Source organism: Streptomyces sp. NPDC002602, from assembly GCF_042889445.1.
GTDB lineage: Bacteria > Actinomycetota > Actinomycetes > Streptomycetales > Streptomycetaceae > Streptomyces.
This window is the reverse complement of record NZ_JBIAQX010000012.1, coordinates 1-112,717: the sequence shown is the minus strand read 5'-3', so window position 1 is coordinate 112,717 and position 112,717 is coordinate 1. Positions and strand designations below refer to the sequence as shown.

Sequence of the window (112,717 nt, the reverse complement as noted above, 5' to 3'; positions counted from 1 at the left end):
CCTGGGTCGCCTTCTCGCTGGCCCTGGAGTACGAAGAGCGCCTGCACGGTGTCGCTCTGCTGGACGCCGGCATCCCCGGAATCACCCTCCCGGACTCCATCCCAACGGACCCCGACCGGGCCTGGAAGACCTGGCACTTCGCCTTCCACCTGGTGCCCGAACTGCCCGAGACTCTGCTCACCGGCCGCGAGCGTGACTACGTCGGCTGGTTCTTGAAGGTCAAGGCTCTCTCCCCGAACACCTTCGACGGCGCCGAGATCGACCATTACGCCGCCGCCATCGCGGCCGAGGGAGGGCTTTCGGCGTCTCTCGCCTACTACCGCGACGCCGCGGAATCAGCGCGCAGGAATCATGACGCTCTCGAACGGGGGCACTTGACCCTCCCGGTCCTGGGAATCTCCAGCTCCCATGGCTCGATCCCCGACATGGCCGCCTCCATCCGTCCGTGGGCGGAGAACGCGACCGGCGTCGTCATCCCACAAGCCGGACACTTCATTCCCGACGAGCAGCCCGACGCGACCGTGGACGTGTTGACCGCGTTCATCGATCACGAGCGTCTCGAGTAGTTCGCGACGCGCTGGTCGGTCCGGTGACGTCGGCGAGACCAGCCGGCAGCCGTGCCCCGGCGTGACCCACCGCTCCTGCACCACCGGCGGAGACATGAGGCCAGGGACACGAACCGAGCCCCATGTCGCCGTCAACTCGCCCTGATCTTGCGGAGAATGTCCGAGCGGCAGAAGGAATCGGACGATGAGTTCGGCTCACCGGCCACCCGGATGACGCTCTCCGACCAACTGTCGGGCCTGCGTATGCGCGCCTTCGACCAGGCGGTCACGTAGATCACGTAGATCATGTACACCGGCGCCGAACGGGATGTGTGAGACTCCCCCCGAATGATCCTTCGGGGGGAGTCTCACGTTGAACACGTTGGTGAAGAGGGTGTGCATCGCACTGGCCGCGACCCTACTGGCATCGGTTTCGGTCGCCGGCTGCGCGGTCTCTGACGAGGCGCCCCAGCCCGGGTCCTCGGCGTTGACCGTGGCCGTATCCCGGGACACCGTGGCGGAAGACATCCGAGCCGCGGTCCGTAAGGCCGGCTTGGAGCCGGAGACGGGGAAGACGACCTCCGAACCGAACGGCGTCAAGAACGCGAGTTACGTGGACTGGATGGCGGTCCTCGAAACACAGCAGGCGGAACAGGCACTGCCGAAGATGGGTGCGGAACTGGAGCGCCTGGGCTGGCGGCGTGACACCGAGACGGACGCCCCCTTGAGCTACGAGAAGGCCGACTGGATACTGCTGGGCCGAAGCGTGACCCAGGCGGACGCCGTCAGACTCGCCCCGGGTGAAAGCCTGCTCACCGTGACAGTCACCGATTTCGGTGCGAAGTAGCCCGGCCTGAGCGGCGCCGTCCAGTACCGAGAGCAACACCGACGCCGGTCGGGACGCGGACACCCGTGGTCGGTCTCCAACCGCGCCTGACGCCGTGGCCGGAGGCACCGGTGACCGATCGGTCACCGATCTTGGTCAGCGGCCGGTCCGCCTGGTGACTGGTCAGGCTTGGGAACCGCCGTCCCGACGGGCTCTCAGGGCATCGTCCGAGGGGTGAGCTCGTCCAAGCACGGCCCTGCCCGGCGCACTCCACGTCGGCCCGGGCGCGGCGAGCCGACCGAGTCTCCACGTCGGCCCCGGCGCGGCGAGCCGACCGAGTCGGTGACGGTGGCGTGTCATCCCAATGGGGCGATGTGCGGCACGGTGGATCAGGCAAGACTCTCGCGAAGCCCAACTTCGCCCCGGAGGTTCCATGTCGAAAGACGGCGCGTCTCGCATCGACGTTCCGCGTGAGGCCCCGGCCCGGGCGCCTCTCGTCCTGGCGTCCCTGATCATCGTTGCCGCGGTGGCCAACTTGAACCTGTCCGTGGCCAACGTGGCGCTGCCCGCGATCGGGAAGGCCTTCGACTCCTCCCAGACCGCCCTGAACATGGTCGCCGTGGGGTACTCCCTCGGCCTGGCCGCATCGGTGCTCTATCTGGGTGCGGTCGGCGACCGTCACGGGCGGAAGCTGCTGCTGGTCCTCGGCATCGCTCTGTCCATTCCCGCCTGCCTGCTCGCGGCGTACGCGCCGAACGACACCGTCCTCGTACTGGCCCGGATCCTCGGCGGAGTCTCGGCAGGCATGGCCTACCCGACGACCCTGGCGCTGATCACCGCCCTGTGGGCGGGGCCGGGGCGGACGAAGTCGATCGCGCTGTGGTCGGCCCTGGGCGGCGGCATCTCCATGCTCGGGCCGGTGATCGCGGGCGCGCTGCTCCAACACTTCTACTGGGGGTCGGTCTTCCTGGTCACCCTGCCCCTCGCCGTGGTCGCGCTGGTCATGGCCCTGCTGTTCATCCCCGCGCACGCCAACGAGTCGGCCGAACCGGTGGACAACCTCGGCGGCGTCCTGTCCGTCCTCCTGATCGCGGGGCTGGTGCTGGGGATCAACTTCGCCGTCGTCCCCAACCAGGGGGCACTGGCCGTCGGCCTCGTCGTGGTCGCCCTCGCCGCCGGGGTGGCGTTCATCTGGCGCCAGCGGCGGGCTCCCAACCCGCTGTACGACCTCCACATCGCCGGCCGGCGCACGTTCTGGGTTGCCGCGTGCGCGGGAATCATCGTGTTCGGCTCCATGATGGGGTCGGCGTTCATCAGCATGCAGTACCTGCAAAATGTGCTCGAGTACGACGCCGTCGAAGCCGGCGCCGCCATCCTGCCGCTCGTCGTGATGATGGTGCTCGTGGCGCCACGGTCCGCGAAGCTGGTCGAGACACACGGCGCTCGTACGACCCTGCTGACCGGCTACGTGTTCCTCTTCCTCGCCTTCGCCTGGATGTTGCTGTTCTGGGACGAGGACAGCGGCTACTGGCAGATCGGCCTCGCCTACGTCTTCATCGGCATCGGCGCCGGCTTCGCCGGGACGCCCGCATCGCACTCGCTGACCGGATCTGTGCCCGTGCGACGGGCCGGCATGGCCTCGGGCACCGCGGACCTGCAACGGGACCTCGGTGGGGCCGTCATGCAGTCCGTCATGGGCGTGCTCCTCATCGCCGGCTACGCCTCGGCCTTCAGCGCGGCGATCGCCGCTTCCCCCGAGAGCAAGGAGGTGTCGGACGAGGTCCGGAGCGAGCTGACGAAGTCGTTCGCCTCCGCCGGGCAGGTCGCCCAGCAGCACCCCGAGTACGCTCACCAGATCGTCGCGGCAGCACGCCAGTCGTTCCTCCACGGCGACGACTGGGCGTACACCGTCGGCCTGGGCGCCGTCGCCCTGGGTGCGCTGTTGATCTTCTTCAAGTACCCGCACCGGGACGCCGAGCGGGAACTCCTACGGCTCTACTACACCGAGGACTCAGTCACCGCCGCCACCGAGAGACCGAGCGGACCGGGAGCCTGAGGGGTCGGCCGGTCGGCCGGTCGGCCGGTCGCCGACCGTGTCGTGCGCGACGTGACGCCCCTCCACACCCCGTGGCAGTCGAAGCGGCAGCGGACGCTGGTCGCGAACGGGGACGGGCACGGCGAAGCTCATCGATGCCTGTCCGGACCACCTCGTGCCGCCCGCACCCGAACCCGCAACCGCCGGCGCCCCCGCCATCCTGTGGGCCGTCAACTCCTCCACCCCGGGCCAGGCCTGGAAGGTCACCCAGAACGGCAGCGGCACCCTGACGATCACCAACCCGGCGACCGGCCACACCCTCGACAGCGCCCCCGCCGACTCGAAGCGCGGGTGGGTGGGGATGGTGCGCCGACTGCGTACGCGGGGCCGGCTCGGCTGGATCCCTGGGCCCGCCCGGAGCGCAGCGGTGTGACGAGGCGGGCGCCCGCCGATGGCGCGGAGGAAGCCCCGGGTGGTGGCGAGCATCGCGGCTCGGGGGCCCTGGCGCGATGAGCGTCAGGGCGGCCACCGGTCCGAGGCGTGCGTGCGCCGTGGCGGGCCCGGCCGACGGCCCGCAGGCCATGGGGCCCGCCCCTATCGGCCGCCCTTGCGCTCCTGCGTCGACGCGCGGATCTCCTCCGTCGCCTCGCGGAACGCGGGGGCCGCGCGGGAGAAGTAGTCGAAGAGCAGGTCCAGTTGGTCCGGCGAGTAGCCGGCGAGCACCTCGCCGATCCGCTTGCGGGCCGGGCCCACCGCCGCCTCGACTCCGGCCAGCGCGTCCGGCACCGCCTCGACCACGACCTTGCGCCGGTCGGCCGGGTCCGCGGTGCGACGTACGTACCCCGCGCGCTCCAGCCGGTCGATCAGCCGTGTCGTCGCCCCGGTGGTGAGTCCCGTCCCGACCGCGAGTTCACCGGAGGTGAGCCCGCCCGCCAGGGTGATGCGGCTCAGGGCGTACCACTCGGACGCCTGGAGGCCCGCGGCCTCCGCACCCGCCATCCCGTGCAGCCCCACGGCATCGACGTACTCCCGGAAGACCGCCCGCCGGTCGCCCTGCTCCCGCTCCGTCATCGCGTCACCATTCCCCTTGCCATTTATCTGCACGCGTGCAGATAATGCATGTGTGCAGTTGTTGCGTCAGTGTAGTCAACGCGGCGGCTGCCGTCATCCGACCGTTCCGTCGACCGAGAGGCATTCCCGTGAACAAGAAGACCGCCAAGCGCGCCGCCCTCGCCACCGCCGTCGTCCTCGCGTTCGGCGCCGCCGCCGCGTACCTCTACCTCGACACCACCTCCGGCATACGGCGCACCGGCAAGGAGAACTGTGCCGACGTCATCCCGGCGGGTGCGAACACCGCCGACGGCGAGGCCATCTGTGCCACCCTCGACGCCCTCGTCGACGCCTGGGCCCGTGGCGACGCCGAGGCGTACGGCCGCCTGTTCACCGAGGACGGCACCTACACCACGTACGTCGGCAGCCACTACGAGGGCCGCGCCGACATCACCGAAGGGCACCGCGCCCTCTTCGAGGACTTCGTCAAGGGCACCAAGCTCGCCGCGAGTTACCTCGACCTGCGCTTCCTCGGGAAGGACGCGGCCGTCCTGACCGGCCGCGGCGACGACTACACCGGCGACAAACCCGGCCTCGCCGACCTGTCCAAGGTCCAGACGTACACCCTGGTCCGCGACACCGACGGCGCCTGGCGCATCGCCGCCTTCCACAACACGCAGCGCAGGAACGTGATGGAGCGCTTCTCCTTCCTCTACTCGCCCGCCACGGCCCCCAAGGCGGAGAAGTGACCGTCCTGATCACCGGCGCCACCGAAGGCATCGGCCGCGCCTTCGCCCTCGCACTGGCCGCCGAGGGTCACACCGTGACCGCGGTCGCCCGCACCGAGCGGCACCTGCGGGCCCTCATGACCGAACTCGGACCCGGTGGATCCGACGGCGAACACGACTACCTCCTGGCCGACCTCGCCACCCCCAACGGGGTCCGCACCGTGGCGGACGCGTTGACGGCCACCCCCTACGACCTGCTGATCAACAACGCCGGCCTCGCCCACCCGGGCCCCTTCGCGGACACGCCCCTCGACCAGGCCCTTCCCGCGCTGCGCTTGAACTGCGAGGCGGTCGTTGCCCTCGCGCACGCCTTCCTCGCCACCGCCCGCCACGGCGCGGCCCTGGTCAACGTCGCCTCCACCCTGGCCTTCGCCCCGCAGCCCGGCCAAGCCGTCTACAGTGCGACCAAGGCCTTCGTCGCGTCGTTCTCCGAGGCGCTCTGGTACGAGCAAAGGCCGCGCGGGGTGTACGTGATGGCCCTCTGCCCCGGACCGACCGCGACCCGCCCCGGCCTGCACACCGACATCCCGGCCGCCCTGGTCCGGAGCCCCGGGGCGGTCGTCGCCGCCGCCCTCACCGCCCTGCGCCGTCGCCGTCGCCCCACCGTCGTCCCCGGCCGGGCCAACGCCCTCCTCGCCGCGGTGACCCGGTACCTCCCGCGCACCACCACCCTCTCCCTCCTCGCGGACGGGCCAGGGGCCACTGTTCCGCAAGGACCTCGCGGCTGACGTTCCGCGCAGGCCGGGCGCCGAGGCCGGGGTCGCGGCCGGGGTCGCGGACGGCACGCGGCCGTTCAGGGGGGCGCCGCGCTGTCGGTCGCTCCCGGTTCGTGCCATCCGGTGTGGGCCGTACTGCCGTCCTCTGGCGCCTTGGCGTACGTCCACGCCGTGGTGAAGGACCTGCTGTCGTCGGAACGTCGTGGTTGCCCGGATTCCCGTCGACCGGTCTGAGGGCGAGGGGCACGAGCAGGGGTCCGGGGTCGGCCGTAGCTGCGGCCGGGCGTGCCTGCGAGGCGACGACCACCCGTGGATGCGCGTGATGTCGCGATGGTCGTCGGCGAGGCCTGCGGCCCGATCCGGCCCAGCAGGCGCGCCGTCAGGGATTGTTGACGGACCGACAGCGGGTCACTCGTCGTTCGCGTTTCGACGCGCGCTTTCTCGCGCGGCGGCGTTCGCCTCCCACTCGCGGCCGATGGAGCGGAGCAGCGCCGGGTACACCCCGAGGTACCGGAAGGGCTTGATGGCGGCCATGTAGAGGGAGCCGAGCAGTCCGTTCGGCTTCACCAGGACGGCCATCTGACCGCGGTGGCCGTCGGCCCCGTCCGGTACCCAGCCGATGTGCATCACCGCCCGCACGGTCTTGTTGGCCATCTCGGCGGCCCATTCGTCTTCGCGCTGGTAGAGCGAGGTGAACGGGGACGAGCCGAGGTCGGGACCCCGGGGCCCGTCGCGGAGGTCCGCCGGCAGCCGGTCGACCAGTCCGGACCGCCGGCCGGCGGTGTCGGAATCCGGCTCGTCCCATCCGAACAGCGCGCCGAGCTTCCAGCGGACGGTGAAGAGGGCACGGGAGACGAAGCCGTCCCCCTTCACCCCGCTCTTCATGCTCTCGGCGAACTGGCGCACCAACCAGGCGAGGTCGTCCGGTCCGCCGGGGGTGGGCAGCGCCCACACGTCCTCGACCGTGAAGTCGCCGGCGATCTCGTGGATCCGCCAAGGGCGCTCGGTGTGGTCGGTTCGGGGAAGTCGCATGGTCGAACCCCTGTCTATACGGTGGCGTATATTTCGAGTGTAGGCCGATCTATACGCCCCCGTATACTCGGCGGGACGTGAGGAGACGCACAAGGAGGAGGCACACAGGATGGGCGCGACCCGCACACCCCGCGGAAGGTGGATCGAGGAAGGCCTGCGGGCACTCGTTGCCGGCGGTCCCGAAGCCGTGCGGATCGAGGCGCTGGCCCAGTCACTCGGCGTCAGCAAGGGTGGCTTCTACGGCTACTTCCGCAACCGGGACGCGCTGCTCACCGAGATGCTCGACACCTGGGAGTACGAGGTCGCCGAGGGCGTCATCGAGCAGGTGGAGAGCGGCGGGGGAGCGGCCAGGGTCAGGCTGAAGCGGCTGTTCGACATCGTCGCCGAGAGCACCGACGGGCCGGTGCGGGGCACCACCGCCGACATCGCGATCCGCGACTGGGCCCGCCGCGACGCGGCCGTCGCCGAGCGCCTGCGCCGCGTCGACAACCGCCGCATGGACTACCTGCGTTCGCTCTTCTCCTCGTTCTGCCCCGACGAGGACGAGGTCGAGATCCGCTGCCTGCTCGCCGTCTCGGTCCGCGTCGGCAACCACTTCAACGCCGCCGACAACGGGAGGCGCAGCCGCGCCGAGGTGATGGAGCTGATCGGTCGCCGGCTGCTGGAGTAGCCGGGCGACATCAGCGCGGAGGCCGGGGAAGCGCGAACGGGATCCCGCGGACATGATCACCCGCTCGCACCGGCGCCAAGGGCATCCGAAGCGTGTCGGTGGGGCAGGAGAGGCCCATGACCGCATCCACTTCCTCTGCCACACCCGACGACGACCCGAAGCGCTACGTGGGTCTCGGTACCGACGAGGCCGAACGCCAGGCACACCGGCGCGGCTGGTCGACCGTGCGTACGGTCCCCCCGGGCGCGATCCTGACCATGGAATACCGCGCCGGACGGCTGAACCTCGAGGTCGAGGACGACACGGTGCGGCGCGCCTGGAGCGGGTGACCACCCGCGCGCGACCTCACGGTCACGGGAAGCGCCGTGCCGGACGGCGGACGCCCCTGTCCATCGGCGATGCCACGATCTCCGAAGTCGGCGGTCCCCGACAGGCAGGTCGTCGTCGCACGGGCCCGTCCGGCAACACACGGGCAACCAGTCGGCCGCCGGCTCCCGTACGCGTCCGCCAGAGCGTCGTTCGGACCTCTGAACCTGCGGGGGCCGGCCGTGGCACTCAATCCCCAGCGCGGTCTCGGCCGTGTTGTCGTCCTCCGACACCAGGCTCACCACCGTGACCGCCGCACTGCTCGGCGCTGCCCGGGGCGCGATCTCCTCCAACGCCGCCCACAGAGTGGGAATGCCTTTCTCCATCTGGTATTACGAGATCGTCCCGGTGGTGGCCACCTGGCGCACCGGCCACAGGCACACACGAATGCCCGCCTGCGCGGATAAGAAACGCATAAGTTTGGGCGCATGCGCGGGGTGGTCTCGGGCAGGCGGTGCTGCGGAGGTTGATAATCATGGTTCCCCTGCTTCTTGTTCTTCTGCTCGCTCTGATCCTGTTCGGTGCCGGTTTCGCGGTGAAGATCCTTTGGTGGGTCGCGATCGCGGTGCTGGTGTTGTGGCTGGTCGGTTTCGTCGCCCGTCCCAAGGGCGGCAGCGGTCGCTGGTACCGCTGGTAGCCGCACGCTGACAACGCGGTCCAGATGGCCGCATGCCGGTGGCTCGCCACCCCATCGTGGGGTGGCGAGCCACCGGCATGCTGTCACCGCCTCTACGCCCTGCCTCGCCTCTGATGGACGGACCGGGTGTCGCACGTGCGTCAGGAGGGCGCGAGCCCGGGTCGGGTCGCTTGACCGGGGCGCACGATACTCGGGTGAGGTGATCACTTATCCGGATCGTATGGGTCATCCGATGGGGAACTGGCAATCGGGTGACAGCTCGCCAGGTGAGTTCCCTGGCCATCGCAGAAACGTTATTCGGTCGTGGAATCACGTGATCTTTGGGAACGCAATACCGTGCTGGCTGAGGCGTTCTGTGCCAGTGACGACCGGATGCGGCAGGCGCAGAGCCTTCTGGACCGGGCTCAGGCCGACCGTACTCGCACCCTCGCGGCCTTCGCCGTGTCCATCGGCAGCGACGGCGGCGTCGCCAACCTGATGGGCCTCCACGAACGCGAGGTGCGTCGGGCCCGCCGCGTCGTCGGGAAGGCAGACGCGCGCAGCGTCGCCGAGGAACTCCTGCGCAGGCATGCGGCCTCCGCCCCGCCGCAGAGGCGCGAGGCCGAACCGGAGTGCGAGGCCTCGCCGGCCGTTCTCGAGCCTCTTCCGGCCGAGATCGTGCTGCCGCACCCCCGTGTCGAGACGGCCCCGTCCTCGGGCGGGGCCTCACCGGGTGCGGTCGCGTGGACCTCGTCGATGGACTCCGTCCTGTTGTGGAGCTGGCAGTCCGGCCTCGACCTGAGCAAGGTGGCCGCCGAACTAGGCGTCAACTACAGTGCACTTCTCCTGCGCGCCCAGCAGCTCGCCGCGGAAGGACGCCTCGCTGTCAAACCGGTGCACACCGACACCGGCCAGGCCGGACGGCACCGCCGCCACGAAGCCTTTCACCTCCCCGTCCCCGACAGCCCCACATCCCTCTACAACCCCTACGCCTACCCCTACATCTGAGCCGCCCGGCCGCCCAGCACCGATGAGCCCTGTGCCGATTCAGTGGTGACCTGCGGTCCCGGACGCACGCCGCTTCCGCCCCAGCACTTCCGTACGGGGTCGTGGCTTGTTCCTGTTCGCGGCCGGCGACGTGAAGCTCGGCTTGGGTGGTGACAAAGCATCCAGGCCGACCGGGCGTTACAGCCGGCTGACGTTCTCCTCGGTCGGGTCGTGGTCGAGACCGACGCGCACGCCGTCGGGATCGTCCAGTTCGGCGTCCGTGGACCAGCCGGTGTCGGCCTGCGGATGGGTCCGACGACTGCACCCGCCCGCTGCCGTACGGTGCGACCAGCGCGGCTGGCGCGGCCGGCGCGACCAGCGCGGCGTTGCCGTGAGCGGCGACGAGGGACGTCGGCGCCGTCTGCCAGGACGAAAGTCGGTCCGTCATGGAAGCACATGTGACGCCGTTTAAATCTCCAGCTCACGGCCACGTTCGTATCCCGTATCCCGTATCCCGTATCCCGTGAGCGGAGGTGCCGGGGGTGGTGAAATGCCGCACGTCGGTGACGGGCGTGAGCCTCACCGTCGTGGTCACGGCGGGTTCAACGTCGTTTGAGCCGTCCGGGTTACCCATGGGGGGCCGGAGGCCCAGAGCGGCGAGGGCCTGATCGGCGTCGATGAGCACAGCGAACTCCGCGAACGCCACGGCCATGGCCGCCTCGGGGGCGGCGTGTTGCCCTTGGGGAGTGCGTTGAGCGCGGCCGGCACCTGCCGCCAGTGCCACCGCCCGCTCCCGCCCCAAGGCACGGACACCGCGGCGGCCGGTTCCTCGATGTCCACGGCGAGGTGGTCGTCGATCATGCACTCAATTGCTTCTCACCTACGAGGCCACCGCGCCCGACAGTCCGAGGAGGCAACGCGGTGGCGGTTCAGACGTAGGGACTCTTCGAGCTGTACAGGGTCTCCGGGCTGTCGGGGACGGGGTTGTACCGCATGAACTCGTGTCGGCGGTGACGGCCGGCCTGGCTTGCCTCGTACACCGGGGGAGCGTTTTGCATCAGTCGTCCTTCCGCTGCAAGCCTCTGTGCGCGTAGGAGCAGGTCCCTGGAGCTCAGGCCGAGTTCTTCTGCGACGGATTGAAGGTCAAGGCCGGACTGCCAGCCCCACTGCAATACGGAGTCCATACCGGCCGTCCAGACCACCGGGGCACCCGGCGTTCCGCTCTCCATCGCAGGCGTTTGGGCAGACCATGCTGCTTCCGGGCGCGGATCGGGCATCTGCGTGTGCATTGCTTCCGTGGGCGGCTCCCATCCGGGACTCGGGACGGGTGAAGGAGTCTGGGGAGGCGTTTCAGCCGGAGTATCGCCAGGCGAGGATGCCTGGCGAAGCGTTTCAGCCGGAGGGCCGGCAGGTGAAGGTGATCGAGGAGGCGCTTCAACCGAAGAGCCGGCAGGCGAGGATGGCTGGAGAGGCGCTTTGGCCGGAGGGTCGGCAGGTGAAGGCGATTGGGGGGACATTCCGGCAGGAGGGTTGAGCAACTGCTCGGCGACGGTACGGGCGTCGTCCTTCCCGACCGTGCGCCGTGCGACTCGTACCTCGCGTTCGTTCAACCCCATCAGGTCGGCTACGGCGGCGTCGCTGCCGACTGTCAAGGCGAACGCAGCCAGAGTCCTGGTCCGGCTGGCCAGCGCCTCGTCCATCACAGCCTGTGCCTCACGCACCCGGTCATCTGTTCTGCAGAACGCCTCCGCCAGCAGCGAGTTGCGTTCCCATAGTTCACGTGGCTCCACGCAGGCACCAACGTTTCTGCGCCTCACACGACACACGCATCACGGCCGGATCACCCGGACGGCTCAGCAACCGCCCTTGATGGCAGTTGATCACAACAGCCGATCGTCGGCTGGCCGTGAAGTCGTACGACGCCGACTCGGAGCCTGGGGACAGCAGTGGGGTGATGGCAGATCAGGAGTGTCGGTGTGACAAGTGAAGGCGATTGACGAAGCCGTCGACGAAAGGCTGCCGGGGGAACTGCGGTACCGCCCATCGCGGCCCGTCGTGCGGGGCCGGATGGCGACCGCCGATCTGCGCGCCCTGTATCCGCGCGACACCGACGACCGGGCCGTGCTGCGCCCGCTGACCCGAAAGCGGACCGCTCCGCTCGACGAGCGAGCCCGCCTGGCGGCCGGTGTGCTGACCGCCCGGGTCCACGCGGCGCGTCGCTCGGGCCGCCTGGGCTCCCGTGCCCGTCCGCACACCGTCGCCGTGCCCGACGCGTCGAGGTCTCGCCCGCGTCCGTCACGCACGGGCCGGAAGGCCGGCCGCGGCCAGGGGCCGAGGCAGGGACCGCTGTCGCCGCGCTGGAGCAGACCAGCGCCACGATCGAGGCCGCCGCCGAGATGGCCGCCAAGCTCCAGGACGGTGTCCGGGAGCGCGCCGCCGACCTCGGTAGCGCGTCGTAGCCCGCCCCTTCGGCGTCCCCGCCGTCACACACCCGGCAGCCCGGCGTGCAGCAGACGCCGGGCCGGACACCAGCTAGTCGACGCCGGAGGAGAAGAAGGAGCTGCGTAAGCAGCGGCGGCGGCTCCAGGATGCCGGGAAGCGTCGCCTTGCCGCCGGTCAGTCGCGCCGGTCCCGCTCCCGGCAGAGCCGGATCGGCAACGCGGCCGCGCGCCGCGATGCCCGCGCCCTGTCCCGGGTGCGGCACTCGAGTGCCTGGCTGTGGTGCCGATGCCGGGCATCGTCCACCGGGTGGAGCCCACGATGTTCAGTATCCAGTGGGACCATGCCCGGCATCGGATGCAGAGCATCGAGTGGCCCGCCACCGAGCGGAGCCCATCGAGTGAGCTTCCGCCAACCTGAAGTCGCAGGTCAAAGGGCTGGTGTGACCGGCTCTCGTGGTGCTCACGCTTGTCACGGGCGTCTGTCTGAGCCGTAGATCGTCCGTCAGCGGCTGATTTCGAGGTTCGTCAAGACGAGCAGAGTGCGCGGGAGACGGGTGGCGCGGACGGGGTGGGTGCGGAGTTTGGTGAGGATCCGCCAGTTCTTGAGGTGGGCGAAGCCGTGCTCGACCGGTGCCCGTCCGACGGCGAGGACGCGGTTGGCCTCCTTCTGCCCTCGAGTGAGTTTGTGGGTGCGGGTGGCGATGTAGCCGGTGACGATCACGGGGTCGAGGATGTCGTTGTCCAGACCGCGGAAGCCGAGGTCGGCCAGGGCCCCGAGGCCGGCGGCGCGTGAGTGGGCCAGGATGTGGTCGTGGCGGGCGGCGGTGTTGTCGTGGGTGCGGCCGGGCCGGGCGGCGGATGTCCAGATCAGGCGGCTCTTCTCGTCGGTCAGGGCGAGAAAGTGCGGGCCGTGACTGCGGTGCTTCCCAGAGTAGTTCCGCCGGTCGGCTCTTCCGGTGCGGTGTCTGGTGCGGATGAGGGTGTCGTCGATCAGGACCACCTCCCCGCCCTGCTTGGCGACCTCCTTCAGGGCGTGGTCGAGGCGCGGTGCCTGGGCGGCGAGTAGCCCGATCAGCTCGTCGCGCCGGCGGCGGACGGTGGACTCGTATACGTCGTTGCCGCCGGCCATGTCGGCCAGGCGCTGGTCGTGGCGCAGTACGGCCAGGACGATTGCCGCGATCTTCCCCGGCGGCAGGATCCGCCACCTGAAGGGTGCCGAAGCCCGGCGAGTAAGAACCGGACAGTTCAACTACCTGCCTCTGCTGACGACCAGTTGCGCAGGGCTCGATCGCTACGAATGTCGGTTCTGGCCGGTCCGACCATGCGTCAGACGGTGAGCTTCGCCCGTGACTTCGGCATCGATCTGGGCCAACGTCCTGTCCCCGTACTCGACGATGTCGTACTCGTCATCAAGCTCAGCAAGACGCTCGGCCAGGGGTAGCTGGTGACCGAACCACTGGTGGATACGCGAAGCAAGCTCTCGCGGCGTCAGCCGGCCCGCCAGCATTTGGTGCGCGAGCGCCCGCACAGCAGCCTCCTGCCCGGCCTCGCTGTCACGCGGGTAGAACACAAGGTCCAGCTCATCGAGTACGACGGGAAGCAGCTCAGGAACGTCATAGTCCGCCTCGGCACGTGTGTATCCGGCCAGAATGCGCAGTGCCGGGCTGTCCAGTCCGGCAACGAGTGCCGCGCAGGCAGCCTCGACGACATCGTGAGCATGGGCCTCGCCAACACTCCAGAGAACAGCGACATCCTGCAGGTCATTGGTTACGGCTTCGATCGGGGACATCCACACATGATCTCCTGCACGAGATGATCCCGGCGACCGTTTTTCGGCTCAGGCACCGACCGCGCTGACGGACGATCTACTGCTCAGACAGTCGCCCGTGACCAACGTGAGCACCCTGGAAGGCCGTCACACCAGCCTTTTGACCTGCGAATTCAAGTTGGCGAAGGCTCAGTGAGGTCCATCGCGGAGAACGCGCCATCGTGGATGCGCAGGGCGGGATGCCCCTGGTGCAGGACGTCGAGCACATCGAGGATGTGCGCGGTGCCGCGTACGAGGCGGAACATCTCGGAAATGTGCATGGTGACGCCCGGCCGCGCGTACGCCGGCGGTTTCGCCGAACTTCGGGCGCTGGAGTGGGTGGAGGCGGCCGGCGATGCCGGCCGCCTCCTCGAACGGGATGGGGTCCTCGATCCGGGCCTCGGAAAGTCCGGGTTCATCGGACGCCTGCGGCGCCTGTCGTCATTCGATCGTTCGCCGACACTCACGAGTCGATCGGCCGGCTCGGGCAGACCGCGGCCTCGATGTGGGCGAGGTGGGCGGCGAGGATCTCTTCGAACGCGGCGCGGCGATCCACCCCCAGGGGGCGGACGTCGCGGGCGAAGTGGGCCAGGGCGGGGAAGCGTTCGGGGTCGGCGCCGAGTACCGTGACGCGGAACAGTTCCATGCCCTGTTCGTGCTCTTCCGAGGTGATGGTGCTGATTCCGGCCTCGGAGGCGATCAGTGCGGCGATGAGGACCGCGAGCCGGTGGTAGCGCGCCGGGATCTCCTCGTCGGGCAGTCCCGACGTGCGCAGGGCCTGTAGTACCTCTTCCACGATCAGCCGGGAACCGGCGCCGCCTGACGCGTAGCGTCCCCAGACCGCGGCGAGCTGGGGCTGTCGGCCGAATGCCTCTCTCACGCGCAGGGCCAGGGCAGTGATGCGCTGCTTCCAGTCGCCCTCGGGGCGGTAGCCGTCCATGGAAGCCAGGAGGATCCGGTCGGCGACCGCGCGCAGCAATTCGGTCTTGCTGCGGAAGTGTCGGTAGAGGCTGGAGGAATCGGTCCCAAGGGTCGCGGCGAGCTTGCGCACGCTGAACGACTCTGTGTCGCCTGTGCGCAGCAACTCCACTGCCACATCCAGGATTTCCTCGGTCGACCAACGCTTTCGACCTGTCATCTCACCCCTCTCGTCGGACTCATTCTAACCTATGCACTAGGCATTGCACGCACCGCGTGCATAATGAGGACATGAGCGTGCCGAGCGACCCGGCAGCAGGCGGGCCGACGCGCCACGCGTGCCCTGTCACCCGGGTCAGGCAACCGATGCGGAGCTCACCCCGGGAAACACGAAAGGACGCAGGACGTGAAGAACCCACTGGATTCCGCGACGCTGAACGCCGCCATCGAAGACGTCCACCGCGCCGGGATACCGGGCCTGTTCGCCGAGGTGCGAGACGGTGACCAGGTCTGGCGCGGTGCCGCCGGGGTCGCCGATGTCGCCGGCGGTCGCCCCGTCACCGCTGACATGCGGCACCGGGTCGGCAGCATCACCAAGACCTTCACCGCCGCTGCGGTCCTGCAACAGGTCGAGAGCGGTCGGATCGGCCTCGACACACCGATCGGCCGGTACCTTCCGAAGGTGGTTCCCGGAGACCGCGGTGACGCGATCACGGTCCGGATGCTGATCAACCACACCAGCGGCCTCGCCGAGTACCTTCCGTACGCCTATCCCTCCCTCAAGGGGATGCCCGTCGTCGCGGACACCCGACCCCAGAGCCTGGACGACCACCGGTTCACACGGTTCGACCCCGCCGAACTGATCGAGATGGGGATCACCGCACCTGCCGTCGGCACCCCGGGCGGCGCTCCGGGGGTGTACTCCAACACCAACTACCTGCTCCTCGCCCGACTTTTGGAAGAGGTGAGCGGCACCACGGCCGAGCTGTGCATCACCCAGAACGTCATTGAGCAAGCCGGGCTCCGGGACACCGGATTCCCCGCCGGCCCGTACGTCGACGGGCCACACTCACAGCTCTACGAGGCATGGTTCGGCATGATCGACCCGCCGCGCGACTACAGCGTCTTCGACATGTCGTACGCGGGACCGTCGGCCTCGCTGATATCGACCGTCGCAGACCTCAACCGCTTCTACGGCATGCTGCTGGCCGGGGAGATCGTCAGCTCGTCGTTGCTGGCGCAGATGCAACGCACCGTCCCGGTCGTCTCCCAGGAGGGAAAGATCATCGACTACGGCCTCGGTCTGTACCCGATGGAAGGTCCCGGCCAGGGCACCTTCTGGGGCCATGGCGGCACGGTCTGGGGTGGTGGAGCACTGGCCATGACCCGTGCCGACGGCAAACGGCAGATGTCCGTCGCCGTGAACCTGCAGAGGTGGAACAGGCTCGACTCCTCCGGCAGGCCGCAGCCCCATCCCATCGACGACGCGCTTGCGACTCTGTACCGCGTGGCGATGTACGGCTGACCGGGCCGGGGAGGCCGCGGCCCGGCCCGCCGATCTGTCCGGCCTGCCACCGGCCTACATCGCCACCGCGGAGTTCGACCCGCTGCGCGACGAAGGCATCGACTACGCACTGCGTCTGCCGCGGGCGGGCGTCCCGGTCGGGCTGCACCAGTGGCCCGGCACGTTCCACGGCTTGCCGGCGGTCCTGCCCGCTGAGGTGTCGCAGCGACAGCTCGCCGAGCCCTGGCCCCGTAGGCGGCCGGGCCAACCAGGCCGGCCCCAAGCCCTACACCTGACCAGATGAACGATGACCGCAGAATGGATGTGTCGGCATGACCGTTAACCCGATCGATCTCTTCGCCTCCTTCATCCACCTTGACCAAGGCGGCCAGGTGCGCGCCGCACAACCCGTGTTCGACCCCGAGCGGGACGGCTGGCAGCTGATGACGTTCCGTGTGGAGACCGACGCGGACGTCCACGCCGACCACTGGGAAGTCCACTCCGCCGCGGACGAAGTCGTGTCCTGCCTCAGCGGCGGGATACGTCTCTGCTTCCGCCCGCAGCAGCCGGGCGAGGAGGAGGAGGAGATCAAGCTGGCGGCGGGAACGGCGGTCATCGTCCCGCGCGGGCGATGGCACCGCATCGCACTGGACGCCCCCAGCGACATCATGTCCGTCACCCTTCCACGCGGCAGCCGCCTGGAGAAGCGGAGCGAAGCTTAGCCGGGCCCTCACATCCGGTCCTCATGCACCGAGACGCTCTACACGGGCCGCCGCTCACGTCCGCGCCCACCCGCGGCTCGGCCGTGGCGCCGGGTGTGAGCGCGACCAGCCATCGCACAGCTCTGCACACGGTGACCGGTCCCAGGTCATCCGTTCGACAGAGGGGACACAGCCAGGGTGGTGTCGCCGGGCCTGTGGGGTGCCGTCACAGACGCTGATGAGAGACCCGGCCACCGCCCGGTCCGGCGCGATGCCGGGCAGAAGCGTGGGCGGCAGGTCTGCATAACGTGGATGCGCGAGCACGGTGCCACCGCCGAGGCCGGCAAGGTCGACCACCCTGGAGGGGTGCGATGTTAGACATCGGCGATGTGGGCGTCTTCCTGGGCATGGACGTCGGCAAGACAGTTGACCACGGCCACGGGCTGACCCCGGCGGGCAAGAAGGTTTTCGACAAGGCGATGCCCAACAGCGAACCGAAACTGCGGGCCGACTGCGGGCCGTCTTCGACAAGCTGATCGCGAAGTTCGGCACCGTGCTGGTGATCGTGGATCAGCCCGCCTGAGTGTCACCTCCGTGCCGGCCGTATCGGCGTCGCGTCGCGCCGCTGTTCGTGACCGTGCGGATGCCGCCGACCGGTTCAAGGCTGCGGTGTGCCGATCACGGACTTGTGCCGCGGCGCCATCGGGAGCCGGCGTTGGTCAGGTCCGACCGAGCTGGCCGATATCAGTGCTTGTGCGAATTCGAGCACCTGGATCTTGGCAGTACGAGGAGCCAAGCCGGTTACGAGAAGAGGGTGTTGCCTATCCGGCCTGAGCGGGGAGAGACTGTATGCGAGCCGAGAGTAGGTGCGCCCGTGGCAGCAGCCGAACCGGAGCACGTCGCCTGGTTGTCCGAGAGACAGCTGGCCCGAGCCTGGCCGACCATCCGGGCGACCTGCCTGGACGCCACCGCGAATGCCAACGGAGTTCGCAACAATCCCCATGTCTCGCAATCCACTTGGGGCGAGAGCAACTGGCGCACGTACCATCCCTCGGACGTCTCCCGGGTAGCCGGGGCGATCGCCGACGGCACTGCGGAGCTCCAGCCGCACTGGCGGAACGACACCGCCGAGGCCAAGCTGCTCGATCAGCGCCTTCGCAGGAAGAACCTGCCCGGTGCCATCGGGTGCGCCCTGCTCGTCGCCGTCCCGTTGGCGATCATCGTCATTCTCCTGATCATCTTCTGGAACGGCTCCGGATCATCATCGCCCTCCTATTGGCACTGACCCACAAAGAGTCCGCTCAGTCGAGATCGGCTTCGCCGCCCTCCGCGAACGGCTCCGAGTGCGCCTGGGCGAGCAGCGGATATCGCCGTTGGCCTTGATGCCCAGGTGCTCCCGCCTCCGTCAGCTCGCGCCTGACCTTGGCCGGCACGCCCGCCACCAGCGAACCGGGCGGGATCTGCATGCCCGGCTGCCTCACCTACTGGTGGATGCGCTTATGAGTGGGGCTCCCGTTCCTGGGCGGTGTGGTGGGCAGGACGGCCGAGGGAGGGTGTTCGTGGGGTGGTGGCGGCTTCCGAAGGGTGTTTCGTTCGCGTGCCCGGTCATGACCTCTCGCATGGTGTTGACCGCGTTCACTGTTGCCACGACGACCCGAACCCCGGCCCACGCCCGCAGCGCTCTGTCGGAGCCGATCCGTCGCCAACTCCGAGAGTTTTTCCAACCAGGCACGGGTGTCGATGCCGTGATCAGCCGGATCGAAAGCTCGCCCGACGGCGGCCGGCCACACCGAGCGGAGGACCGCGTCCGGGAGGGCCGGCACCAGCAACCGGCTTGCGTCTTCACCCAGTTCGACGGCTTCCTACAAGCGCTCCTACGCGGCGCCACGGATTCAGCCCGTGCGGGACGAGGAACTGAGCCGGTCGATCGGAGGGGAAGTCCGGGCACTCGCTCGAAACCTCGACCAAGCCTCCGGACTGCCGGGGCTTGCTCATGCCCTGGAAGAGGTAGTGACGCAGGCGGACGCCGACTTGGGCATGCGGTTCTTCCTGCGTGCGCTGAAGGCATACTCCGTGCCGATCGACCAACCGCGCGCCGACCGCTTCGTCGCGTTGGGCGACCACTTCGGCTACCACGTCGCCGTGGTTTATGAAGGTCTGCACGTCATGTGGCCGCCGATCGACGCGACCCGACGCGACCCCACGTGGGACTTCGGGCTCTCCATGCTTGCCGCGCGGTTTGGGGCTGGCTTGTACAACCACGGTGTGTCACAGACCGTGCGAGAGGTCGCCGCGGCGGACGCCTACGAAGAGACTCCGGGCTCCGTGGCAGCCCAACTCCTTCAGGACGTGAAGCGGCTTCTGGATTGAGGTTTGTCCGCCGAGACACTCGCCATCGTCTGGTTGGCGGCAGTGGACTCCGGCTACGACATCGACCGGTTCGGCACCGATGGAAGGGATTGGTTGCAGCAGATGGTGGGGGTGTGCGAGGAACGTCTTCGCGACGTCGCGCCCACGTACCGCCCTTCCGTCCCGGAAGCCCGGACCGACCTCATCGAGATGGTCATGCACGAGGTACTTGCCGTGGAACCGCGTGCGGCGCACAAGGCAGTCAGCCCGACCTGGCACCTCATTTGCGGGCACCGCCGTGATGGGGTCACTGAAACAGGTCGTCACCCGTGTCGACCCCGACCTCGGCTTCCGGCTGTTTCTTCGAGCCATGTGGGCTCTGCGCATGCCATTGGCCGAGGATCAGTACACCCGCTACGAGACACTCCGTAGAACCTTCGACTACAGCGAGGACTACCTGATGCAGATCGAACAGTTGGTGCGGCGAGACTGATGGACAGCCACCTCTAGACAAGCACGCAGTGGGCCCCCCTCCGCCCAGGAGGGGGGCCCACTGGGTCTGTCCAGTAAACGGCTCTGTCTCACATTCGGTGGTGACGCAGGGTGGCGTTATCCGAGGAGGATGCGGTGGCGAAGCAGGGGGAAGCCCGCTCGTCGTGCATCTGGCGTGCGATGCGCGATCTTCCCCGACTGCCGCCTCAAAGGCGACGGAGTCCATCAAGCCATGCTCGGCATCGCCCACATGTACAACCGTCATCCTGACCCCGACGCCCACTCATGTCGGGAGATCCGAGAACGCTACTTGGTTCGGCGAAATGTGATTGTTGAACGACAAGCTTGGCATGACCGCCTGGACGTGTAGTTGGCTTGTTCTGCGCGGTGGGCAACGGTTGAAATGCGAGCGTTATGCACATCCTGCGGATCCGCGCATTCTGGTGGAATCGACACCTCCCATTAATCGGAACAGAGAGGTCCGATTTCCGGCCAATTCGATGTGCTTTAATCCCTCATCGATGTGCGCAACGGCAGGGGAGGGTATCTCACAGTGCGAAGACGACTGGTCGCTGCGGCGAGCATCGCCGCCATGGCGACGATGCTGACGGGGTGCGGAACACACCAGCTCACAGCCGAGACGAAACCAGGCTCCACGACCGTGGCGGATCCGGGCCGACTCGCCCTCGGCGACTTGCCCTCCGCCCCCACGAAGGGCCTGGCCAAGGGGCTGGTGCTTCCGCTGGCCGCCTATACGGTCACCCCGGTGGACGGCTATGCCTGGCAGGCTTCGGTGCAGGGGCAGTGGCGGTCGTGCATGGCGCGCTACGGCTTCGAGGACTTCGGCCCGCCGGCAGCCTCCGAGCTCTCGGTGGCCAACGAGATCAACACGTCCATGGGGCGCCGCTACGGAGTGTCCGACCTCGATGCGGTGAAGAAGTACGGCTATCACCTTCCGGCGGATGTGCCGGAACCACCCCACTGGGAGCCTGCCGCCGGCGCGGAGTCCGCGGTGTTCACTGGAGTGGGGGTGGAGGTCGAAGGCGGCATCTACCGCGGGACAAAGATTCCGGATGGTGGGTGCCGGGGAGAGACCAAGCGGATGTTCCCCGTGCCGCAAACGCCTGAAGCCGACGGCCTTTCGGCCAGGATATACAACGAATCACGTGCCGACGCCAAGGTCACCACCACTGTCAGCAAATGGGTCGCTTGTATGAAAGTCAAGGGTTTCGACCGTAAGAATCCCCTTGATGACCTGGGGGATCTGGGCATACAGCTGTCCTCTCCCGCTGTAGGTGAGGCTGAGATCGCGCAAGCCGTGGCCGATGTCGAATGCAAGCAGCAGACCAGCCTGGTCGCCGCCTGGAACGCGCGGGAACGGGACATGCAGAACGTCGCGATCAAGAGCGCATCAAAGAAACTCTCGGAGGAGAAAGCCGCCAAGGATCAGAAAATGGCCAAGGTTCGCCAGGCGTACCAGGCGGTGAGCAACTGATGGGCGTCAAGAAGATCACAGGGCTTTGCACCGCAACCACAATGGTCGCGATCGCCCTTTCGGCGGGGACCGCATCCGCCACATCGACATCCTATGAGTCGGACGCTTGTAGCTCAGCGGGAAACCGTTATTGTTTCTCGCTTCACTTCAATGGCAGAGGTGGGCAGACCTGGTACTCGAACAGTCCGTGCTTTGTCTCCGATTCGGACATACCCAACCACTACGGGTACTCGCCGAACGGAGCCGCACTCGTCCGCTATGTCTTCAGACCCGGTCAGATCAACTTCCAGACCTGCAGCATGACGAACGAGGGAAACGGACAGGAGGTTAAGAACAACGCTGCATCCGCCGTGAACGGGGAGTGTTCCGCCAATTACCGTGTCTATTTCAGCTCCGGTTACGGCGGCCCCAGCCAGGTGTTCCGCCCGACCTGCGGTGACTACTGGCCTGCGGAGAACATGATCCCCGACCTGTACAACGAGAACGCCTCTCACGACCGGTACTGACCTCCAGACTCCCCGTGGGCCCTGTCGAACCGCAGGGCCGAGCTGACGGGCAGCACGGTGAGAGGACCGGACTGAGCGCGGGCCCGCCCGTCATCACGCCTTTCGCGCGTCTACATCCGCCCGATCGGGCGGATGTCTTCGACCTGATTTCCAGATGCACATCATTTCCGTTGAAGCAGAGCCATTTCATCCTGGTCGCGTTAACGAAGAGGGGGGTATGCATGTGTCAAGGCGTACGGGAATGAGGCCGTTGACAGCGCTGGGGGCGGGTGTGGCCGCCGCCGGCTTCCTGGCGGGGTTGATTCAGGTGCCGGCCAGTGCCGCCGGGCCCAGCGGCCCGGTGACCCCTGACCCGTCCACGCCCCGTGCCTCGGTGCCCGCCGCAAAGCGGGACGATGTGCTGGGCAGGGGCTGGCGTACTGCCGATGACCGGGCGGTCACCGTTGTCGGCGACGCGTACGGGCTACACGTCCTGGTCTCCGAAAGCGGTGACGGGTACGAGTGGCGTGAGGCTGCCACACTGCGGGAACAGGGGCTGGAGGCGGACGCCTGGGTGGGCAACGTGTGCGTGACGGGCTCGGGTAAACGCGCCGTGGTCGCGTACGCACCGCGGGCTTTCACGAATACCCCATCGTTGTTTGACCGGGGTGCTTTCGCCGCTGTCGTCGACCTTGAAACTCACGCGGTGACAAAAATGAGCGAAACGGTCTCGCTCGCCTATTTCAACCCCGGCTGCGGTGCGGGGGAAACGGTGGTGTTAACCCAGTCCGCCGACGCGGAGGCGGGGAAGACCCGATTGCTGCGGCTCGACGCTGCGACCGGCAAGGTGGCAAGTGAGCTGATCGTGCCGGGAGAGGCGACATCGGCCGTCCCCGTGGGCGATTCCGTGATCGCCGCCTTGGGCGGCAAACTCGCCAGGATCGCGCCCGACGGAGCCCAGGAGCTGATCGGGGAGACCTCCGGTCCTGCGTTCCGTATCCATCCGGATGCCGGCGGAGCAGTCGCCTTTCTGGACAGAGAGGGAGAGAGCGTCCGGGTACGCCGCGCGGTCGGAGCCAAGGTGACCGAGCTCGCCCGCGGCGGCCTCGGCAAGGTCAGCCTGGCGGCCGGCACCGCGGGGCGGCTCTTCATCACGGGGCAGCCCAAGGACATCGGACCGCTCCCGCCCGGGATCACCAAGCTTGCGGCGGACGCGGGAAGCGAAGTCTCCTCCGGCGGACGGCTGGTCATCGACCATGCGGTATCCGCCGCGTTGCGCTCCCACGTGGCCGATCCCCTTGCCGCACCGGACACCTCTCACGCACCGCCGTACAGAATCAAGGCACACGCACCGGTAACCGGCAGGTCCGTGGACTTCCTCGTCCCTGGAGCAGCTGAGTCACACGACGACCAGCCATCGCCCGCGCTCCCGGGCACAGCTGCTCCCACGACCAAGAGCCCGCGCGCGACCCTGTCCGCGCAAGCGGCCCTGGCAGGCTCCTCCACCTCGACCGTGGACCCCGAGCGCACCTGCTCGGTGCCGCGCAACGACCCTGCGCAGCAGGCTCTGCAGCCCACGCCCAACCAGGTCGAGTGGGCCGTGGACATGGCCATCCGCGGCAACCTCACCAGTGGCTGGATGGCACAGGGAGGCTGGCGCGCGCAGGACGGGCTCGGTTCCTCGGTCGCCCCATCGACGATGTTCCCGCAGTCCACGCTCATCGGTGGACCCGCAGGGGGCCGTATCCCCGCCCAAGTACTCCTTGGCGTACTCGCCCAGGAGTCCAACCTGTGGCAAGCCTCCTACCAGCCCTCCCCGGGCAAACGGGCAATCCGCTGGTCGGTAATTTCTACGGGACGAACATCTACCCCGGCACCCCGGGATACGATCCCGACAAGATCTGGACGATCGACTGGGCCAAGGCAGACTGCGGCTACGGAATGGGCCAGCAGACCGACGGCATGAGCGTTCCCGGCCGAGTCCAGACTGGCAAACCCCCGGCGATGCCCGCGGACAAGCAGCGAGCCGTCGCCTTGGACTACGCGGCCAACGTCGCGGTCGCCGCGCAGACTCTGGCCGACAAGTGGAGCGAGCTCCACATCCCCGGGCAGACCGTCCAGATCAACAACGACGATCCCAAGTACATCGAGAACTGGTTCGCTGCGGTCTGGAACTACAACCTCGGCTTCAACAAGCCCGACAGTTCCGGAAGATGGGGCCTGGGATGGCTCAACAACCCGGCCAACCCGAAGTATCCGGCCGATCGGAACGCCTTCCTGGACAACAACCACTACGCCGACGCCGCCACACCGCAGAAGTGGCCGTACCCGGAGAAGGTGATGGGGTGGGCCGCCTACCCCATCGACACCGGACGGTCCTACAGCGACGCCGGAGTCCAGAACAGCGGGAACACCCACGGGTACCAGGCCGCCTGGTGGAGTGACGCGGGCGCCCGCACACGGGCTATCAAGCCGCCTCTCGACACGTTCTGCAACGCGAGCAACGGCTGCAACGCGGGCAGCCCGCCCCGGTGCGCCGACGAGGCCTGCTACAAGCTGTACTGGTACCACGCGAACGCCAAGTGGAAGACTGCCTGTGCCACCGAGTGCGGCAATGAGACACTCACCTACAAGACGCTCCGGGCCGAACTCGGCCGGGGCAACTCCGGACTGCCCGACTGCACGACATCAGGTCGGTTGCCGTCGAACGCGCTGATCATCGACGACGTCAGCGCGAGCGCGTCGACCCTCCGCAGCGACTGCTCCAAGTCGTGGACCAACTCGGGCACCATGTCCTGGAGCTTCACGGACCCCGCGGGGCTGGGAACCTATGAGGGGAAGGAAGACCTTCACCAGGTGGGCGGTGGCTTCGGTGCCCACTTCTGGTTCGCCCACACCCGCAACAGCGGCAACCGCATCGACCAGATGAAGGTCACCGGTACCTGGACGCTGGCGCGCACCCTCAACCAGTGGAGCCGGGTCATGGTGCACCTGCCCGACAACGGTGCCGAAACCCAACAGGCCCACTACCGGATCGCTCTCGGCAACGGCACGGTGAAGGACCGCTACATAAACCAGCTCCACAAGAGCAACACCTGGATCTCTCTGGGCGTATACAACTTCAGCGGCACCCCCAGCGTGTCACTGACCAACGAGACCGTCGACGGCACCGCCGACGACGACGTGGCCTGGGACGCCATCGCCTTCCAGCCGCTGCCCGGCAAGCCGAAGAACATCGTGGCGTCGCTCGGCGACTCCTTCTCCTCCGGTGAGGGTTCGGGATCCGTGGGCGGACCCGGCATCGGCTACTCGTGGGAGTCCGACACCGACCACGGCACGCCCCGGTGGAACGGATGCCGGCGCAGCGTCAACGCCTGGCCGCGCAAGCTCACCCCGCCCAACACCACGACGCCGCTCGGAACGGCCGGCGATGCCTGGAGCACCGACGCCGAGCTGTCGTTCGTCGCCTGCTCGGGGGCCCAGACCTGGAACGTCCAGGGCACCCGAAACCCCAGCTCCTGGACCAATCGCGGAGCGTACAGCTGGTCCGAGGGACAGTTCCACGAGATGTCCCAGATCGACTCCGGTGCCCTCGACGAGAACACCACCCTGGTCACCCTGACGATCGGAGGCAATGACGAGGGAGCATTCGTCGGAGCGGTCATGGAGTGCGCCGGCGGCGGCGACTGCGCCACGGACGCGACCTTCATGCCCCGCTACAAGGCCCTGGCGGACAAGCTGGGCACCAGTCTTGGCTCGCTGATCACCAGTATCAAGGCCCGAGCCACCCATGCGACCATCGTGGTCATGGGCTATCCCGAACTCATGAGCCGGAGCAGAGCCTGCCTGGCGGCGGGTTTGTTCAACGTAAACGAGCAGAAGGCGCTCGGAGACCTCTCCAAGTACGTGAACGGGAAGCAGGCTGCGGCCGTCCAGGGTGTCCAAGGCGTCACGTACGCAGATCCGATTCCGATGTTCAGCGGTCATGGCACGTGTGACGACGACGAGTGGATCAATGCCATCGTCACGGGGCCGAACGGGAACGGGGACTTTCACAACAAGGACTTCCCCGACGCGGTTGGGAACAAGCCGTCGTTCTGCCTTTGGGACATCGCGGGCGGCGCGTGCCTGAGCCGGGAGTCCTTCCACCCGAAGACCGCCGGAACAACCGGTTACGCGAAGGTGATGGAGCAGAAGCTCCGCGATATCGGGTACGGCGCGAGCTGATGACCGCTCCGCCCCAGGGCCGTACCCGAAGGACAAGACGATTCCTGTTCTTCGGGTGCGCGCTCCCTCTCCTCCTCCTCTTGGGCCTCGTCTTCGTCTTCCTCTGGCAGCTCTCCGAGCATGCCGGTCCACAATTCGCCAAGTCGATGCCGGTGCCCAAGCGGGAGACGCTCACTCCAGCCGAACACGAGGGCGCCGAGCCCCGCAGAGCGGCTATGGAAGCGCTGGCCAAAGAGCTCCAGGGTCAGCCCGGACTGACCGAGGAGCGACTCCTCAGCCGCACCCGGACGGCGCTCGCCCTGCCCTCGTCGGTACGGATCGACGTCCGGGCCGCGAGTGGGGACCACCCCGCCAGGATCGGGCTGAGTGAAGGCCGGGCCTGCATCAACGCCAAAATCTATCCGGGAGAGGCCGGCGCTGTTGCGGAAGGACACAATCCCGACGGCTCCTGCCTTCCGCACGACGGGTGACGTTCGGGGGTCGGGATGCGGACGCGGCAGTACGGGTCGTCGTGATCCACGCGAGTGATTCCTTCCGAAGGGCGTGGAGAAGGTGAAGGTCAGTCCTGGGACGTTGCCGCTTCTTCCCGAAGTTCCTGGAGAGGGCGTCCGCTGGGTACATGGGTGTACTGGACCCAACCGTTGATCTGGTTCCCCGTTTGAGTCCTGAGCGCGGGAGAGGGCCGCTGGAAGGCCCGCCCGTCCGGAAGTTCCACCCATCCATCCGCGCTGATGGTGGCCTCGTGGGTACGCCCGAGCTTCGGCTGGTGGTGGCGCACCATGTCATTGGGAGCGGCGAGGCCCGCTTCCAAGATGGGCATCAAGGCGCCAGTCGCCCGACTGCCCGCTTCGTCCGCGGGCGGCTGCTGCGCCCCCAGGAGCACACGTCGTAGGACGTCGTTCGCTGTGTCCACCAGCGGTTCGCCGTGACGCTGAAGGTAGGCGAACACCTCGTCGTCGACCTGGATGTTCCGCATGCCGCCGGCCATCGTCTGCCTCCACGTTGAACTTTGAAAGTCGAAGTCCCTCAAGTGGGAAGTTAGACGATTGCGGCCGGACCATGTGTGGGAATCCGAGAACTGGTCGACGCGCCGGGTACGAGTCCAGCCCCCTGCGGTTGGTGACGGCGCATGGTGCGAAGCGGTGCCTGTGCTTCTGCGGTGTCATCCGGAATGTCGATCGCGTCTCCACGGCAGCTCAGGCGCTCTATCCTGGTCAAGTCGGCGCCTGGGGGCGCCTGTTGTGGGCACCTCTGTCGGGCGAAGGCAACCACCAGGAGGAAACTCTTAACCCGCAGAGAAAGGGTACTCAAATGAGTATCAGCGGCGACCTGAACCCCAACTCACAAGTGCCGGTGCCAGTCGAGATTAAGGACACTGTGATCTCGCCGGAAGGGTTGGGAAGCGTCCACCGTGGAGGTGACGGAGTCTTCTTGGTAGCAGGCGACTCCCCGCAGAGCTGGCGGCCGGAAGTCGTCGATGGAGGAGGTGACTATTATGTCCGTATTCGGAAGGGTGAGCGCTTCAAGCGCCTCGACGGGACGAGCGAAGAGCTGGACCGCTTGGCTGCGCGGCACGAACGCCGTCTGGAGGCCTGGAAGTTTCTCGCCCAGGTTGGAGTAACCGTTCTCATCCTGGTGGGAATCGTGCTCGGGGGCCCCTTGGGGGTTCCCCCGGAAGCGCAGCCGGTCTTGTACCTGGCGGCAGGCACCGCATTCACCTGGGTGTACAAGACACATAAACGCAAGATGTAAGTGATGCAGTTCCAGAAACTTCGATTCCGAAGTTTCGGATGCCGGGAATGCCTGTTCCCGGCATCTCTTTATCTTCCGTGGGCGCAGAAAAATGACGCCGATCTTCAGTTGAAGCCCGTGCACGAGGACCGGCGCCGCGCCGCCCAGAAGGCCGAGCGTGAGCGGGAGCAACTGGACCGCGAGGAGCGGCGCCTGCGCCGGGAAGCGGCGGCCTGGCCCTGCCCCGAGTGCGGGCGCAAGGTCTACCCGCCCGGCCCGGACGACAACGCGGGCTCGGCGCCCGGAGGGCTGTGCAGCGTATGTCGGTCCGTGGCCGACCGCGAGGCCCGGGAAGCCCGGGAACGCGCGGAGGAACAGGTCATGAGGCAGGTCGGATCTTGCGGTTCTGGGCCGCGCGGTCGAGTTTCACGTTCTGTAGGGACTTGCGGGTGATCTTTTCGGTGCTGTCCAGGATGGCGTCGATGGCTGCGCCGCGGATGAGGTGGGAAGGTCGCGGGGATGCGCTCGGAGAAGTACTTCAAGGTGTCCCAGACTTCGGCGCCGTTGCGGGTCGCGAGGGAGAGATTGTGGAGCTCGTCGACACACACGACGCAGACCCGCGCGTCGTTGAGCACGCCGCAGACGGCTTCGATGACGTCGGTGATGTTGGCGCGGCTGGTGACGGGCAGGCCCAGGTGGTCGGGCAGCAGGTCAGGTGGGGCCGGATCCCGGACGGCGAACTCCCGCCAGCCTTCCAGGGTGGTGAGGTAGCGGTGCAGTTCCTCGCGGTCCAGGGCCTGTCGCCATCGGTGCTGCCGTCCCGGGTCCGGCTGCGGGCTGGGCGAGGGCCCCGTTGCGGTCACCATCGTTTGTCAGCCTCCTTGAAGGGATTGAAGACACCGAGCGGGATGACCTTCGCGACCGGTTCGTCCTGCGCGTCGCCCCCTTCCTCGTCGTCGCGAGGCCGTGGGCGTCCGTTCCGGTCGGCACCGGCCCGGGCTTGGGCGGCTGAGGCCCGGTGCCTTCGGCGGCGGCCCGGGTCCGGGCGGCGACCCGCCGGTCGCGACGGGACGCCCGATTCTTCCCGCCGCTGTCAGGCCCTTGGCGGGCTCGGACCAGAAGCTCGCTGACCGCCCGGGCGATCTGTTCCTCGGTGGGGTCGCTCTCGCCCCGCTGACGCAGGTCAGCCGCAGCGTGATCCCAGGCCGGATCGCCGTAGGGCTGGGGGACAGTGCCGAGATGCTTCCAAGGAACCGGGATCCGGCCGCCCTCCCAGTGGTTGCGAACCCAGATCCAGTTGGCGTCGTAGGGGTCGCGGTGGATCTCCCACAGGTTCTTCTTGCGGGTGACCCCGGAGGGCCGGCGACGCAAGGGGCCCAGCTCCGCGCAGTCGTGGACGCGATGGTTGATCTTGACGCCGTAAGAGTCGACGGCCCGCCATGTCGCGGGCAGCAGCTCGACGTAGTCGTCCCCGGCGAACGCGAGAGGGACGTAGCCGGCGCTTTCGATGAGGCTGGCGTACTTCTCGTTCGGTGTGAAAGTCCGGCCGGGGCTACCGGGGTCCCTGAGTCCGTCGTGGCGCCTGTTTTGCCACGTGGCGACAAGCCATTCGTCCAGAAATTCCTGGATTTCCAGCATCGACCAGAGCGGCTCGTCCTCGACGCGCCGACCGCGGTGTTCGGCCGTGCGGCCCAGGTAACCGGGGAGGAACTGGCAGAACAGCGTGGCCACCGATCCAAGCGTGCGTTCGATGTGGGGCTTCTCCGCGGGCGAGCGCGGGTGGCAGGGCCGAAAGCTGATCTCCAGCGTGCGGCAGGCGGATCGGAAGTTCTCCGAGATGAATGCCTTGCCCCGGTCACAGACAATGGTCTCGGGGATGATTACCGGCCGCGCGGCAGCGTGTTCCAGGCGCTCGTCCAGAGGCAGCAGCCTGCGGTGCGGCAAGACGGACCGAGACATCTTCAGCGCGTCCACTCAGCCGGGCCTCATCGGCTCCGGGGTCAGGGCGCGGGCCAGCAGGAGCGAGGCATCCACCGACTTGGTGGTCGGCCGTACCACCACGGCGGCGATGGTCCGGGTGGCGACGTCGACGAGGCCGCAGAGCTCGACCCGGCCGGGCATCCCCTCGTCGAGCCGGACCAGCACGTCCAGTGGCGTGGAGTCGATCTGCATCAGTTCACCCGGCGCCGCGACGTTCTCGTAGCGGAATGGGCCCTCGGGCTGGTCGGCGAGGGACCGGCGGGTGCGGGCCGAGCCGGTCACGTGGACACCACGGGACAGTTTGCCGAAGAGCCGGTAGAACGTTGCCCGCGACGGCATCTCCACCACATCCTTGCCGTGCTCGGCGGCCAGGATCTGCTCGGTCCGCCAGCGCGCGTACTCGATCGTGCGGGTGGACGCTTCCACGCTCTCGGCGATGGCCTGGCGGATCGCCGCCACGACACGCGGGTCGGCCTGACCCAACAGCGAGGCATGCGGGGCGAGCCGGGTGGTCCACCACCGCCTCGACACCGCCGGCCTCGTAACGCTGCCTCTTGCGTTTGACGGTCCGCGCGCTGATCTCCTCACCCAGCGCGGCCAGTTCGGCTGCTTTGGCCCGCTCACGTTCTGCCGGCGAGCGGGCGGCCGGGTCGTACTCAGGCCGGGGCCGGGTGCCTGCTGGGGCGTCCGGCGGCAAGCCGGTCAGAAGTTCGACGAGGTGCCGCTGCCACCACAGTGCGCGGTCCGCCACTTCCTTGGGCAGGTGCCCCAGCAGCGCGGCCGAGCCCAGCGCGGCCCGCTCACCGGAGCCGAGGACGGCGAAGTCCTCGGCAGCCTGAAGATGGACCTGGTCCACGAGCATGCCGGTGCCGTGGATGTCGGCCCGGCGAACCCGCATCCCGGTCAACCCGACCACCGTGTAGGTGTGTTCCTGGAACCGGACACGGTCACCCAGCCGCAGTCGCCCCGGACGCGCGGACCTCACGAGCCCCTCCTGGCCGCCAGGCGGACGACCGTAGTGGCGCCAAGCGGGGCCGCGACCAGGTCCGCCGTCAGTTCGTGCTGCCAAAGCAGGTGATAGAGCACCGGCTGCACCGCCAGCCGGTCCCCTGCCCGCACGGCCCCGGCGAGAAGCAGCTGCGGTTCGGTGAACACCTCCCGCAGCCGGTCCGCCACCGCCGCCCCGTGACAGCGCGGATGACGGTAGCGGGCCGGCCAGCGCGGATTCGCCCGGAAGGGCTGGTCCAGGTCTCCGACCAGCCGGAACTGCCACCCCACCGACTCGCAGATCCGCGCGGTGAACGCGAAGACCGCCGCGGCCTCCTCGTCGACCAGGTCTTGAGGCCGGACATCGACCACCACGCCGGTCCCGTCGGCCGGCCGCGCGAAGTGGTCCGGGGTGGGCTCGCGTTCCCGATCACCATCCGGCCAGATCAGGCGGAACGGCTGGGAGGCCGGATCCACGACGGCGGGATCGAAGTCCAGGGCCATCGCCGCGTCCCGCTCCACCCACGACTCGTAGCCCACCACAGACCGCGAGGTCACCGCCCAGTAGTCGCCCGTGAAGTTCTTCTGCCCCTTGAACGCGGTGAACTTCCGGGCCGGTGAGGCACGCTCGAAGGGCTCGCCCCAGTAGCGGGCCGGCGGACCGAGCCGACGGACGCCGTCGGCACCGACGAACCCCACACAGACCTCCGATGCGAACTCCCAGGTGGGCACCGCCTGCGCAGGCTCGCCCACGAACACCTCCCCACCGCCCTCGGTCCCGCACTTCGAGGGTGGAACACCCGGCGAAGTTCCATGCTCCGGACGGGGAAGGCATCACCTCAACGGGCGGCAGCCCGCATCACAATGGCAGGACGTCCGCATTCAGGATTCACGCTGAAACTGGCCGTCCAGCCATGCGGCGACGTCCGTAATGACCGCCGCGTCGACGTGCTGGGGTGCCATGTACCCGGCAGGCGTCGACGGCCCTGCCCCTGGGAAGAAGAGGTGGTCGTCGGCTTCATGGATCTGGATGGTGACGTCCGGACGACCGGTCAATCCCTCTCGCCAGAGGGACAAGTCGTGCTCGACAGTGACTTGGTAGTCGCGGCCGCCCTGGAGGATCAGCAGCGGCTTGCCCAGGCGGGCGGCGGTGGCAACCGGGTCATACGAACGCAGGTCCAGCCAGTACGAGGCAGGAAGGCCGAAGGGCAGGTCCTCTCGGGGCGTACCGGGTGACAAGGAGGTCTCGACGATCGCGGCCTGACGGGTGATCTCCGCGAGGGCCGCCTCGGAGTGCGGGCCGGGGCCGAGGGCGGCGAGATGGCCTACGACCCGGACGGCCGCCCGGTGCATGGGCTCGGCGTCACCCGCCAGGATCACGATCCCCGCGACGGACGGCTCGGTCTCGGCGACCCGCGGGGCGACCTTGCCCCCCATGCTGTGCCCGGCGACGAACACCCGGCTGGAATCGACCCGCGGCTCCTCCTGAAGCAGACCCACGGCGGCGACGGCGTAGGGGACATACTCGCGTGTCATCGTGAAGTCGTCCGCGGCGCCCACCTCCGCCGCGTGTGTGAAGGTCACCTTGTCGTGGCGCAGCACTGCCACGCCACGGCTGGCCAGACCCCAGGCGAGATCCTTGAGGGGCTTGTTCGGTCCGCTGGTCGCGTCCCGGTCGAAGGGACCTCCGCCACTCAGGAGTACGACCCCGGGCCACGGGCCGTCGCCGCGCGGAACGGTGACGGTGCCGGCCACGGCGAGAGCACCCGCTCCGACCGTGACGTCGTGCTCCTCGAAGGCGTCCGGATCCGCGTAGGAGGGAGCCGCCCATGGGTCGCAGGCAGGCGGAGCGAGGCGTAGCCCGTTCAGCAGCCCGGCGGAGTCGACCGACATGACGGCGATGAACTGTCCCCGCTCGCAGACCACGGGAACGCTGACACGGATCAGGTCCGGCCGCAGGGGCTCGCTCGACGGTTCGCCCAGGTCCGTCACCGGACCGGATCCCGCGGTCTCGACGAGCCAGGCCGCCTGGAGTGCCTCGGCGGTCAGCGCAGCACGCAACGGCGGGGCGAACAGTGCAGCGATCTTGCCGAAACGGCCATCGCGTGCCCACTCGACCACCAACACGGCGGTTTCCTTTGCAGTCTGCATCCCTCACCTTTCTTAGGTTTGAGAAAGGTAGCATGCATGAGAAAGTTGGGGCATGGACACCTTGGAACTCCTGGCGCACCCTGTCCGCCTCCGCGTGGTCCACGCACTGCGTGGCGGGCGGGTCCTGACCACCGGGCAGTTGTGTGCTCTCATCCCGGACGTGTCCAAGGCGACCGTCTACCGGCACGTCGATCTTCTCGCCGCAGGCGGCATCCTCGACGTCGCCGACGAACGGCGGGTGCGGGGTGCCGTCGAACGCCGCTACCGGCTACGGCAGGAACGCGCGGACATCGACGCGGAAACTGCGCATGCGCTCACCCCGCAGCACCACGAACGGGCATTCGCTGCCGCCATGGCCGCCCTGGTCGCGGAGTTCGGCGCTTACCTGCAGCGCGAAGGCAGCGATCCCGTAGGCGACCTCGTCGGCTATCGGCAGCACGCGATCTGGCTCAACAGGGACGAACTTGTAGCACTGATCAGCGCGATGCAAGCTGCCATCGCGCCCGTCCTGGCCAACGAACCTTCGCAGGAACGTACCCGCTACCTTCTCAGCCCCATTCTGTTCCCCGCCGAACAGCAAGACCCGCTGTAGCCGACGCCACCGCTTGCGGTGAACCAGGAGGACGCGGTCGAGGCGTTGCTCGCGACCTTGATCGGCCACGACTACGAGGAGTAGGCTCTCTCGCCCGCGAGGCTCGGGGAGCGTGCTGGTCGAGACCCCCGAGCCTTGACCATCGCCGGTCAAGACTCGGGGACAGGGGACAGACACACCTGCTTCACCCCGCCGCACGCCGAGGCACGACCTGACGGCGAGCACTCTGTTTCGGGCATCTCGTACGGCGCACGGGTGGGCGGCGCAACGGAGAGCCCCGGCGGTCCGTGAGGGCTGCCGGGGCTGTGTTCGGGCCGGTGTACCGCATCTTCGAGGGGTGAGCCTGTCCATGCACGGTCCTGCCCGGCGCACCCATGTCGGCGCGGGTGCGGCGAGCCTATCGGGCGCCGTGCCGTTCTTCCCTGGTAGCCGGCCGCGCGGCGGAGCACCCCGGAGCGGCGAAGGGGGCGGTGACGTCGTTCCGCGGGACTCTGCGTCAAGCTCACCGATATCGACTACCTCGATCTGGATTTCTGAGGCAGGGACGGTCGGTCGGTTACGGAGCTGCCGTGCGGAAGACAGACAGCAGGGTCTGGGCCTGCAGGGCGCCCGGGTCGAAGAACTGCTTGGCCAGAGCGGGTGGCACGGCCGTTCCATGCATGCGGACCTCATGGCAGGTGAAGCAGAACGCCGCCTCGAACAGCGCCAGGTCGAGAGAGTCGTTGTACGCCCGGATGCTCCAACCAGGCGAGAAGCCGCAGCGGTGCTGTTCGCTGCCGGGCAGGCTCTCGATCAAGGTCAGGGCGGCTGCTGCTTCGCTCCCGGCCCAGTGGGCGATCGCCGTGCCGGGGTATGGGACGTCCCGCATGGTCGGGAGGGCGGAGATCCGTACGACTTCGATCAGCACGGTGGCGGTAACGGCTTCGGCGGGGAGCTGCATGTGCGCAGTCTGCCCGCCGGGTCAGCGACCGGGAAAAGGGGCACAGGCAGAGCCGGCCACTGACGCGAAGGGACAACCCGTCTGCCTTGGTGACAGTTCGAACCCCCGCCTGCTTCGTCACTGGATCACGCATGGGTTCCTGACCGCCTCAAGCGCAGGTGCACGCCGCATGTCAGCAGGTCGAAGACCCATGTTCGAGACCTCCCGTGACCTTGTGGGAATCCCGCTATTGCCCGCAGATTCTGAGAGTGACACCCGAAGTCTGCGTGGCTGTGGAGGATTTCGGAACCCCGCGCCTGGTCTTGCTTCCACAGGGGCAGCCACCCGCCGGCCACCGTGATCTTCGCAGCATCAGACGCGTCGCCTGCGCTTGGTCTTTGCGTGCACCCGCTTGCGAAGCTCGGCCTGGTAGAAGGCGGCGTTGTCACCGTCCAGCCTGTAGAACTCACAGATGTCCGCCACCGTTTCGGCGTCTTCCGCGGTACCCGTGAGCCCGATCTGGACAAGCCGCCAGAACCCCTCCTGCACGTGGTGCCTGCCCCCCTCGTCCAGACCCTCACCTCCCGCAGTCGGCCGGTAGCAGCCGGAACCCGCAGCCACGAACCACAACGTCTGCAGCAACTCGTCCCGGGCCAGTATCGAGAGGTCGCCCGCCAATGCGGCCATGATGACGCCGACCGCCGGCGGAGTGCACTCGAAGTTGATCGTGCTTTCCTCGACATGACCATCGAGGGTGTATCCGATCATGTCCTGGGGGGTCTCGGCAGTGATAATCGCTTCGATCAGAAGCGGCACATGCTCTGCGGAGTCACCGCAGCCGCACTTCAACGACGCCCAATCGACGCGTCGCAGTTCTGCGCGTACCAGTTCACCGACAACCACCGCGGCCCCCCTCAAGACATGCCGGGCCCCGGGCCCTGATGCTAACGATCAAGGATGAGCCAACCATCGGTCCACCCGCCATCGTGTACGTCACGAAACATGCGCCACAGCCGAGTTCAGAGACCCTCCATCGTCTCCGCTTCGGCATCGGCGAACCCGCCCGCGGAATAATCTCAGCCTCTACGCGTCTCAGCCTCCACGCATCTCAGCCTCCACATGGGGGCGGGTTTCCGTGTTCGCCCGTCCCATCCGCGAACACCGCGCGCTTCCGTCTTCGACCTTCTCCAGGCGACGGCACCGAGCTGCGGACCTTGCCCTACCGGGAGCGTCGCCGGCGGCTGGAAGTCCTCTTCTCGGCAGGGAGCGGCCGGTGGAGCAGCAGGTACGGGTACTGCCCGACGAGAGCGGGGTGCGCTCCATGCCCCCGGCGCGGCCCGGTGTCGATCCGGCGGCCCGGTGCGTACCGGGCCGCTTCGCTCCCGGTTCTCCATCGTGATCCGGAGCCAACTCGCCGATTCCGGCCCCGCGTGCACCCCGGGGTGCGGGATCGTCGTTCCCGGGGTCGCGGGACCGCGGCCCCGGGGGACCGTGCTGGAGGTGTCTGTGGAGACGGATGAGACGTGGACGTCGGATGAGTACGGCCGCTCGCACGAGGGCCGGGTGGGTGTGCTCCTCGATGACGGGTCGGTCCCGAAGCCGGTGTACTTCGACTCGGCGTCGGGCAGCTCTGGCTGGGAGGTGAGCCATTGGAGCGTCTACGACGGCGCCGGCACCTACCAACCGCGCCCGAAGGCACACCTGCTGCGCGCGGAGTGCTCCTGCGGCTGGACCGGACCCCGGCACACCGTCGACTGGACGACGGCCGGGGAGCTCCCGTTCCACGAGAGCGGACTGCGCACCGCCGAGCGGTGCGAGGACGACTGGGACGCCCACATCCGCGACGTCGCCACCGCCACGATCCCCCTCCCCGCCGAGCTGGAAGCCCTCTTCCAGTCCGTGACCGCCGCGATCGAGAACCTCGCCCGGGACTCACCGACCGCCGCCGTCAAAGCCGCCCGCACCCTGGAACTCATCGCCCAACGCACCGCGCATTGGCCGGCGAACGATGCCCGTGATCAGGACCCGCAGAGGGTGGCCGCCGATTTCGGCTTGTCGGTGGACGCTACCCGTGCTTTGTTGGCCCGCTTCGGGGGTTGGCACTCCCGCGGCTGACCGGCGGCCGCCGGCCCGCCCCGGCCCTGTCCGGTGGATGGCAGCGGGGGTGCTGTCCTTTCGGTGTTGAGAGCGGTGAAGGGGTGAGGACGGGCCACCGTGGTGCCGACTCCGGGAGGACACAGGCCATGAACAAGATCGTTTGGTACACCCCGCTCGGCGTGGACGGGTACACGAAGCCGTTCCCCAGCTCCGAGCCGCCAGGCTCAGTGGTCGTCCCGCGGCTGCCCGGGGTGTGTGTGGCGCGTTTCCGGCTGACGGAGACCCTCATGCCTGGTGTCCCGTACGCGGGCACCTGCGCCGCGGAGCCGGCCGACTACCTGTAGGCGTTCGAGCGGGGGAGCGGGGGCCGCCGACGGCGGCCTCCGCTCTCGTGTGTCCGGAGCCGGTTCGCCTCGCCCACCGCCCGGGTGGGCCGGGTGGGGCGGCCCCGGGATGGCTGTCCGGCATCTGTGCTCCGGTATCCGACGCTCCGGCGGGCTTTGTGCGGGGGGCCGGTGCGGGAGGCGCCGGAGTCCGGGTCCGGGCGGGTTGCGGGCGTGGGATGAATGCGTTTGCCGGGGGCGGTCTTCGTGGACGCATGCTCGGGCGTGTTGTCTGAAGGCCGAGGTGTGTCTGAAGAACGACAAGGGGAAGCCGGTCATGTCTTTCTGGACCGAGTGTCAGGACCAGGTCCTCAAGGACCGGATCCTGAACATCTGGGGCTGGGTCTACGGCAACTGCAGCGTCGACGTCGACTACACCCTCAGCAAGGGGGACCAGGTCTACGGCCGGAGCAAGGGCCACCTGTGCAAGTCCCCCAAAAGCGTGCGGAAGTTCGACCTCGCGTACGACTGCCACGGCTCCGGTACCTACACCCTGAAGGCGTCCGTCATCGGACGCGAACCCGGCCCGGTGTTGGAGAGCGATGGAGGGGGCCTCTTGGAGGAGAGCGAAGCACGGAGACTCGCGGAAGAGTTCGGCCGGACCTTGACCGATCGCTGGGACGAGTGGGCCTTCAAGCTTGATCTGTGGGCGACCCCGGCTGTCACGGGCATCCATGGCTTCACCTGGTATCCCACGGCGAAAGACGAAAAGGGGCGTCAGATCAGGATCGGGGGGAGAAAACGCTCCATGGACCGTTCTTGAGACCGGCGCGGACTCGGTAGAGCTTGAGGTCGCAGTCTCGCGAGCGGCCGGTCGTTCAGCGGGGCAGGATGCGCAGTACTGCCTCGTGTTCGCCGCTGAGCCTCAGGCCTTGCTGTATTGCCGCGCTCAGATCGAGGTCGCCGAGCAGGGTCGCGGCCAGCAGGTGCGGCGGTCCGGTCAGGGACGCGGTGGGGTGGTCGACCCGGCCGGCGTGGGTGTGCACCGAGCCGTCCTTGACTTCGATGACCAGGTCTTCGTTGCCGTCGGCGTGCAGTTGCAGGGCGATTGCCGGCTGGTCGGGGCGGTGGTCGGTCAGTGCCCGGGCGGGCATGTCCAGCCAGTGGGTGCGGAAGGTTTCGCTGCCGGCCGGCTCGCGCAACAGCGGAATTCCCCATCGGCTCAGCTCCCGCAGCACCGGCTCCAGTGCGCGGCCCCGCTCGGTGAGGGAGAACAGGGTGGTGGCCACCGGCGGCGGGGCGGCCTCGCGGTGGATCAGGCCGGCTTCCTCGAGTTCGCGGAGCCGGTCGACCAGCAGGTTGCTGGCGATCCCGGGCAGCCCGTTGCGCAGGTCGGTGTGGCGGCACGGACCCAGGGCGAGCAGTTCACGGACGATCAGCAGGGTCCATCGGTCGCCGACGGTGTCGAGTGTTTTCGCGATGCCGCAGTACTGCCCGTAGGTGCGCATGCCACCACCCTACCTCGTGGTGTTGAGATTCAAAACTTCCTTGTTGACTTTCTCAACAAGGTCGGTCTAGCGTCGCTGCCCATGACCACCACCCTTTCCGTGCGTCGGCTGGCCTGGGCCGGCGTCGAGATCCGTCTCGGCGACACCCGCCTGCTGATCGACCCGCTCGAGAACGTCGCTCCGCTGGCGCCGGTGATGGGGCCGCCGCACCGGCCGGTCGACCCTGTCGACACCCCGCCCGGCACCCACGCCCTCATCACCCACCTGCACCCCGACCATTACGACCACGACCTGATCGCCCGGATCGCGGCCACCGGCACGATCGGCTGCCACACCCCGAGCGCGGCGGCGCTGCACGAGGCGGGCATCACCCCCGTTGCCCAGGACCTGGGCCGGTCACGGCGCATCGGAGAGCTGACCGTCACCCCGGTGACCTCGCTGGACTGGCGCGGCAACGACTGTGACCAGGTCGCCTGGGTCGTCGAAGGCGCCGGCCGGCGGGTCATCCACTGCGGCGACACCCAGTGGCACGGCAGTTGGTGGCAGATCGCCCGCGACCACGGCCCGTTCGACGTCGCGTTCGTCCCGGTCAACGGCGTCATCGCCCACTTCGAGGGCTACGCGGCCAACGTCCCGGCGACCATGACCCCCGAGCAGGGCGTCGAGGCCGCCGTCGCACTCGGCGCCGGCACCGTCTGCGCCATGCACTACGGCCTGTTCCACAACCCGCCGTTCTACACCGAACAACCCGACATCGAGCAGCGCTTTCAGCACGCCGCCGACGAGCGGGGCATCACCGCGGCCATCATCGCCGACGGCCAGCCCGTCCTCTGACCATCAGAAACAAGGAGCAACACATGAAGATCGTCCTGTTCGGTGCCGGCGGCAACATCGGTCGGCCCACCACCGAGGAATTGCTGCGGCGCGGCCACACCGTCACCGCGGTCACCCGAGCCGGCCACGTCGACGGCCTCGAGCACAAGGCCCTGACCATGACCACCGGTGACGTCACCGACCCCGCGGCGGTCGCCGGCCTCGCCGCCTCCCACGACGCCGTGCTCTCGGCCGTCGGCCCCCGGATCGGCCAGGAGAACGACCGCGCCACGATCGTCGGTGCCGCCCGTGCGCTGATCGACGGACTCCGCCGAGCCGGCGTCACCCGCCTGGTCACCATCGGCGGTGCCGGTAGCCTGCGCACGCCGACCGGTGCCTGGGTCATGGACGACCCGGACTTCCCCGCGCTGTGGAAGGCCAACGCCGAGGCCCAGTCCGAAGCGCTCGACCTCTACCGCGGCGTGCACGACCTCGACTGGACGTACGTGTCGCCCGCCGCGGTCATCGGAGCGGGCGAGCGGACCGGGGCCTACCGCAGCGCCGGGGACACCCTGCTCACCGACGACGACGGCAACAGCCGCATCTCGTACGCCGACTACGCGATCGCCTTGGCCGACACGATCGAGAGCGGCACCGCGATCCGCCGCCGCATCACCGTGGCGTACTGAGCCATGAGCAACGACGCCGCCGGCCGGCAGACCCGATTCATCGTCCTGCTCGCAGCGCTCGTGGCCCTGGGACCACTGTCCATCGACGGCTACCTGCCCGGACTGCCGGACCTCGCCGGCGACCTGCGCGCCGGCGCCGCGGCCACCCAGCTCACCATCACCGCCTGTCTGGCCGGGCTGGCCATCGGGCAGCTGATCGCCGGGCCGCTGAGCGACACCTACGGCCGGCGGCGTCCGTTGCTGGCGGGCCTCGCCCTCTACACGATCGCCAGCGCGCTCTGCGCGGTGGCGCCCGACGTCCGGACCCTCGTCGGCCTACGTCTGGTCCAGGGCATCGGCGGGGCGTTCGGCATCGTCATCGCCAACGCCATGGTCCGCGACCGCACCTCCGGAACCCGCACCGCACGTCTCTTCTCCACACTGACCTTGATCACCGGCCTGGCGCCGGTGTTCGCGCCGGTCCTCGGCGGCCAGCTACTGCGCGTCACGGCCTGGCCTGGAATCTTCGTGGCCCTGGCCGTACTCGGCGCCGTGATGCTGGCGGCCTCCGCCGCAGGACTGCCGGAGACCCGGCCCTCCGCGTCACGCCGGCCGCTGCCGGCTGTCGTCGGGCAGTTGCTCAGCGACCGGGTCTTCACCGGGTACGTCCTGGCCAACGGCCTCGTCTTCGCGGCGATGTTCGCCTACATCTCCGGCTCGCCGTTCGTCCTGCAGGAAATCCACGGCCTGTCACCGCAGCAGTACAGCGCCGTGTTCGCCGTCAACGCCGCCGGACTCATTGTGGCCGCCCAGATCAGCGGCCGGCTGGTGGCCCGGGCCGGCGCCCGCGTGCTGCTGCTCGCCGGTCTGCTGGGCGCGACAGCCGGTGGCACCACGGTCCTGGGCGCGGTGCTGACACGGGCACCCCTGCCCGTGCTCCTGATCGGCCTGTTCGTCCTGGTCTCCAGCGTGGGCCTGGTCATGCCGAACGCCGCGGCCCAGGCCCTGGCCGACCACGACGGACACGCCGGGTCGGCCGCCGCTCTGCTCGGCTTCAGCCAGTTCATGTTCGGCGGGGCACTTGCTCCGCTGGCCGGCGTGGGTGGCGCCACCGACGCCTTGCCGATGGGAATCATCGTCGCCGTGCTGCCGGCGCTCGCTCTGCTCACATTCGGCGTCCTCACCCGGTCGATGCCCGGTGAGCGCACTCGCAGGCCGGCTCGCCAAGGACCTGCCGGGCACCGGCGACGGCGCCGGCACATCGATCGCAGACGAGCCGGCATCCAGTGAGTGCAGGCCATCCTCGTCCTGCACCACGTCGAGTCACCGCGCTACGAAGGATGAAACGGCGCTCGCACAGTACCCGGCCCAGCTCGTGTGCTGGATCGACTCCGGCATCGGGCCGGTGCTTGCGGCAACGGGGGCGCCCCTCGCGGTCCCGTTCGGCGAAGTTGATGCTGCCGCAGACCACGCAAGGGTTGGCGCGCACTCTCCGGTGACTGTGGCAGGAGCTGCAGATGCGGCCGCCCTCACCCAGCGTAGGCAGGGGGCGCTCGCGACCACAGTGCGCACAACGGGGCAACACCATTCAGTCTGCACCGTGTTCACGCAGAACCCGCACCGGCCGCTCAAGGTCGTTGACCAGGTTCGCCGTGGTCGTGTAGCGGACCTTCAGGCCGGCTTCGGCGATGGCGGTGCCGATCCCGATCAGCAGGTGCGACTTCCCGGTGCCGGAGTCGCCGATGGGGCAGAGCGGCTGGCCGGCGGTGACCCAGGCCGGATCGCCGAGCGTGTTGACCTGCTCGGGGGTGACGTTGGGATTCTTCTCGAAGCCGAAGTCCTCCAGCCGCTTGGAGCGGGGGAAGTCCGCTTCCCTGACCAGGCGGAGCTTCTTGCGTTCCTCCCGGTGGGCGCCTTCGGCCTCCGGCAGGTCGGCCAGGAAGTTCTTGTACCTGGACCGCTCCTTCATCGCGGTGGCCGCCAGCTCCTCCCACCGAGTACGGATCGTGGGCAGGTGCAAGGCCCGGCAGGCCTCGTCGATGACGGTTTCGACGGCGCCCTGGGCGTCGGTGACGAGGCCTGCCGGGCCTTGCACCTGAGCGGGGAACCGGTAGTGGGCGACGGACCTGGACCCGGCTCCGGTGGAGAACAGCTTGTGGACGGTCACGCGCAATTCCCCAGGGCTACGATCACGTAGTTCCCCACGCCGCCATCCCGACGTTCAGAGGTGTCCGGAGGCCGGCGCTCCTGACAGCAGCCCCGAAGTACCGCCCCGAGCGGGGGCCGCACGAATTCATATGACAGCGGTGGCTCGCTCCACGATCATTGGCCTATGACCGCGCCACCGGACCTTCTCAGCCTGAGCATCGTGTGTCCACCGCCCGACGAGGGCGGCGTGGAGGTCCGCCCGATCGTCAATGGCCGGGACCTTCTGGCCGATGTGCTCCCTGGCGGCGTCGGAGGCTCCCGGTACCTGGGAATAGGCCCCCGGTATCTGTTGGACCGGGACGGCCCGTTGCATGCCACCCCGACGCCCCACGAGGCCCGTCTCGCTTGGTCCGGGTGCGGCGCGGAGGAGTGCTGCGGTGCCCTGTACATGACGGTCACGCGTGACGGGGATCATGTTGTCTGGGCGGGCTGGCGCGACCTGGCCAACCAGGAAGTTGCCCTGCCGGAGCTTCGGTTCACCGCAGCTCAGTACGAGGCCGAAGTCCTACGAGCCGGAGAGGACCGCGGCTGGGAGTGGCCGGCAGGAGCAGCCGCGCGGCTGCTTGAGGCGGGGCTGAGGGGACGCGAGGACTGGCTCCTCCGGTGGGAGTGCGAGTTGCAGTACGTCTGGGCCTCCCGCAAGCAACCCGACCGAATCCACGTCATCCTGATGCACCCCCCTGACGGGCCCGATACAGATCTGCCCTGGATCCAGTTCGGGATGACTCTCCCGATCTCCGCGGACGACCCATCGGACCAGGCCGAGCGCCTTGAAGCGCAGCTGACCTCAGGCGATCCCCGTGCCACCGCCGAGGTCTGGGGAGGTTCGCATGATGCCGAGCGACTGGGCTACCCATGGCCGCCGGTCGACCCGCTGCACATGTGAACAGCAGGGAGAGGCGGTCTTGGGCCTCTCTCTGCCGTTGGGCATCCACTCGCATCCGCGGTCCCCATGGGAAACGTGACCGTGCGGGTGGGGAATTGCGTGACGCTGGTCATGTAGATCGTGGGGAAATGCGTGGATCGTCGACACGGCTGGGCGCCGGACCATGACCGTGATCCGGCGGCATCAGGGGGAGACTGTGGGGTGCCTACTTCCAGATCGCTTGCAGCCTCCGACGAGATACGCGCGTATCTCATCGATCAGTTGAATCTCGCCCTGCGACGTCCCGGAATGTTTGGGAAGGAGTCGGAGCTGGCCTTGCGCATGCTGATGGACCACTTGGTGTTCGCGGAGTGCCAGCCCGAGGCCTTGGTCGAGCAACAGCGCCTCTGGGAAGAGCGCGGTGCCTGGTCCAGCACCGGCGTCGCGGGCGTATTCCGCGATCTGATCCCGGAGCGCTACTACGAGTACGGCATCGCCTCGGTGTATGCCGAGTTCGCGCACCGCCGCGGCTGGCTCAAGCCCGACCGCGTACTGGACCCTGACGAACACGCAGTCCTGCAGGGTGCGGTCCGCCAGTGGGCAGGCGAGGACCGAGTGTGGACGGACATCGTCGACGAGTTCGGTACCCCGTCCATGTTGTTCGGCAGCAACAACCCCTACTACGGCAAGACCCTCGGCTACCTGACTGAGAACCCGGAGGAACCGATGGTGTCCTTCCATCTCTGGAACGGCAGTGCTCCGGGAGCCGAGCAATCATGGCCACCTCCGCATGAAGAACCCCTCCTGCTTGCAGTGCGCTTCGGAACGGGGCCCTTCCGCCAGACCTTCACCTTCACCCCGGAGGGCCGGCGACGGCTCCCTGCGGAGTAAAAAGCTCAAGATCAGCGGATGCTCGGTGCCTGCTCTGCTTCCGATTCGGTCACTGCGCTGGTGTGGCGGAGGCCGGCCTTGGCACCGAGGGAGAAGACGTGCGCGAGACGGAGGGGGTCCGCGCCATTGGCGAGGGCTTCTTCGAGGATGCGGTCCTGCCTCAGCCGGTCGACGCCCACGGGCAATTCCTTGACCAGTCTGTCCATCCAGAACGTGTCCACCGACGTCGTCGTGGTGTCGGTGTTCCTGGTGATCAGCAGATGTGGATTGATGCTGTTCGGCCATCGGCGCTGCCGATAAGCGAGGTACCCGCCGATCGCCTCGGCGGTGTAGTCGTCCAGGGGACGGTTCAAGCCCACAGGGTCGAGTCGCCGTCCTGGCAGGTCCACGTGCTCGACCAGCATCGAGCGAATCTGACGGGCAGGCAGCGCATGGACACCGGACAGCTCTCCCCGGTCGCCGTCACCCAAGCCACCGGCCGCCGCGCCCACTTCCTCGGCGACGGCACCAACCGTGCCGCCTTCCGCGTCGCGGAACTGGAGAACACCGGCCTGCCCGACGGCCACGCCCACGGCATCGTGCGCGTGGACGCCCTCGGCACCGCCACCGACCGGACCGCCGCGGTGCGCGAACTCGGCCGCGTCCTCGCCCCGGGCGGCCGACTGCTCCTGACCCGCTCGACCAGGCGCGGCGCCGAACCCGTATGGCCCGAGCAGGCCCATGCCGCCGGGCTCATGGTCGAGCACGTGGACGAGCGCCCCGCCGAGCCGGCCATGTGGGACCGGCTCTACAAGCTGCGGATCGCCCATGCCGACGACCAGCGGCGCGAACTCGGCGAAGTCCAGACCGAACGGATGCTCCGCGAGGCGCACCAGGTGGTGCCCAGGCTTCCCGGCCGCCGCGCCGTCCTGCTGACCCTGCGACGCCCCGCACACGATCCCGCCGTATCCGGCACGGCCGATACGATGACCGCGCCCCGCCTTCTCAGTGGCAGGCCCCCGTTCCACGAGGAGATCCCGCAGTGACCCAGCACCGTTCCCTCCGCGCAGCGGTGCTCTCGGCCGGGTCCTGGGGCACCGCCGTCGCCAAGATCATGGCCGACGCCGGTACCGACGTCATCGTGCACGCCCGCCGCAGCGAGATCGCCGACGGGATCAACACGGCGCACCGCAACCCCGGCTACTTCCCGGACATCGAGCTGCCCTTCTCCGTGAAGGCCACCACCGACCCGGCCGTCGCCCTGGACGGTGCGGACTTCCTCGTGCTGTCCATCCCCGCCCAGTCCCTGCGGGCCGGCCTCGCCGCGTGGGCGCCGCTCATCGGCCCGGACACGGTGATCGTGTCGCTGATGAAGGGCATCGAGGCCGGGACCGGGCTGCGGGCGAGCCAGGTCATCACCGAGGTGACCGGCGTACCCGAGGAACGGGTCGCGGTCCTGTCGGGCCCGAACCTGGCAGCCGAGATCATGGCGGGGCAGCCCGCCGCCGCCACCATCGCCTGCCCCGACGAAACCGCCGCCCGCCGTTTCCAAACGGCCTGCCACACCCCGTACTTCCGGCCCTACACCAGCACCGACGTCAGCGGCTGCGAGCTCGGCGGCGCGGTGAAGAACGTCATCGCCCTCGCGGTCGGCATCGCCTCGGGAATGGGCCTCGGCGACAACTCGACCTCCCTGCTCATCACCCGCGGGCTGGCCGAGGCAACCCGCCTCGCCACGGCCATGGGCGCCGAGCCGGCCACCCTCGCTGGCCTGGCCGGCGTGGGCGACCTGGTGGCCACCTGCTCCTCCCCGCTCTCGCGCAACCGCACCTTCGGCACCCACCTCGGCCGCGGCCTGAGCGTCGCGGAGGCGACGGCCGCCACCCGCCAGACCACCGAAGGCGTCAAGAGCGCGGAGGCGATCCTCGCCATGGCCCGCGCCCACGGTGTCGAGATGCCGATCACGGACGTCATGGCCGACCTGCTGAACGAGAAGATCACGCTCGACGAGGCCGCCGCCGCGCTGATGCAGCGGCCCGCCAAGCCCGAGCGCTGACCCCCGGGCGCCCCGCCTGCGGGGCCGCCCACCGACACCTTCACCCCTCCTGAACCGGAGGTCTCCCCGTGCCCGCATCCGTGCTGTCCGCTGCCCAGATCGCCGTCACCGTCGCCCTCGTGGCGTGGACGATCTCCGGATTCACCCGCCTGCCCGGCCGTTGGCTGCGCTGGAAGATGTTCTGCCGCGGCAACTTCATCATCGTCACCCTCACCGGCACCACGAAGGACGGCCGCCCCGAACCGGTCAGCGCCCACAGCCACCTGCCCCCGGCTCCTTCCTCCTTGGCCCGCCCCAGCTCGTCGCGATCGTCAACCATCCAGTCCGCAGCGGCCGGTACGACCGGATCGACGGGCACGGCCGGCTCCTGTCCGAACGGGGCGAGCAGCGCGTGGAGGTGAGGGACAGCCGTGTCGTGGTTCTTTGACGCTCTCGCCTCCGGCTTCCAGTACCCCACCGACCCCGGACGCCTCCAGTAGTTCCGCATCGTCTTCGCCACCGTCCTCGCCCTGCGGTTTGCCCTCTCCATCGGCCAGGGCGGCTGGGACCGACTCATCCCCGGCTCCCTGAGCCTCCACCTGACCGAGCAGCGCTTCGGCCCCACCCGGACCCGCCTCCTCGCCGGCGCCTACCGGCCCATGCTGATCATCCGCACAGCCGCCGCCCTCACCCTGGCTGCCGGTCTCGCACCGAGGGCCTCACCCCTGCTGGTCCTGGCCGGCGCCGCCATGGAAATGCTCTACCTCAAGAGCCCCAACTCGATCCACCACACCCTGCTGACCGGAGCCGGCCTCCTAGCCGCCGGAGACCTCGGCCACGGCCTGCACATCGCACACGCCCCCAGCACCGCCAACACCTGGGCGCAGTGCCTCCTCGTCCTGATCACCACCGACATCTACTGGAACTCCGCCTGGCAGAAGACACGCTCGCGGCAGTTCCGCACCGGCCTCTGCCTAGCCCAATGGATCCACACCTACACCCAGGTCGAAGACCAGCTGCCCTATTGGCATGAGCACGCAATCCCCGGCTTCGTCCGCCGCCACATGGACAACCTCACCAACCGCGACATCCGCCTCTGGCGGCTGCTGGCAACCACCGTCATCGCAACGGAAATCGCGCTCCCCGCCGCGCTGCTCTTCCCAAGGACCATGCCGTACGCCGCCGCAGGCGTCGCGATGCATATCGCCTCCACCTGCCTCAAGCCCCGGCAGCTCGTCACCTTCTCCGGCCTCACCACCGGCACCTACTTCGCCTTCACAGCCTGAGAACCACCCCTGCAGCGGCACCGCTGGAAGGCGAGCGGCGCCCTGGCCGCCTCAGACCCCTGACCGGGTTGCAGATCAAGTGGCAAGTCTGGACCTGACTTGTCACGTGTGGGTGTCGAAGAATCCCGCACCGCCGGCTATCGATCCTCGAATTCTGCGAGATTCTTGGGCGCCCAGCTTTTTCGACCGAATTAGTGCGCTTCCGTTCGCTGCTCTGAGGGCTGCTATCGTCGAATTTTCGCGGGAAGATTCGGGTTTCCGGCCCACTCGAGTTGAGTGGACCGTGGGGAATTTCAACGGAGAGCTATTTGTGGAGGGCGAATAGGTTCGGTGGGTTGAAGGGTTCCCATACCTGGACAAGGTGTGGGAGTCCTTCAGTTTTTGCGTATGTACTTACTTGGCGGCCGATGTGGGATTTCATTAAATCCGTAGTAGAAATGGCGGTGTGCCGGTAGTTCGCGAGGCCACCGGTGAAGGGCCTCAAGCTCTGCAGCACCTGCAACACCCGGCACCGCAAGTCCGCCATGCCCTACGAGGAGTTCGTCCGCACCCCGAGCACCGCTTCCTACCTGGGGGTGGGCAACTGCCGGGTGGCCGGGTGCGAGCGGCCCTGGTCGGACTCGGGTGGCCGCCCCGTGTGCCGGACGTCTTCGCCCATTACTCGAACATCGCAGCCCAGGGTTCCGCGAGCTCCAGGAGGGCCAGAAGGTCAACTTCGACGTCATCCAGGGCCAGAGGGGACCCCAAGCGGAGAACATCATCCCTGCCTAAGCCTCACGCCCTGTAACGGTCGCGCCCACACGATGGCTCCGCTGCCGCATGAAAGCCCGACTGGCGCGCTTGTGCCGGCCGGGCTTTCATCTCGCCGGGGTGCACCGGCACCGGCTGCGTCCTCGCTCGTGATCGGGCCGGCCGCCGGGCTACCGCAACCGAGGACCGGAGCGCGCTGCGCCTGCCGCCGAGCCGACCACGGCACCCGCTCGACCGGGTGTGCGGATCAGCCGACGACCCGAAACCTGCCGGGAGAGCAGGAGCACCCGCCCACCAGATCCACGGCCACGGCATATGGCGGCGCGCCTGCTCTGGCGGCCCCCACCACCTGGCCTCGGCGATCACTGGTATCCGAGCCTCTGAGTCGGCCGGGCGTCTCCCTGATCCGGCCGCGTCGCAGTGGCTTGCGCAGGTTTCCGCTCGTCTCCTGGATCCAGACGGTCGCCGTTGCGGTTCCGCCGAATGCGGCACAGCCTGAGATAGGGCGCGGTCGCGATAGGCAGGGCACGGTCGTTTGAGGGCCCTGGCCGCAGGCCCGCGACAGCGGGGAAGGGAGCAGGTCATGGGCCGAAATACGGGAACGTCGGTGAATCCTTTCATGAGCCTGATCCCGTGGGTGGTGTTCGCGGTGGTGGACCGTGCGGCGCCGTCGCCGCAGTGGGCGGCGCTGAGCGCCGCAGCGACCGCCTTGATCATCGCCTGGCCCTCCATCGCCGCCCGTTCACCGCGGATTCTGGACCTCGCGGCGATCGGCTTGTTTCTCGCGCTGGCGGTGGCGGCGTTCGTGGTGGGACCGGACGGCCGGGAGGTCATCGCCCACTACGGCAGAACGATCGCGACCGGCTCGCTCGCGCTGATCATATTCGCGACGCTGCCTTTCCGGCCGTTCACCGAGGACTACGCCCGGCAGAGCGTGCCTCGCGAACTGTGGGGCACCCCACGCTTCAAGCACGTCAACCGCGTCTTGTCCGCCGGTTGGGGGGCGGCGTTCGCGTTCATGACCGTCTGCCATCTGATCGCCGCCTCCCAGCCGGACGACCGGCAGATGTCCACCATCTTCAACTGGCTCCTGCCCATCGCCGCGATCATCGTCATGATCAGGTTCACCGAGCGCTACCGCACCCGCGTCGGCCATGCTGCAGCGCGCGCCGGAGCCCGGACGGGGCCGCCCGGGGCCCCTCCGCCAAGGCGATAGGCCTGCGCCGCGGGCAGGCGCACGGCCTGCCGCTGTCGCGCCCGCGCATCGCCCGACGCATCGGCGATCAGGCCATGGTGGGAGAGCGGTGCCCTGTTGATTACAGAGAGCGGGCCGTTCACGGCGAAGATCCGGCCGCGGATGTCAGCAATGCCCCACGAGTGCAGCCGTTCGGTGTGCTTGGTCAGGTACTTCTGGGCAATGGCCTCGGACTCGAAAAGGTAGACGCCGCCGGCCTCGTGGGTTTCGCTGTTCTCGGTCCAGATCCTTCAGATCACCCCCACTTCGAGATTGATTCTCTCGGCCAGTCGCCGGTACTCGGTCGCCATCTCCTCTCCGAAGGGGCCGTTGCTCGGGAAGTCAACCGGGAAGTCAACCTGGGGGGCCGGTACGCATCGCGTGCGTGCCGGGTTCGGCGATGACCGGTGTGGCGGGACTCGGTCATCGTGCATCAGGACGGGTACGGCCTGCCCTGCGACTTGTGGTGCTGCCCGGAGAGGAAGCCGCAATGACAACGTCGGATCCGATCAGAACGCGCTGTCCGTCCTCACGGCCGATTCCGACGAACGGGGGAGACACCGTCAGGGGAGCGGGTCAGGGCCGGTGCTCAGAGCGCTCCGGGGTAGTACGACCGAAGTGACCTTCGGCCCCGGCAGACTCGTCCACGTATCAGGGAAATGCGTGGGTGGGAGTCTGGGACGGGCGCGGCCAACCGGCCTCGGCCGCGAACCCGTCTACCCGACATGCTCGAACAACACGGTGGGGTCAGTAGCCGCCGCAACTTCGGTTCCGGGTGCCGAGCGCCGTGCACAGGAGAGACTTTCGCGCGTCACGGGTCGGTCACAAGCCCACATGGCGGTCCAGCATCCCGACAGAGTGGCTCGATGCGCACACACGCCATCACCGCTCTACTTGCTGTTTCGCTCTTCACCCTCAGCGGCTGCGCCGAGGCTGTCACCACAGAGCCCAGGGCGGATGACAAGCCCGTCAGCTCGCCCTCGACAGCGGGGCGGCAGGCCGATCGCGATGCGGTCCGAGCGGCTGCAGGCCTGCCCCCGGAGCCCAAGGGCAGTCAGAGGCAGGCCTTCCTCGACGGACTCGACGCCATCGACAAGGACATCGTTCACGCCAAGGATGACAAGGCCATCAGCCGCGGCATCGACACCTGCGGCATGATCAAGGACCACCCGAAGGATCCGGTCAAGCAGACGGAGCAGACCAACAAACGCTGGACCAGCCCGTCCCATCCCGACGGCCATGGCCTGACCAAGGCCGCGCGAATCCTGGCTGTCACCCACACCATCATCTGCCCCACCTACTGACGGGGTGAATGAGCGAGGAGCCGTGCGGCACCAGGCTCGCCGCCGTGACGGAGCGGGGCGGGCCGCTGGTTCGCCGGCTCATGGCCAAGGCGGCTTCGGCATCCGCGAACGGCGTGAGAGCAGCAGTCGCAATCTCTCGCGCTCGTGCGAGCGGGCGCCGCCGACCGGTTTGACGCGGTCGGCGGGCGACTGCGCTGCCGTGGGTGCGGTGTGTTTACTGCCAGAAGAGGTCTCGATGACGATCTGGGGATCGGCGGTGCGTGGGCCGGCCTTCTCCGTGTCGAGGTGATCGCACGGTAGGGGTGACGGGAGCATTTCAGCTCGGTGACCGCGTCGACGATCTGCTCCTTGACGGTTGCGGGGAGACGGTCGCGGTATTCGGAGGCGCTCTTGGTCCAGTCGGTGGCCCATGGCGGGCCGGTGAGCTCGTCGGTCACTCGCCGGGCCCGAGCCGACTCACTCGGTTGTGGATCCGTGCTGCTTCTTCCAGGAAGGCTTTGGCCCTGTCCGGATCGGCCGACAGAGCCGCCCGCTCCTCCAGGTCTCGCACATGCCGGTCCAGGTTCGGATCGCGGGCCGGATCAGAGCGCGGTGTCTCTCGCTGAGAGGCACCGGCGACGTGGCCGAGGAGGTCGGCAACGCCGAGTGCTGCACCTACTTCTTCTCCGGGATGACCGCCTTGATACCACTTTTGCGCAGGTAGGCATGGTTGCCGCGAGAGGAGTAGGCCTTGTCCGCGGCGACCGTGCCGGGCCGGGTGCGGGGGGCGGCCAACGGGCCCGCGGACCCGTACCTTCCCCAGCACGGGGACGAACTGCGGGCTGTCCGCGGCTTGCCCGGCGGTCAGGATCAGGGCCAGGGGCCGACACCTGCGGTCGGCAGCCAGATGGATCTTGCCGGTCTGTCCGCCTCGCGAGCGCCCGAGCGAAGCAGCTTTCAAGCGGAGCTTGCGCCGTCGCCGGACGCGCCGCCGTTCGGCCCGGCCGGGGTCGGCGACGTCTGCGTGTCCGTCTTGTTCCGCCGTGCCGCCCCCTTGGCGGGCCGCCTCCGCCTCGACGGCGGCCTTTTCCAGAGCGTCCAAAACGTCCTCCTCCAGGCGCATTCCGGCCGCGTCGTGATGGGCACGGACCGTCGTGGAGTCCATGCTGACCAGCGACATACCCACCCTGCCCCGCCCGGCCGCCTCGGCTATCGCCCCCTCCAGCAGCGCCTCGAAACCCCGGCGTCCCGCCACTGCCTGAACCGGTTGTGCACGGTAGACCAGGCGCCGAACCGGCCCGGCATCTCCCGCCACTGCGCTCCCGAGCGGAACTTCCAGATCACACCCTCGAACTGTTGCCGTAGCCGCTCCGGATACGGGCCGTACTCACCGACCGGCAGATACGGCTCGACGAACCCCCGCTCGTCGTCCGTCAGTTGCTCACGCGTCACACGTACCGGACTACCGGACCTGCCCTCACAGCGAGGCCAGATTCGGCAAACCGATCACGACTCGATACAGGCCCTTGCAGTCGTTGCGGTTTCCCGCGAGCGGTCGGCCGACCACGACGACCACGCGGGTGTCGGCGTCGATGACGACCTGGTGGTTGGTGGAGTACCTGTAGTTCTTCGACCGCACCGAGATGGTGTGGTCGCGGGTGGGCACCAGGGTGCCGTCCACGATGGGCACAGTGTCCTTGGCGAACCGCTTGCGGGGCTGGAGCGCGCGCATCGGCCCGAGGTGGTCGATGATCCGGTCGGCCGCCGACTTGGACACCCCGAACAGTGGGGCGAGCCGGCGCATCGTCAAGTTCGTGCGCCAGTAGGCCGCGACCAGCAGTGCCCGGTCCTCCAGCGGAAGGCTCCACGGCCGGCCCTTGCGGACCGCGTCCGCACCCTCGGGCCGCAGCACGGTCACCAGCTTCCCGAAACAGCGCGGACTCAGCCCCGTGAACGGGGCTGTCCAGGACGGCTCCGACGCCGTGACCACACCTGCCACGCCAAGATCATCTCTGCCGTGACCAGCAGTTACGGGACAGCCTGTAGTCGGTTCCCCAGCTGCCGAAAACCCGGGGTACACCGGCCGAGGGCCGGCCCACCCACAGATGCGGGGAGGCCGGCCCTCGAATGCGTCACCGCCTCAAGAGAGATGGTTACAGGTACCAGCTCTGACCCGGGTAGGAGGGGTCGGTGGAGTGCCCCCACTGCTGGGCGGGCGCCCCGTTGTCCAGACTGGAGTTGTTGATCTCCAGGGTCTTGCCACTGTTGACGTTGCTGATGTCCAGGCTGACGGTGCTGCCGGCCTGCTTGATGCTCCACTGCATGGTGGGAATGTCGAAGCAGGTGTACTGCTGCGCACGGGCGCCGTTGTCCTTGCTGGAGTTGACGATCTCCAGGCACTTGCCACTGTTCACGTTGACGATCTGGTAGACGCCCGCGGTCGCGGTGGGACGGAACTCCCACTTCGCTCCGGCTTGGGCGCCACAGGCCCACTGCTGGGCGAGGGCGCCGTTGTCCTTGCTGGAGTTGACGATCTCCAGGCACTTGCCACTGTTCACGTTGCGGATCTGCCCGGCGCCGGCGAAGGGAACGGGGGTGGGCCAGGCGAAGACGCCTTCGGCGAGGTTGCCCGGGCCGTTGCCCTTGTAGAGGTTGAAGCGCTGCTGGTTGTTCCACAGGCCGCCGAGGTCGGTCTTGCCGTCACCGTCGAAGTCACCGGCCAACACGACCGGCGTGTTGTTCCAGGACTTGTCGTTCCACATGGAGACGGCGTCGTCGAGCTTGTCGGCGGCGTTGCCGCTGTACCGGCGCAGGGCGCCGTCCGAGGCGATGGCGACGACGTCGTCGCGGCCGTCGCTGTTGAAGTCACCGGTGGCGATCTTCTGGATGTTGAACCAGCTGGTGTCCGGCCACATCTTGGTGCTCTGCCCGTTCAGCACCCCATCCGCGCCGGCCGCGTAGGCGTACAGCGAGCCCTTGGCGTCACCCGTACCCCAGACGGCGAGGAGCCCGTCGCGGGTCGAGCTCGTCGGTCGGTACCGGTCGAGCTGACGCATCGCGTCCCAGTTCGTGGACGCGTCCCCCCACATCGCCTTGCCGTCGGCCAGGCTGCCGTCGGAGCGGCCGGTGTACAGACGAAGCGTGCCGTTGCTCCACACCGCGGCGATGTCGGCGATCTTGTCGCCGTTGAAGTCACCACCGATGATCTTCTTGGCGCCGCTCCAGCTACCGTCCGTCTTCCACAGGGGGCGTCCGTACTCGAAGGTGCCGTCAGGGCGACCGGCGAAAGCGTGCAGGTTTCCGTCGGAGGTGACAGCCGCGGTGTCGGTGAGCCCGTCACGGTTGAAGTCGCCCGAGGTCATGACCTTGGTGACATTGGGCACCAGGCCGGTCAGTCGTACTTCGGGGGTGGTGCCGCGGATCTGGTTGACCCAGGTCGCCACGTCGTCCACACGGACCCCCACCGCCCCGGTACGGGTCTCGGCCGGACTTGTGCCCAGGCAACCACCCTGCCATGAGAGTGAGTTGATGGCCGCAAGCTCTACGGCGCCGTCCTTTTGACGCAGCACCGGCCCACCGGTGTCACCCTTGCAGACCACGGCGTCGCCGGATGAATTCAGGCTCACTGCACCCCCATTGAGGGAGGCGATGGTGAAGCGCCCCGTGTGGGCCTTGTCCGGAACCCATTCTGTCTTCGTCCGCCCGAATCCCAGGGAGGTCAGGGGCTCACTCATCGTCGGGGCTGCGGCAGCGACCTTTACCGGACTGGCGGCGACGATCCGCCAGGCGAGCTTGACCATCACCAGGTCACGGTCTGCGTGGGGAACCAGCTCGACGGCCTCGACCACGGTACCCGTGGACTGCTTGAGGTCGGTGCGACCCACGGTCACGGTCGTCTTCACCGCAGGCGGGCCGGCTGGAACCGGCGCCGCGCCGTCGCGGAAACAGGACGCCGCGGTGATTACCCACTGTGCATCGACCAGCGCGCCGGAGCAGGCGGCCTTTTCGCCGATGGTGAGCTTCGCCGCGAAGGCGTAGCCGCTGCTCGGGGCATCGCTGCCGGCGAGGGCTGTCGCTGGGGCTGCGCCGAGGAGGCCACCGCCCACCGCAACGGCAAGTAGGGTCGCAGCCCACCTGGTGCGTGAACCTGATACGGACATGATGATCCTTTCGATCTTGCAAGAAGAAGAGCCGCCCTGTGCAAGGGCGGGGCGGGGCTTTCAGGACGACGCGCTCCACTGCCGTCCATCCGCTCCGAGCAGGGGCGGTGCCCATTACAGGATGGGGATGGTGCCTGCAGGACCTGGTGCTTCCGGGTGGCCCGGAGCCTGATGCGTCAGCGTTTGGAGTCGCCACAAGCCGTAGGGCGTTGCTCCGCTGCGGTTTCTGCGCCGCGAGCCGGCAAGGCGGATTTCAACGGAATCGAGGGGCGTACTCTCGCCTGCCGAGTACCGAGGGCCTTGTCTTGGCCAGGCGTCGATGACGCCCTTGTCGGCCCGTCTGCGCTGAAGCGTCGATTTGACGGGAAGCCCTGGGGCGAAGGCGCCGAAAGAACGGCGATGCAGGGATTGCTTCAACCGCGAAACGGTGTGGGCTACTTGGTGATACGGATTTCGACCAGGACGTGCTCCCGGCCGTCGCCGGACTCGCCGACGCCCTCCCAGGTCTTCGCGGGAATGTCGTATTCCACACGGTCGTTCTCGGCGGTCATGGCGAGATGGGTGTTTCCGGAATCATCGGTGCGCACTCCGTGCACCGACTTGAGCTCCAAGGTCAGGAATCCCTCATCGCCGATGACTTTGAAGCACACGTCCGCCCGGTCACGGGCGAGGAACCTGAGGAGGTTCTCCTCGCTCCGGCAGTCGGCGAGCACGATGTGACCATCGCCTCGCTTGAGGACGATGCCCTGTTCGGCCAGGATCTTGTCGGCGTTCGGGTAGCTGTGGTCCTCGACGGCGTATCCGGGCCCCGTTTCGGCGACGGGTTCGGTGACGACGTTGGAGGGCTGGCCCCCGGCCATCGCGGCCCATGCCAAGACACCGGCCGCGGCGGCGGTTCCCAGAATGCGCGTCCATGCGTTGCGTGAATTCATCACAGTCCTAGAGGTAGAGATCAATCAGGCGTTGATGCCCAAAGAAGGAGGCGGCGCGCGGTATCTAAGGCACCGCCACTTTGCTGAGTTTCAGGGAAGGTGGTCCGTCAGGATCCGGACGGAACTCCACAGCGTTCCCTCCGTGCGGGTAGAGCTGGATCCCGGAGGTTGTACCGAGTCCGCTTTTCTCCACCGACAGATATATGAAGTCGCTGGATGCCTGGTCATCGAGCCACTCCCATCGGCCACTGAAGTCAGCGGGGTCGGAGAATCCGTCCGTCACCACGGCGGTGGCCGAGAACGCCCCGTCGGGTTCCAGTCGCAGCTCGGCGCCCGTCTCGGCGTTGCGGTAGACGCCGGGCAGCTCGTCGGGTTCGACGGAGCCCGTGCACCCGGCAACGATCGCGATACAAGCGGCCAGGAAGGCAACGGACCTGCCTTCTCCTGTCCTCCCGCGCATCACGGCTTCAGTGTCACGTCGAACTCGATGACCTGGGTCTTGGGCGACATCGGTCCCGAGTCACCAACGATCTTGTCGACGAGGGCGCCGACGCTGTTGCTCCACCAGTCCGTGTATCCGATGACCGGGGGGTGGGTCGCCGACTCGATGTCCGACTCGTTGTACGCGGTGTAGCGCCACACGACGGAACCGTCCGCGTTCTTGCGGGTGGGAGTCATCCGGACCTGGTGCGAGCCCAGGAACGTGTAGGCGAGGTTTCCGGTGAGGCCGGCCGTGGAGAGCGTCCCGTAGTCCTGGAGGTACTTCCCGGCGCCGTCGAAGCCGCCGAGTGCGTAGTCGTACAAGTAGGAGCGGCCGAGTTCGAAGTTTCCGTCCCGGGTACGGCCGGCGAAGAAGGCGAGAGCCTTCTGCGTGTGCTCGTGATCACGATAGATGCGGGTGAAATCGTCGTTCGGGCCGAAGCACTGGGACCGGGGGCCCTTTCCGGTGAGCCAATCCACGCCCAGCTCCCACGGATTGGTGTTGTTGCCGGACTCCACGGGAACGCCGAACGGCGTCAGGCAGCTCTCGGCACCTTCCGGGAGGCCGTTCTTGCCCGGGACGATGGGGACCTTCGAGTTGTCCAGGGCCTTCTGGATCGCCTCGCGCATCGCGGCCTCAATGACCAGATTCCTGGCTTCCGACGCGGCCTGGGAGGCCGCGCCGGCGCTCTGTCCGGCTGCGAGCGACGCCCGGCGCGCTGCCGCGGCCGAGACCGAGGCATCAGCGGCGTAGGAAGCGGCCTCGGTGGCGGACCGCACGGCGCGGGTCGCCGCACTCCGTGCCACGCTGCTCGCCCTGCGTGCTGCCGCGGCTGCTTGACGTGCGGTCTCGGCGGAGCGCGCCGCGGCGGCCGCGGAGCCCTCGGCGGCCGCCGCGTTCTTGCGCGCATCCTCGGCGGACAGCCTGGCGGCCGCGGCGTAACCCTTGGCGCGATCGGCCCACTCGGTCGCCTGGGAGGCGGCGTCACGTGCGAGGGCCGCCGCCTCGGAAGCGCGTGCCGCGTTCTCCTGCGCTTCCTGAGCCACCTTCGCGGCGCCCGCGATCATGGCGCGTATCGCACTGATGTGCGTGGCGTGGTCATGGTCGATCCGCGCGAACTCGTGCTGTGTGGTGCCGATGAACTGGCGCAGTATGTGGGTGTCGCCTTCGAGCGCGATCTTGGCGGCCGCCTTGATGTAGGGGCCCCCGTTCGCCAGGAGGGTGGTCGCCTTGACACGGTCGTCCTCGCGGACGGCTGCCGCACGCTCGACGTGCAGGAAGACGTGCAGGGCCTGGGCGGTGCCCTTCTCCAGCGCGGCCACGGCCGCACGGCGCACAGCGGGGCCGGTGTTGTCATCGGCCAGGACCGTGGTGACCTCGACGCGGTTGTCCTCCTTGGCCGCCTCGATTGCCTTGCTCTCCAAGAACGCCTTTATCTGCGCAGGGTTCTCGGTCCTGAGCACGTCAACGGCCGCCAGGGCCACGTTCTTGGTCGAGATCGACGCAATCGCGCCGACGTTCTCGACGTTGTCCTGCCGGAGGGCGATGAGACGATCGGCGTCTATCCAGCGGACGACATCCTCGTCCGAACCGGCCAGCGCGAACTCCGCGGCGGCCCGGGTCCAGGTACCCGAGCGCTCGACGAGCTGGATCGCCGCCTTGCGTCCGGCCGTGATGGCTTCCGCGGTCCTGCCGGCCTTCAGCGCCGACTCCGCAGAGCCGATGAGCGCGAGCAGTTCTGCGGACAGGCGCGCTTCCTGCGTCCGCTCCCGGTTGTACCGTTCGAGCTGATTCACCTCTGCGCTCGCCGCGAGTCGCGCCTGCTCGATTCCCTCGGCAGTCTCCTCGGCCAGCCTGGCCGTCTCGGCCTCACGAGCCGTCTGTTCGACCGCACGTGCCTTCTCTACGGCGTCGGCCGCCTTGTTCGCCGCCTCGAAGGCCGCGTTGGCGGCGGCCGTCGACCGGTTGGCGTAGTCGACCGCCTGGCCGGCGTGGTTCGCCGCTTCCACGGCGGCCGCGGCCGCCTTCTCCGCGTGGTCGGCGGCACTGTTGGCGGCGTCGCGCGCCGCACGGGCGGCCGAAGCCGCCTCCCCGGCCAAGGTCCGCGACTTGCTCGCGGCCCGCGTGGCCCTGCCCGCGGCGGCCTCGGCCACAGCGGCTTCCCGCTGCGCCACGGCTGCCTCGGCACGCGCGGCGCCGGAGGCCACGGCCGCGTCGGCCGATGCCCGAGCGGCGGCGGCCGCGTTGACCGCGGAGCCCGCGGCGGCCGCACCTGCGGCATCCGCTGCCTCGGCCGACCTGGCCGCGAGATCGGCCTTCTCCGCGACGGCGCGGACCAACTTGACCATGGCCGTGGCGGCCTGCGCGGCCGCTCGGGCCGCGTCCGCCATCCCCGCGTCCTTGGAGGCCCCGATCGCGGCCTGGTACGCCCGAGTGGCTGCGCGTCCCGCCGACGCGGCCGCCGCCGCGGCGGCGTGTGCGGCCGCCACCGAACGCTGCGCGGCGGCCTGCGCCGTCCGCGAGGCCGACACGGCGACCGTCGCGGCGGCTGCCGCGCCCCGGGCCGCCTGCGCCGCCTTGTTCGCGGCCCTCGCGGAGCGCTGGACGTCCTGATTGGCGGCCTCGGCCTCGGCCTTGGCCTCCAGCGCCGCCTCCTTCGCCTTGTCGGCCGCCTTCACGGCCTGCTGCGACAGTTCGACAGCCTCGTCGGTCTTCCGGCCGGCGCGCTGCCCCTCCGCCTCCACGGCCTTGACCAGTTGCTGAACCGTCGCGGTCTCCTCGTCACGGGCCCGGGCGATGTACTGGCCCGTTTCGAGGAACCACCGGATCGCCCTCGGCGTCCCGTCGTCCAGTGCCCGCTGCGCGTACACCCGCACCTGCGGTGACGCCGTCACGAGAATGGACGTCACCTGCACCCGGTCGTCCTCCTCGTGAGCAGTGAACTGTCCGCCGCTGAGGAAGGCACGCAATGCGAAGTCCGACTCGACTGCCAACGCGGCGGACGCCTCACGCTTCACGGCACGACCGCCCCGGGCCATCACCGTGGTCACGGCCACCCTCAAGTCCTCGCGCACCGCGTTCTGGAACCCGCCCTTGAGGAAGGACTCGACCGCCGCCGTCCCACCCGACAGCGCCACGCCAATACCCTCACGTGTCGCCCTGCCGGCCATGACCAGGGACTGCGTGAGTGTGAACCGGTTGTCCTCGGCCCGAGCCGAGGGCAACTTCTCGTCGAGGAACGCCTTCACATCCGCAGCACTCCCCACCAGGGCCAGGGCAGCAGCGGTGCGGACGGCTCGGCCACCCGTTCTGTACGCCCAGACGACCCTGCCGCGTTCGGTATCCGGCAGACCGGACCCCTCGGGCACCGAAGTCGATTCGGCGGCACCCGCCGCGTATGCGGACCGACTGAGCAGCGTGCAGGTCGGCAGCACGCAACCGGCCGCCACCCCGGTGAAAGCGGTGAGCATCTGACGTCTGCTGAACTGTCGTGAACGTGGTGCCATCACGACTCCCTTCCTTGCGCTGATCCTGGCCAGGGCGTGTCCCGGCCTGACGGGCTTTTGTCTCCGGTGACCGCACCGGGTGAGCCGCGCCGGAATGTATGCACGACAGCGACGTCGTGTTCTCCGGTGGCACCGGCCGGGTTCGCGTTGCGCATCCTGGCGGCGATCACTACTTTCGGCGAACGGCGAGGGCGGGGGAAGGGAAGCCGGGTGGACGGAAGGGGCCCTGACCTCTTCCGTCCTCGGTGCGTTTCCACCGGCACATCGCGGAACCACGTCCAACGCGGTTCGGCACATGCCGTGCCTGGTGCTGCCGCCCGCCTCACGAGGGTTCACTTGGCCGGGAGTTCGTCAGGCCGGAACGAGGCCGAGGCGAACCTACTGATCTTTTCGTGAGTTCGGTGGGTGTGGTGGTCGTCTGAGTGGGAGGCTGTTGGGGGTGGCTTGTCAACCTTCCTCTTCGACTGCCGGCTCACCCCTTCCTCCTTTGTCACGGCCGCAGTTGGCGGAGGCGCGTCGTGCTCGGGCGGTCGAGTTGTTCGAGGACGGTGTCTCGAATGCGGAGATCGCGACTGCGGTGGGGGTGTGCGCCGAGAGCGTGCGGCGTTGGCGGCGGGTGTGGGAGGAAGGCGGTGCTTCGGCCTTGCGGCGGCGTGCGGCCACCGGCAGGCCGCCCAAGTTGGACGACTCCCAGGCCGAAAGGGTCCGGGCCGCGTTGGAGCAGGGTGCCCAGGTGCATGGTTTCGAGGCCGACCTGTGGACCCTGGTCCGGGACGGCCTGTCCGCCCACTGGAGCCGGGCGATGCGCGCCTGGGTCGCCGGCCAGGACTGGCTCACCCTGGAACGATCACCCGCCTACGCTCCCGAGCTGAACCCGGTGGAACTGCTGTGGTCCTCGCTGAAGAAGCGTGAACTCGCCAACCTCGCCGGCGACCACCTCGCCGATGTCGCCGACGCCACCGAACGAGGCATCCACGGCATCAACCGCAACCCCCAACTGCCATGGTCCTTACTCGCACACACCGGCTTGACCACCCACCCACCACACCCACCGAACTTACGAAAGGATCGGTAGTACTCCAGCCGTAGATCGTGATCTTCATGCCTGAGCGGCTTGTCGTCGGTAGCGGCTGGCCTGGGATCGGGCCTGTTGGCGGCGTCGCCAGTCGGACCAGTCGAGCCGGTGGGCGGTGTCGAGGGCGGGTCGGACGACGAGGGTGATGAACAGGCGCTGGATCTCGTTGCAGGTGAACGGTAAGAGAGTGTCTGGTGCGGGGTGGCGGGCGTGTTCGTCGGCGCGGACGACGGCGAGGAAGGCGTGGGCGAGCACGGCGAGGGTGACCCGGCGGGACCAGGACGCGAACCGGCGGACCTGGTGCTCGTCCAGTCCGGCCAGGCCCTATGCGGACTGGAAGAACTCCTCCACCCGCCACCTTGATACCGCGACTCTCACCAGCTCGGTCAGCGGCACCGGGCGGGGCGAATGGCAGCGGTTGAAGGCGAGTTCGCCACTGTTGTGGTTGCGGCGAATCAGCAGCTGGTGACTGCCGGGTCCGGGGTGGGCGAGGTCGATGAAGGCCCAGTCGTAGAAGCGGTGTCCCTTCGTGCCGCCCCCGCGGACAGCTTCTGCCACGCCCGCTTCGGCAGTTTCCTGGTCAGGGCGTCGGTTCGGAACTTCCCAGCACATGTGGGGACTTCGTGGGTGCGGGCGACGGCGAGCACGTAGCCGCATCCGCGTTCCTCCAGTGCGGCCCGCAGCTTCGGGTTGCCGCCGTAGACCTCGTCGCCGGCGACCCACGGGGTCCGGTGGCCCGTGTCCACGAACCGGCCGATCATGCGGGCGGCCGGCTCCGGCTTGGTGGCGAACGCGGTCTCCTCGCCGAGCCCGGCGGCCCGGCAGCGGTCGGGCTCGGAGGTCCACGAGCGCGGGACGTACAACTCGCGGTCCACCGCGGCGTGACCACGGCGTCCGGCGCAGACGAGGTAGACGGCGACCTGTGAGTTCTCGATCCTGCCCGCGGTGCCGGTGTACTGGCGCTGGACGCCGACCGTGTGCGTGCCCTTCTTCACGTCCCCGGTCTCATCGACCACCAGCACCGCCTCGTCGTCGTGCAGATGTTCCACCACGTACTCGCGCGCGTCGTCGCGAATCCGTTCGGCGTCCCACTTGGCCCGGCCGAGCAGGTGCTGCATCCCGTCTGGACTTGTCTCTCCGGCCCATTCGGCTATGGTCCAGCAGTTCTTGCGCGGCAGATCCGACAGCAGCCTGAACACGAGCAAGAGCACGATCCACGACTGGAGTCAGCTTCAGTCGGAGCCGACCAAGCTGCCTCGTGGAGAGGCGCTCAGGGTTCCCCACACCGGAGCGGCCGGGGACCCCGTGAGGTTGCCCCAGACACCGGCCCCGGCCGCTGACGCACGCCGGAGCCTCAGCGTGGTGGCGCGATCGTGGTTCGGTCGCCCCAGTCCTGGAGCACACTCCAGGAGCCACTTGCCATGGCGAAGACCAACTGCGACCACTCGAACACCTGCTCCGCGTCGGCCGGCCCCGGACCGTCGAACCACTCGGCGCAGAAGTCCACGTACAACTGGTCGTCGAAGCGGGAGAACATCGGAGGGTCGTACAGCACCCAGGCAAAGCCTTTGCTCTCGTCGATCCGGAAGCGCGAGACTCCCTCGAAGTCCAGGCAGACGGTTTGCCAGAGGTTGTCCTCGTCCCTCACCTGGGCATCGATGACGATCCGGACCGCCCGGCCCCGCGATTGCGCGCCGAATTCCTGGTCGAGTACGACCCTCCGAACACATGAGTCCCCGAACTCGTACCGGCCCAGCAGGGCAGCAATGCCCTCCTCGGTCAGCGGGAACGGCCCGAGCCTTCGCGGCGGTACCTGCGCTCTGAAATCCATGGAACTCCACAATCGGTCACTTCGGAACACGCATCCCCTCGCTGACGGGCCGCCCGCCAACTGATCCTTGGTCAACGGGGGCTCAGAACCCGGCCGCCGATCGCAGGCCCGGAACGACGGGCGTGGCGCGAGAGCAACTGTAGTTCTCCGCCCTCGTGAACGAGCCGGCAGCGTGCGCGAACGCTTTTCCCCGGCAGCGCGGCGGAGGTGAGCCCCGTCTCAGGCCGGTGGCGGATCCTTGGCCGGGTTCCCCCAGAGCAGCGGAATCCGCCGGACGGTCGCCGCGCACCGCACGGGATCGGACGGCTGGTCGACCGCGCCCGATCAAACAGACGAGGAGCAGTCACAGAACACGATCTACGGCTGGAGTACTGGGCAGTGGTCGCCCTACTGGTCAGAGTCACTCGTGAACAGCCCGGCATTCAAGACGCTGGAGCGAGCAACCGGGCGACCTGGCTCGGCTGCTGTGTCCGGGGCAAATTGCCGCGACCGAGCGGCCCCACACGCAGAGAGTCCCACGACGAAGAGCCTGCATGGCCTGCCTTTGACCCGGCAACGACGCAACGACGGTCCTCCGAAGTGAAGCGGCTGGACGGCCGACGTCGCCTCCTCGCGTCTCTCCTGCAGCGCAGCCCCGGTTCGGTCGACGTAGAGGACCGCGTCCATGATCCGGCGAAGGTCGTGCTCGGGCGGACGGCCGATGTCCAGGCCCTTCCCTCTCCGCTCGGCCCGCCGGGCCGACGGAATCGGTTTCAGCAGTTCCCACCGGGCATCGGACAGGTCACTCGGATACGGCCGTGGTCGTTGGCTCATGTTCCGGTACTACCGTTGGCCGACACCTCCAGGCAGGGCGCAGACGGTGGTCTGGCATCACCGGGTCCCGCCGGGTGTCGGTGATCCACGAGGACGCCCCGCCGCCCGGCCCGGTACAGCGCCGACCGGACCGCGAGGTGGTGCCGCGCGGTCCGCTGGACTCCGAGAGGCGCATGGGCGAGACCGGACGCCGGCAGCAGCGGTGGACCAGTGGGCGCGCACTTGGGGTCGATGGTGTAGATGACCCCGTTTTCGCCCGGAGCGTGGCCTCTTCTTCCATGCGTGTGGCGTTCTTCGTTCTTGCCTTGTGTGAAACTTTTGGGCGAATGAAGATGTGTGTCACGGCCCGTAGGGGGGAATCGTGCGTATTCAACCGATTGTGGTCATAGTCGTTGCTGCGGCTTTCGCGACTGCTTGCGTTGGCAAGCCCGAGGGTAGGCAGGCGGGTCCCAGTCCCAGTGGAGCCTCGCAGGCCTTGCCCTCCGCAGAGGCTTCGGTATGGCCTGCTCAGGAGGCAGCGGATGAAGTGAAGCGGGTAATGCTGGGTGCGGGAATTAAACTTGCGCAGCCGAGGGCGAAACGCGAGGGGGAGAAAGTCATTGCTCTGTTTGCGGCTCATGACAAGACGTCATCGCTGTCAGTGCTGAGGCAGGGGTATGGGGAGCTGGCAGATAGAGGGTGGAAGCCTTCGAAGAATTCCCAGGAAGGAGTTTTGCGCTACGAGAAAGAGGATTGCGCGGTGATGAGCCTTACCAGCTTCGAGCTCCGGCCCCCCGATCTTCGACCCGGCGATGATCTCATTTCAGTGACTGTCGTCTGCACGATGCACTGAAGCCCTTGTCGGCATCTGCTCGTGATGGGATCAGTGAGGCCGCCCAAAGCGTCATGCGCCATGCCGCCAGGCACGTAACTGCCCTTGGAAAGACCGATTGTCCGAGGCCGCCGGCGCGTGGGTGATCAGGCGTCCGTGGGCACGAGCGGAGCCCTCTTGATCGCCGAACGAAACTCCATGTCAGCCCTGCGCAACGAGACGATGAGGGCGCCACGTTGGCCGAGTCGGTCGAGGGTTCGGCTCCGCTGCGGGGTGGGGCGGGATGACCGTGCTCGGGGCGCGGACGTGATCGCTGCCCGATCGACGAGGACGCTGCGGCGTCTCACCTGACCGGTCGGACGTGCCGTAACCCGTCCTCCGGTGCGCGTGGTTGACTCGTTCGGGGTGAACCGGCCGCCGCTCCGGGAGGCGGCCGGGACGAGGCTGCTCACCCTTAGGGCAAGCGTCCAGGCGCATCCGCGAGTGCAGAAACGTCACCCGCAGGGATCTCACCGAATACTCCTGGTCCGGGGGTGCCAAGGCCACGACGTGGCGCAGCCGAGTCGACGTGGACATCATCGGAGTCGCCGACTCGCCCAACAAGCTGGAGCCCCTCGGCAAGACCTTCAACTGCGGTGTCCGAGGACGGAGAACGATGAGGGAGGAGAGCCCTGTGCTGACGGCCGAGATCAACGGCGTGCTCACCCGGCATCCGTGGATCGGACAAGTCAGCGCCGACCACGACCTTGACGAGGACCTGTTCAGCCTGGCCGTGAAACGAGCAGGGGCGTACGGGTGGACACCACCCTCCTCGGCGCGCAGAACACGCTGGGAGGGCAGCGCTGGGAGCACGCCGACGCCGGGGCGACTGGTCCCAGGACGGGCAGGAGCACCGGGTGGCCTGGCTCACCGTCTACCCCGCCGCAGACCTGCGCGGCCAGCACCTGCCGGTCCTGCCCATGGTACGAACCCTCACCGACGCCCTGCAGCGCGTGGGCCGGCTGCGCTTCACCGAACACCGCGTCCACGCGCCCGTCGCCCTGGCCCGGGACGCGGGATTCGACCTGCGGGCCGCCGCCGACTGGTTCGCGCTCTTGTCACCGGAGGCCCGCACGGACGTCATGGCCACCGCCCGTACCGACGCGGAGGCGGCCCGTGCTGCGCATCTCGGGCCAGGATGCCGTCCCTGCTGCCGGACGCCGACTCCGCGTCCGTTGACGAGCATCCCTGCGCCATCACCGTCCGAAGCATCCGCAGTCGATGCTGAGGCCTGTCGCCCATGCCCATGTGAGGCTGGTGGCGAACGAGGTGAGCAGGAGGGCGGACCCTGCGGCCGCGAAGCCTACCCGTGCCGAGCGGGAGCAGCACGGCAAGCCCGACCTCCAGGGTGGGCAGACCGTAGGCCACCGGCGGAACACGGGTGGCCGGGCCGCTGTGGCACGGCGGCACCACCTCACGCCGCCGGACCCGACCCGGCCGCCCCGATGGCCAAGCGCCCGGGAAGCGGAACCGCCCGTACCGACGGTCGTTGAAGCGAGCGGGTCGCCGAGAGCCCTACCGGTACCCGGGTTCTGTCGTGGCGGCTCCCGGTCCTCGCATCCGGCGCGCTCTATCCCTGTCTGTCCTGGCACGGGGCGGGATGGCGCAGCGGCCCGACTGTGTCGACGTTGGGTGTCAGGACCACCCGCCGGACCCATGTGGGCAAGCCGGCTGCTGCCCCAGACCGGACAGGGTTTCGAGGGTGGAAGAGAACACGATCAGGCCGGCGCCCAAGCTGCGACCGCGCAGCCGGCCGACGACAGCCCGGCCGTGCCGACGGCCTCGGCCGTGGTGCTCGCACCGAGCCCAGAGAGGGGCGGCCGCGGGGAGTATCAGGAGCCGGTCCTTGAGAACCCGGCTCGGGAGCAGTCAGACGACTGGCTGCCTGGGCTGTCGCCGTACTTGAGTCTCACGAACAACTGGCCGTGTCGAGTGACCGGCGGACCTCATCCCCGCCGGCGCACCTCCAGCTCGGCCCGCTGTTGTCTGCCGCCCGCGAAGGAGCGGATGAGCGGCCGCCGCCCTGCCCCCGGTTCCCGGGGCTCGGAGCCATTGGACTCGGCCCACCGACCGTGAGGACGCGGCTGCACCGCCGGTCGAGGCCGCTGTGCGCGACGGGTTGGCGGATTGCAAGCTGAACCGGATCCGCCGGGACTGGTTGGCACCCGGCCTGGGGCAGTGTGGTGGCAACGACAGGGCACGGGTGGTAAAGGTCCCGGTCAGTTCTGGTGGGGGAACAAGGCCAAGAGACGGACTCGCTGTTTGGGGGCCGAGGCCCTGTACGCGGCGGGCTCCCGAAACATGGAGGTCGGCAAGCAGCTGACCGGCGCGGACCGGCCCGATGCCCGGCAGCGATTCGAGAAGGCGCCGGACTCGGATCCTGCCGACCACGGTGTCTTCACGCGAGAGCAGGTCCGCGAGGGACAGAGTCCCCGCCTGCAATTCGGCCGGCAGGTCGGCGCGCTCCTGCGGACGGCGGCCGCCTTCTGAAGGGCTTCTGCGCTCTGGGCCGGGGTCAGTGCGGGCAGAGCCATGGCATGTCCTCTCACCGACGGTTGTCCTTGTCATGGTCTCCTGCCCGCAGGAACGAGGTACAGGGGGCCGGGCTTTGTCCACGTTCGTTCAGCGGCGGCGTCTTTCCGCTGGTTTGGGTGGCGGTTGGTGATGTCTGGCTCCGGCGGCGCGGCGAGGAGGGCGGCGTACACGCGCGGCTCGACGACGATCTCCCCGTAGGTGACGATCGCGCCGTGGTCGAGGGCGCCCGCGTCCGCGGCGGGAGGCTGGCGGCGATGCTGGTGCTCTCCCCGTGCGGGTTGTGCACGGAGCGAGCGCCGGGCGCGCCTGCCCTACGGTCCGGCACGCGTGCATGGTCTGCACGAGTTCGCCCCCCGCACCGGGACAGTGCCTGCCCAGACCGCCCGCCCCAGCCCCTCCACCGAGGAACCAGGGCGCTGCGCAGTCACTGAGCCGGCGCGAACCAGGCCGCAGTCTCATCCTTCTCGACCAGCGCGATGATCTCCCGCATCCGCTCGCTCATCGGCGGCAGCGCGTCCAGCGAGAACCAACCGACCTCCACCGACTCGTCGTCGCAGACCCGGGGCTGGGAGTCCGGGTCCACGGGACAGCAGGCGAAGACGATCTCCAGGTACTGAGCTCTGTGTCCGTTGCCGTGCCGCACGGGCGGGGAACAGGTCACGCCGGCCAGACGCTCCACCACCACCTTCAGGCCGGTCTCCTCGCCCACCTCCCGTACCACCCCGGCGGCCGGCGCCTCGCCCGGCTCCAGAATCCCGCTGAGAGGCGTCCACAGATCGGCAGCAGACCGGCGCTGAAGGAGTACCCGCCGATTCTCGTCGCGCACGACCGCGACCACCCCCGGGAGCCAGAGCAGGCAATCAGAGCCGACCAATTTGCGGAGATCTGACACGAAATCCGGAATCATGTCCCCACCCTAGGGCGAGAGAAGGCCCCGCGGATGACTTTTCAAACCCTGCAGGGTCCATGAGAGATCAGCTCCAGTTCGGGTCCATGATCTCCTCGCCCTCCCCGTGAGGCTCCTGAAGACGGGCGATGAAGTCGTCCAGAGCCTCCGGAGTGACCATCAGCGCGTTCGCGTCTTCGCGCAGATTCCGCTCCTTGAGCCGCCAGCGGTTCCGTCCGGTCGGCGGGGAAGTACAGCAGGCGCCACCGCCCGCCGGCGTCGTGCACCAGCCGCTTCATCTCGTCCCGGTCCTGGCGCGACCACAGTCCGTGATCCCACACCACATCCCGGCCCTCCGCCACCAGCCGCACCAGCTGCCCCTGGAGCTCGGCGACGACGGGGCCCTCCTTCGCGAAGTACGTTGCCTCCGGGTAGTCGACCCCGTATCGGCCATGACGCTGGTGCACGACCTCGTCCACCGACAGCCCCACGGCACCCGCCGGTTCGAGTACCCGCCGGGAGTAGGTCGTCCTGCCTGCGCCCGTGAGTCCGACGAACAGGTAGACCGCCGGTAGAGGCGGGGGAGTCGGATCGGGTGCGCGATCACTCTGGTGGCCGACTTCCCAGCCTGTGCTGCTCATGGGGTGCTTCCGGTGCCAGTCGGCGGGAGGAACCTCGCGGACTTCTGGGCGAGCACGTGGGTGAGGAAGCCGGGAGCCTGATCGCCGAGCATCCGGTACAGCGAGACCAGGCTCGTGATCGCGGTGTCGGCGACCTCCTCTTGGACGTCCGACCAAGTGCCTTGCTCCTTTCGCGGGTTCGCGCCCCAGGCGCCGATGATGGCCTGCGCCGATTCGCCGACCTCCTCGGTGAGTTTGAGGACCTGGACCGTCCACTGCAGTTCCGGGGACAGCCCGCGCGCGGTGTCCCGGCGGGTGAACATGTCACCCAGCCGCCCGATCGTGTCCCACAGCCCTGATACGTCCCTCCTGCCGGACGTGAGGCTGTCCTGGACGGGGCCAGGTACAGGGCCGGTGTCCAGGCGCGTGTACCACTCGGTGGCCAGAATCCGGTGCCGGACTTCGTCGGTGAGGCCGGACAGCAGGGCGGGCAGGGCCCGCCGGCCCTCGACCTGGCTGCGGTGCGCGCAGATCGCTGACCATTTCGTCGCCACGACGTCGCTCACGTCGATGCGGGCCGTAACCTGCTCGTCCGGCGCGCTGTGCACCGTCTTGCCGACCCGTTCGAGGAGCGGGCCGAGCTCGCTGACACCCGAGGCAGGGTGCGTCGCGACGTACAGGGCGTCCGGCCGCCAGGGTTCGCCGGCCTCGGGATAGAGGTGGGGCAAGGCCGCCGCGTGGACGGCGAGCAGGGTCGCCCGGTGGGTGTGGATGTGATCAGCGTGCCCCGTGAGCTGACCGTACTGGTCGTGCGTGATCACGATCGTGGGCCGAAGTTCACGGACGTGGCCGACGAGGCTGGCGACGACCTCGTCGAGCGGGGCATCGCACAGTCGGACCCGCCCGGGCGCGGACCGGGGGTTGCGGGCGTCGGCGTACCCGAGCATCCGTGGTTTGCCCGCGCCGAGGATCGTGAGGGCCTCGGCGAGCTCGACGGCCCGGCGGCTCTCAGCGGCCCAGGTAGCGGTGACCACGGCAGTTGCCGCGCCCGCGGCCGCGTACTGCGCGAGGACACCACCGGCAAGCAGCACCTCATCGTCCGGGTGCGCGGCGACCATCAAGAGCGACGGCAAGGGGGACGGTGTCATGGGCGGACCCTTCGTGGAAGCGGGGTGCGGCAGGCGGTTCGTCCGGCCTGCCGCTCGGTGAACGGACGAGGTGAGGGTGGGGAGGTCACCGGAGTTGGGCGTGGGCCGCGATCTCGGACAGGGAGGGCCGGTACCCGTCGGAGGTGTCCACGTGCAGCGTGGGTGCGTCGAGGGAGATCTTGGTGAAGGCCTCCGGGTTGTAGGCGCCGGTGGAGAGGTCGGTGAGGAGTTGCTCGTCGGCGTGCGCCGCACGGTGCCGATCGCTGGCGGCGCGTTTGCTGATCCGTTCGGTGAGGGTCTGGGTGGAGGCGTTGCAGCGGATGATCCGCAGGTCGGCGATCCGGGTGAGGGGTTCCAGGCCGGGCCGCCAGAGGCGGTCTTGGTAGGCGGCCTCGGCGACCACGGTGACGTGCGCCCGGAGCAGGACGCCCAGAGCGGCGAAGAAGACGTTCATGACGGGCAGGTTGAGGGCGTCCGAGTTCTCCTGCGAAGGGGTGTCGATGTTCGCCGCCATCCCCTGCTTGATCTCGTCGCGCAGGACGGCGGGGCAGCCCAGCTCGGCGGCGAGTGCGCGGGCGAGGGTCGACTTCCCCGAACCAGGGGGGCCGCTGACGGCAATCAGCCGGGGTTTTCGCATGGGTCACGCTCCAGGGGCGGGGTGCGGGCTCCGGGTGGAAGGCTCTGGGGCTACGGGGTGAGCTGTGTGATGACGTGTTGCGTTCGCCGTTCGAGGTGGCCTCTGAGTTCTGGGTGGTGGCCGCGGCCGGCGACTTGTAGGAGCTGCGCGAGGGCGACGAGTTCACCGGTCCGGCCGTGAGGGGTGTCGAGGATGTGTGCGAACTCGTGCCGGATTCGTGCTGCGGTGGCTGGTGTGGCCAGGCTGTACGCGTGGAGCAGCCCTTCGTCGTAGCCGCGGGGGACGGCGCCCCAGGACTCCCAGTCGAAGATCACCAGGTGATCGGCGGCCAGGTTTCCCCAGTGCAGGTCAGCGTGTCCGGTCACCCATGCGGTGATCTGGATTGGGGGCATGCCGAGGTAGGTGGGGAAGTTCCGGTCGATCCAGTTCTGGCGGACTGAGAGACGGTCGGTGGAGACGCCCGCCAGGGTGGTCAGGGCTCCGCGCAGCTCGGTCCACCACACGTTCGGGAGGTCGGCTTCGTGTTCCAGGACGGGCCCGCCGCGCTGGAGGGCGGGCCAGGGGACGAGTTCGGACACCTCGGCCCGGTAGCGGTGTTCGCCCGCGGTCCAGTCCATCACGTCGGCAAGTCGTGGGCGCGGGATGGTCCGCGGCAGGGCCGTTTCGGCGGCCGCCGCGCCGTCCCACAGCCTGCCGAGGGGTTTGTCCTGGGGTTGGGAGACAACGCGCAGCCACCGGTCGCCGGTGCGGCGGCTGAGGGTGCGTCCCTGCCACCCCCAGGACTCGGGTCCGTGGGCGGCGGGCAGTAGGAGCGCCCGCGCGGCGGACCGGTGCGCCTGTCGCATCCGCTGCTGCTCCACAAGCGTTCGGGGTGGGGCGAAGAGTTGATCCATCACCTTCTCCATCAGGAAAGAGGGCGAGCGGGAGGGGCGGGACCGAGGGGCCGCGTCCCCGCCTGCTCGTACGTGGCCTATTCGGGGGTGACGGCGAGGAGACGGGCCGCGCCCGCGTCCAGCCGTGCGAGCCGGGAGTCGGCGTTCCCCCGGATCGGCACCGGCGTCAGCTTCGGGTACAGGGCGCGCAGGAGTGCCGCACGGCGGGGCGCGCTGGTGCCGACCCGGGTGCCGGGCGGATGGCCGGCAGGGAGGACGAGGACGTCGCGGGCGTCCTCCCGCGGCAGGACCGCCCCGACGGTGATGCCCGATGCCCGGTCGTGCGCACTGGGCAGGTCCTTGGCGCAGGCGACGGTCGCTGAGACGCGGCCGTCGAGGAGGTGCTCGTCGGCGCGGCGGGTAAAGGCTCCCTTCCCGCCGATCTGGGACAAGGGCCCGCGGTGGATGTCGCCCTCGAAGGTGATCGTGTGGATGTCGAGGGTGACGTCCGGGATGTGGGAGCGGGTGATCGGCACGTCAACACCTCGGAGAAGCGCGGAATGACTGGTGGATGGGTCGAGGGTGGGATGGGCAGCCGGGGCCGTGAGCCCGGGCGGAGCGCGTGAGGTGGTGCCGGGATCCTTCACGCGCGGGTTCCGTGCCTCTCGCCGTCCGGCTCCGAGGTGACCTGATAGGACAGCAACTGCTGGAACAGGCCGCCTTCTTGCGCGGCGAGGTCCTTGTAGGTGCCCTCCTGCACGACCCTGCCCTCGTCGAGGACCACGATCCGGTCGGCCACGGCGACGTTGGTGATGCGATGCGTGACCAGGAGAACCACCCGGTCCCGGGCCAGGTCCCGCAGCCGCTGGAAGATCCGGTACTCGGCGCGAGGGTCGAGGTTCGCGGTCGGCTCGTCGAGGACCAGGAGCCCGGCCTCGCGGAAGAAGGCCCGCGCGAGCGCGATGCGCTGCCACTGGCCGCCGCTCAGCTCCTCCCCGTTCAGCCACTCGCGGGCGAGGAGCGTGTCCAGGCCGGCGCCGAGCTTGTCGACGACCTCGTCAGCGTCGGCGGCCTCACAGGCCTCCCGGACCGCCGCGTCACCGCGGGCGGTTGGCTGCCCCTGGGTCACGTTCTCGCGCACCGTCAGCGGCCAGTGCGCGTAGTCCTGCGGCACCAGGGCCACCTGCTGCCACAGCGCCTGCGGGTCGACGTCATCGGTGGCGACGCCGTCCCACAGCACCTGCCCGCCGCTCGGCAGGTACAGGCCGCTGACCAGCTTCGACAGCGTCGATTTCCCCGATCCGTTGAAGCCGACCAGTGCGGTGACCTCGCCCCGGCGCAGCGTGAGCGAGACGTCGGACAGCGCGTTGTGGTCCTTCCCGGCGTAGCGGTGCGAGACCTGCTTGATCTCGATCTCGGACGGTGGCGCCGGCCGGTGCTCGCCGCGGCGCATGGTGTAGCCGCCGGCCAGGTCGAGGAACCGTGTCCAGTCGTCCATGTAGAGGCCGGTACGCACGGCGCGGGCCCCCACGGCGACCAGCCCGCGCACCGATTGGCCCACCGTCTGCAGAGCGAACACGGCCGTGCCGGCGTGGCCGACGCTGATGCGGCCGGTGGCCAGCAGCCACACCACCGCCGCCCATACGACAGCCGATCCGAGGCCGCCGCACAGGGCGCCGACCAGCGACATGCGGGCGCCCTTGTCGGCCGCTGTCCGGTCCTCGCGGTTGATCCGGGCGACCGTCTGCCGGTAGCGGCCGGAGAGGAAGCCGGCCATGGTGCCGGCGCGGATCTGGTCAGCGGCCTCGCGGGTGAAGATGTGCCACCGCAGCACCGACAGCATGCGGTTGTCGCCATTGCTGCGCAGGTTCGCCAGGTAGCGGACCCGGGCGGCGCTGACCTGGGCGAGGGCCTGCGGCACGCTGGCGGCGACCAGGAGGGGGAGGAGTACCCAGCTCACCCCGGCCAGGACGACGGCTCCGGCGAGGAAGGAGGCGGCCGAGGCGATCAGGTCCTGGCCCTCGTCGATGAGGTCGCCGGTGACCTGCGCTCCACGGTCGGCGGCTTCGCGGTCGCGGTTGAAGTCGGGGTCGTCGTAGGCGGAGAGCTCCACCTCGGCGCAGCCGGTGAGCAGCATCTGCTCGGCTTCGCGCGACATGAGGGGGCTCAGCCGGGAGGAGAGCCAGCTGACGGTGATTCCCAGCAGTGCCCGCACTCCGGTTGCGGTGGCCAGCAGGGCTACGGACGGCCATGCCTGCAGGAGCCGGTGGTAGACGTCGCCGCTGGTCAGCAGTGCGGTGAGGGTGCCGCTGATCGCGATGAGGCCCAGGGCCTGCATGACGCCCGCGACCGTCTGGCACAGCAGGAGGCCGGTGGTGGCCCGCCGGTCGACGCGCCAGGCGAGTGCCAGGGAGCGCTGGACCAGCTGCGGCAGGCGCCGGGCCATGTCGCGCATCCGGATGGAGCGCCCGGCCGCTTCACGGCTGCCGGTCAGGTCCACGTACCGCATCTCCGGGACGGGGGAGTTCTGCTCCGCACGGGCCGGCGCCGTTTCCGGCTCCTTGGTCGGAGGGGCGGGCGGAAGGGGGGTGGGGCGCGGTCCCGGGACGGTCTCGGCGGTGTCATCGGTCGACTCACTCATGCCGCCCACCTCGTATCCAGACGTGCTGAGGAGCGGGTGTCGTCAACACGGCGCACCGTCGCGGAGGCGGGCCGTCGTTCGATTCTGGAGGGCTGATGCACGGGGGCGGGGGCGGGATCCATGATGTCCTCCATCTGGGCGGGGAAGTGGCACTGGTGCTCTAAGAACGCGTCGGATCGGGCTCCGTCACGGCTCATTTCGTGAACACACGTTCTGATCTGGGTGTTGGGGCGGGCAGGGTGCGGCGGCGGGCCTTGAAATCTGTTCGACGCGGTCGAGTCACCCCTTCGGGGGATTGCCGTGTCGGCCGGGGCTGCGGTGTGGGGCATGGCTGACCGAGCCGTGGCAAGGAGAGGCACGGCCTGGGCGGAGAGCGGTCAGATCAGGTGGTGGGCCGCTCGCGGATCATGCTGCGACGACCGTGGACGGCACGGGGGAAAGCGGCGGCCGTTGACTTGGATCGCGACGGTGTACGGGCCGGGAGCGATCTTCGTGGGGGCCGTCGACCGCAGCTTGTGCGGCTTGGACAGAAGGAGCGGCCGGCCGGGCCGAACGGCGGTGCGGCTGAGGAAGTAGACCTTCTCGCGCGGCTTGCCGGTGGGCGTGGTGGAGGAAATCACGAACATGACATCCACCGGGACGGCCACGGTGGCGGTGAGGGCGGCGGAGAAGCTGAGCACGTCGCCGTCGGCCGGCTCGGTGCGTTCAAGGACGAGAGGCGTCAGCTCCAGCGGTGCGTCATGCGGGTAGCCGAGGAAGGCGTAGGCGTCCGGCGAGCCCTTCTTGAGCCTGCTCCGCAGAGCCGTCCGGGGGATGAAGGCGAAGTGCTGGTCGGAGGCGCTGTGTTGTTCCTTCAGCGCCTGAGGGTGGCCAGGACGAGTTCGGGCTGTGTGCCGGCGAGGTCGTGGAGGTGGTTGGCGACGGAGGTGCGGACGTAGGTGCTGGAGTCTGCGTAGAGCCGATCGAGCACAGGGAGCGCCGCATCGGCGGGCAGGGAGATGCGGGGTGCGCAGGGCAGGAGGGGGGCGGGTGGCTTCGCTCGCGAGCCGGCGGGCCGGGGGGCCTCGTCGCGTGACCAGGCGTCGACGGCCTTCATCGTCTCGTCGGGGAAGTCGTTGAGGAAGTCCCGCACGGCGACCTCTGCCGAGAAGTACCGCGTGAAGCGCGCGAGGGCATCGAGGGCTTGGTCCGGGTACTCGCCGGTGCGCAGGTGGCGGGCGACGAAGTCGGAGTGCGGGGAGTAGGTGTGCCATCCGAAGTCGTTCGTGATGCCGGCGGCTTCGGGCGTCGGCGGCAGCGAGCGCAGCAGGACGTCGAGGGCTTCGGTGCCCGTGACCGGAAGGTGGGTGTGCAGTGCCTGAGGTACGGCTCGCTGGTCGTGTGCTCCAGCAGGTCGTCGATCATGGCGCGGCTGTCCTGATCGGAAGGTCCGGTGACGCAGCGGATCACCATGGAGCCGAGCAGCAGTGAGCGGGCTCCGGTGACCGGATGGGTCAGGACGAGCGGGTGCTCGACCTCCGGGTGGTCGGCGAACCTCCCGGCCGCGGCCGACGACTGCCCGCCGCCGGCCTGGCTCTGCAACGCGCCGAGCTGCTCGATGGAGGGCTCGGTCGGCAGTGAGTGCTGCATGTGCCGCTCGTTCGCCTTGGGGCCCCGCCCGCCGCGTCGCTCATGATGTGCGGCAGTCGGCATCCCGCTCGCCCGCGGGGCTCCGGTGCACCGAGAACCTGCCCAAACCGTGGACCGCTGCACCCCCGAACGAGCTACCGGGCCTTGTTCTTGTCGAACCAGATGGTGGCTGCGATGGGCACGAGCCCCGCCCAGAAGAGAAGGCGTGGCCCGGCCAGGTCTGCCCAGGCAGGTCCTGCGATCAGCAGGGCGCAGAGCATGGCCCAGCCCGATTGCGCCAGGACGACGCGGGCCCAGCGGCCGCGGCGGATCAGGGACCGGACGTTGAGCTGCACCCCGGCGCGGAGCTTGCGGTAGCGGCGCCAGGCGCCGAAGCCCCAGATCGCTGCCATGACCACCATGCACCACAGGCGCTGTCCGATGGGCAGGGGCAGCGCGGGGGCCGGGTGGTCGTCCGAGGGGAACAGGTTGATCATGGCGGCTGGCGCGACCAGGCAGAGCAGGGCGAGCCATCGAGTGCCTCGCAGAAGCCGGTAGGTGGCACGGTCGAGCTGCTGCTGCATCCAGGAGGAGTCGGGCTGGCCGGCCAGTGCACCCGCGTACAGTTCGGCGGCCTGTGCGGCGTTCACCCCCGGGGCCTCGGCGGCCTTCTTCGTCTGGCGGGCAACGGCTTCTTCGTGATGGGGGTCGATGCGGAGAATGGCCTCGTCGAGTTGATCGGAGACGGTGCGATTGCCGGCCATGCTGGCGATGCGGTGGGCGACCTCGTGGGCGTAAAGGTCCTCGGGACCCAGGCGCAGTGCCTCCATGGCCAGGTCGGCGGCCTCGCCGGAAATGCGATCCATGTCGGCATGACTCATCTCCCTCGCTCCCGTTGTCCGGACGTCTTTGACGATCGCGGCCCGCCACACGGCGTCCGCCAGCATGGCACGGGGGTATGACTCCTCGGGAGCTACGCGGATCGCCTGGCGCAGTACGGGTTCGACGTTGAGCCAGCCCCCGTCGTCCACCAGCGCCCAGGCGCGCAACATCAGTGCGCCGTAGTCTTCAGGGTCCAGCTTGAGGGCTTGGTCGGCCGCCTCACTCGCCTGCCGCGGCGCCTTCGTGTTGAGATGGCAGTAGCCGATCTTGACCCAGGCGCGTATGTCGCCGGGATCCTCGGCGAGGTGGCGGCCCAGCAGTTCCAGAGCCTGGTCATGGCGTTCGAAGTCGATCAGGGCCTGGGCCTGTTCGACGGTCGGGTGCAGCGTGGTCACAGCTTCCGCCTCTTCTTCAGATAAGCGACCAGGTCGTCGTACATGCCGCCGTCGTTGGCATACATCGCCACGTTGCGTGCGGAGGCGAACCACGGCTCCGTCGAGGGCACCGTCTGCTTCGCGGCAGCGAGCAGGTCCTTCATGCCGATCATGCGGACGACCCCGGTGCGCACCGAGTCGAGAAGCGCCGTCTCCGCCGCGGACTCGCACAGGTGGGCGAGGTCGGCTCCGGACAGGCCGTCGGTCATCTTGACGAGCTTGCCCAAGTCAACCTTCTCGATGGGGCGTTCACGCAGGTGGTAGCGGAGGATCGTCTCGCGTGCCGGCGCGTCGGGAGGCAGGACGAGGAGCGTGCGGTCGAAGCGGCCGGGGCGGCGCAATGCGATGTCGACGTCCCAGGGGACATTCGTCGCGGCGAGTACGAACACGCCTTCGTTGGCGGCGGCGTTGATGCCGTCGAGCTCGGTCAGGAGCTGGTTGACCGTGTTGCGCAGGCCGGCGCTCTGCGTACGGCTGCGCTTGCCGCCAAGAGCGTCCAGCTCGTCGAGGAATACCACGCAGGGGGCCTGACGGCGGGCCGTCTCGAAGAGTTCGTGCATGTTGCGCTCGGAGTTGCCGATCCACATGTCGAGTACGTCATTGACGGACACGGACAGGAAGCTCGCACCGAGCTCCCCCGCGACGGCGCGTGCCACGAAGGTCTTGCCGCAGCCGGGAGGTCCGTAGAGGAGGAGGCCGCCACGCAGGCTCTTGCCGTACAGCTTGCGCAACTCCGGGTTGCGCAGCGGCGCAAGGAAGGCGGCCTCCAGGCGGTCCTTGACCTCCTGCATGCCGCCGACATCGGCGAGGCGCACGGTCCCCGGAGCGTCGACGTCCCAAGCGGGAGCACCCTCGGCGTCGCCGCTACCGTCGGCGGCGAGGGGCTCTTCCACGAAGCGCGGCGGAATGACGTCTTTGACCTGGTCGGATGCGGCGCTCCAGTTGAAAGTGGATTCGGGCGCAGGCTCCATGGTCGGGGTTGCCGGGGCCGGCGGAAGCTCAGACGGCGGCATTCCCGCAGGCGAGATCGTACTCATCGCGCGTGTCATCAGCGCCTTTGCCTGACTGTCACCCGGCGCGTGCTGCAGCGCGACGGCCACCTGCATGACCGCGTCGTCCTGCTGCCCGGCATCCAACAACAGGCCGGCCAAGTGCAGACGCAGAGGCATGTCACCCGGTGCCGACTCGACGGCCGTGCGCAAACTTTGTATCAGGGGAGAGGCGTCAGACATGTGGCCACTTTACGAACTCACCCTCACGGGGTTTCCACTGGCCCTGGGTCTGACGAGCCATGGCCGTTCGGCCTTCGAGAACCACGGGGCCCGTAGATCGCGTTCATGTCACCGCTGTCCGAACGCGCCGTACACGGTACTCAGTCGGCCCGGCTTGCCACGTGGAGGCCGGCCCTGCCGGGAGGAGCAGCCGCAACTCCTCAGTCAGTCGAGTCAGTCGCGTCAGTCGAGTCAGTCGCGGGCCAAGGGCCGGAGCTGCTCGAAAAGGGCCGCCGGGTACAGCGGGAGGTCCAGTGCGAGTTCGAGAAGGAGGACCGTGTGCGTGGCGGGCAGCCGGGTTCCGTCCGGCACTGCCTTGACCGTGGGGTGGCTCGCCTTGGCCATCCGGGCGAGCTCGCGGACGCCTAGCGCTGTGACCGGAAAGGTTCACCGTGTCACGGCGCCCGGCACGGCACCTCGCCGCGTTGTCGGACCGCTCAAGTACGTCCAGTACACGAGGCAGTCCTCCGCCTTGCGATGCACCGCACCGGACACCGCGATCCGGCAAACCATTCCGGTCACAGCACTAGACCTCGCTGGGCCATGGCCGCGGCCAGGTTCTTCGCGAGGACCTGGCCGAGGTGAGCACCGGGAGGTGCGTCGGCCGCCAGGTCGCCGGCCGGCCATTCGCCGTGGGCGAGGTGGTCCCGGGGGATCACCTCCCGCGCCATCTCCCACCCCGCTGTGACTGTCAGCGCCTGATGCCTCGAACGCCCATTTTCCCTGATCCCCGTGTGTGACCCGCGCTATCCCGGGTGGAATTCTTTCTACCACTGATCTTCGGTTGAGGGGGTGTTCGCGCGGTGCTGTTCGTCGATGCGACTGGCCGGACAATTGGCTGGACTTCGCGGCGCTCAACGAAGCCGGCGCCGTGATCGCTGCACATCGCATCGTCTACGCCGACAGCCCCGACCCGGCGGCCGAGTACCCCGCCTTCCTTGCCCCGCTGGAGCGGCGGTGGCGCTCCGCCGTCACCGGGATCGAAGACACCGGCATCCTCTTCGCTCGCGCCCTGGCCGCGGCCGGCATGGCCGTGGTCCACGTCGATCCCACGCGCGCGGCCCGCCACCGCAGCGCTCTGGGGATCGCGAAAGTCGGACCGGGCGGACGCCCGGATGCTCGTCGCCATGGTCCGCACCGGGGTCTCCCGGCCGGGCGTCGACAGCAGCCCCGACGCACAGGCGCTGCGGACCCTGACCCATGCGCACCGCGCCGCCGTCGCGGCCCGCGTGGAGGCCGCCCACAGCCTGCGTGCCGCACGTACGGACATGGTCAGCTTCTGCAACCGGGTCGCGTTCCTCGCCGAGAGCTGCGTCTTCGGAGCTCACCACCGGGTCAACGTGATCCGCTATGTCCGGAAGATCGTGAACCGGATTCGTGTCATGGGCCTCACCGGCCGGCCCGGGAGAAGTGCTGGAGGGGCTTCCGGCCGACTTCGCGCCGTCCGTGGAGGACATCCCGGACGAGCCCGAGGACACCGAGGACACCGAGGACACCGAGGCCGGCCGCGACCTGCCGGACGAGGTGATGAGAGAGCTCTGCGACAACCTTGATCTGCTGGAGAAGATCAGCAACCGCGAGTTCCGCGTTGCGACCGAGCTGCTGATCGACACAGGGCGGCGGCCTGACGAGATCAGCACGTTGCCGTGGGACTGCCTGGCGAAGGATCCGGGCGGCACGCTGGTCATGGACTACGACAACTCCATGAACTACCGGCTGGGCCGTCGCCTGCCGATCGCGCAGGCGACCGCCGCCGTGATCACGGCGCAGCAGGAACGGGTACGTGAGCGGTTCCCCGACACCCCGACCAGCAAGCTCAAGCTGCTGCCGAGTCCGGTGGCCAACCCCGCGGGGACGAAGCCGATCGGCTCGATCGGCGAGGCTCACCGAGCGTGGGTCGATGACTTGCCCGACATCATGATGCCGGTCGTGGTGCTGGTCGACGGGCAGCTCGTGACGAGGATGCTGCCCGTTCGACAAGTCCAGGATCTTCCCCTACGCCTACCGGCATTCCTTCGCGCAGCGTCACGCGGACACCGACATCACCCCGGACGTGCTCATGGATTTGATGGACCATCGTGAACTCTCCACAACTCAGGCGTACTACCGCGTCAGCCAGGAGCGACGACGCGAGGCTGTCGACCGGGTCACTGCCCTGCAGTTCGACCGCCGAGGCAACCGTGTCTGGCGCAAAGCACAGGGGATGCCGGACTCCGAACACGTGCGGCGGGCCATCGGGGAAGTGGCTACGGCCTACGGCATCTGTCTGGAACCGCACAACGTCGCGGCCGGCGGCCAGCCGGGCCTCGCTCCAGGCCGACCTCGCCAATGCCCAGGCCCGCAACACCCGCCTGGCCGCCCGCGTTCAGCAGCTGGAGAAACGGCTGTCGCAGGCGCTGGGAGCTCAGGCATGGCAGGAGTCGGGACTCGGAGCCCCAGCTGACAACGACGAGCTCCAGCGGAAAATCACGAGGCTGGAGCAGCACAACGTCGAACTGACCTCCGCGTTGGAGGAGGCTCGATCTGATCTCGATGCCGCAAGGGAGGCCAACCGGGACCTGACCAGAGCGCTGAACCAACGGGGCCGACGGTCCTCGAGCGGCCGTTGTCAGTGCTGGTTGAGAACATCAGCGGCATGACACCGCTTCTTCTCACCGACATCGAGCGAGCTGTTCGCAGCAGCTGGAGTGCCGACACATGCACACCTGAGTTCCGGCCACGCTGGAGCCCCGACAACCCGGCCCGGGACCAGTGCGGTGTCACGGCCATGGTGCTGAACGACCTCTTGGGAGGGGAGTTGATCCGCGGGGAAGTTCACGTGAACGGAGAACGCGTCGACTACCACTGGTGGAATCGCCTGGGCATGGGCATCGAGATCGACCTCACCCGAGAGCAGTTCCGGCCCGAGGAGATCGTCGCCGGAGGCATCGTCATTCCCCGCCCTCCCATCACCGAGTGGCGCAGGCTTCGCGAGGAGTACGAACTCCTCCGCGACCGTGTCATGGAGGAACTCAATCAAGGACACGAGACGGCATCCGCGTCCGCGGCTTGTTGACGGAGCACAGTCCTGTCGCCTCGCGCTGCCGAGGCGACAGGAGCGGGTGCCGATCTAGGTGACGCCCCGCAGACGTCAGGGAGCGAGGCGGTCCAGCTCATCGGCGATCCACTCGCGCGCCGCGTCGTGCTGCCGGCCGAACACATACTGCTCGTCATGCCACCGCTCACGCGGAGAGAGCCACACCGGTCGGCCCACAAGATCGGCGGGCTCCCATTCGAACCGCGGCCACACATGCGCATGCAGGAACGGATGGTGTTCCCCAGGATCCCCAGATTGACCCGTCGGAAAGCCGGGTCCAGCCGCCTGCAAGCGCATTCGAGGGCCTCACCCAGCTTGTCCATGTCGGAGAGAAACGCCAGGCGCTTGTCCTTCGGAAGCCCCGACAGCCGCTCCACCGAGGGATCGTCGACCAAGAGCACCGAGTATCCCGGAAGGAACTGGACGTCCCCGATCACTGCGAATCCCGCTTCCAACCTTCGGAACACCGCAGGGTTCTCACCCCGAAGGGCGTTGCCGATCCGGTCCTTCCGCCAGTCATCACTCATGATCGACGACCCTCCCCAACATCAAGTAGCGCCACAGGTGTTGCACACGAACCTGTCGATCACACCGGCACTGAGTTGCACACAATGTTCTCCACTCGCCTCGCGCTACATGGTTACCTCCAGAGAAGGCGGCTGACCGGCGTCGATGAGATGGTGTTGTCACTGTCGGCGAAGGGCCCGACCCACGGCGAGATCTCCGCACATCTGGCCGAGGTCTATGGCGCCGAGGTCTCCAAGCAGACCATCTCGACGATCACCGATTCGGTGATGGAGGGCACGGCCGAGTGGCAGGCCCGCCCCCTCGACCGCGTGTATCCCGTCGTGTTCATCGACTGCATCAACGTGAGGATTCGCGACGGCCAGGTCGCCAACCGCCCCATCTACATGGCGTTGGCGGTCACCGCCGAAGGGCACCGCGACATCCTCGGGCTGTGGGCCGGTGGCGAGGGAGGTGAAGGCGCCAAGCACTGGCTGCGGGTCCTGACCGAGTTGAAGAACCGCGGCGCCGAAGACGTCCTCATGCTGGTCTGCGACGGGTTGAAGGGCCTGCCCGATGCCGTCGGCGAGGTCTGGCCCAAGACCGTCGTCCAGACCTGCGTCGTCCACCTGCTGCGGGCGTCGTTCCGCCACGCGGGCCGCCAGGACTGGGACAAGATCGCCAAGGCCCTCAAGCCCGTCTACACGGCTCCGACCGAAGACGCGGCCACCAGCCGGTTCCTCGAGTTCTGCGAGGAGTGGGGGGCAGAAGTACCCGGCGATCGTTCGGTTGTGGGAGAACACCTGGGCCGAGTTCGTCCCGTTCCTGCAGTTCGACGCCGAGCTCCGCCGGATCGTCTGCACGACCAACGCGATCGAGTCCGTCAACGCCCGCATCCGCCGGGCGGTCCGCGCTCGCGGCCGCTTCCCCTCCGAGAACGCCGCCCTGAAATGCGTCTACCGCGCGGTGATGTCCCTCGACCCGACCGGCGCCGGCCGCAAACGCTGGACGACCTGCTGGAAGCGAGCCCTCCAGGCCTTCGACATCGCCTTCGACGGACGCCTCACCAACAACCGAATCTGAGCTACAAGCCAACCACGGTTACACCGTTTACTGGACAGACCCTAAGGGTGCTCCGCGAGCCAGTCTTTCGCCTGCTCGGGAGTGAGCCGGTCTCGTCCGGGGGACTCCGCAACTCGGGACTTGGTCCTAGATGATCGATTCCAAGGGGTCAGTGGTCATAGGCGGTCAGCGAGCGGAGGATGTGCTGTCCGGTGTGGTCGTTGTGCCAGATCGCGGCGGTCAGCGCGAGGATTCGCTGCATGACGCGGGCGACGACAGCACCGGGTGTGCGCCCTCGGTGCTGTTCGAGGTCGAGTTGGCCCTTGAAGGTCTCGCTGACCGACTCGATGACCTGCCGCAACGGTTTGAACAGGGGAGCTCCGGGCCGTTCCGGCTCGCCCTTGCGGCTCGGCCGCAGTAGCCGGATGTCCTGTTCGGCGAGCTCGTCTTCGAAGCCCCGGCCGAAGTAGTTCTTGTCGCCGATCAGGGTTTGGGCAGGACGCAAGGCGACGAGGCTGGGTTCGGCGGCCAGGAGGTCCAGCAGGGTCTCGCGCTCGTCGGCCTTGGCCCCGGTCAGAGCGAAGGCGACGGGCAGGCCCTGGAGGGTGCACACCAGATGCAGCCGCGGGCCCCAGAAGAAGCGGCTGTGACTGGCGCCGTACCCGTACTCGGCCCATCCGGCCGGCTCGGAGCGTTTGACGGTCTCGCGTGAGCGGCCGCATTCCACCGGAGTGGAGTCCACGATCCAGACATCGTCGCTCCACACCGAGGTTTCGGTGGCCAGTAGCCGGGTGACCCGGCGGAGCAGCTCGGCGGACTTGCGCAGCCGCTTGTTGTAGCCGGGCTGCTTGGGTACGTACGGGAAGAGATGTCGCAGGTGGAGCGGGCGTGGCGGAGCCATCTGGCCTCGGAGGTGAAGCCGGGCATCGCCTGTATTACCGCCGGCGTGACCAGCTCTGCGTCGGTGAGCTGCGGGGCGATCCCTACGGCCGGCCACCATGGCACGAGATGCGCAGACGCCTTCAGCAGATCATGGGTCTTGACATAGAGTGCGGTCGCGAGGGTGTCCAACTCTGTCTTCACACACGACGTTGGACGCCCTCGCCCTATGCGCGCAGTCGATCCCTGGGAATACCATGATCCTCCCCAAAGATCGTGACCCCCGCTTCATCACCATCCGCCGCGGGGGGACGCTTACGGACTCCGACCATCGGCTCCTGGCCTTGTGGGCTGCCGCGTGCGCGGAGCACGTTCTGCACCTCTTCGAGTCGGTGCAGCCGTCGGACCCGCGCCCCCGCGAGGCGATCGAGCAGGTTCGGGCATGGACATGCGGTGAGATCAGGATGTCCCAGTCCCGAGCGGCGGGTGGCCATGCCATGGCTGCGGCCAGGGAGTTGAGCGGAGCCGCTCGGCACGCCGCATTTGCTGCCGGCCAGGCGGCAGTGGTGGCGCATGTCGCCGCACACGAACTTGGCGCTGCGGCCTACGCGATCAAGGCTGTGCGTGCGACGGCCCCCGGGCGGCAAGGTGAGAGCGCCGGCCGGCTCGAGTGCCGTTGGCAGCGCGAACAGCTCCCGGATGTGATTCGCGAACTCGTCCTAGACGATCAGCGGTTGCGAAACGAGATCTGCTGGTCGGTCTTCGACTTCTGACGGGCGTGACCGCTTGTCTGCACTGACCCCTTGGAATCGATCATCTAGGCAATGTCCGGCGGATCATGACGATGGCAGAGTGTGTCCATGAGTTACAGCAGCTTCCTGCTCCGGTTCGTGGACAGCGAGGTTGTCGCGTTGCATGCCGAACGGTTCCGACAGGTGACGGAGCCGTACGTGGTGGCGGGCAGTTCGGAGGACGGCCTCTCCCGGCTCCGTGCGGAGGACGGGGGAGAAGCGGATCTCTACCACGAGTCCCACGGCGAGAGCGGGATGCCGTGCGTGGCGGCGACGCACTTCGCCAAAGGCGCGTGCTCGGCGTGCTGTCCCGGCCGGCGGCAGTCCTGCGAAGTGCTCAAGTAGACAATCGGAGAAGCAATATGGATCTGCTCCTGACACCGCCGACCGCCGCCGGGCCCGTGCACCTCGGTAGTACGTATGAAGAGGCCCTGGCCGCGCTGCAGCCCTGGGGTGAGCCCCGGGTCGTCGTCCCCACCTCCCGGCGCGCGCGCCGGCTGATGGGTGACGTCGACGGGGTCGGTTACACGGTCTTCCACGATGCGGATGACCATGTGACGGCCGTGGAACTGTGGTGGCCCGGCGAGGGCCGCGGGAGCGCCACGCGCGTCCTCCTGGACGAGCACGACGTCTTCAGGGATCCCGCCGAAACGATCCTCGCGGGGCTGACCGAGCGCGGCTGCGCCGTGGACGCCGAGGACCCGGAGAATGTCGTGGTCCCGGGCGTCTCCCTGGGCTTCACCCGCCAGACCTCCCAGGAAGTCCCCCGCGGCCCGCACGGCCTGCCCGTCTCCTTCACCTCGGTCCTCGTCGCGGGCAAGGACTACTACGACTTCCGCAACGCGCAGTAGCGGAGCGGGCGGTCGGCGCGGCGGCGGTGGAACGCGGTGGAGTCGTGTTCGTGTTCGGGCGGCGCGCGTGCTTAGGGTCGCGGCCATGGACGAACGGGGGGCCGGGGTGCCCTGGTACGTGCTCGACGGCGTTGACCAGGCCGTCGCCGCCGTCACCACCGCGGCCGCCACCCGTGCACCCGCGCCCGCCCAAGCACCCGCGCCCGCCACCCCGGCGCCCACCGCCACCCCTGCTGCTCCCGGTGCTGTAGCGCCGCCGGCCCGGGACTCGCGCAAGGGCGGCTCCGGCGACCCGCGGGCCGCGCCTGCGGCGGGACGCGTACCCGCCCGCCGGTCCCCGCTCCCGCGCCTGCTCAGGCCGTAACCCCCGCACCCGCCGCTCCCGCCGTTGCCGCGCCGGTGCGGGAGGGAGGCCGCCGACCCGTGGGCGCCACCCGCCTGCGTGGATGCGAAGCGTTCCCGGGGCCCCGTGAACGACGGGCTAGGTGTATTGACCCGCGGCGTTGTTTACGCGGCTGATGGGTGGCTTGCCTGCGAGTGCGGTGTGGCAGCGGTGGTGGTTGTAGGTGTGGAGGAAGTCTGCCGGCGCTGCTGTCCGCTCGGTGTTCGAGGTGTAGGGCCGCTGGTAGGTCCATTCCTCGAGCAGGGTTCGGTTGAAGCGTTCGACCTTGCCGTTGGTCTGTGGCCGGTAGGGCCGGATGCGTTTGTGGGTGATGCCACCCGAGGCCAGGATCCGGGTGAACAGTTTCGACTTGTAGCAGGCGCCGTTGTCGGTCAGGACGCGTTCGACGGTGATGCCGTGGGCCTGGAAGAACGTGTTGGCCCGCTGCCGGAAGCCGGCGGCGGTCTCCTGCCGTTCGTTGGCCAGGACCTCGCTGTAGGCCAGGCGGGAGTGGTCGTCGACCGCGGACTGGACGTGGCTGTAGCCAGTCACCGGTGTGGAGCTCTTGCCGCTCGGTGGTGGTGGCCTGCCGGTTGCGGTCGCCGTCGGTTCGGCCCACGGCCCGCCATCCGCCGCCGTGGGGGATGTTGCCGAGCTTCTCGATGTCGACGTGGACCGGCTCGCCGGGCCGGGCACGCTCATAACGCCTGATCGGCTCTCCGGTGGGCCGGTCCAGCCAGGCCAGGCGGTGCAGGTTGTGCCGCACCTGAAGGTGCGCCCGGCCGCGCACTCGCAGATGGTGTCGTTGGTCATGGACATCCTGCCGGAGCGGGGAAGCGGGCCTCCTGGTCGGCTCACGCCAGTGGCCCCTGCCGGCCGCCCGCATGCAGAACATCCGCGAGAGCGACAGCACTCACCCCGTCGCCCGGCACCTGAACCGCCTGACGGCCGAACCTCTTGGAAGCAGGTCACCGGCATGGCCCTGGTGGGCCGCCTCGTGGACGCGACCCTCCACGCTTGGACCACGCCGCTGACCGCGCGGCCCGCGCCCGCGTCCCGACTGTGGGCCTCCCCGATGGCGGCCCGCTCCCGCTCCACCCCCACCCCCACCCCCACCCTGGCCCCCGGACAGATGCCACCGCAGCGGCCGCGGTTTCGGCGCGGCCGCGGGGAGTCAATGCCGGCAGGACGGTCGGACGCGGAGCAGCTCGGTCCGCAGCACGGGTGTGCCGTCGACGGGTGCCGGGTCCTCCGCGGTCGGCTGGATTCCTCCGGCGGCGGTTTTGTCGAGTGTTGCCAGGCCGTCGGGGCCGACCGTGCCGAACACCGTGTAGTTCGGGCGTAGTGCGGAGTCGCCGTAGACGACGAAGAACTGTGAGCCGTTGGTGTCCGGACCGGCGTTGGCCATCGCCAGCAGGCCGCGCCCGTACAGGCGGCGCGCGCCGGTCGGATCGGTCGGTGCGGGTGGCAGATCCACCGGTAGCTCGTCCTTGTACTTGTACCCGGGCCCTCCCTCACCGGTTCCGGTCGGGTCGCCGCACTGCAGGACCTTCAGCGTCGGATACGCCGTCAGACGGTGGCACACCGTTCGGTCGTAGAACCCGTGCCGTGCCAGGTGCAGGAAGCTCTGGACCGTGCACGGCGCCTTGGCCTGGTCCAAACGCAGGGGGAGCGGACCCTGGCTGGTCGCAACAGCCATGTCAACCGTGCCGCGGCCAGGGGTGCGCCGCGGGTCGGGCGGCAGTGGAACATGACGCGCGGGCGGCTCGTCCGGGGTCTGCGTGTACTGGCAGGGGCCGTGCGTGGTGCGCGGCGGAGCGCCGTCGGAAGCGGTGGCGGCACTTCCCCCGGACACGACTAACGTCACGGCCGCGAATGCGCTGATCAGTGCTCGGTTCATCTTGCGCGCCCTCCTGTTGATCGCCAGGTTTTGGAGCGGTCGCAGTCTAGGGCGTGGTGTGGTCGGCGGGAATGGTCAGCGACAGGAGGCCGGCGAGAGGCGCCGGCCCAGGACCGCGGTGGTCGGACCCAGGGCGTTTCCTTCGGATCATCTGGCTGACCAGATGAGGATGGCTGCGAGGTGGAGTCCGGCGAGGTAGGTGGTGGCGGTCTTGTCGTGGCGTGTGGCCAGACCGCGCCATATTTTGAGCTTGTTGATGCGGCGTTCGACGGTGTTCCGTTGCTTGTAGGCCTCGCGGTCGAAGGCTGGTGGACTGCCGCCGCGGCTGCCGAGGCGTTTGCGGTTGGCGGCCTGGTCGGCGGGCTGGGGGATCACCGCCCGGATCCCGCGCCGACGCAGGTGGGAGCGGATCGCGCGGGACGAGTAGGCCTTGTCGGCCAGGACCACGTCCGGGGCCACCCTCGGTCTGCCGACCGGCCTAGGGATCCGTAAGCGGGCCATGACCTTCGGGAACGCGGGTGCGTCACCGGCCTGGCCGGGTGTGATGAGGAAGGCCAGGGGCCGGCAGCGGTTGTCGGCGGCCAGGTGCATTTTGGTGGTCAGTCCGCCGCGGGACCGTCCGAGGGCATGGTCGGCGGGCTCGCCGTTCGGGGCCCCTTTTGACGGGCCCCGGCGGCGTGCCGGTGGGCACGGACGATCGTGGAGTCGACCGCGACGACCCACTCCAGGTCGCCCTCGGCGTCGGCCTGGGCGAGGAGAGCGGTGAAGGCCTTCTCCCAGGTGCCGTCGGCTGCCCACTTCCGCAGCCGGTTGTGGGCACCCTTCCACGAGCCGAAGTGCTCGGGCAGGTCCATCCACGGCGTGCCGGTGCGGTACTTGAACGCGATCGCGTCGGTCACCTGATGGTGGTCACGCCACCGCCCGCCCCGATCACGAGAACCCCGCCCGGAGTATGACGCTGTTCATGGGTCCGCAATTGGCGCATCTGGTGGCCGATGATCCCTGGGTGGGAGAGGAAGTTGGATCGGGGTTCGCCGGCGACGAGGGCCGCGGCGATGTTGCCGATGCCGCATTCCTGCCATCCGTCCATGGAACCTTCGGCGAGAACGCCGTACTGCCGTTCATGGCACCAGCCGCTGGCGGCCGAGATCTCCACGGAGGAGTACGAGCGGCTGTGGGCTGAAGCACGGCGGGCTCTCGGCGATTCAGCCTGACTTGGTCCGGGACGCGGGGTCGCCCGGGGTGGCGAACGCGGAGAGGAGGAAGGCCCGTTTGAGCTGCTTGTTTCCTTTCCTGGAGGGCTGTTCGCCGCGGATCGGCCGTCGGCCACGGCCTCGCGGGCCAGCTTCTCGTCGGAGTACCGAGCCAGCCGGGGGTGGTGGTGTACACGGGGGCCCGAGGTACCCGCACGACAGGCGTGCTCCCATTCGGCCTCGGTCGGCAGCCGGTACCCGTCTGCGGGGGTGTCCCGATCAACCGTCTCGCCGTCGGCATGTGGTTGGTACACGGGTGTCGGCCCATCACGTAGGGACAGCACGTCGCAGACCGGATCGCGTCCCACCATGAGACGCCCGCCGCGGGCAGCCGGTCCTCCTGGGCGCCACTCGGCCGCTGACCGGTGACCCATGCGTACGAGACCTGGGTGACCGGGAACGCCGCCATCTGGAACGGCTCGACGTCGACGACCCAACTGCTCCGCGTACGACGGTCCGACAGCGTCACCCGTCCCGGCGGGACGCCAACCATCTCGATGCCTGCCCTCGTGTCCACAACGCATCACCCTACGGGCGCCTTGTGATCGCCCCGCCGACCCTTTTGAGGAGAAGGTGGAGGGCAGACGACGGGGCGGTCTTTCGCCGCGGTGCGCTGGTCGAGCGACCGCCGCCGCGCCCCGCACGCGCCCGCAGGGATGCGAATCCGACGTGGCGTCGAGACAGGGCGTCCGCACCGCGCCCGCGTCCTCGCGCCGACGCCCGGGAGGTCCACGCGGCCCCGGCGGGAACACCGGTCCGGCCGACGCTGTTGCATCGACCGAAGGACCCGCGCCGCGCGCGTGGGGGGCATGGCCGCCGGAAGGTCGTCCGCCCCACCGGCTCCGGTCCTCGGGACCGGTGAACATCCGCCGCGCACCACGACCAAGACGCTTTTCCGCAGGAGGACTCCTCATGACCGATCGGCCCTTGACCCTCATGGCTGTGCATGCGCACCCCGACGACGAGGCCACCGGAACCGGAGGGATCCTCGCGCGATACGCGGCGGAGGGCATCCGCACGGTCCTCGTGACGTGTACCGATGGCGGTTGCGGTGACGGACCGGGGGGTGTCAAGCCGGGCGATCCCGCGCACGATCCCGCGGCCATCGCCTTGATGCGCCGTCAGGAACTGGAGGCGAGCTGCGAGGTCCTGAAGGTCAGCGATCTGGAGACGCTGGACTACGCCGACTCCGGGATGATGGGCTGGTCGACCAACGACGCCCCCGGCTCCTTCTGGCAGACCCCCCTGGAGGAAGGTGCCGCCAGACTCGCCGAACTCATGCGGCACTACCGGCCCGACGTGGTCGTCACCTATGACGAGAACGGCTTCTACGGCCACCCCGACCACATCCAGGCCCACCGCATCACGGTGGCGGCGTTGAAGACGACCGGACTGACGCCCAAGGTGTACTGGACGACGATGCCCCGCTCCGGAATGCGGCGGTTCGGCGAGATCATGCGCGAGTTCCACGAGGACATGCCGGAACCGGATCCTGCCGAGGCCGCCGCCATGGCCGAGATCGGCCTCCCCGACGACGAGATCAGCACTTGGGTGGACACCACCGCGTACAGCGGTCAGAAGTTCGACGCGCTGGCCGCGCACGCCAGTCAGGGCGAGAACATCTTCTTCCTCAAGATGGGCAAGGAGCGGTTCGGCGAGTTGATGGGCGTGGAGACTTTCGTCCGTGTCCAGGACACCACCGGCGCGGCCGTACCCGAGAACGACCTCTTCGCCGGACTGCGCTGAACCGACGGTCCGACCGGGGCTCGGGAGACTCGATCAGGGCGGATCGCCGGAGAGGCGACACGAGGACGACCCTCCGCCGACTCGGGTGCACCGGCCGGGCGACCCGCCCTGCCCGACCTCTCGGCCGGCCCACCGGGACCGGCACGGAGACGCTGAGCCGGCGGCGATGGCCCCCCGCAGCAGCCGCTCCCGCGGTGGCCGGTCCACCAGTCCTCGGGTACGGACCTGGTGCTGCTCCTGGTGCTGCTTCTGGTGATGGGGATCGTCGTCGCCCTGGTCTCGGCGCCACGCTCTCCCTGATCGAGCGACGTAAGGGGCCGCCCGGACGGCTCCCGCCGGGTGAGCCCGTGGCGCGCCCGCGCCCGCGCATACGTCGCACAAGCGGCTGGTGGGCGGGAGTGCCCAGTCGCGACGGGTCGGGCGAGCCTATGTGCGGGGGATGACGGGCAGCAGGAGGTGGGCGGGGTGGGCGGGTCCCCAGTGGAGGGTGCAGGTGCCCCGGCGGGCAGTGCGGTAGGCGGCCGGGAACTGGCCGGTGAGGGGGTTGCGAGGGGAGAGCCAGCGGCCGGCGACGACCAGGCGGAGCTGTTCGCCGGCGTGGAACAGGGTGGAGGAGGGGCCGAGCGCGATGTCCACGGGCACGATCCGGCCGGCGGTCACGGGTGAGCGGGTGAGGCAGGCGGGGACGGGTTGGAAGGGACGGGACCGCTCTTCATCGAGTGCACGCAGGGCAAGGTTCTGCCAGCCGGTGGCGACGCGGTCGCGCCCGTACCCGTAGGAACCCTCGAAACCGATGTAGCGGCCGCGGTTCCACTTCTCGACGCCGACGACGAGGTCCATGTCGTCGGCTCCGACCACCTCGATGTACAGCCGCAGCGCCATCGGACCGGTCAGCTCGACGTCCTCGGTGAGGGTCCAGCCGAAGCGGGCGCCGCCGCGGCGGATGTCGAAGGTCAGCGAGCCGGCCCGGGTCGGGGCACCGTCGGCGAGTCCGCCCGCAGTGAGGTGGCGCGGGGTCCAGCGGGTGCGGGCGAGCGGCCATTGCGACTCCTCGCGGACCTCGACCACCCGGTCCCCGCGGTCCCGGACCTCAAGGCGTACCCGGGGCAGTGGCGGGGCGTCGCGGCGGCCGCGGAGGTGCCGGTCGAAGAAGCGGAGTTGTGCGGCCCGTGCCTCGTCGCTGTAGAAGGTGGCCCACTTTCCGCTCCGGTGGGTGTAGAGGTGGCGCTCCGCCGACCCGATCCCTTCAAAGCCGGCGATGGAGCCGCGGCTGTGCAGGTTGTTGTCCGAGAAGCTGCCGCAGATGAGCGCGGGAACCTCGATCCGCGCCAGGTCGGGATCGAGGGAGCGCCACCATTCGTCGATGACGGGGTGTCGGGCGCTCTCCTTCTTCAGGGAGTACTGCCGGCGGGTCCGACGCAGGCCGAGGCTCCAGAGCGTCAGGAACCCGACCTCGGCCACGCCCCCGGGCCTCGGCAGATCGCGGTAGGCGTCGGTGAACCCCTCCCAGGGGGCAATGGCCTTCAGGGACGGCGGGCGGGTCGCGGCGGCCCTCCACTGCGAGACGGCAAGGTAGGAGACACCGAGCATGCCGACGGAGCCGGTGCTCCACGGTTGGGCTCCGGCCCATTCGACGAGGTCGTGGACGTCTTCGCCCTCCTGAGCGGACAGCAGCGCGCCGGTGCCGTCGGAGGTGCCCGCCCCGCGGAGGTCGCAGTTGACCACGGCGTAGCCGCGACCGGTCCACCAGGCGGGGTCGGGCGCCTCCCAGCCGGTCAGCGAGGAGAACCGTACCGGTGCCGTCTGCCGCAACAGCCGGTACTGGAACGACACCTTCCACCTGCCGGTCCTGGTGGTCGAGGGCAGGTTGTCCTTGCCATACGGGTGGGCGGCCAGGATGACCGGGAACGGGCCGCCGCCCGGCGGGCGGTGGACGTTGACCCGCAGGACGGTGCCGTCCCGGGTGACGACAGCTTGGTCGTGGTCGATGACCACGGTGCCGGCGGCGGGGCGGTGGACCGTGACGGGCGGGCGGAGCAGTCCGCGGACACGGGCGGCGGCGTAGCGGGCGCCGCCGGGACGCCGCCAGGGGGTGTCCTGTCCGGCTTCGTCGATCCTCGGGGGCATCGTCTCGTCTCTCTGGAGGAATCGCTGCGGGTCGGCCCCTCCCGAGCCGACACCGCGAACATCCACGTCCGGGGCGTAGCCGAAACCGTCCCCGCCGCAGGCACGGCCGGGCGGGCCACACTCTGTCACCCGGCCGGCGCAGCCCGGCCGGCCACGGCCGGCTCGGGCAGTCCCGGCCCAGGCCGGCACGACCGCGATGCTCCACACCCGCTCCGCCCGCGCACATGCCGGTGACCGCCGCTCCAGGGAGCGCGCCCTCAGCGACCGCGTTCGACGCTTACGACCGCATCCGCAGCTCCTTCACCACGCGCACCTACCGGGATCAGTTTCCCGCTCACCGACCTCGACCTTGGCGCACTTCGCCCCGTCCCGCACTGCGGTCTCGGCCAGATCCCACACATGGCACGTGCCCCGGTTACCCGAACCGGGGCACGTCAGCGGACATCGCGGCGGCGTACGCGGTGGTCATGCCGGGGCCCGGTCAGACGTCGAGTTCGTTGCCCTGCGAGTCCCATGCCTCCATCGGTTCGGCCCACGGCGGGCTGAGCACGATGCCCGCAGCCGTGTAGTCGATGCTCCCGAGGTGGTTCTCGTCGTCATGGGCAGGCCATTCCACGACGATGTGATCGTGCGGGGGAATGTCGACCTCCATGGCGGCGGGCTCGAACATCACGTTGAGCGGTTGGTCGCCGCCGTTCCTGAGGGTGATTTTCACCGATTCAACCTACCAACTGCCCAGGTGACACTGGATGGTCGCAGAGTGCGGCCGGTCAGTCGGGCTCGAGGGTTCGCCCTCCCGGTGGGTCGGGCATACGTTCCCCATGCCTCTTGACTGACCGCCGGGCACACCATGGCCACCGTGCTGGTGGAAGCCGGCGCCGCCACCCTCCTCGGCGACTGCCCCCAGGTCGACGTCCGCTCCGGACTCACGGCGTGGGTGGCGATGCCCCCTTCCCATGGCATCCGCAGGGACACCTCACCGCAGCCCGCGCCCTGGCCACCTCCGAAAGCACCGGTCGGGCCCACAACGTCTGCCCCAGCGACAAGGAGGAATTCGGCATCGTGGTACTGGAGGCCATGGACGCCGGACTGCCGGTTGCGGCAACCCGGGGCGCGGCGGAATCCCGTACTACCTCCACGACGGGGTCAACGGCCTGCTCCTGGACACCACATCCGTCACCACACTGACCGCCGGCCTGCGCCGACTCCTCGCGCTGGACCCTGCAGACCTGACCCTCGTGGCGGACCGGGCGGCGGCCACCGTCCGAGCCGAATACTCGATCGACGCGGCCTTCGCCGCCGTCTACGCGCGCACGGCCGACCCCGCCCGGCCCGAAGACGGATCGGTCGTGCAGACCACTTCCCCGTGAATCGAATCGATCGCCTGAATCGACTTCCTCGCCCGGAACCCGCCGCAGTGCGTGCGGCGGGTTCCGGGAGGCGGGCGGAGAGAGAACCGTGCCCGACTGCGAAGGTGTCGGCAGGTTGCCAATCCCGGTTGGCCGACGTCCCGCCCCTGCTTCCGGGTTGTCCGCCCGTACGCCTGATCGGACTGGTCGAAAAGGGTGTTCTCGTCCCGCTCGTAGTTGGCCAAGGCCAAGCCGAGGCCGAAGAAGGTGGGCGCCCATTCGCCGACGAAGATGCCCCATCGGTCCGCACGCTCCACGTTCTCCTGCCGGTTGGAGGCCGGCCACGAAGTGAGGGACAAACCGATGGACGCGACGGCCGCCAGACAGGCGTGCTCGCTCCGCAGCCCCGCCTCGTGCAGCTGCTTCACGATCATGATCACCACTCCTGTGCCGAAGGGAGTACCCCAGGACACGAACGTATGAGGGTTGTCCGTCCGAGGGCGACATGCACAGCTTGTGCGTCGCTTGGCCAACCCGGGGCACGCCGGGTCCCGGGTTGCCGTTGCCACGCCCGAAGGGCGCCCCCGTGAACAGCGGCGACGCCACCCCCTTCCGCGTCGAGCGCGCCCACATCCCCCAGGCCGGCGCCGCCCGCCCCCGGCTCGTGCACCGAGAAATCCCCGACCGGCACCGAGCGTGGTACGTCCTGGTCGGCACCGGGCCCGAACCGCCGTCCGGGAGCCGCTCGACGCCCGCCTGCCGTCTCCTCAGAACGGCGCGGGAGACGGCGTGAACCGGTCCGAGGCGTCCCCGGCGAGGTCGATTCCCGTGGGGTCCAGCGTCAGAACCGGAGAACCGGGCGACAGGTCGAAGCGGTCCAGCTCGGCCCACAGCAGGCCCGGGCTGGTGGCCAGCTCGAAGAAGTACCGCCTGTGGGTCAGGTCGCAGACGGTGCGGTACTCGGTGTTGTAGGTCCGGAACCGTCCCTCGCGGTACGGCGCCCCGAACGGCACCGAGGAATTGCGGGTGACGGCCAGGATCCCGGCGACGGCTTCCCGGTCGTCCGCCGGCTCGGGCAGCAGCGCGCTGAAGTAGGCCGCGCGCTGGAACCTGTCGACCGCGTTGACGTTCCCCGGCAGCGGGACCTCGCTGCTCGGCCCCTCGTGCCCGAGTTCCCGCACCAGACGCACCTGCTCCCGCAGGAGGCGGAGCTGCTCCTCGTAGGCGGGCTCGTTCGTCATGATCGTGTAGCCGCGGTCGTGGTGGACCTGCTGCCGACCCTCGACGTACTCGATGACCGCAGAGTCGCCCGACGCGTCCTCCAGCGCCACGTGCACCGTGGCCCGGAAGCCGCGCAGCTCGACCGGTACCAGCCGGCAGGCGTCGAGCAGGTCCAGGGCCTCGCGCACGGTACCCGCGCAGTCCAGCAGGTACTGGATCCACAGCGCGATCTGCAGGCCCGGTCGAGCGGGATCGCGGGGGCCCAGGTCGGTGCTGTCCAGGTACAACATGTGGGCCGCGAGACCCGCTTCGTTGAGGCCGTCGGCGGTGCCCGCGCCGTAGACGGTCGTGACCAGACTGCCGTACCTGCTCGTCCACAGCAGCGGGTTCTCGCTGACGACGGTGGTGCCCGCCAGCGTGCCGCCGTCGCGTTCGAGGCCTCGGGGGAAGACGGTCAGGACCGGCTCGGTCGACTCCGGCCAGTCCATCGTCCGGCCGGAGAGCACGGCGTGATCATTGGTGTTCCACAGGATCCGCGTACACATGGGGGGTCCTCTCTCTCCACGCTCCAGGACTGCCACGCGCGAGGGGAATCCGCTACCCGACCGGCCTCGAAGTACCTGATCGGCCCTCACGGCGGACGTCCGGTGCGACGCCTGAGGGGGCGTGCGCGGGCGCTCGCAGGACGGTCCTCGCGGACTGACCTCTGCGGCCTTACGACGGGAACCCGCGCTTTCCGGTACAGGACGCCGGGACGGGCCCAAGTCGGGCCTGAAGGACCAGGATCCTCCCACGGGGAAGACGACGAACGGGAGGCGGCGTCGAACTCAGTCTCCTGATCGACTGCCAAGATCCGCCGACAGCGCCGCGTAAACGTACTCGCTGCCCCAGCGATCCCCGTCGAGGTCGTTCTCGACCAGGTGGGCCTCCCGGCGCATGCCGAGGCGCTCACAGACCCGCACGGACCCGGTGTTCTCCACATCCAGCCGTGCGTAGAGCCGGTGCACGCCCAGCGTGTCGAAGGCGAACCGGGCCAGCGCCGCGGCCGCCTCGGTCGCGTAGCCGTGCCCCTGATGACGCGGGTCGAGAGTCCAGCCGATCTCGGCCTGGGCGGCGCGGGCATCGGCCAGGGCCAGGCTCACCTCGCCGAGGACGCCGTGCTCATCGCGTCGGCAGACGGCGAGCGCCAGCTTGTCGCCGTCGGCGCGCCAGGCCGTCTGCGCCGCGCGCTCGGCGGCAACCTGCTCGCTGCGCTCACGCGTGTGCGCCGACCGGTACAAGTAGCGCGCCACGCTCGGCAGGCTCTGGTAGGCGTACAGGTCGTCGGCGTCGCCGGGAGTGAACCGGCGCAGCGACAACCGGGCCGTGGCCAACGGCAGCAGCGAAGCGACTTCCATGCGCACTCCCGGAACGCGGATGTGGAGCCAGTTGCGGACCGATCCTCGCATCGCGACCGCCCGGCAGCCACGCCTTTTCAAGAGCGGCGCCCGGCAGCCGCACCGATCCCGACCGGTCGGGCAGTCGCGCGCCGTGCGGTCGGTCAGTCGGCCGTCGGCGGCGTCCAGCTGGCGGTGACGGTCAGGTGTGCCTGGTTGTTGCCGTTGACGATGCCCAGTTGGAGGTCCTGGGTGAGCTGGATGCCGAAGGTGACGGTGATCTCGGTGGGGGGCACCGGCACCGAGGTCATCGAGGAGTGGACCTCGCGGACGAGGACCCCGAGCGGCTTCAGGGTGGAGCGCAGCGCGTCGGTGGCGAAGGCGGCGACCGCGTCGGCCCGTCTGCCGACGGGGACGACGGGGCCGAGGCCCTCACCGAGCGCCGGGGCCGCCGCGGCGGGCCCCGAGAGGAGGAAACGAACGGTGGAGCCGTCCTCCAGGCCGATGTTCTCGTGGATGTCCTCGGTACTGGTCATGGGGGAATGGTGCGTGCGCGGCGGTTGGACGGACCTGCCGTTCTGGCGATCGGTTACAGAATCGTGGCATGCCCGGGTCAGGTGCAGGGTGCCCGTGACGGGGTGCCGTCCGGGAGCAGCTTCCGCTCGGCCGGGGTGTAGTCGCGTCCGGCGGCGGCGCACAGGGACCTGAACTGGACGTCGGGCCGCAGGTCCAGCACGCGGGCCCGCTCCCCGTCTTCGAGCAGCAGCCGGCCGTCCGCGGTGACCGCGGCCGTCGCCGTGTTGACCTCGATGCCGTAGGCCGGCTTCACCTCGGCGGTGACGGCGGTTCCCCGAGCCGGGTCATGAATGGTGAGGTTGTTGTCGTTCCAGGTCAGGAGAGCGCCGTCCGGCCCGAAGCCGACCAGGTTGGTCAGGGTCGTCACCGTGACGGAGCCGGGCAGCTGCCTTCCGGCGTCGACGTCCCAGACCGGGACCCGGCCGTCGCCCTGCTGTACGGCCAGCCGGGTCCCGTCGGGGCTGAAGACCATCGTGTCCCCGTGCCATTGCATCTTCAAGCTCGTGGTGTCGACCGCCAGGCCGTGCAGGGGGGCGGCGAAGCGCTTTCGGGTGTGCAGGTCCCACAGGCCGATCTCCCCGTTCGTGGTGCCTCCCCGGCTGACGACGGCGACGTGGCCCGGGTGCCCCGGTCTGGGTACGATCCGGCCTTCCCCCCACATGTCCCGCATGCGGTCGACGTCTTCGGGGTCCTCCTGGGCGGAGAAGGCGGGCGTGAGGACGGCTCCGGTCGCCGCGTCCAGGCGGGCCACCGTACCGTCCGAGCCGAGGAGCGCGATCTCCGAGCCCTGGAGGCCGACGAGGCTGTCGATGGAGACCTCCTTCTTGAGGAGTCGCGGCAGATCCACGCTCCGGCCGAGGTCCGCGGCGGAGTAGGCACGGAACAGGCCGTCGTCCCGTCGCCAGACCACGACCCACCGGCCGTCGGCGGTCCAGCTGACCCGGGAGCCGACCTTGCCCGACGTCACGGCCACGGAGCGGCGGTGTGTCCGGGAGGCGTCCAGGACCTGGAGGGAGTCCAGGGTGAGGCGCGCGATCGCACCGCGGTCCGGGGCGAGGGCGTACTCCCCGTCGGAGGTGTCCCCGCCCTGGAACCGTTCGGCGCCCGTGGGGCCGGCACGCACCACCAGGAGCGAGTTCCCGACGGGGGCCAGCGCCACGGTCCCGCCTCCCGCTCCCGGCGCCACGGCGAGGATCCCGCGCGCGCCCGGGCCGTCGCCGGGGTTGGGGAGGCGGGCCGTGAAGTACCGCCCCGTACCGAGATCGAGCAGGCCTCTGTCGGCGTAGCCACCCGGGGTGTTCTCCTTGTAACCGACCCCGGGCGCGTACTGCTCGTAGGCTCCTGATGCTTCCGTCCCGCTTTCCCGGGACGCGAGCGCGGGCAGTTCCGTGACCGGCCCCGGGGTACGGCCCAGCGGGCGGCTGTAGGGCCGGCCTCCGTCGATCCAGAAGGCGAGGTCGCCGCCCGCCTTGAGTCCGGACGTCCCGTCGGCCGCGTCGGGGGAGGGTCCCACGGTGTAGAGCGTCCGGCCGGTGGCGAGTTCCTTGACCGTCAGCTGCTGCGGGGCCTTGGGGTCGGTGGTGCCCATGACCACCGTGTCGGCGTCGTGGGTGAAGGCGACCTTCCCCACGCGGGTCCGGGGCAGCAGGTCGGCGGCGACGGTCAGGCGCCGGCCGGAGGGCACCTCCCACGCGTCGGCGAAGGCGGCCACGCAAGGCCGGGTCCCTTCGAGGCACTCCATCGTGTGGTCGGTGAGGGTGCGCAGCAGGCGGGTGCCGTCCGAGCTGAAGTCGACGGAGCTGCCCGCGCCATCCGGCATCTCACGGACGGGGAGCTGGAGCGTCTCGGGGTGCTCCGGGTTGTCGAGACGCCACAGCCGCACCGAATCGGGCGAGGACACGGCGAACAGGCGGCCGTCGGGACTGAGGGCGCTCTCGTACCGCGCCTGGACCTCGCCGCCCAGCCTCCGGGTCCGGATCCGGCCGTCGAGCGCGCCGGTGACCTGGGTGAACACGTACCGGTCGCCGCCCCCGGAAGGTCGTGCGGCGACCACCAGGGTCCGGCCGTCGGGGGTGGCCTTCATGTCGGTGACGTTGCCCTCCCAGACGGAGGGGTAGGAGTGCAGGAGGTCCGGCTGGCGTACGTACTGCCGCAGCAGTGCCTCCGCCGTCTTGGTGGTCTGCCGGGTGCTCCGGGCGGCGAGCGCGAGTTGCAGTGCGGTGGCCAGTTCGCGACCGGGCATGTCGTCGGCCGCCTGGGCGAGCAGGCCGGCCGCCTGGGCGCGCAGCTGTTCCTCGGTGCGCTGCAGCCCCTGCCAGGCGAGAAGGGCGAGGATCGTCGCGAGGGCGGTCAGGGCGGCGAGCGTGGCCACGGCGGCGCGCCGGATCCGGGTGCCGCGCGAGGCCGCCCGGGTGCTCAGCCGGACGTAGTCGGTCTCCTCGGGGGTGGTGTCGTCCGGATGGTCGGCGAGGCGCCGCTGTGCCTCCGCCAGGTCGGTGCCGCCGAGCAGCCGGGCCGCCTCACGCCCATGGGCCTCCCAGCGCCGCAGATCGGTCCGCAACTGCTCCTGCCAGGTGCGGAACTCGCGGGTGTCGGTGAGCCAACGGCGCAGCTGTGGCCACAGCCGGGTGAGGGACTCGTGCGCGAGGTCGACGATCTCACCGGAGCCGTCCGGGGCGGGGGAGAGGACGACGAGCTTGCTCGGCGCCATGTCCCGCGCCGCCGAGGCGAGTTCGGGCGGCAGCTCGCCGGTCCGGGTGGGTCTGCGTACGAAGCCGTCCCCTTCGGGCCGGGCCAGCTGGACCAACAGCCTTCGGGCGGACCGGCGCTCCCGGCCCGTCAGGGCTTCGAGGCTCTCGTCGGCGTACCCGACCAGGGCGCCCGCGACGCCGCCCAGTTCGTCGTAGGCGGCATGCGTCAGCATCGAGCGGCTGCGGCGTTCCCACAGCCGGGTGAGGGCGAACTGCACCAGGGTCATCCGTCCCGGTGCGTCGCCGGCGTCCGCGACGATCCGCTGGGGCAGCCCGGGCTCGAACCACAGACCCGGCTCGGCGTCGACGGGCGCGGTCACCGCGCGCTCCAGGGCGTCACCGGCCAATGGCGCCAGGAACTCGACGGCCTCTCCGACCAGTTCGGAGGTCTCCGGGGTCACCAGGGCCTCCAGCGAGCCCGGGCGCCCGGTGGCCACCACCCGCAGCAGCGTGCCGCCTTCCCGGCCCGCGAGGGCTGCCAGCAGCCGAAACAGCTCGCGGGCGTCCTCGGGGGCGCCGACCGCGTACTCCTCCAGTTGGTCCACGAAGAGCAGGTGCCCGGCGGGCGCGGCGCCGGGCCGGGCCAGCAGCCGGGCCCGCAACTCGGCCGGTACGTCACGGCCCGTCTCCAGCAGCCGGGCCAGTTGCTCAATCCGGGCGAGCCGTTCCACCTCACCGGGTGCGGGATCGAGCAGGTCGGACAGGGCCCGGGCCAGCACCGCGGCGGCCCGTACGCCCGGCACCGCGCGCAGTTCGCAGACGTCCATCCCCGCACTCCGCGCCTTCGGCAGCACCCCAGCCCTGACCAGCGAGGACTTACCGCACCCCGAAGGGCCGACGACCAGGGTGACCGGCCGTCGCGACACCGCCCCGAAGACCCGCCGGGCGTCGTCGTCGCGCCCGTGGAAGAACTCCGCCCCGTCCTCGGCGAACGGCGCCAATCCCTGGAACGGACAGCGTGGGCGCAGCGTCCGCCCGTCGACCAGATCGGCGGAGGGCAACAGATAGGCGGTGCGATCGCCCTGGTGCGCGGCGACAGTCATCCCGACCACGCCGTCCTGGGCGTCGTCCCAGACGGGCGATCCGCTGAACCCGCCCACGATGGCCGGACCGCTCCCGCGGACCTCCATCTGCACCCAGCCGGAGCCCTGCCCGGCGCGCAGGACCCCGGAAGCCCAGACGCCCTGGTCGGCTCCGTACGGGTAGCCCAGCGCGCGGAACGTGTGGCCCCAGACCGAGGTGCCGTCGACGAGCGGTGCCGGACGCGTCCCCGCCACGGGCGCGGCCAGCCGCAGCAGTGCGACGTCCCGGCCGTCGTGACGCCAGGACACCACGCCTGCCCGGGCCGCCGGCCGGCCCTCTACCAGCGGGAAGTCGAGGTCGACGGACCCTGCTGCGGGGTCGCCCGTGTGCGCCGGCCCGCGAGCCTGGCCGATGACGTGGGCGCAGGTGCACACCAGATCCGGAGCGACGAGGAATCCGGCGCCCACGACCTCCCCGTCGGCGCCCCTGATCCGTACCTGCGCGGCGTCGAGCACCGCGCTCCCGCGTACCGCGGCCATGGATTCCCCCCGATTCCCAGCCTTGGGCCAGCATCCGCCACATCGGGGCCCCGGACAACACCCGTACCGGCCGCATGCAGGAGCGAATCGAGGGTGTCCGAATTCCGTCAGGAGCGCTGGTCCGGGCGGGTCCTGGCGGTTCCGGGCGGGTCCGTGGTCTGGCCGTTGCGGGGAGCGTCCCGAGCAGGACCATCGCTTCGAAGAGGGCGGCCGCGCGCCGTGGCGTTCGCTGGGGACGGGGCGGCGTCAGGGGGTGACGACGCAACCGCTGTCGGCGGCATGCACTCCCAGGGCGGCAGGCCGGATCGCCGCCTCGGGGCGGGCGCTCGGCGACCAACACGCTTCGACAGACAGGCCGTCGGGGATTCCCGGTGGCCTTCGGCGCCGTGGTGGAGGTCGCTTGCCTCGACCGGGAGCGGGTGTTGGGCGAAGATCATCCATCTTCGTGGGAAGGCCGCCTTCGGACCCGACGGCGAATACGCACGCCTGCTGGGCGCCGACGCCTGAGCACCGGATGCCCGCGCGGCAGCCGACCGCCTGCAGGGCCACCCGTTGCCACGCCCGCAACCGGATCACCAGCCCATCGACGACCTGCCGCACCTGGCCGACCAGGAGTACACGATGGTCGTCCGCACCCGCCCCCGACTCGTACGGACCGTCTTCACCGGCCTGGAGAACGACTACCCGGCGATGCGCGGTTACGACGAAACCCAGTGAGAGCGCACGGCCGAGGACCTGTCCCACATCGTGGCAGAGTGGCCGACGTCAGCGCGACCTGCCCGGCGGCATCCTCCCGGACGGTCCCCGCCGCCGCGGCGTGTGCGGTGGTGCCGGTCAGGCCCAGGATGCGGGGCCGCAGAGGCGGGGCGCGCCGGGAGTGGTTGGGCCGGGAGCGGCGTGCGTGCGGTCCAGGAATCTGTCCGAGCGGCCACTCGGCCGGATGCCTTGTCCAATGAGCACGAGGACGCTTTCAAACCCGGCCAACCTGGTCGGCTTGTGCCGCCGGTGAGGACCGCCATCCTGTCGGTGGTTCGGCCCCGGATGCTCCTGGCAGCGCGCGGCGTCGCCTGGCTGTTCAGGGCGCGCCGGACTGGGCACACGGTGTCTGCCATGCCTGTCCTACTCCTTCAGCCCGGGAGCCCCCGTGACCCTCACCCAACATCCTGCCGAGTCGGACCCGCAGCCTTCCACGACCCTGAGCGTGCCGACCGCCGATGCCCGGGTGGCCAGGCTGCGGCGGCGTTTGGAGCGTCTGATAGGGATCGCGGCGACCGAGGGCAACGCCCTCACCCCCCTGCGCAACGGGGACGAGATCTTCGCCGCGATGCTGGCCGGCATCCGGGGTGCTCGGCACACCGTGGACATGATGACGTTCGTGTACTGGAAGGGCGAGATCGCCCGTGACTTCGCCCAGGCACTTGCGGAGCGGGCCCGTGCCGGAGTGCGGGTGCGGTTGTTGCTCGACGGCTTCGGCAGCCGTCTGATCGAGCGGGAGCTGCTGGACTCCATGGAGGAGGCCGGAGTGAAGGTGGCCTGGTTCCGCAAGCCGCTCTACCTCTCCCCGCTCAAGCAGAACCACCGCTGCCACCGCAAGGTCCTCGTCGTCGACGAGGAGAGCGCGTTCACCGGCGGTGTCGGGATCGCCGAGGAGTGGTGCGGCAACGCGCGCAATGAGCGTGAATGGCGCGACACGCACGTCGAGGTCCGAGGACCCGCCGTCGACGGGATCGCCGCCGCATTCGCCCAGAACTGGGCCGAGTGCCACGACGATCTCTTCGATGAGCGTGATCGATTCGTCGACCACCGGCCGCAGGGCGACGCCATCGTGCAGGTGGTGCGCGGCTCGGCCAGCTTCGGCTGGCAGGACATGCAGACGTTGATACGGGTCATGCTGGAGTCCGCCGAGGAACGCTTCCGCCTGGCCACCGCCTACTTCTCACCGGACGCGTACTTCATCGAACTGCTGTGCGCGACGGCCAGGCGAGGGGTCGAGGTCGAGATCCTGCTCCCGGGCCCCTACACCGACAAGCGGGTCTGCCAGCTCGCCGGCCAGCACCACTACGAGGAACTCGTCTCCTGCGGGGTGAAGATCTACCAGTACCAGCCGACGATGATGCACGCCAAGGTCATCACCGTCGACCGTGTCGCCGCCCTGGTCGGATCCACCAACTTCAATCGCCGCTCCCTCGATCACGACGAAGAGGTCATGCTCGCGGTACTGGACGAGCGCTTCACCGGGGTGCTCGACGGACACTTCGATGACGACATCACGGCGAGCGAGCTGATCCGGGAGGGCCGCTGGAAGAAGCGCCCCGCGCTTCAGCGGGCCCGGGAACTGGCCGTGCAGCCCATCCGCCGCTTCTTGTGATCGAGCTGGAGTGCCTGAGCGTGCTGGTGAGCGAGACCCAGGGAGTCGTTCCTGGCCCGCGTCCAGGAACGCGGCGAGTACGAAACCGTCGAAGAGCCGACCGAGTTGCCCGCGTTGTCCTGGCCCTGCTCGGGCACATCTGGTCGGCAGGGTGCGGGTTGAGCTCGCCGGCCGCCTCCCCGAGACCTGCTCCCTGGTCCTCCTCAACCTGCTCCATGCCGCGGAACCGCTCTCACCGGAGCGGTCCGTCCGCGCGACCGCCGCCTGGATGGATGGTGCGACCGAGACGACGGCCCTGTGGGACATCGGCGCGGTCCTGTCCACCGCGGCCGCCACCGCGGCCGCCACCGCGGGCGACGTCCTCACCCGCGAGGTCCTGCTCCAACTCCCGCCCGGCTACGAACTCCTCTTCGGCCACCCCCAACCCACCTGACCCGCACCGGCTGGAAGCCCGATCCTTCCCCACCTGTGAACGCGCCGCGGAGGCCGTCCACGCCGCTCGCCCGTGCGTGCGACAACTCCGGGTCGCTGCTGACCTCGATTCCCTCGTTCACCGTGCCCGGTCCGGTTCGGTCGAAATGGGGTGGGGCATTCTGGTGGTAGCGCGGGAGGGCACCGTGTCCGTACCGGTCTCGGGCGCGGTCGGTGACCACTTCGAGCGGGAGCGCGGTCGTTCGGCCGCAGGTCCGCAGGTTCGCCGGCGGATGGCTTCGGTGGCGTGGCGAAGGTCCTGTGCGCGCAGGCGACTTCGGCGCTGCCCGGCTCCGCACCTCCGCTCCGGCTCTAATCACCGTCCACGTCACGACCGTCAGACCCGGTCGAGGCGGGGTGCGCCGTCGAGGATGGCGAGTTCGGTGGTGCCGGCCTGGCGTTTCCATTCGGGGGCGACGGTGGCGTAGGTGGTGACGTCGTGCCAGCAGCCCTGGGTGTGGAAGAGCTGGCGAAGGGTGGCTTCGGGGCGCAGGCCCGCGGCGTGCATGATTTTCGGCATGTGGTGGTGGTCGCTGCGGTGGCCTGCCCAGATGCGGTGCAGGCCGAGGTGCCCGAAGCCGTAGGCCATCAGCAGGCGGCCGGCTTCATGGCCGTGGCCGCGTACGGGGGCGTCGGGCAGCAGGATGAGGCTGGTGAGCATGGCGTTGCTGCCGTAGTCCTCGACGAGGAGTCCCATGGTTCCGACGAGGGTGTCGTCGTCGGGGGCGCACACGGCGAGGGTGTATTTGCGGCGCGGGTGGGTGTGAGGCTGGGCCAGGTACTGGGTGAAGGTGTCGTGGGCCTGGCCGGCGTTCATCTGGTCGATGCCCAGGTAGCGGGTGAGGACGCGGTGGGTGAGGATCCGCGCGAACGCGTCGTGGTCGTGTGCGTGCAGCTCCCGCAACCACAGGTGCTCGCCAAGCAGCTCGGGGACACGCTTCACAGGCCCGCTCCGTGCGGAACCGGCGCGAATTCCGGGGCGGGGACGAGGGCTTCGAGGTCGATCGAGTGGCGGCCCGAGGGGATCGGTTCGCCGAGCAGGATGCGGCGGGCCGTGTCGGTGACGAGAGCGGCGCCGAGCATGACGCCGCTGGCGAGCTGCGGCCAGCTGGAGAGGGTGTTGCCGACGCGGGCGAGAGCGTCGCGCATGGCGGGGCTCAGCCGCTGTTCGTCGACGACAGCGAGGAGGAATCGGAGGGCTTCGTCCCGGTCAAGGTCTCGCACGTCGGCGCCGGTCGTGGCTCCGATCCGGCCATGGAAGAGTGGACGGTCCGGTTCGAGGTCGAACCGTTCAATGTCCAGCACACCCCGGTCGTTGGTGTCCATCAGGACGGGGACGCCCCGGCTGCGCGCGTGTTCCCGGGCGGCGACCTTCACCCAGGGGGTGTCGCACTCCTCGATGAGCAGATCCAGCCCTTGGCCGTGCTCATCGGCGCCGAAGAAGTCCGCGATGTTCTGCTCGTTGATGCCGCCGCGGTGGATGTCGATGTCCAGGTAAGGGTCGAGCTCGTACATGCGTCGTGCGCACAGCATGCTCTTCTCCAGGCCCATTTCGTGGACGCCGGCACGCAGCCGGTTGAGGTTCGAGAGACCGAGCCGGTCGAAGTCCGCGAGTCGGAACGCCCCACCGACGCCCTCCATGGCGCAGGTCAGCGCGGCGCTGCTGCCGACCGACAGCCCGATGATGCCGATCCGCCGCCCCAGGAGGCCCTTCTGCTGCTCGCGGGTGATCTTGTCGCGGTTGCGGTCGGTGCGAACCAGGCGGAACTCGGCCTCCGGCAGGACGTGTACCAGGCGCCCTGACCACGGGTACCAGGCCCACCTGCCGTAGTTGTCGGGGTGCGAGCCCAGGGTGTCGGCGACCGCGCGGGACCGGGAGCGGTCTCCGAAGGGGCTATGGGGTGCCAGGCAGCCGAGGAGTTCTTCGATCTGGTCCTCGATCCGGTCGTGGATCTCGCGCAGCCGGTTCGACTCCCGCAGTTCGGCCAAGGCGGCCGCGCCGGTCGGCTGGGAGGGGTTCAGCAGCACCGGACGAAACGATTCGCTTGCTTCGCGGGGCCCGGGCAGCGCAAGGTGGTCCAGCTTCATGCCGGACGGCAGAGGGTGTGTCACGGCGAGGACGCTAGCAACGAGAAGATCTTGGTCCAGGGCACGTCACCCGGAGGGGCGCACTCGAATTGATCTTCTACCCGGATGCGCCTCCTCACGCCCTTCGCGCCCCCTGCATGCCCGCCGCTGCTGACGCACGGCAGGCCGTACCGCGTCTCGGACAGCGGAACCGGTGGCGGGAGGGTCCCCCGGTTCGGCGCCGGACCGGCCTCGGTCGCCGGGTAGGGAGCGGTCCCGGGGAGGACGGACCAGCCTCTTGCATCCCTGGGCCAAGCGGCGATTGCGGATCTCGAAGCTCATCGCGTTCCCGTAGGCCGGGTATAGCGATGACCGATGGAACCCAAGCTGCAACCGAATGCAGGGGGGCCTCGCGCGTGCCTGCGGCAGTGGCCGTCGCCGCTTCAGCCGCGCAGGTCGCGGAGCATGACCGAGTACAGCGGCGAGTCGGCGAAAGGCCGGCGCTCGCCCACCTTGCGGTACCGCCACCTCTCGTAGAGGGCTTGGACGCGCGGGTGGGTGGTGTCTACCAAGAGGACCGCGAGGGCCTCTTCCCTGTCTTTGAGCAGGGTGTCGTGCAGGCGCTGCGCTATGCCTGTCTTGCGCCACTTGGTGCGGATCATGAGTTCGGAGACGGCGAACGTGCTGCTCGGGAGGGGTGCCGCATCGAGGCGCTCGCGCCACCATTCGCGGCCCGGCTTCGAGGTGGCGCCGTAGGCGAACCCGACGGGTTCGCCCCCGTCGTGGTCGATGACGCAGACGAATTCGGGGTTGCCGCCCCAGTGGTCGACGAACCATTCGAACCGTTGGTTGAACTCGTCGTCCATCTGGTCCGCGTACGCCTCGGCATGGACGTCCAGAAGGGTTTGACGAATCTCGGCGAGGTCGCGGTGACCGTGCCGGGTCAGACGGACGTCGCTCATGCGGTGCGGCTCCATTCGGTGCGGTGCCGATCGGCCCACTCGCGGGCCTCGATCGTGGACGGTGCGGCACTGATCAGGTCCCGGTGGAAGTCACCGAGCAGGGTTCGCATGCGGCCGGGCAGGGGTGCGCCCCGCATCAGCCGGAACGCGTCCTCGGTGGTGGCGCAGGCCTGCCCGATGTCGCCTTGGTGGAGTTGGGCGAGGGCGAGCCTGGAGGTGGCCGGGGCCCGGTTGCGGCGGAACGGCGTGGGGAGCACGGACAGCGCCCGGTGGGAGACGGCTTCCGACTCGGCGGCGTCGCCGAGACGGTCGCGGACGATCGCGGTCAAGGCGTGGAGTTCGGCGGGCCCGTGTCCGTACGTCTCCAGACACCTACCGCACTCGTCCTCTCGGGCATGGGCTCTCGTCGATGACCATGATGTCCGGCACCTGCCCACCAAGGGAAGCGGCGCCTTTGTTCGGAAAGGGCGAGCAGTCTTACCGAAATCCTTGCCCGAGAACTCCGACACCGTGGCCACCAGGTCGAGGTTGAGCACCTTCACGTCCACCTGCCCCGCGTCTTGAAACCGGGCAGCACGTGATCGGTCGCAGCTCTGAGCCGCCTTCAGGAATCCGGACCCTGGGCAGAGCACTGCCAGTCGACCGCGTCGATCGCATTGCCCGCCAGGTCACTGAGGTGGAAGCAATTGCCGTTGGCCCACACCGTGACCGAGTCCCGCCGATGGTCGACCTGGAACGGCTCGTCCCCACGCAACGTCCCGGACCAAGAACCGTCGCCTGTTGGCGAGTGAGTGACAACGACGCAGGTCTGCCCCGGCAGGATCTGGTAGGTATCTGCCCACGGCTCCACGGTCAGCTCCAGCGGCGCTTCACCGTCGTTTCTGACCAGCAGCCGCGCGGTTCCCCCAGCGAACATCTCCAGCACCTCTCCTTGCCCCTGCGGGCGAGTTCGCATGCGAGCACAGTCCACAGGCACACGAGGCATGATCCTCACACATTGGACTACGCGTCGCGCCATGCGTCGGTGGCACAGCCAACCTCGAAGTGCCACCACCCGGCCTCCTGGCCGCGCACGAGCAACGCCTTGATCCCACCAAGGTCTGCATCGGCCGGCATGGTGAAGGCGACTAACGGGAAATCCTCGCTGAAGACCTCACCGCCCAGGCCGAACGGCGACAGCCGCTCGTGCACAGCCCGAGCGCCGCTTCGCCCCAGCGGACCGGAGGGAACGGGCAGGACTCGGATGGTGCAGTTGCCCGACGCCTCCACCCGCTCCTTCGAACAGTGGAGACCGTCGGCATCCGTCACGAACCGCACGATCTCGCCTTCGGCCACCCCGTTCTGCAGGAAGGGGATGCTCCACCCGGGCGGTATCGGCGCTCAGCCGCGTTGCCCACAGCCCCTCAGGAATGGGCCGTGAAGGGTGAGCAGCTCGCGGACTGGGCTCGAATGGTCCAGGAATTCCCCCGGCGAACGCCGGTGGTGGCTCGTGTGAACGATCACGCAATTCCCCAGGTGCTGCCGTGATCTGACTGGAGGGGACACCCTGTGTCAGTCCCACCACAGCACGAGAAGAAGGTGCCGTTGGGAGGCGTCACGGTAGAACTCTCGCAGGGCATTGAAGTGTCCGAGCAGGTACTTCCTCAGGCCGCCGACGATCTTGTCCGCCCCATCGCCGATCAAGGAAGCCGCCTCTGTTTCGTCGGTCGGCAGGGCGGCCAGGAGGGCGGGAAGGTCGACCTGCCAGAGCAGTTCCGAGACGCGAGCCACTTGAGCCGCGGAGAGGGCCGTGGGAGCGGATCCGAAGGGGCCGATGGCATGAGGGTGTGTGTTGAGGAAGCTGAGGTCGATTGCAGTATCGCCTGCGGTGGACTGCCGCAGAGCGTTCAGGTGGACGTCATCGAGACCTCCCAGTTCGCAGATCCGTTCGAGCAGAGTCGGCGCCCAGTCCAGGTCCAGGATGTCCGCCGAAGACGGATCCCAGTGAGGATTTCCATCCAGTGACTCGCCAGCTGACTGGCGGCAGGAGGCGAGATACTCCGCTGGTATGCGGGCAAGTTGTTGAGTGACGGCCATGACGCAAGTATCCCAACGACGTCCACCGGTTTTCCCTACTTGGTCTTGTCGGTGGGGTTCTTGGGCCGCTTGTTCGGGCGGTGGCGGGGGCCGTTCACGATGACCTGGTGGCTGGTGTTGATCAGCCGGTCCAGGAGCGACTCGGCGACGACGGGGTTGGGGAAGAGGGGATACCAGTCGCTGGGCGCCCGGTTGCTGATGATGATCAGGGACCGGCCCTGCCGCTCCCGCCCCGTTCGTAGAGGTCGTCGGCCTGGGACGCGCCGAGCCGGCGCATGGCGAAGTCGTCGAGGATGAGCACGTCGGGACGTACCAGTTCACGGATCCGCTTGTCCCAGGTGCTGTCCGCGTGGCTGCCGGCGAGGTCCGCGAGGCTCCTGCTGGTCTTGGCGAACCGGACGTGGGCGCCCTGGCGGACCGCGAGGTGACCGAGGGCCTGGGCGACGTGTGTCTTTCCGACCCCGACCGGGCCGAAGAGGATGACCGACTCGCCGGAGTGGAGCCGGCGAAGGGCTCCGAGGTCTCGGATCTGGGCGGCTGGGAGCTTTGAGGAGGCGGTGAAGTCGAACTCCTCCAGGGTGACCTGCTGCTCGAACTTCGGCCGTGTCAAGCGCCGTTGGAAGGCGAGGGTCTCGCGGCGGGTGATTTTGTCCTGGCAGAGGACCTGCAGGAGGTCCAAGTGGCCGAGCTCGCCGCCGTGAGCGTGGGCCAGGCGGGCCGGCGGAGGCGTCCGGGATCACGCCGGGCGGCCCGCCGATGCGGGAGGCCGACCGACCTCCGCCTGAATTCCCGGCCCACCGGCGCTGCCTCGACCTCCCGGCCCCAGTCCCGACCACCGCAGGTTTGCGAATACGGATTACCCGTCAGGTCGGTCTCTTGATAGGACTGTTCGGCTGTTCGAGTGAATTTGGCCACGGAGGTCGGGGGAGCACGTCTGTCACGGTGCCGGACTGGGCGGACACACTGCTGGATCTGATCGGGGTGGCCTGGCCGAATGTGGACGAGGACGCCTACCGGGACATGGCGGACTCGCTCCGGGAGTTCGCCGAGGACCTCCTGGACGACGGCCAACTCGCGAACAACCACGTCGAACGGCTGCTCTCCGCGAGCAAGGACGAGTCGATCGAGGCACTGAACGAGCACTCGAACACGGTCAAAGGCAAGCACTTCAAAGGCCTCGCGGGCGCCGCCCGCACCATCGCCGGGGCCATGGACCTGGCCGCCGACGCCGTGGTCGCCATGAAGTCGGCCGCCCTGGTCCAACTCGGCTACCTGGCCACCGAAGCGGGCATCGCACTCTCCCTCACACCCGTCACCGGTGGCCTGTCGATGCTGATCGGCGCGGGTGCCATGCGCGCCACCCAGGAAGTCATCAAGCGCCTCATCAAGGAGTGCATGGAGGAGGCCGTCGGCCACATCGTCTCGGCGATGCCCGAGCCGGCCGTCGCCTCCCTGGAGGGCATGGCCGCCGACCTCGTCGTCCAGCTCGGATCCATGGCACTCGGCTTCCAGGACGGCGTCGACGTCGACCAGGCCAAGAACGCCGGCAAGGACGGCCTCAAGGAAGGCGTCCAGTCCGGCAAGGAATCCCTCCACCTCGCCTCCGCCGGGGGCGGGGGCGAGGGGCGGTGGCGGCACCGGCCTGGTCGACCTGCACATCGAGCACTCCGAACACGACCGCGCCGGCACCCACCTCGACACCGTCAGCACCGGCATCCACGGCAAGACCATTTCCAAACTCACCAAGGCCAAGTCACACCACGGCCGCACCCGGGGCCGCGACTCCATCGCCCAGGCCATCGACCCCGTCGCCGACTCGACACCAGTGACATCGGCGCTGACGGCAGGAGCCTCCGCCGCCCCGTCGAGGAAGTACAGGAGCCGGGGTCTGAAGGTCCGCCCCTCCGCGAACGTCGGGTCGCGAGATGGCAAGCCCAGCCCTCAGGGACGCGTGACGGCGGCCACGATCTCCCCGATGAGCTTGGCCGCCTTGAGCTCCTCCAGGGCGACCAGGCCCGCCTCCTTGGCCTCCGCTTCGGTGTCGGGGATCAGATCGGTCGACTCCCAGCGCAGGTCACGGCCGAACACCTCGTCCGACTGCTCGTCCCTCAGCACTCGCCGCCTGAGGAGGGGGCCCTGTCGGTCCTCCGCGGTGTAGTACACGACCTGCCCGTCGGCGTCGAGCGCGTCGAGGACGGTGTCGCCGAGCAGCGTGACGGGCGGGTTGCCGAGGTGGCTCTCCAGGGTGCCCAGCCGGAACCGCACACCTGTCAGATCGAGGAACCCCGCATCGTCCCGGGTGAACTCGCCGCCCCGCTCGTAGAAGAGGACCAGCGGCTCGTAGAGATCGGGAAGGTCCGAGAACGCGGCAGGGTTCTGCGCCCGGAGTTCCGCCATGCGGACCGCGCCCGAGCAGGTCTGCCGAACCTCGCCATTGGGCAGGCGATCCAGGAACTCAGCGAGTTCGGCTGCCAGTTCAGGAGTCGGCTGGAATTCTGGATCCACGTACGAGGTCACATCGAAGAAGGGCCAGCCACCCTCGGCCGCGTACGCCTGGGCCCACACGGCCGCCCGGCGCGTGTATTCACGGAACAGGACACGACGGGACTTGACATGCCCGAAGGCGAAGTCCCAGTCACTCATCCAATCAACCGCACGAAGGCGATTCAGCGTGGCGGATTCCGTCCGATCGGTCACTTGAGCTCAATTCCCTTCGCGCGCAGCTCGTCCTTCAGAGCTGCCACCACTTCGTCGATGTTGGACAGATCGGACGCCAGCTCGATCTTGGGGACGTCGAACCCTACCGCACGCCAGTGATTGAACCCGCCCCTGCCCTCGTTCACCGCGAGGTCGTGCGCACCGGCGTCGCGGGGGCTTCTGGGGAATTCGTGATAGTACTCCACCGGGCCGTCGCTGTTCTGGAATGAATCCCACATGTGCGGAGCGTCGACCGTATAAGGAAGGCCGGCTTCCAACAGCTGACTCTCGACGTATTCATGCCCGATGTACCGCTCGAACTTGGTCGTCTCCTCCGGAGTGAGGCTACGCCGGCTCGCGGCTTCCCAGATCTCCGCGATATCGCTTCGCGGCGTGAAGTACCCGTTTCTGGAGAGGCCGGGGGCCTCGGCCACCACGTGCTCTGTGAGGAAGAAGTGGGTACGTACACGGTCCAGCACCTGCGGACTGATACCGGTGTTGTCGGAAATCGCCGCGATGTTCAGGTTCTCCGGGTTGGCTCGGATGTCGTCATAGAACCGCGCCGCCTGAACGTGCGAGTCGGTGGGCTCCTCGATGTAGCGCGCACCGTCCGGCCTGGGCTCGGACCCGCCGGGAAGCACCCCGTCATCAGCGGAGCCAAGGGGGCCGTCAGGGACGGGGCCCCCTGGGACCTCGCCCTCGTGCGGGATGCCCGGTCCTTCGCCGTGGCCGCCGCCCGTGGGCGCGGTGTCCGCCTCGCCGTGGCCGGTACCTCCGCCGCCTCCAGGTTCCGTGTGATGGTCGTGCGGAGTGTTGTCCGCGCCGCCGTGCCCCGAACCGCCGGGCTGGTGGCCGCCACCACCGTTGGTGCCGTGGCCGCCAACGGACGGCGTGTGTGAACCGGCGCCGCCGCTCGAGCCGCCGCCGCTCGGGTGACCGCCGGTCGGGTGCTCTGTGGCGTGGCCTCCCGTGGAGGGCGTGTTGTGCGTACCGCCGCCGGTGGTGTGTGAGCCGTCGCCGGGGTGCATCGATGTCGGCGGTGTCCCGTCTCCCGGGTGCGTCGAGCCCGTCGGGTGGCCGGTGCCGTTCTCGACGTGGCTCGGCCCCCCGGCGCCTTCGAGGACTCGCTCCTTGACGGG

General features: G+C 69.1%; 105 protein-coding genes and 19 pseudogenes (1 of these 124 cut by a window edge). 54 read left to right on the top strand and 70 right to left on the bottom strand.

Annotated elements, in window-relative coordinates; all coding sequences use genetic code 11:
- From ACFYW3_RS27290 to ACFYW3_RS27275, 4 genes are all read left to right on the top strand, one after another.
- On the top strand, positions 1–566 hold the 3' portion of the coding sequence (locus ACFYW3_RS27290; protein ID WP_389387616.1) for an alpha/beta fold hydrolase. The gene continues 379 nt to the left of window position 1, outside the view; only the last 566 of its 945 coding nucleotides appear in the window; its start codon lies off the left edge, out of view; its stop codon occupies positions 564–566.
- A 493-nt stretch (positions 567–1,059) separates the two neighbouring features.
- Positions 1,060–1,392, top strand: a complete 333-nt coding sequence (locus ACFYW3_RS27285; protein WP_389387615.1) for a hypothetical protein — start codon at positions 1,060–1,062, stop codon at positions 1,390–1,392.
- Positions 1,393–1,804: 412 nt separating this feature from the next.
- The gene (locus ACFYW3_RS27280) at positions 1,805–3,427 is read left to right on the top strand and encodes an MFS transporter (RefSeq protein ID WP_389387614.1); all 1,623 of its coding nucleotides are present in this window, start codon (positions 1,805–1,807) and stop codon (positions 3,425–3,427) included.
- A gap of 154 nt (positions 3,428–3,581) precedes the next feature.
- The gene (locus tag ACFYW3_RS27275) at positions 3,582–3,839 is read left to right on the top strand and encodes an RICIN domain-containing protein (RefSeq protein WP_389387613.1); all 258 of its coding nucleotides are present in this window, start codon (positions 3,582–3,584) and stop codon (positions 3,837–3,839) included.
- A gap of 161 nt (positions 3,840–4,000) precedes the next feature.
- Here ACFYW3_RS27275 and ACFYW3_RS27270 read toward each other — a convergent pair whose 3' ends face one another.
- The gene (locus ACFYW3_RS27270) at positions 4,001–4,477 is read right to left on the bottom strand and encodes a MarR family transcriptional regulator (protein WP_351752846.1); all 477 of its coding nucleotides are present in this window, start codon (positions 4,475–4,477) and stop codon (positions 4,001–4,003) included.
- Between the two features lie 128 nt (positions 4,478–4,605).
- Here ACFYW3_RS27270 and ACFYW3_RS27265 point away from each other — a divergent pair, with 128 nt between their 5' ends.
- The gene (locus tag ACFYW3_RS27265) at positions 4,606–5,205 is read left to right on the top strand and encodes an SgcJ/EcaC family oxidoreductase (RefSeq protein ID WP_389387612.1); all 600 of its coding nucleotides are present in this window, start codon (positions 4,606–4,608) and stop codon (positions 5,203–5,205) included.
- Positions 5,202–5,972 (top strand): SDR family NAD(P)-dependent oxidoreductase, encoded by a 771-nt coding sequence (locus ACFYW3_RS27260; RefSeq protein WP_389387611.1) that lies wholly within the window; start codon positions 5,202–5,204, stop codon positions 5,970–5,972. The genes ACFYW3_RS27265 and ACFYW3_RS27260 overlap by 4 nt, the downstream gene beginning before the upstream one ends.
- Positions 5,973–6,368: 396 nt before the next feature.
- Here the strand turns inward: ACFYW3_RS27260 and ACFYW3_RS27255 are convergent, their stop codons facing one another.
- Positions 6,369–6,992: a DUF2867 domain-containing protein gene (locus ACFYW3_RS27255; protein ID WP_389387610.1), complete on the bottom strand. Its 624-nt coding sequence runs from the start codon at positions 6,990–6,992 to the stop codon at positions 6,369–6,371.
- Between the two features lie 109 nt (positions 6,993–7,101).
- Between ACFYW3_RS27255 and ACFYW3_RS27250 the strand changes: the two genes are divergently transcribed.
- The 4 genes from ACFYW3_RS27250 to ACFYW3_RS27235 all read left to right on the top strand — a co-directional run bounded on the left by ACFYW3_RS27250 (position 7,102) and on the right by ACFYW3_RS27235 (position 9,652).
- A complete protein-coding gene (locus ACFYW3_RS27250; RefSeq protein ID WP_351752857.1) occupies positions 7,102–7,662 on the top strand; it encodes a TetR/AcrR family transcriptional regulator in 561 nt (186 codons plus the stop codon).
- Between the two features lie 116 nt (positions 7,663–7,778).
- The gene (locus ACFYW3_RS27245) at positions 7,779–7,991 is read left to right on the top strand and encodes an I78 family peptidase inhibitor (protein ID WP_351752860.1); all 213 of its coding nucleotides are present in this window, start codon (positions 7,779–7,781) and stop codon (positions 7,989–7,991) included.
- A 512-nt stretch (positions 7,992–8,503) separates the two neighbouring features.
- Complete coding sequence (locus ACFYW3_RS27240; RefSeq protein ID WP_053676175.1) at positions 8,504–8,665, top strand: hypothetical protein; 162 nt, start codon at positions 8,504–8,506, stop codon at positions 8,663–8,665.
- A gap of 336 nt (positions 8,666–9,001) precedes the next feature.
- Positions 9,002–9,652: a hypothetical protein gene (locus ACFYW3_RS27235; RefSeq protein ID WP_389387609.1), complete on the top strand. Its 651-nt coding sequence runs from the start codon at positions 9,002–9,004 to the stop codon at positions 9,650–9,652.
- Between the two features lie 908 nt (positions 9,653–10,560).
- Here the strand turns inward: ACFYW3_RS27235 and ACFYW3_RS27230 are convergent.
- The 5 genes from ACFYW3_RS27230 to ACFYW3_RS27210 form a co-directional block, all read right to left on the bottom strand.
- Complete coding sequence (locus ACFYW3_RS27230) at positions 10,561–10,689, bottom strand: hypothetical protein (RefSeq protein WP_389387608.1); 129 nt, start codon at positions 10,687–10,689, stop codon at positions 10,561–10,563.
- Positions 10,690–12,574: 1,885 nt separating this feature from the next.
- Positions 12,575–13,321, bottom strand: coding sequence for a transposase family protein (locus ACFYW3_RS27225; RefSeq protein ID WP_389387607.1), 747 nt, complete (start codon positions 13,319–13,321; stop codon positions 12,575–12,577).
- A gap of 42 nt (positions 13,322–13,363) precedes the next feature.
- On the bottom strand, positions 13,364–13,861 hold the full coding sequence (locus ACFYW3_RS27220) for a hypothetical protein (protein ID WP_351752878.1): 498 nt from the start codon (positions 13,859–13,861) through the stop codon (positions 13,364–13,366).
- Between the two features lie 152 nt (positions 13,862–14,013).
- Positions 14,014–14,160 carry a hypothetical protein gene (locus ACFYW3_RS27215; RefSeq protein ID WP_389387606.1) on the bottom strand — a complete coding sequence of 49 codons (147 nt, stop codon included), beginning with the start codon at positions 14,158–14,160 and terminating at the stop codon, positions 14,014–14,016.
- A gap of 182 nt (positions 14,161–14,342) precedes the next feature.
- Entirely contained in the window at positions 14,343–15,017 is a 675-nt protein-coding gene (locus ACFYW3_RS27210) for a TetR/AcrR family transcriptional regulator (protein WP_351752884.1), read from the bottom strand.
- 186 nt (positions 15,018–15,203) lie between these two features.
- Between ACFYW3_RS27210 and ACFYW3_RS27205 the strand changes: the two genes are divergently transcribed.
- The 5 genes and pseudogenes from ACFYW3_RS27205 (at position 15,204) to ACFYW3_RS27185 (ending at position 18,287) form a co-directional block, all read left to right on the top strand.
- Positions 15,204–16,322, top strand: coding sequence for a serine hydrolase domain-containing protein (locus tag ACFYW3_RS27205; protein WP_389387605.1), 1,119 nt, complete (start codon positions 15,204–15,206; stop codon positions 16,320–16,322).
- The gene (locus ACFYW3_RS27200) at positions 16,288–16,605 is read left to right on the top strand and encodes an alpha/beta hydrolase fold domain-containing protein (RefSeq protein WP_389387604.1); all 318 of its coding nucleotides are present in this window, start codon (positions 16,288–16,290) and stop codon (positions 16,603–16,605) included. Before ACFYW3_RS27205 ends, ACFYW3_RS27200 begins: the two co-directional genes overlap by 35 nt.
- Positions 16,606–16,633: 28 nt before the next feature.
- Complete coding sequence (locus ACFYW3_RS27195; protein WP_389387603.1) at positions 16,634–17,023, top strand: cupin; 390 nt, start codon at positions 16,634–16,636, stop codon at positions 17,021–17,023.
- Positions 17,024–17,373: 350 nt separating this feature from the next.
- Positions 17,374–17,582 (top strand): annotated as a pseudogene (locus ACFYW3_RS27190) (transposase); the annotation flags it as partial.
- 294 nt (positions 17,583–17,876) lie between these two features.
- Positions 17,877–18,287, top strand: a complete 411-nt coding sequence (locus ACFYW3_RS27185; RefSeq protein WP_389387602.1) for a hypothetical protein — start codon at positions 17,877–17,879, stop codon at positions 18,285–18,287.
- Positions 18,288–18,303: 16 nt separating this feature from the next.
- Here ACFYW3_RS27185 and ACFYW3_RS27180 read toward each other — a convergent pair.
- Positions 18,304–18,471, bottom strand: a pseudogene (locus ACFYW3_RS27180) (gamma carbonic anhydrase family protein); the annotation flags it as partial.
- A gap of 430 nt (positions 18,472–18,901) precedes the next feature.
- Here ACFYW3_RS27180 and ACFYW3_RS27175 point away from each other — a divergent pair.
- The 7 genes from ACFYW3_RS27175 to ACFYW3_RS27145 all read left to right on the top strand — a co-directional run bounded on the left by ACFYW3_RS27175 (position 18,902) and on the right by ACFYW3_RS27145 (position 26,520).
- Positions 18,902–19,372 (top strand): hypothetical protein, encoded by a 471-nt coding sequence (locus tag ACFYW3_RS27175; protein WP_389387601.1) that lies wholly within the window; start codon positions 18,902–18,904, stop codon positions 19,370–19,372.
- Positions 19,373–19,652: 280 nt separating this feature from the next.
- Positions 19,653–19,844, top strand: coding sequence for a hypothetical protein (locus tag ACFYW3_RS27170; protein WP_389387600.1), 192 nt, complete (start codon positions 19,653–19,655; stop codon positions 19,842–19,844).
- Positions 19,845–20,435: 591 nt separating this feature from the next.
- Positions 20,436–21,338 carry a hypothetical protein gene (locus ACFYW3_RS27165; protein WP_389387599.1) on the top strand — a complete coding sequence of 301 codons (903 nt, stop codon included), beginning with the start codon at positions 20,436–20,438 and terminating at the stop codon, positions 21,336–21,338.
- Positions 21,338–21,844 (top strand): hypothetical protein, encoded by a 507-nt coding sequence (locus ACFYW3_RS27160; protein ID WP_389387598.1) that lies wholly within the window; start codon positions 21,338–21,340, stop codon positions 21,842–21,844. Before ACFYW3_RS27165 ends, ACFYW3_RS27160 begins: the two co-directional genes overlap by 1 nt.
- 250 nt (positions 21,845–22,094) lie before the next feature.
- Positions 22,095–23,789, top strand: a complete 1,695-nt coding sequence (locus ACFYW3_RS27155; RefSeq protein ID WP_389387597.1) for a hypothetical protein — start codon at positions 22,095–22,097, stop codon at positions 23,787–23,789.
- A gap of 38 nt (positions 23,790–23,827) precedes the next feature.
- A complete protein-coding gene (locus ACFYW3_RS27150) occupies positions 23,828–26,050 on the top strand; it encodes a hypothetical protein (RefSeq protein ID WP_389387596.1) in 2,223 nt (740 codons plus the stop codon).
- Complete coding sequence (locus ACFYW3_RS27145) at positions 26,050–26,520, top strand: hypothetical protein (protein ID WP_389387595.1); 471 nt, start codon at positions 26,050–26,052, stop codon at positions 26,518–26,520. Before ACFYW3_RS27150 ends, ACFYW3_RS27145 begins: the two co-directional genes overlap by 1 nt.
- An 89-nt stretch (positions 26,521–26,609) precedes the next feature.
- Here the strand turns inward: ACFYW3_RS27145 and ACFYW3_RS27140 are convergent, their stop codons facing one another.
- Complete coding sequence (locus ACFYW3_RS27140; protein WP_351752909.1) at positions 26,610–27,038, bottom strand: hypothetical protein; 429 nt, start codon at positions 27,036–27,038, stop codon at positions 26,610–26,612.
- Positions 27,039–27,361: 323 nt separating this feature from the next.
- Here ACFYW3_RS27140 and ACFYW3_RS27135 point away from each other — a divergent pair, with 323 nt between their 5' ends.
- On the top strand, positions 27,362–27,802 hold the full coding sequence (locus ACFYW3_RS27135) for a hypothetical protein (RefSeq protein ID WP_351752912.1): 441 nt from the start codon (positions 27,362–27,364) through the stop codon (positions 27,800–27,802).
- Positions 27,803–27,805: 3 nt separating this feature from the next.
- Positions 27,806–28,234, top strand: coding sequence for a hypothetical protein (locus ACFYW3_RS27130; RefSeq protein WP_389387687.1), 429 nt, complete (start codon positions 27,806–27,808; stop codon positions 28,232–28,234).
- Between the two features lie 53 nt (positions 28,235–28,287).
- Here the strand turns inward: ACFYW3_RS27130 and ACFYW3_RS27125 are convergent.
- From ACFYW3_RS27125 to ACFYW3_RS27105, 5 genes and pseudogenes are all read right to left on the bottom strand, one after another.
- Positions 28,288–28,476, bottom strand: a pseudogene (locus ACFYW3_RS27125) (ATP/GTP-binding protein); the annotation flags it as partial.
- Positions 28,477–28,492: 16 nt separating this feature from the next.
- A complete protein-coding gene (locus tag ACFYW3_RS27120) occupies positions 28,493–29,755 on the bottom strand; it encodes a transposase family protein (RefSeq protein WP_389387686.1) in 1,263 nt (420 codons plus the stop codon).
- The gene (locus tag ACFYW3_RS27115; RefSeq protein ID WP_389387594.1) at positions 29,756–30,292 is read right to left on the bottom strand and encodes a hypothetical protein; all 537 of its coding nucleotides are present in this window, start codon (positions 30,290–30,292) and stop codon (positions 29,756–29,758) included.
- A 450-nt stretch (positions 30,293–30,742) separates the two neighbouring features.
- Positions 30,743–31,501, bottom strand: a complete 759-nt coding sequence (locus tag ACFYW3_RS27110) for a TnsA-like heteromeric transposase endonuclease subunit (protein ID WP_389387593.1) — start codon at positions 31,499–31,501, stop codon at positions 30,743–30,745.
- Between the two features lie 129 nt (positions 31,502–31,630).
- Positions 31,631–32,899, bottom strand: coding sequence for a serine aminopeptidase domain-containing protein (locus ACFYW3_RS27105; RefSeq protein WP_389387592.1), 1,269 nt, complete (start codon positions 32,897–32,899; stop codon positions 31,631–31,633).
- 52 nt (positions 32,900–32,951) lie between these two features.
- Between ACFYW3_RS27105 and ACFYW3_RS27100 the strand changes: the two genes are divergently transcribed.
- Positions 32,952–33,491, top strand: coding sequence for a helix-turn-helix domain-containing protein (locus tag ACFYW3_RS27100; RefSeq protein WP_389387591.1), 540 nt, complete (start codon positions 32,952–32,954; stop codon positions 33,489–33,491).
- 556 nt (positions 33,492–34,047) lie between these two features.
- On the opposite strand, the gene ACFYW3_RS27095 is transcribed toward ACFYW3_RS27100, so the two are convergent.
- Positions 34,048–34,431 carry a hypothetical protein gene (locus tag ACFYW3_RS27095; RefSeq protein ID WP_389387590.1) on the bottom strand — a complete coding sequence of 128 codons (384 nt, stop codon included), beginning with the start codon at positions 34,429–34,431 and terminating at the stop codon, positions 34,048–34,050.
- Positions 34,432–34,782: 351 nt separating this feature from the next.
- Positions 34,783–35,313: a hypothetical protein gene (locus ACFYW3_RS27090; protein ID WP_351752936.1), complete on the bottom strand. Its 531-nt coding sequence runs from the start codon at positions 35,311–35,313 to the stop codon at positions 34,783–34,785.
- 597 nt (positions 35,314–35,910) lie between these two features.
- Here ACFYW3_RS27090 and ACFYW3_RS27085 point away from each other — a divergent pair.
- The 3 genes from ACFYW3_RS27085 to ACFYW3_RS27075 all read left to right on the top strand — a co-directional run bounded on the left by ACFYW3_RS27085 (position 35,911) and on the right by ACFYW3_RS27075 (position 37,653).
- Positions 35,911–36,525, top strand: coding sequence for a hypothetical protein (locus ACFYW3_RS27085; RefSeq protein WP_389387589.1), 615 nt, complete (start codon positions 35,911–35,913; stop codon positions 36,523–36,525).
- Between the two features lie 128 nt (positions 36,526–36,653).
- Positions 36,654–36,851, top strand: coding sequence for a hypothetical protein (locus tag ACFYW3_RS27080; protein ID WP_351752942.1), 198 nt, complete (start codon positions 36,654–36,656; stop codon positions 36,849–36,851).
- A gap of 316 nt (positions 36,852–37,167) precedes the next feature.
- On the top strand, positions 37,168–37,653 hold the full coding sequence (locus ACFYW3_RS27075; protein WP_389387588.1) for a hypothetical protein: 486 nt from the start codon (positions 37,168–37,170) through the stop codon (positions 37,651–37,653).
- A 55-nt stretch (positions 37,654–37,708) separates the two neighbouring features.
- Here the strand turns inward: ACFYW3_RS27075 and ACFYW3_RS27070 are convergent, their stop codons facing one another.
- Complete coding sequence (locus ACFYW3_RS27070) at positions 37,709–38,338, bottom strand: helix-turn-helix domain-containing protein (protein ID WP_351752944.1); 630 nt, start codon at positions 38,336–38,338, stop codon at positions 37,709–37,711.
- A gap of 81 nt (positions 38,339–38,419) precedes the next feature.
- On the opposite strand from ACFYW3_RS27070, the gene ACFYW3_RS27065 reads away from it, so the two are divergent.
- Genes ACFYW3_RS27065 through ACFYW3_RS27055 form a run of 3 tightly spaced genes read left to right on the top strand, consistent with a single transcriptional unit; the run spans position 38,420 to position 41,109 of the window.
- Positions 38,420–39,172, top strand: coding sequence for an MBL fold metallo-hydrolase (locus ACFYW3_RS27065; RefSeq protein WP_329098025.1), 753 nt, complete (start codon positions 38,420–38,422; stop codon positions 39,170–39,172).
- A gap of 23 nt (positions 39,173–39,195) precedes the next feature.
- The gene (locus ACFYW3_RS27060) at positions 39,196–39,840 is read left to right on the top strand and encodes an NAD(P)-dependent oxidoreductase (RefSeq protein WP_389387587.1); all 645 of its coding nucleotides are present in this window, start codon (positions 39,196–39,198) and stop codon (positions 39,838–39,840) included.
- A gap of 3 nt (positions 39,841–39,843) precedes the next feature.
- The gene (locus ACFYW3_RS27055) at positions 39,844–41,109 is read left to right on the top strand and encodes a multidrug effflux MFS transporter (RefSeq protein ID WP_389387586.1); all 1,266 of its coding nucleotides are present in this window, start codon (positions 39,844–39,846) and stop codon (positions 41,107–41,109) included.
- 298 nt (positions 41,110–41,407) lie between these two features.
- On the opposite strand, the gene ACFYW3_RS27050 is transcribed toward ACFYW3_RS27055, so the two are convergent.
- The gene (locus tag ACFYW3_RS27050; protein WP_389387585.1) at positions 41,408–41,986 is read right to left on the bottom strand and encodes an ATP-binding protein; all 579 of its coding nucleotides are present in this window, start codon (positions 41,984–41,986) and stop codon (positions 41,408–41,410) included.
- Between the two features lie 165 nt (positions 41,987–42,151).
- Between ACFYW3_RS27050 and ACFYW3_RS27045 the strand changes: the two genes are divergently transcribed.
- Together ACFYW3_RS27045 and ACFYW3_RS27040 are read left to right on the top strand one after the other, a co-directional pair.
- The gene (locus ACFYW3_RS27045; protein WP_351752959.1) at positions 42,152–42,913 is read left to right on the top strand and encodes a hypothetical protein; all 762 of its coding nucleotides are present in this window, start codon (positions 42,152–42,154) and stop codon (positions 42,911–42,913) included.
- Positions 42,914–43,114: 201 nt separating this feature from the next.
- Positions 43,115–43,783, top strand: coding sequence for a hypothetical protein (locus ACFYW3_RS27040; RefSeq protein WP_389387584.1), 669 nt, complete (start codon positions 43,115–43,117; stop codon positions 43,781–43,783).
- Between the two features lie 11 nt (positions 43,784–43,794).
- Here ACFYW3_RS27040 and ACFYW3_RS27035 read toward each other — a convergent pair whose 3' ends face one another.
- Positions 43,795–44,187, bottom strand: a complete 393-nt coding sequence (locus ACFYW3_RS27035) for a hypothetical protein (RefSeq protein WP_389387583.1) — start codon at positions 44,185–44,187, stop codon at positions 43,795–43,797.
- A 27-nt stretch (positions 44,188–44,214) separates the two neighbouring features.
- Between ACFYW3_RS27035 and ACFYW3_RS27030 the strand changes: the two genes are divergently transcribed.
- The 6 genes and pseudogenes from ACFYW3_RS27030 to ACFYW3_RS27005 all read left to right on the top strand — a co-directional run bounded on the left by ACFYW3_RS27030 (position 44,215) and on the right by ACFYW3_RS27005 (position 49,049).
- A complete protein-coding gene (locus tag ACFYW3_RS27030; protein ID WP_389387582.1) occupies positions 44,215–44,808 on the top strand; it encodes a class I SAM-dependent methyltransferase in 594 nt (197 codons plus the stop codon).
- A complete protein-coding gene (locus tag ACFYW3_RS27025; RefSeq protein WP_389387581.1) occupies positions 44,805–45,818 on the top strand; it encodes an NAD(P)H-dependent glycerol-3-phosphate dehydrogenase in 1,014 nt (337 codons plus the stop codon). The genes ACFYW3_RS27030 and ACFYW3_RS27025 overlap by 4 nt, the downstream gene beginning before the upstream one ends.
- Before the next feature lie 68 nt (positions 45,819–45,886).
- Positions 45,887–46,219, top strand: a complete 333-nt coding sequence (locus ACFYW3_RS27020; RefSeq protein WP_389387580.1) for a hypothetical protein — start codon at positions 45,887–45,889, stop codon at positions 46,217–46,219.
- A 237-nt stretch (positions 46,220–46,456) separates the two neighbouring features.
- Complete coding sequence (locus ACFYW3_RS27015) at positions 46,457–47,083, top strand: hypothetical protein (RefSeq protein ID WP_389387579.1); 627 nt, start codon at positions 46,457–46,459, stop codon at positions 47,081–47,083.
- A 640-nt stretch (positions 47,084–47,723) separates the two neighbouring features.
- A pseudogene (locus ACFYW3_RS27010) lies at positions 47,724–47,854 on the top strand (cold shock domain-containing protein); the annotation flags it as partial.
- Between the two features lie 598 nt (positions 47,855–48,452).
- Entirely contained in the window at positions 48,453–49,049 is a 597-nt protein-coding gene (locus ACFYW3_RS27005; RefSeq protein WP_351752962.1) for a hypothetical protein, read from the top strand.
- Here ACFYW3_RS27005 and ACFYW3_RS27000 read toward each other — a convergent pair.
- Positions 48,968–49,315: a YdhR family protein gene (locus ACFYW3_RS27000; protein WP_389387674.1), complete on the bottom strand. Its 348-nt coding sequence runs from the start codon at positions 49,313–49,315 to the stop codon at positions 48,968–48,970. The two genes, ACFYW3_RS27005 and ACFYW3_RS27000, sit on opposite strands and share 82 nt — an antisense overlap.
- Before the next feature lie 618 nt (positions 49,316–49,933).
- On the opposite strand from ACFYW3_RS27000, the gene ACFYW3_RS26995 reads away from it, so the two are divergent.
- A complete protein-coding gene (locus tag ACFYW3_RS26995; protein WP_389387578.1) occupies positions 49,934–50,371 on the top strand; it encodes a hypothetical protein in 438 nt (145 codons plus the stop codon).
- A gap of 433 nt (positions 50,372–50,804) precedes the next feature.
- Here ACFYW3_RS26995 and ACFYW3_RS26990 read toward each other — a convergent pair whose 3' ends face one another.
- The 7 genes and pseudogenes from ACFYW3_RS26990 to ACFYW3_RS26960 all read right to left on the bottom strand — a co-directional run bounded on the left by ACFYW3_RS26990 (position 50,805) and on the right by ACFYW3_RS26960 (position 59,429).
- Positions 50,805–51,530 (bottom strand): hypothetical protein, encoded by a 726-nt coding sequence (locus ACFYW3_RS26990; protein ID WP_389387577.1) that lies wholly within the window; start codon positions 51,528–51,530, stop codon positions 50,805–50,807.
- A 29-nt stretch (positions 51,531–51,559) separates the two neighbouring features.
- Complete coding sequence (locus ACFYW3_RS26985; RefSeq protein ID WP_389387576.1) at positions 51,560–51,802, bottom strand: transposase; 243 nt, start codon at positions 51,800–51,802, stop codon at positions 51,560–51,562.
- Positions 51,803–51,875: 73 nt separating this feature from the next.
- A pseudogene (locus ACFYW3_RS26980) lies at positions 51,876–52,349 on the bottom strand (transposase family protein); the annotation flags it as partial.
- 154 nt (positions 52,350–52,503) lie between these two features.
- Positions 52,504–54,510 carry an RICIN domain-containing protein gene (locus ACFYW3_RS26975; protein ID WP_389387575.1) on the bottom strand — a complete coding sequence of 669 codons (2,007 nt, stop codon included), beginning with the start codon at positions 54,508–54,510 and terminating at the stop codon, positions 52,504–52,506.
- A gap of 434 nt (positions 54,511–54,944) precedes the next feature.
- The gene (locus tag ACFYW3_RS26970; RefSeq protein WP_389387574.1) at positions 54,945–55,442 is read right to left on the bottom strand and encodes a hypothetical protein; all 498 of its coding nucleotides are present in this window, start codon (positions 55,440–55,442) and stop codon (positions 54,945–54,947) included.
- Between the two features lie 64 nt (positions 55,443–55,506).
- Positions 55,507–55,905: a hypothetical protein gene (locus ACFYW3_RS26965; RefSeq protein ID WP_389387573.1), complete on the bottom strand. Its 399-nt coding sequence runs from the start codon at positions 55,903–55,905 to the stop codon at positions 55,507–55,509.
- A complete protein-coding gene (locus ACFYW3_RS26960; protein WP_389387572.1) occupies positions 55,902–59,429 on the bottom strand; it encodes an ALF repeat-containing protein in 3,528 nt (1,175 codons plus the stop codon). Before ACFYW3_RS26960 ends, ACFYW3_RS26965 begins: the two co-directional genes overlap by 4 nt.
- Positions 59,430–59,868: 439 nt before the next feature.
- Here ACFYW3_RS26960 and ACFYW3_RS26955 point away from each other — a divergent pair, with 439 nt between their 5' ends.
- Positions 59,869–60,504, top strand: a complete 636-nt coding sequence (locus tag ACFYW3_RS26955) for a transposase (RefSeq protein WP_389387571.1) — start codon at positions 59,869–59,871, stop codon at positions 60,502–60,504.
- A gap of 24 nt (positions 60,505–60,528) precedes the next feature.
- Here the strand turns inward: ACFYW3_RS26955 and ACFYW3_RS26950 are convergent.
- The 13 genes and pseudogenes from ACFYW3_RS26950 to ACFYW3_RS26890 form a co-directional block, all read right to left on the bottom strand.
- Positions 60,529–61,718 (bottom strand): annotated as a pseudogene (locus tag ACFYW3_RS26950) (IS701 family transposase).
- Positions 61,719–61,858: 140 nt separating this feature from the next.
- A complete protein-coding gene (locus ACFYW3_RS26945; RefSeq protein ID WP_389387570.1) occupies positions 61,859–62,335 on the bottom strand; it encodes a hypothetical protein in 477 nt (158 codons plus the stop codon).
- 633 nt (positions 62,336–62,968) lie between these two features.
- Positions 62,969–63,148, bottom strand: a pseudogene (locus ACFYW3_RS26940) (transposase); the annotation flags it as partial.
- Positions 63,149–66,266: 3,118 nt separating this feature from the next.
- Positions 66,267–66,532, bottom strand: a pseudogene (gene mihF, locus ACFYW3_RS26935) (integration host factor, actinobacterial type); the annotation flags it as partial.
- Between the two features lie 425 nt (positions 66,533–66,957).
- On the bottom strand, positions 66,958–67,440 hold the full coding sequence (locus ACFYW3_RS26930) for an NUDIX domain-containing protein (protein ID WP_389387569.1): 483 nt from the start codon (positions 67,438–67,440) through the stop codon (positions 66,958–66,960).
- 41 nt (positions 67,441–67,481) lie between these two features.
- Positions 67,482–68,060 carry an AAA family ATPase gene (locus ACFYW3_RS26925; RefSeq protein ID WP_389387568.1) on the bottom strand — a complete coding sequence of 193 codons (579 nt, stop codon included), beginning with the start codon at positions 68,058–68,060 and terminating at the stop codon, positions 67,482–67,484.
- Complete coding sequence (locus ACFYW3_RS26920) at positions 68,057–69,187, bottom strand: PIG-L family deacetylase (RefSeq protein WP_389387567.1); 1,131 nt, start codon at positions 69,185–69,187, stop codon at positions 68,057–68,059. Before ACFYW3_RS26920 ends, ACFYW3_RS26925 begins: the two co-directional genes overlap by 4 nt.
- Positions 69,188–69,272: 85 nt before the next feature.
- On the bottom strand, positions 69,273–69,824 hold the full coding sequence (locus tag ACFYW3_RS26915; protein ID WP_351762122.1) for an AAA family ATPase: 552 nt from the start codon (positions 69,822–69,824) through the stop codon (positions 69,273–69,275).
- A gap of 50 nt (positions 69,825–69,874) precedes the next feature.
- Positions 69,875–70,717, bottom strand: a complete 843-nt coding sequence (locus ACFYW3_RS26910) for a hypothetical protein (protein ID WP_389387566.1) — start codon at positions 70,715–70,717, stop codon at positions 69,875–69,877.
- Between the two features lie 77 nt (positions 70,718–70,794).
- A complete protein-coding gene (locus tag ACFYW3_RS26905; RefSeq protein WP_389387565.1) occupies positions 70,795–71,232 on the bottom strand; it encodes a hypothetical protein in 438 nt (145 codons plus the stop codon).
- A gap of 107 nt (positions 71,233–71,339) precedes the next feature.
- The gene (locus ACFYW3_RS26900) at positions 71,340–73,205 is read right to left on the bottom strand and encodes an ABC transporter ATP-binding protein (protein ID WP_389387673.1); all 1,866 of its coding nucleotides are present in this window, start codon (positions 73,203–73,205) and stop codon (positions 71,340–71,342) included.
- Between the two features lie 509 nt (positions 73,206–73,714).
- The gene (locus ACFYW3_RS26895) at positions 73,715–74,017 is read right to left on the bottom strand and encodes a hypothetical protein (protein WP_389387564.1); all 303 of its coding nucleotides are present in this window, start codon (positions 74,015–74,017) and stop codon (positions 73,715–73,717) included.
- Between the two features lie 173 nt (positions 74,018–74,190).
- Positions 74,191–74,469 carry a hypothetical protein gene (locus ACFYW3_RS26890; RefSeq protein WP_389387563.1) on the bottom strand — a complete coding sequence of 93 codons (279 nt, stop codon included), beginning with the start codon at positions 74,467–74,469 and terminating at the stop codon, positions 74,191–74,193.
- A gap of 356 nt (positions 74,470–74,825) precedes the next feature.
- On the opposite strand from ACFYW3_RS26890, the gene ACFYW3_RS26885 reads away from it, so the two are divergent.
- On the top strand, positions 74,826–74,957 hold the full coding sequence (locus ACFYW3_RS26885) for a hypothetical protein (protein ID WP_389387562.1): 132 nt from the start codon (positions 74,826–74,828) through the stop codon (positions 74,955–74,957).
- 143 nt (positions 74,958–75,100) lie between these two features.
- Here ACFYW3_RS26885 and ACFYW3_RS26880 read toward each other — a convergent pair whose 3' ends face one another.
- From ACFYW3_RS26880 to ACFYW3_RS26865, 4 genes are all read right to left on the bottom strand, one after another.
- Positions 75,101–76,222 (bottom strand): tetratricopeptide repeat protein, encoded by a 1,122-nt coding sequence (locus tag ACFYW3_RS26880; protein WP_389387561.1) that lies wholly within the window; start codon positions 76,220–76,222, stop codon positions 75,101–75,103.
- Entirely contained in the window at positions 76,219–77,493 is a 1,275-nt protein-coding gene (locus ACFYW3_RS26875) for an ATP-binding protein (RefSeq protein WP_389387560.1), read from the bottom strand. The genes ACFYW3_RS26880 and ACFYW3_RS26875 overlap by 4 nt, the downstream gene beginning before the upstream one ends.
- 231 nt (positions 77,494–77,724) lie before the next feature.
- Positions 77,725–77,877, bottom strand: a complete 153-nt coding sequence (locus ACFYW3_RS26870; RefSeq protein ID WP_389387559.1) for a hypothetical protein — start codon at positions 77,875–77,877, stop codon at positions 77,725–77,727.
- A 173-nt stretch (positions 77,878–78,050) separates the two neighbouring features.
- Positions 78,051–78,203: a hypothetical protein gene (locus ACFYW3_RS26865; RefSeq protein WP_389387558.1), complete on the bottom strand. Its 153-nt coding sequence runs from the start codon at positions 78,201–78,203 to the stop codon at positions 78,051–78,053.
- Between the two features lie 739 nt (positions 78,204–78,942).
- Here ACFYW3_RS26865 and ACFYW3_RS26860 point away from each other — a divergent pair.
- Positions 78,943–79,614: a hypothetical protein gene (locus ACFYW3_RS26860; RefSeq protein ID WP_389387557.1), complete on the top strand. Its 672-nt coding sequence runs from the start codon at positions 78,943–78,945 to the stop codon at positions 79,612–79,614.
- A gap of 553 nt (positions 79,615–80,167) precedes the next feature.
- On the top strand, positions 80,168–80,587 hold the full coding sequence (locus ACFYW3_RS26855) for a hypothetical protein (protein WP_389387672.1): 420 nt from the start codon (positions 80,168–80,170) through the stop codon (positions 80,585–80,587).
- Positions 80,588–80,662: 75 nt separating this feature from the next.
- Here ACFYW3_RS26855 and ACFYW3_RS26850 read toward each other — a convergent pair.
- Positions 80,663–81,135 (bottom strand): annotated as a pseudogene (locus ACFYW3_RS26850) (HIT family protein).
- 6 nt (positions 81,136–81,141) lie between these two features.
- Here ACFYW3_RS26850 and ACFYW3_RS26845 point away from each other — a divergent pair.
- Positions 81,142–82,195, top strand: a pseudogene (locus ACFYW3_RS26845) (IS256 family transposase); the annotation flags it as partial.
- Between the two features lie 148 nt (positions 82,196–82,343).
- Here ACFYW3_RS26845 and ACFYW3_RS26840 read toward each other — a convergent pair.
- A pseudogene (locus ACFYW3_RS26840) lies at positions 82,344–83,257 on the bottom strand (IS982 family transposase).
- A gap of 53 nt (positions 83,258–83,310) precedes the next feature.
- Here ACFYW3_RS26840 and ACFYW3_RS26835 point away from each other — a divergent pair.
- The 4 genes from ACFYW3_RS26835 (at position 83,311) to ACFYW3_RS26820 (ending at position 85,059) form a co-directional block, all read left to right on the top strand.
- Positions 83,311–83,826, top strand: coding sequence for a putative immunity protein (locus tag ACFYW3_RS26835; protein WP_351762092.1), 516 nt, complete (start codon positions 83,311–83,313; stop codon positions 83,824–83,826).
- Positions 83,827–83,913: 87 nt separating this feature from the next.
- Positions 83,914–84,189 carry a hypothetical protein gene (locus tag ACFYW3_RS26830; protein WP_389387556.1) on the top strand — a complete coding sequence of 92 codons (276 nt, stop codon included), beginning with the start codon at positions 83,914–83,916 and terminating at the stop codon, positions 84,187–84,189.
- A gap of 17 nt (positions 84,190–84,206) precedes the next feature.
- Positions 84,207–84,695: a hypothetical protein gene (locus tag ACFYW3_RS26825; RefSeq protein WP_389387555.1), complete on the top strand. Its 489-nt coding sequence runs from the start codon at positions 84,207–84,209 to the stop codon at positions 84,693–84,695.
- 85 nt (positions 84,696–84,780) lie between these two features.
- Positions 84,781–85,059 carry a hypothetical protein gene (locus tag ACFYW3_RS26820; RefSeq protein ID WP_389387554.1) on the top strand — a complete coding sequence of 93 codons (279 nt, stop codon included), beginning with the start codon at positions 84,781–84,783 and terminating at the stop codon, positions 85,057–85,059.
- A 117-nt stretch (positions 85,060–85,176) separates the two neighbouring features.
- On the opposite strand, the pseudogene ACFYW3_RS26815 reads toward ACFYW3_RS26820, so the two are convergent.
- The 5 genes and pseudogenes from ACFYW3_RS26815 to ACFYW3_RS26795 all read right to left on the bottom strand — a co-directional run.
- A pseudogene (locus ACFYW3_RS26815) lies at positions 85,177–85,840 on the bottom strand (IS481 family transposase); the annotation flags it as partial.
- Positions 85,841–86,251: 411 nt separating this feature from the next.
- Positions 86,252–86,776: a peptidylprolyl isomerase gene (locus tag ACFYW3_RS26810; protein WP_234349914.1), complete on the bottom strand. Its 525-nt coding sequence runs from the start codon at positions 86,774–86,776 to the stop codon at positions 86,252–86,254.
- A 348-nt stretch (positions 86,777–87,124) separates the two neighbouring features.
- Positions 87,125–87,918, bottom strand: a pseudogene (locus ACFYW3_RS26805) (IS5 family transposase); the annotation flags it as partial.
- The gene (locus ACFYW3_RS26800; RefSeq protein WP_389387685.1) at positions 87,873–88,133 is read right to left on the bottom strand and encodes a hypothetical protein; all 261 of its coding nucleotides are present in this window, start codon (positions 88,131–88,133) and stop codon (positions 87,873–87,875) included. The pseudogene ACFYW3_RS26805 and the gene ACFYW3_RS26800, both read right to left, overlap by 46 nt.
- A gap of 201 nt (positions 88,134–88,334) precedes the next feature.
- Positions 88,335–88,723 (bottom strand): annotated as a pseudogene (locus ACFYW3_RS26795) (formylglycine-generating enzyme family protein); the annotation flags it as partial.
- 419 nt (positions 88,724–89,142) lie between these two features.
- On the opposite strand from ACFYW3_RS26795, the gene ACFYW3_RS26790 reads away from it, so the two are divergent.
- Positions 89,143–89,976: a PIG-L family deacetylase gene (locus ACFYW3_RS26790; RefSeq protein WP_351759992.1), complete on the top strand. Its 834-nt coding sequence runs from the start codon at positions 89,143–89,145 to the stop codon at positions 89,974–89,976.
- Positions 89,977–90,402: 426 nt separating this feature from the next.
- On the opposite strand, the gene ACFYW3_RS26785 is transcribed toward ACFYW3_RS26790, so the two are convergent.
- Together ACFYW3_RS26785 and ACFYW3_RS26780 are read right to left on the bottom strand one after the other, a co-directional pair.
- Entirely contained in the window at positions 90,403–92,103 is a 1,701-nt protein-coding gene (locus tag ACFYW3_RS26785; RefSeq protein ID WP_389387553.1) for a CocE/NonD family hydrolase, read from the bottom strand.
- Positions 92,104–92,584: 481 nt separating this feature from the next.
- Positions 92,585–92,818, bottom strand: a complete 234-nt coding sequence (locus tag ACFYW3_RS26780; protein ID WP_389387552.1) for a hypothetical protein — start codon at positions 92,816–92,818, stop codon at positions 92,585–92,587.
- Positions 92,819–93,036: 218 nt separating this feature from the next.
- On the opposite strand from ACFYW3_RS26780, the gene ACFYW3_RS26775 reads away from it, so the two are divergent.
- Entirely contained in the window at positions 93,037–93,291 is a 255-nt protein-coding gene (locus ACFYW3_RS26775) for a glycosyltransferase family 4 protein (protein ID WP_389387551.1), read from the top strand.
- Between the two features lie 382 nt (positions 93,292–93,673).
- Here the strand turns inward: ACFYW3_RS26775 and ACFYW3_RS26770 are convergent.
- The 5 genes and pseudogenes from ACFYW3_RS26770 to ACFYW3_RS26750 all read right to left on the bottom strand — a co-directional run.
- A pseudogene (locus tag ACFYW3_RS26770) lies at positions 93,674–93,886 on the bottom strand (hypothetical protein); the annotation flags it as partial.
- Between the two features lie 333 nt (positions 93,887–94,219).
- The gene (locus tag ACFYW3_RS26765) at positions 94,220–95,218 is read right to left on the bottom strand and encodes a linear amide C-N hydrolase (RefSeq protein ID WP_389387550.1); all 999 of its coding nucleotides are present in this window, start codon (positions 95,216–95,218) and stop codon (positions 94,220–94,222) included.
- Positions 95,219–95,500: 282 nt separating this feature from the next.
- Positions 95,501–96,070, bottom strand: coding sequence for a GNAT family N-acetyltransferase (locus tag ACFYW3_RS26760; RefSeq protein WP_389387549.1), 570 nt, complete (start codon positions 96,068–96,070; stop codon positions 95,501–95,503).
- A gap of 143 nt (positions 96,071–96,213) precedes the next feature.
- Complete coding sequence (locus ACFYW3_RS26755; protein ID WP_389387548.1) at positions 96,214–96,585, bottom strand: CU044_2847 family protein; 372 nt, start codon at positions 96,583–96,585, stop codon at positions 96,214–96,216.
- Between the two features lie 77 nt (positions 96,586–96,662).
- The gene (locus tag ACFYW3_RS26750) at positions 96,663–100,937 is read right to left on the bottom strand and encodes a trypsin-like peptidase domain-containing protein (protein ID WP_389387547.1); all 4,275 of its coding nucleotides are present in this window, start codon (positions 100,935–100,937) and stop codon (positions 96,663–96,665) included.
- A 441-nt stretch (positions 100,938–101,378) separates the two neighbouring features.
- On the opposite strand from ACFYW3_RS26750, the pseudogene ACFYW3_RS26745 reads away from it, so the two are divergent.
- From ACFYW3_RS26745 to ACFYW3_RS26735, 3 genes and pseudogenes are all read left to right on the top strand, one after another.
- Positions 101,379–101,651 (top strand): annotated as a pseudogene (locus tag ACFYW3_RS26745) (cobalamin-binding protein); the annotation flags it as partial.
- 481 nt (positions 101,652–102,132) lie between these two features.
- Positions 102,133–103,305, top strand: a complete 1,173-nt coding sequence (locus ACFYW3_RS26740; RefSeq protein ID WP_351760074.1) for a phospholipase D-like domain-containing protein — start codon at positions 102,133–102,135, stop codon at positions 103,303–103,305.
- Between the two features lie 51 nt (positions 103,306–103,356).
- Positions 103,357–103,738 (top strand): annotated as a pseudogene (locus ACFYW3_RS26735) (DUF2267 domain-containing protein).
- 375 nt (positions 103,739–104,113) lie between these two features.
- On the opposite strand, the gene ACFYW3_RS26730 reads toward ACFYW3_RS26735, so the two are convergent.
- The 12 genes and pseudogenes from ACFYW3_RS26730 to ACFYW3_RS26675 all read right to left on the bottom strand — a co-directional run.
- Positions 104,114–104,719 carry a GNAT family N-acetyltransferase gene (locus ACFYW3_RS26730; RefSeq protein WP_389387546.1) on the bottom strand — a complete coding sequence of 202 codons (606 nt, stop codon included), beginning with the start codon at positions 104,717–104,719 and terminating at the stop codon, positions 104,114–104,116.
- Positions 104,716–105,888 carry a ThiF family adenylyltransferase gene (locus tag ACFYW3_RS26725; RefSeq protein WP_351760020.1) on the bottom strand — a complete coding sequence of 391 codons (1,173 nt, stop codon included), beginning with the start codon at positions 105,886–105,888 and terminating at the stop codon, positions 104,716–104,718. Before ACFYW3_RS26725 ends, ACFYW3_RS26730 begins: the two co-directional genes overlap by 4 nt.
- 398 nt (positions 105,889–106,286) lie before the next feature.
- Positions 106,287–106,805 (bottom strand): GNAT family N-acetyltransferase, encoded by a 519-nt coding sequence (locus ACFYW3_RS26720; RefSeq protein WP_389387545.1) that lies wholly within the window; start codon positions 106,803–106,805, stop codon positions 106,287–106,289.
- Entirely contained in the window at positions 106,802–107,134 is a 333-nt protein-coding gene (locus tag ACFYW3_RS26715) for a hypothetical protein (protein WP_389387544.1), read from the bottom strand. The genes ACFYW3_RS26720 and ACFYW3_RS26715 overlap by 4 nt, the downstream gene beginning before the upstream one ends.
- A 275-nt stretch (positions 107,135–107,409) precedes the next feature.
- Positions 107,410–107,721, bottom strand: a complete 312-nt coding sequence (locus ACFYW3_RS26710; RefSeq protein WP_389387671.1) for a hypothetical protein — start codon at positions 107,719–107,721, stop codon at positions 107,410–107,412.
- Between the two features lie 86 nt (positions 107,722–107,807).
- Positions 107,808–108,267 (bottom strand): annotated as a pseudogene (locus ACFYW3_RS26705) (DUF4265 domain-containing protein).
- Between the two features lie 89 nt (positions 108,268–108,356).
- Complete coding sequence (locus tag ACFYW3_RS26700) at positions 108,357–108,881, bottom strand: DUF1877 domain-containing protein (protein WP_351760077.1); 525 nt, start codon at positions 108,879–108,881, stop codon at positions 108,357–108,359.
- 35 nt (positions 108,882–108,916) lie between these two features.
- Complete coding sequence (locus tag ACFYW3_RS26695) at positions 108,917–109,081, bottom strand: hypothetical protein (RefSeq protein WP_389387670.1); 165 nt, start codon at positions 109,079–109,081, stop codon at positions 108,917–108,919.
- A gap of 5 nt (positions 109,082–109,086) precedes the next feature.
- Positions 109,087–109,560: an ATP-binding protein gene (locus tag ACFYW3_RS26690; RefSeq protein ID WP_389387543.1), complete on the bottom strand. Its 474-nt coding sequence runs from the start codon at positions 109,558–109,560 to the stop codon at positions 109,087–109,089.
- Positions 109,488–110,477, bottom strand: coding sequence for a hypothetical protein (locus ACFYW3_RS26685; protein ID WP_389387684.1), 990 nt, complete (start codon positions 110,475–110,477; stop codon positions 109,488–109,490). Before ACFYW3_RS26685 ends, ACFYW3_RS26690 begins: the two co-directional genes overlap by 73 nt.
- Before the next feature lie 345 nt (positions 110,478–110,822).
- Complete coding sequence (locus ACFYW3_RS26680; protein WP_389387542.1) at positions 110,823–111,524, bottom strand: hypothetical protein; 702 nt, start codon at positions 111,522–111,524, stop codon at positions 110,823–110,825.
- Positions 111,525–111,574: 50 nt separating this feature from the next.
- A pseudogene (locus ACFYW3_RS26675) lies at positions 111,575–112,717 on the bottom strand (hypothetical protein); the annotation flags it as partial.

Bases quoted from the DNA above. Each gene is read 5' to 3' on its own strand.
- ACFYW3_RS27280 (WP_389387614.1), top strand. From the start codon at position 1,805: ATGTCGAAAGACGGCGCGTCTCGCATCGACGTTCCGCGTGAGGCCCCG.
- ACFYW3_RS27270 (WP_351752846.1), bottom strand. From the start codon at position 4,477: ATGACGGAGCGGGAGCAGGGCGACCGGCGGGCGGTCTTCCGGGAGTAC.
- ACFYW3_RS27255 (WP_389387610.1), bottom strand. From the start codon at position 6,992: ATGCGACTTCCCCGAACCGACCACACCGAGCGCCCTTGGCGGATCCAC.
- ACFYW3_RS27250 (WP_351752857.1), top strand. From the start codon at position 7,102: ATGGGCGCGACCCGCACACCCCGCGGAAGGTGGATCGAGGAAGGCCTG.
- ACFYW3_RS27245 (WP_351752860.1), top strand. From the start codon at position 7,779: ATGACCGCATCCACTTCCTCTGCCACACCCGACGACGACCCGAAGCGC.
- ACFYW3_RS27240 (WP_053676175.1), top strand. From the start codon at position 8,504: ATGGTTCCCCTGCTTCTTGTTCTTCTGCTCGCTCTGATCCTGTTCGGT.
- ACFYW3_RS27230 (WP_389387608.1), bottom strand. From the start codon at position 10,689: ATGCAAAACGCTCCCCCGGTGTACGAGGCAAGCCAGGCCGGCCGTCAC.
- ACFYW3_RS27220 (WP_351752878.1), bottom strand. From the start codon at position 13,861: ATGTCCCCGATCGAAGCCGTAACCAATGACCTGCAGGATGTCGCTGTT.
- ACFYW3_RS27215 (WP_389387606.1), bottom strand. From the start codon at position 14,160: ATGCACATTTCCGAGATGTTCCGCCTCGTACGCGGCACCGCGCACATC.
- ACFYW3_RS27210 (WP_351752884.1), bottom strand. From the start codon at position 15,017: ATGACAGGTCGAAAGCGTTGGTCGACCGAGGAAATCCTGGATGTGGCA.
- ACFYW3_RS27195 (WP_389387603.1), top strand. From the start codon at position 16,634: ATGACCGTTAACCCGATCGATCTCTTCGCCTCCTTCATCCACCTTGAC.
- ACFYW3_RS27170 (WP_389387600.1), top strand. From the start codon at position 19,653: ATGGGGTCACTGAAACAGGTCGTCACCCGTGTCGACCCCGACCTCGGC.
- ACFYW3_RS27165 (WP_389387599.1), top strand. From the start codon at position 20,436: ATGGCGACGATGCTGACGGGGTGCGGAACACACCAGCTCACAGCCGAG.
- ACFYW3_RS27160 (WP_389387598.1), top strand. From the start codon at position 21,338: ATGGGCGTCAAGAAGATCACAGGGCTTTGCACCGCAACCACAATGGTC.
- ACFYW3_RS27150 (WP_389387596.1), top strand. From the start codon at position 23,828: ATGCCCGCGGACAAGCAGCGAGCCGTCGCCTTGGACTACGCGGCCAAC.
- ACFYW3_RS27145 (WP_389387595.1), top strand. From the start codon at position 26,050: ATGACCGCTCCGCCCCAGGGCCGTACCCGAAGGACAAGACGATTCCTG.
- ACFYW3_RS27140 (WP_351752909.1), bottom strand. From the start codon at position 27,038: ATGGCCGGCGGCATGCGGAACATCCAGGTCGACGACGAGGTGTTCGCC.
- ACFYW3_RS27135 (WP_351752912.1), top strand. From the start codon at position 27,362: ATGAGTATCAGCGGCGACCTGAACCCCAACTCACAAGTGCCGGTGCCA.
- ACFYW3_RS27130 (WP_389387687.1), top strand. From the start codon at position 27,806: ATGCAGTTCCAGAAACTTCGATTCCGAAGTTTCGGATGCCGGGAATGC.
- ACFYW3_RS27105 (WP_389387592.1), bottom strand. From the start codon at position 32,899: ATGCAGACTGCAAAGGAAACCGCCGTGTTGGTGGTCGAGTGGGCACGC.
- ACFYW3_RS27100 (WP_389387591.1), top strand. From the start codon at position 32,952: ATGGACACCTTGGAACTCCTGGCGCACCCTGTCCGCCTCCGCGTGGTC.
- ACFYW3_RS27095 (WP_389387590.1), bottom strand. From the start codon at position 34,431: ATGCAGCTCCCCGCCGAAGCCGTTACCGCCACCGTGCTGATCGAAGTC.
- ACFYW3_RS27080 (WP_351752942.1), top strand. From the start codon at position 36,654: ATGAACAAGATCGTTTGGTACACCCCGCTCGGCGTGGACGGGTACACG.
- ACFYW3_RS27075 (WP_389387588.1), top strand. From the start codon at position 37,168: ATGTCTTTCTGGACCGAGTGTCAGGACCAGGTCCTCAAGGACCGGATC.
- ACFYW3_RS27070 (WP_351752944.1), bottom strand. From the start codon at position 38,338: ATGCGCACCTACGGGCAGTACTGCGGCATCGCGAAAACACTCGACACC.
- ACFYW3_RS27065 (WP_329098025.1), top strand. From the start codon at position 38,420: ATGACCACCACCCTTTCCGTGCGTCGGCTGGCCTGGGCCGGCGTCGAG.
- ACFYW3_RS27060 (WP_389387587.1), top strand. From the start codon at position 39,196: ATGAAGATCGTCCTGTTCGGTGCCGGCGGCAACATCGGTCGGCCCACC.
- ACFYW3_RS27055 (WP_389387586.1), top strand. From the start codon at position 39,844: ATGAGCAACGACGCCGCCGGCCGGCAGACCCGATTCATCGTCCTGCTC.
- ACFYW3_RS27045 (WP_351752959.1), top strand. From the start codon at position 42,152: ATGACCGCGCCACCGGACCTTCTCAGCCTGAGCATCGTGTGTCCACCG.
- ACFYW3_RS27035 (WP_389387583.1), bottom strand. From the start codon at position 44,187: ATGCTGGTCGAGCACGTGGACCTGCCAGGACGGCGACTCGACCCTGTG.
- ACFYW3_RS27030 (WP_389387582.1), top strand. From the start codon at position 44,215: ATGGACACCGGACAGCTCTCCCCGGTCGCCGTCACCCAAGCCACCGGC.
- ACFYW3_RS27015 (WP_389387579.1), top strand. From the start codon at position 46,457: ATGCTGATCATCCGCACAGCCGCCGCCCTCACCCTGGCTGCCGGTCTC.
- ACFYW3_RS27005 (WP_351752962.1), top strand. From the start codon at position 48,453: ATGAGCCTGATCCCGTGGGTGGTGTTCGCGGTGGTGGACCGTGCGGCG.
- ACFYW3_RS26995 (WP_389387578.1), top strand. From the start codon at position 49,934: ATGCGCACACACGCCATCACCGCTCTACTTGCTGTTTCGCTCTTCACC.
- ACFYW3_RS26990 (WP_389387577.1), bottom strand. From the start codon at position 51,530: ATGTCGCTGGTCAGCATGGACTCCACGACGGTCCGTGCCCATCACGAC.
- ACFYW3_RS26975 (WP_389387575.1), bottom strand. From the start codon at position 54,510: ATGTCCGTATCAGGTTCACGCACCAGGTGGGCTGCGACCCTACTTGCC.
- ACFYW3_RS26970 (WP_389387574.1), bottom strand. From the start codon at position 55,442: ATGAATTCACGCAACGCATGGACGCGCATTCTGGGAACCGCCGCCGCG.
- ACFYW3_RS26960 (WP_389387572.1), bottom strand. From the start codon at position 59,429: ATGGCACCACGTTCACGACAGTTCAGCAGACGTCAGATGCTCACCGCT.
- ACFYW3_RS26945 (WP_389387570.1), bottom strand. From the start codon at position 62,335: ATGGATTTCAGAGCGCAGGTACCGCCGCGAAGGCTCGGGCCGTTCCCG.
- ACFYW3_RS26930 (WP_389387569.1), bottom strand. From the start codon at position 67,440: ATGATTCCGGATTTCGTGTCAGATCTCCGCAAATTGGTCGGCTCTGAT.
- ACFYW3_RS26925 (WP_389387568.1), bottom strand. From the start codon at position 68,060: ATGAGCAGCACAGGCTGGGAAGTCGGCCACCAGAGTGATCGCGCACCC.
- ACFYW3_RS26920 (WP_389387567.1), bottom strand. From the start codon at position 69,187: ATGACACCGTCCCCCTTGCCGTCGCTCTTGATGGTCGCCGCGCACCCG.
- ACFYW3_RS26915 (WP_351762122.1), bottom strand. From the start codon at position 69,824: ATGCGAAAACCCCGGCTGATTGCCGTCAGCGGCCCCCCTGGTTCGGGG.
- ACFYW3_RS26910 (WP_389387566.1), bottom strand. From the start codon at position 70,717: ATGGATCAACTCTTCGCCCCACCCCGAACGCTTGTGGAGCAGCAGCGG.
- ACFYW3_RS26900 (WP_389387673.1), bottom strand. From the start codon at position 73,205: ATGCGGTACGTGGACCTGACCGGCAGCCGTGAAGCGGCCGGGCGCTCC.
- ACFYW3_RS26885 (WP_389387562.1), top strand. From the start codon at position 74,826: ATGGGTCAGGACGAGCGGGTGCTCGACCTCCGGGTGGTCGGCGAACCT.
- ACFYW3_RS26875 (WP_389387560.1), bottom strand. From the start codon at position 77,493: ATGTCTGACGCCTCTCCCCTGATACAAAGTTTGCGCACGGCCGTCGAG.
- ACFYW3_RS26870 (WP_389387559.1), bottom strand. From the start codon at position 77,877: ATGGCCAAGGCGAGCCACCCCACGGTCAAGGCAGTGCCGGACGGAACC.
- ACFYW3_RS26865 (WP_389387558.1), bottom strand. From the start codon at position 78,203: ATGGCGCGGGAGGTGATCCCCCGGGACCACCTCGCCCACGGCGAATGG.
- ACFYW3_RS26855 (WP_389387672.1), top strand. From the start codon at position 80,168: ATGACACCGCTTCTTCTCACCGACATCGAGCGAGCTGTTCGCAGCAGC.
- ACFYW3_RS26835 (WP_351762092.1), top strand. From the start codon at position 83,311: ATGATCCTCCCCAAAGATCGTGACCCCCGCTTCATCACCATCCGCCGC.
- ACFYW3_RS26830 (WP_389387556.1), top strand. From the start codon at position 83,914: ATGAGTTACAGCAGCTTCCTGCTCCGGTTCGTGGACAGCGAGGTTGTC.
- ACFYW3_RS26825 (WP_389387555.1), top strand. From the start codon at position 84,207: ATGGATCTGCTCCTGACACCGCCGACCGCCGCCGGGCCCGTGCACCTC.
- ACFYW3_RS26820 (WP_389387554.1), top strand. From the start codon at position 84,781: ATGGACGAACGGGGGGCCGGGGTGCCCTGGTACGTGCTCGACGGCGTT.
- ACFYW3_RS26810 (WP_234349914.1), bottom strand. From the start codon at position 86,776: ATGGCTGTTGCGACCAGCCAGGGTCCGCTCCCCCTGCGTTTGGACCAG.
- ACFYW3_RS26790 (WP_351759992.1), top strand. From the start codon at position 89,143: ATGACCGATCGGCCCTTGACCCTCATGGCTGTGCATGCGCACCCCGAC.
- ACFYW3_RS26785 (WP_389387553.1), bottom strand. From the start codon at position 92,103: ATGCCCCCGAGGATCGACGAAGCCGGACAGGACACCCCCTGGCGGCGT.
- ACFYW3_RS26765 (WP_389387550.1), bottom strand. From the start codon at position 95,218: ATGTGTACGCGGATCCTGTGGAACACCAATGATCACGCCGTGCTCTCC.
- ACFYW3_RS26760 (WP_389387549.1), bottom strand. From the start codon at position 96,070: ATGGAAGTCGCTTCGCTGCTGCCGTTGGCCACGGCCCGGTTGTCGCTG.
- ACFYW3_RS26755 (WP_389387548.1), bottom strand. From the start codon at position 96,585: ATGACCAGTACCGAGGACATCCACGAGAACATCGGCCTGGAGGACGGC.
- ACFYW3_RS26750 (WP_389387547.1), bottom strand. From the start codon at position 100,937: ATGGCCGCGGTACGCGGGAGCGCGGTGCTCGACGCCGCGCAGGTACGG.
- ACFYW3_RS26720 (WP_389387545.1), bottom strand. From the start codon at position 106,805: ATGAGCGACGTCCGTCTGACCCGGCACGGTCACCGCGACCTCGCCGAG.
- ACFYW3_RS26710 (WP_389387671.1), bottom strand. From the start codon at position 107,721: ATGTTCGCTGGGGGAACCGCGCGGCTGCTGGTCAGAAACGACGGTGAA.
- ACFYW3_RS26700 (WP_351760077.1), bottom strand. From the start codon at position 108,881: ATGGCCGTCACTCAACAACTTGCCCGCATACCAGCGGAGTATCTCGCC.
- ACFYW3_RS26680 (WP_389387542.1), bottom strand. From the start codon at position 111,524: ATGAGTGACTGGGACTTCGCCTTCGGGCATGTCAAGTCCCGTCGTGTC.